86 protein-coding genes and 1 tRNA gene (2 of these 87 only partly in view) are annotated in these 115,343 nt (G+C 70.1%); 50 read left to right on the plus strand and 37 right to left on the minus strand.

What is annotated here, in order from left to right; genetic code table 11:
• A protein-coding gene (locus tag OEB96_RS23170) for a hypothetical protein (RefSeq protein WP_266218875.1) crosses the window boundary here: on the plus strand, positions 1 to 1,404 show its 3' portion. It extends 444 nt beyond the left edge of the window; 1,404 of the gene's 1,848 nt are visible here — the last part of the coding sequence; its start codon lies off the left edge, out of view; its stop codon occupies positions 1,402 to 1,404.
• Positions 1,405 to 1,463: 59 nt separating this feature from the next.
• Here OEB96_RS23170 and OEB96_RS23175 read toward each other — a convergent pair whose 3' ends face one another.
• The 3 genes from OEB96_RS23175 to OEB96_RS23185 all read right to left on the minus strand — a co-directional run bounded on the left by OEB96_RS23175 (position 1,464) and on the right by OEB96_RS23185 (position 4,481).
• Positions 1,464 to 2,381 (minus strand): hypothetical protein, encoded by a 918-nt coding sequence (locus OEB96_RS23175; RefSeq protein WP_266218876.1) that lies wholly within the window; start codon positions 2,379 to 2,381, stop codon positions 1,464 to 1,466.
• A 147-nt stretch (positions 2,382 to 2,528) separates the two neighbouring features.
• A complete protein-coding gene (locus tag OEB96_RS23180; RefSeq protein WP_266218877.1) occupies positions 2,529 to 4,079 on the minus strand; it encodes a mechanosensitive ion channel family protein in 1,551 nt (516 codons plus the stop codon).
• Between the two features lie 27 nt (positions 4,080 to 4,106).
• A complete protein-coding gene (locus tag OEB96_RS23185; RefSeq protein WP_266218878.1) occupies positions 4,107 to 4,481 on the minus strand; it encodes a hypothetical protein in 375 nt (124 codons plus the stop codon).
• Positions 4,482 to 4,638: 157 nt separating this feature from the next.
• On the opposite strand from OEB96_RS23185, the gene OEB96_RS23190 reads away from it, so the two are divergent.
• The 7 genes from OEB96_RS23190 (at position 4,639) to OEB96_RS23220 (ending at position 11,427) form a co-directional block, all read left to right on the plus strand.
• On the plus strand, positions 4,639 to 5,421 hold the full coding sequence (locus OEB96_RS23190) for a hypothetical protein (protein WP_266218879.1): 783 nt from the start codon (positions 4,639 to 4,641) through the stop codon (positions 5,419 to 5,421).
• Entirely contained in the window at positions 5,418 to 6,191 is a 774-nt protein-coding gene (locus OEB96_RS23195) for an ABC transporter ATP-binding protein (protein WP_266218880.1), read from the plus strand. The genes OEB96_RS23190 and OEB96_RS23195 overlap by 4 nt, the downstream gene beginning before the upstream one ends.
• Entirely contained in the window at positions 6,188 to 7,915 is a 1,728-nt protein-coding gene (locus tag OEB96_RS23200; RefSeq protein WP_266218881.1) for a putative ABC transporter permease subunit, read from the plus strand. The genes OEB96_RS23195 and OEB96_RS23200 overlap by 4 nt, the downstream gene beginning before the upstream one ends.
• A 65-nt stretch (positions 7,916 to 7,980) precedes the next feature.
• On the plus strand, positions 7,981 to 8,661 hold the full coding sequence (locus OEB96_RS23205; protein WP_266218882.1) for a hypothetical protein: 681 nt from the start codon (positions 7,981 to 7,983) through the stop codon (positions 8,659 to 8,661).
• A 56-nt stretch (positions 8,662 to 8,717) separates the two neighbouring features.
• A complete protein-coding gene (locus OEB96_RS23210; RefSeq protein ID WP_266218883.1) occupies positions 8,718 to 9,104 on the plus strand; it encodes a TerB family tellurite resistance protein in 387 nt (128 codons plus the stop codon).
• Positions 9,104 to 10,687, plus strand: a complete 1,584-nt coding sequence (locus OEB96_RS23215; RefSeq protein ID WP_266218884.1) for a serine/threonine-protein kinase — start codon at positions 9,104 to 9,106, stop codon at positions 10,685 to 10,687. The genes OEB96_RS23210 and OEB96_RS23215 overlap by 1 nt, the downstream gene beginning before the upstream one ends.
• 110 nt (positions 10,688 to 10,797) lie before the next feature.
• A complete protein-coding gene (locus tag OEB96_RS23220; RefSeq protein ID WP_266218885.1) occupies positions 10,798 to 11,427 on the plus strand; it encodes a hypothetical protein in 630 nt (209 codons plus the stop codon).
• Between the two features lie 72 nt (positions 11,428 to 11,499).
• Here the strand turns inward: OEB96_RS23220 and OEB96_RS23225 are convergent, their stop codons facing one another.
• The 3 genes from OEB96_RS23225 to OEB96_RS23235 form a co-directional block, all read right to left on the minus strand.
• A complete protein-coding gene (locus OEB96_RS23225) occupies positions 11,500 to 12,456 on the minus strand; it encodes a hypothetical protein (protein ID WP_266218886.1) in 957 nt (318 codons plus the stop codon).
• Positions 12,457 to 12,599: 143 nt separating this feature from the next.
• A complete protein-coding gene (locus OEB96_RS23230; RefSeq protein ID WP_266218887.1) occupies positions 12,600 to 13,631 on the minus strand; it encodes a hypothetical protein in 1,032 nt (343 codons plus the stop codon).
• Between the two features lie 293 nt (positions 13,632 to 13,924).
• Positions 13,925 to 17,323: a serine/threonine-protein kinase gene (locus OEB96_RS23235; RefSeq protein WP_266218888.1), complete on the minus strand. Its 3,399-nt coding sequence runs from the start codon at positions 17,321 to 17,323 to the stop codon at positions 13,925 to 13,927.
• Between the two features lie 166 nt (positions 17,324 to 17,489).
• Here OEB96_RS23235 and OEB96_RS23240 point away from each other — a divergent pair, with 166 nt between their 5' ends.
• The gene (locus OEB96_RS23240) at positions 17,490 to 20,354 is read left to right on the plus strand and encodes a hypothetical protein (RefSeq protein ID WP_266218889.1); all 2,865 of its coding nucleotides are present in this window, start codon (positions 17,490 to 17,492) and stop codon (positions 20,352 to 20,354) included.
• A gap of 3 nt (positions 20,355 to 20,357) precedes the next feature.
• Here the strand turns inward: OEB96_RS23240 and OEB96_RS23245 are convergent, their stop codons facing one another.
• Positions 20,358 to 20,657 (minus strand): hypothetical protein, encoded by a 300-nt coding sequence (locus tag OEB96_RS23245; protein WP_266218890.1) that lies wholly within the window; start codon positions 20,655 to 20,657, stop codon positions 20,358 to 20,360.
• Between the two features lie 15 nt (positions 20,658 to 20,672).
• Positions 20,673 to 23,303, minus strand: a complete 2,631-nt coding sequence (locus OEB96_RS23250) for a lytic transglycosylase domain-containing protein (RefSeq protein ID WP_266218891.1) — start codon at positions 23,301 to 23,303, stop codon at positions 20,673 to 20,675.
• A 211-nt stretch (positions 23,304 to 23,514) separates the two neighbouring features.
• Between OEB96_RS23250 and OEB96_RS23255 the strand changes: the two genes are divergently transcribed.
• The 11 genes from OEB96_RS23255 to OEB96_RS23305 all read left to right on the plus strand — a co-directional run bounded on the left by OEB96_RS23255 (position 23,515) and on the right by OEB96_RS23305 (position 36,348).
• Positions 23,515 to 25,956 carry a 3-hydroxyacyl-CoA dehydrogenase/enoyl-CoA hydratase family protein gene (locus OEB96_RS23255; protein WP_266218892.1) on the plus strand — a complete coding sequence of 814 codons (2,442 nt, stop codon included), beginning with the start codon at positions 23,515 to 23,517 and terminating at the stop codon, positions 25,954 to 25,956.
• Positions 25,957 to 25,958: 2 nt separating this feature from the next.
• The gene (locus tag OEB96_RS23260; RefSeq protein ID WP_266218893.1) at positions 25,959 to 27,110 is read left to right on the plus strand and encodes an acetyl-CoA C-acyltransferase; all 1,152 of its coding nucleotides are present in this window, start codon (positions 25,959 to 25,961) and stop codon (positions 27,108 to 27,110) included.
• A 268-nt stretch (positions 27,111 to 27,378) separates the two neighbouring features.
• Positions 27,379 to 28,689 carry a serine/threonine-protein kinase gene (locus OEB96_RS23265; protein ID WP_266218894.1) on the plus strand — a complete coding sequence of 437 codons (1,311 nt, stop codon included), beginning with the start codon at positions 27,379 to 27,381 and terminating at the stop codon, positions 28,687 to 28,689.
• Positions 28,690 to 28,752: 63 nt separating this feature from the next.
• Complete coding sequence (locus tag OEB96_RS23270; RefSeq protein WP_266218895.1) at positions 28,753 to 29,181, plus strand: rhodanese-like domain-containing protein; 429 nt, start codon at positions 28,753 to 28,755, stop codon at positions 29,179 to 29,181.
• Between the two features lie 70 nt (positions 29,182 to 29,251).
• On the plus strand, positions 29,252 to 29,974 hold the full coding sequence (locus tag OEB96_RS23275; protein ID WP_266218896.1) for a DUF4178 domain-containing protein: 723 nt from the start codon (positions 29,252 to 29,254) through the stop codon (positions 29,972 to 29,974).
• Positions 29,971 to 31,413 (plus strand): DUF4178 domain-containing protein, encoded by a 1,443-nt coding sequence (locus OEB96_RS23280; protein ID WP_266218897.1) that lies wholly within the window; start codon positions 29,971 to 29,973, stop codon positions 31,411 to 31,413. The genes OEB96_RS23275 and OEB96_RS23280 overlap by 4 nt, the downstream gene beginning before the upstream one ends.
• Before the next feature lie 48 nt (positions 31,414 to 31,461).
• Positions 31,462 to 31,671: a hypothetical protein gene (locus tag OEB96_RS23285; protein ID WP_266218898.1), complete on the plus strand. Its 210-nt coding sequence runs from the start codon at positions 31,462 to 31,464 to the stop codon at positions 31,669 to 31,671.
• On the plus strand, positions 31,671 to 31,928 hold the full coding sequence (locus OEB96_RS23290) for a DUF350 domain-containing protein (RefSeq protein ID WP_266218899.1): 258 nt from the start codon (positions 31,671 to 31,673) through the stop codon (positions 31,926 to 31,928). The genes OEB96_RS23285 and OEB96_RS23290 overlap by 1 nt, the downstream gene beginning before the upstream one ends.
• Positions 31,929 to 32,082: 154 nt before the next feature.
• A complete protein-coding gene (locus tag OEB96_RS23295) occupies positions 32,083 to 33,723 on the plus strand; it encodes a spermidine synthase (protein WP_266218900.1) in 1,641 nt (546 codons plus the stop codon).
• Between the two features lie 6 nt (positions 33,724 to 33,729).
• Positions 33,730 to 35,871 carry a penicillin acylase family protein gene (locus OEB96_RS23300; protein WP_266218901.1) on the plus strand — a complete coding sequence of 714 codons (2,142 nt, stop codon included), beginning with the start codon at positions 33,730 to 33,732 and terminating at the stop codon, positions 35,869 to 35,871.
• Positions 35,872 to 35,874: 3 nt separating this feature from the next.
• Positions 35,875 to 36,348: an NUDIX hydrolase gene (locus OEB96_RS23305; RefSeq protein ID WP_266218902.1), complete on the plus strand. Its 474-nt coding sequence runs from the start codon at positions 35,875 to 35,877 to the stop codon at positions 36,346 to 36,348.
• Here the strand turns inward: OEB96_RS23305 and OEB96_RS23310 are convergent.
• The 5 genes from OEB96_RS23310 to OEB96_RS23330 form a co-directional block, all read right to left on the minus strand.
• The gene (locus OEB96_RS23310; protein ID WP_266218903.1) at positions 36,297 to 36,746 is read right to left on the minus strand and encodes a PPC domain-containing DNA-binding protein; all 450 of its coding nucleotides are present in this window, start codon (positions 36,744 to 36,746) and stop codon (positions 36,297 to 36,299) included. The two genes, OEB96_RS23305 and OEB96_RS23310, sit on opposite strands and share 52 nt — an antisense overlap.
• A gap of 4 nt (positions 36,747 to 36,750) precedes the next feature.
• Complete coding sequence (locus tag OEB96_RS23315) at positions 36,751 to 38,385, minus strand: formate--tetrahydrofolate ligase (RefSeq protein WP_266218904.1); 1,635 nt, start codon at positions 38,383 to 38,385, stop codon at positions 36,751 to 36,753.
• A 58-nt stretch (positions 38,386 to 38,443) separates the two neighbouring features.
• The gene (locus OEB96_RS23320) at positions 38,444 to 39,628 is read right to left on the minus strand and encodes a hypothetical protein (protein ID WP_266218905.1); all 1,185 of its coding nucleotides are present in this window, start codon (positions 39,626 to 39,628) and stop codon (positions 38,444 to 38,446) included.
• Between the two features lie 88 nt (positions 39,629 to 39,716).
• Positions 39,717 to 40,670, minus strand: a complete 954-nt coding sequence (locus tag OEB96_RS23325) for a M14 family metallopeptidase (RefSeq protein WP_266218906.1) — start codon at positions 40,668 to 40,670, stop codon at positions 39,717 to 39,719.
• Positions 40,671 to 40,703: 33 nt separating this feature from the next.
• Complete coding sequence (locus tag OEB96_RS23330; protein ID WP_266218907.1) at positions 40,704 to 41,510, minus strand: class I SAM-dependent methyltransferase; 807 nt, start codon at positions 41,508 to 41,510, stop codon at positions 40,704 to 40,706.
• Between the two features lie 68 nt (positions 41,511 to 41,578).
• Between OEB96_RS23330 and OEB96_RS23335 the strand changes: the two genes are divergently transcribed.
• Genes OEB96_RS23335 through OEB96_RS23350 form a run of 4 tightly spaced genes read left to right on the plus strand, consistent with a single transcriptional unit; the run spans position 41,579 to position 46,143 of the window.
• Complete coding sequence (locus OEB96_RS23335) at positions 41,579 to 43,246, plus strand: FAD-dependent oxidoreductase (protein WP_266218908.1); 1,668 nt, start codon at positions 41,579 to 41,581, stop codon at positions 43,244 to 43,246.
• Positions 43,243 to 44,325 (plus strand): hypothetical protein, encoded by a 1,083-nt coding sequence (locus OEB96_RS23340; protein ID WP_266218909.1) that lies wholly within the window; start codon positions 43,243 to 43,245, stop codon positions 44,323 to 44,325. The genes OEB96_RS23335 and OEB96_RS23340 overlap by 4 nt, the downstream gene beginning before the upstream one ends.
• On the plus strand, positions 44,322 to 45,281 hold the full coding sequence (gene mmuM, locus OEB96_RS23345) for a homocysteine S-methyltransferase (RefSeq protein WP_266218910.1): 960 nt from the start codon (positions 44,322 to 44,324) through the stop codon (positions 45,279 to 45,281). The genes OEB96_RS23340 and mmuM overlap by 4 nt, the downstream gene beginning before the upstream one ends.
• A 40-nt stretch (positions 45,282 to 45,321) precedes the next feature.
• Positions 45,322 to 46,143, plus strand: coding sequence for a PrsW family intramembrane metalloprotease (locus tag OEB96_RS23350; protein ID WP_266218911.1), 822 nt, complete (start codon positions 45,322 to 45,324; stop codon positions 46,141 to 46,143).
• 18 nt (positions 46,144 to 46,161) lie between these two features.
• Here OEB96_RS23350 and OEB96_RS23355 read toward each other — a convergent pair whose 3' ends face one another.
• From OEB96_RS23355 to OEB96_RS23365, 3 genes are all read right to left on the minus strand, one after another.
• A complete protein-coding gene (locus OEB96_RS23355) occupies positions 46,162 to 46,767 on the minus strand; it encodes an RNA polymerase sigma factor (RefSeq protein ID WP_266218912.1) in 606 nt (201 codons plus the stop codon).
• Positions 46,704 to 48,941, minus strand: a complete 2,238-nt coding sequence (locus OEB96_RS23360) for a hypothetical protein (RefSeq protein ID WP_266218913.1) — start codon at positions 48,939 to 48,941, stop codon at positions 46,704 to 46,706. The genes OEB96_RS23355 and OEB96_RS23360 overlap by 64 nt, the downstream gene beginning before the upstream one ends.
• Positions 48,942 to 49,015: 74 nt before the next feature.
• Positions 49,016 to 49,468 carry a hypothetical protein gene (locus OEB96_RS23365; protein WP_266218914.1) on the minus strand — a complete coding sequence of 151 codons (453 nt, stop codon included), beginning with the start codon at positions 49,466 to 49,468 and terminating at the stop codon, positions 49,016 to 49,018.
• Between the two features lie 157 nt (positions 49,469 to 49,625).
• On the opposite strand from OEB96_RS23365, the gene OEB96_RS23370 reads away from it, so the two are divergent.
• The 3 genes from OEB96_RS23370 (at position 49,626) to OEB96_RS23380 (ending at position 54,682) form a co-directional block, all read left to right on the plus strand.
• Complete coding sequence (locus OEB96_RS23370; protein WP_266218915.1) at positions 49,626 to 50,189, plus strand: RNA polymerase sigma factor; 564 nt, start codon at positions 49,626 to 49,628, stop codon at positions 50,187 to 50,189.
• A gap of 91 nt (positions 50,190 to 50,280) precedes the next feature.
• Entirely contained in the window at positions 50,281 to 53,334 is a 3,054-nt protein-coding gene (locus OEB96_RS23375) for a serine/threonine-protein kinase (protein ID WP_266218916.1), read from the plus strand.
• The gene (locus OEB96_RS23380) at positions 53,321 to 54,682 is read left to right on the plus strand and encodes a hypothetical protein (RefSeq protein WP_266218917.1); all 1,362 of its coding nucleotides are present in this window, start codon (positions 53,321 to 53,323) and stop codon (positions 54,680 to 54,682) included. Before OEB96_RS23375 ends, OEB96_RS23380 begins: the two co-directional genes overlap by 14 nt.
• Before the next feature lie 91 nt (positions 54,683 to 54,773).
• On the opposite strand, the gene OEB96_RS23385 is transcribed toward OEB96_RS23380, so the two are convergent.
• The 4 genes from OEB96_RS23385 to OEB96_RS23400 all read right to left on the minus strand — a co-directional run bounded on the left by OEB96_RS23385 (position 54,774) and on the right by OEB96_RS23400 (position 62,267).
• A complete protein-coding gene (locus OEB96_RS23385; RefSeq protein WP_266218918.1) occupies positions 54,774 to 56,363 on the minus strand; it encodes a hypothetical protein in 1,590 nt (529 codons plus the stop codon).
• A gap of 320 nt (positions 56,364 to 56,683) precedes the next feature.
• Positions 56,684 to 57,277, minus strand: a complete 594-nt coding sequence (locus tag OEB96_RS23390; protein WP_266218919.1) for a hypothetical protein — start codon at positions 57,275 to 57,277, stop codon at positions 56,684 to 56,686.
• A 66-nt stretch (positions 57,278 to 57,343) separates the two neighbouring features.
• A complete protein-coding gene (locus OEB96_RS23395) occupies positions 57,344 to 57,979 on the minus strand; it encodes an RNA polymerase sigma factor (protein WP_266218920.1) in 636 nt (211 codons plus the stop codon).
• Positions 57,980 to 58,043: 64 nt separating this feature from the next.
• Positions 58,044 to 62,267: an FG-GAP-like repeat-containing protein gene (locus OEB96_RS23400; RefSeq protein WP_266218921.1), complete on the minus strand. Its 4,224-nt coding sequence runs from the start codon at positions 62,265 to 62,267 to the stop codon at positions 58,044 to 58,046.
• Here OEB96_RS23400 and OEB96_RS23405 point away from each other — a divergent pair.
• From OEB96_RS23405 to OEB96_RS23420, 4 genes are all read left to right on the plus strand, one after another.
• Positions 62,266 to 63,375, plus strand: a complete 1,110-nt coding sequence (locus OEB96_RS23405) for an NAD(P)/FAD-dependent oxidoreductase (protein ID WP_266218922.1) — start codon at positions 62,266 to 62,268, stop codon at positions 63,373 to 63,375. The genes OEB96_RS23400 and OEB96_RS23405 overlap by 2 nt on opposite strands.
• 126 nt (positions 63,376 to 63,501) lie before the next feature.
• The gene (locus tag OEB96_RS23410; protein WP_266218923.1) at positions 63,502 to 64,236 is read left to right on the plus strand and encodes a hypothetical protein; all 735 of its coding nucleotides are present in this window, start codon (positions 63,502 to 63,504) and stop codon (positions 64,234 to 64,236) included.
• A gap of 2 nt (positions 64,237 to 64,238) precedes the next feature.
• Positions 64,239 to 66,827 carry a protein kinase domain-containing protein gene (locus tag OEB96_RS23415; protein ID WP_266218924.1) on the plus strand — a complete coding sequence of 863 codons (2,589 nt, stop codon included), beginning with the start codon at positions 64,239 to 64,241 and terminating at the stop codon, positions 66,825 to 66,827.
• A gap of 54 nt (positions 66,828 to 66,881) precedes the next feature.
• Positions 66,882 to 67,367, plus strand: coding sequence for a hypothetical protein (locus tag OEB96_RS23420; protein ID WP_266218925.1), 486 nt, complete (start codon positions 66,882 to 66,884; stop codon positions 67,365 to 67,367).
• A gap of 12 nt (positions 67,368 to 67,379) precedes the next feature.
• Here OEB96_RS23420 and OEB96_RS23425 read toward each other — a convergent pair whose 3' ends face one another.
• Complete coding sequence (locus OEB96_RS23425) at positions 67,380 to 69,245, minus strand: TolB family protein (RefSeq protein WP_266218926.1); 1,866 nt, start codon at positions 69,243 to 69,245, stop codon at positions 67,380 to 67,382.
• A gap of 329 nt (positions 69,246 to 69,574) precedes the next feature.
• Here OEB96_RS23425 and OEB96_RS23430 point away from each other — a divergent pair, with 329 nt between their 5' ends.
• Genes OEB96_RS23430 through OEB96_RS23445 form a run of 4 tightly spaced genes read left to right on the plus strand, consistent with a single transcriptional unit; the run spans position 69,575 to position 73,903 of the window.
• Positions 69,575 to 70,801, plus strand: coding sequence for an efflux RND transporter periplasmic adaptor subunit (locus tag OEB96_RS23430; protein WP_266218927.1), 1,227 nt, complete (start codon positions 69,575 to 69,577; stop codon positions 70,799 to 70,801).
• Complete coding sequence (locus OEB96_RS23435; RefSeq protein ID WP_266218928.1) at positions 70,798 to 71,523, plus strand: ABC transporter ATP-binding protein; 726 nt, start codon at positions 70,798 to 70,800, stop codon at positions 71,521 to 71,523. Before OEB96_RS23430 ends, OEB96_RS23435 begins: the two co-directional genes overlap by 4 nt.
• A complete protein-coding gene (locus tag OEB96_RS23440) occupies positions 71,520 to 72,704 on the plus strand; it encodes an ABC transporter permease (protein WP_266218929.1) in 1,185 nt (394 codons plus the stop codon). The genes OEB96_RS23435 and OEB96_RS23440 overlap by 4 nt, the downstream gene beginning before the upstream one ends.
• Positions 72,705 to 72,736: 32 nt before the next feature.
• A complete protein-coding gene (locus OEB96_RS23445; RefSeq protein ID WP_266218930.1) occupies positions 72,737 to 73,903 on the plus strand; it encodes an ABC transporter permease in 1,167 nt (388 codons plus the stop codon).
• A gap of 23 nt (positions 73,904 to 73,926) precedes the next feature.
• On the opposite strand, the gene OEB96_RS23450 is transcribed toward OEB96_RS23445, so the two are convergent.
• Together OEB96_RS23450 and OEB96_RS23455 are read right to left on the minus strand one after the other, a co-directional pair.
• Positions 73,927 to 75,000 (minus strand): hypothetical protein, encoded by a 1,074-nt coding sequence (locus OEB96_RS23450; RefSeq protein WP_266218931.1) that lies wholly within the window; start codon positions 74,998 to 75,000, stop codon positions 73,927 to 73,929.
• Positions 75,001 to 75,046: 46 nt separating this feature from the next.
• Complete coding sequence (locus tag OEB96_RS23455; protein ID WP_266218932.1) at positions 75,047 to 76,390, minus strand: hypothetical protein; 1,344 nt, start codon at positions 76,388 to 76,390, stop codon at positions 75,047 to 75,049.
• A 619-nt stretch (positions 76,391 to 77,009) separates the two neighbouring features.
• Here OEB96_RS23455 and OEB96_RS23460 point away from each other — a divergent pair.
• The 3 genes from OEB96_RS23460 to OEB96_RS23470 all read left to right on the plus strand — a co-directional run bounded on the left by OEB96_RS23460 (position 77,010) and on the right by OEB96_RS23470 (position 80,828).
• Positions 77,010 to 77,933 carry a receptor L domain-containing protein gene (locus OEB96_RS23460; RefSeq protein ID WP_266218933.1) on the plus strand — a complete coding sequence of 308 codons (924 nt, stop codon included), beginning with the start codon at positions 77,010 to 77,012 and terminating at the stop codon, positions 77,931 to 77,933.
• A gap of 267 nt (positions 77,934 to 78,200) precedes the next feature.
• On the plus strand, positions 78,201 to 78,866 hold the full coding sequence (locus OEB96_RS23465; protein ID WP_266218934.1) for a hypothetical protein: 666 nt from the start codon (positions 78,201 to 78,203) through the stop codon (positions 78,864 to 78,866).
• A gap of 1,608 nt (positions 78,867 to 80,474) precedes the next feature.
• Positions 80,475 to 80,828: a hypothetical protein gene (locus OEB96_RS23470; protein ID WP_266218935.1), complete on the plus strand. Its 354-nt coding sequence runs from the start codon at positions 80,475 to 80,477 to the stop codon at positions 80,826 to 80,828.
• Positions 80,829 to 80,897: 69 nt separating this feature from the next.
• Here OEB96_RS23470 and OEB96_RS23475 read toward each other — a convergent pair.
• Positions 80,898 to 80,970: transfer RNA gene (locus OEB96_RS23475), tRNA-Ala, on the minus strand.
• A gap of 461 nt (positions 80,971 to 81,431) precedes the next feature.
• On the opposite strand from OEB96_RS23475, the gene OEB96_RS23480 reads away from it, so the two are divergent.
• The gene (locus tag OEB96_RS23480) at positions 81,432 to 82,949 is read left to right on the plus strand and encodes an FG-GAP repeat protein (protein WP_266218936.1); all 1,518 of its coding nucleotides are present in this window, start codon (positions 81,432 to 81,434) and stop codon (positions 82,947 to 82,949) included.
• A 17-nt stretch (positions 82,950 to 82,966) separates the two neighbouring features.
• Here OEB96_RS23480 and OEB96_RS23485 read toward each other — a convergent pair whose 3' ends face one another.
• The 3 genes from OEB96_RS23485 to OEB96_RS23495 are packed head-to-tail and all read right to left on the minus strand — an operon-like array spanning position 82,967 to position 86,465.
• On the minus strand, positions 82,967 to 84,595 hold the full coding sequence (locus OEB96_RS23485; RefSeq protein WP_266218937.1) for a 3-deoxy-D-manno-octulosonic acid transferase: 1,629 nt from the start codon (positions 84,593 to 84,595) through the stop codon (positions 82,967 to 82,969).
• A complete protein-coding gene (gene neuC / locus OEB96_RS23490; RefSeq protein ID WP_266218938.1) occupies positions 84,592 to 85,779 on the minus strand; it encodes a UDP-N-acetylglucosamine 2-epimerase in 1,188 nt (395 codons plus the stop codon). Before neuC ends, OEB96_RS23485 begins: the two co-directional genes overlap by 4 nt.
• A complete protein-coding gene (locus OEB96_RS23495) occupies positions 85,764 to 86,465 on the minus strand; it encodes a glycosyltransferase family protein (RefSeq protein WP_266218939.1) in 702 nt (233 codons plus the stop codon). The genes neuC and OEB96_RS23495 overlap by 16 nt, the downstream gene beginning before the upstream one ends.
• Positions 86,466 to 86,544: 79 nt before the next feature.
• On the opposite strand from OEB96_RS23495, the gene OEB96_RS23500 reads away from it, so the two are divergent.
• Entirely contained in the window at positions 86,545 to 87,564 is a 1,020-nt protein-coding gene (locus OEB96_RS23500) for an N-acetylneuraminate synthase family protein (RefSeq protein ID WP_266218940.1), read from the plus strand.
• Positions 87,565 to 87,573: 9 nt separating this feature from the next.
• Here OEB96_RS23500 and OEB96_RS23505 read toward each other — a convergent pair whose 3' ends face one another.
• Positions 87,574 to 89,232, minus strand: a complete 1,659-nt coding sequence (locus OEB96_RS23505) for a carbamoyltransferase family protein (protein ID WP_266218941.1) — start codon at positions 89,230 to 89,232, stop codon at positions 87,574 to 87,576.
• Positions 89,229 to 90,185 (minus strand): polysaccharide deacetylase family protein, encoded by a 957-nt coding sequence (locus tag OEB96_RS23510; RefSeq protein WP_266218942.1) that lies wholly within the window; start codon positions 90,183 to 90,185, stop codon positions 89,229 to 89,231. Before OEB96_RS23510 ends, OEB96_RS23505 begins: the two co-directional genes overlap by 4 nt.
• 139 nt (positions 90,186 to 90,324) lie before the next feature.
• Here OEB96_RS23510 and OEB96_RS23515 point away from each other — a divergent pair, with 139 nt between their 5' ends.
• Together OEB96_RS23515 and OEB96_RS23520 are read left to right on the plus strand one after the other, a co-directional pair.
• Entirely contained in the window at positions 90,325 to 92,577 is a 2,253-nt protein-coding gene (locus tag OEB96_RS23515; RefSeq protein ID WP_266218943.1) for a tetratricopeptide repeat protein, read from the plus strand.
• Between the two features lie 9 nt (positions 92,578 to 92,586).
• On the plus strand, positions 92,587 to 93,807 hold the full coding sequence (locus OEB96_RS23520) for a sulfotransferase (RefSeq protein WP_266218944.1): 1,221 nt from the start codon (positions 92,587 to 92,589) through the stop codon (positions 93,805 to 93,807).
• Positions 93,808 to 93,825: 18 nt separating this feature from the next.
• Here the strand turns inward: OEB96_RS23520 and OEB96_RS23525 are convergent, their stop codons facing one another.
• The 7 genes from OEB96_RS23525 to OEB96_RS23555 form a co-directional block, all read right to left on the minus strand.
• Positions 93,826 to 96,243 carry a radical SAM protein gene (locus OEB96_RS23525; RefSeq protein ID WP_266218945.1) on the minus strand — a complete coding sequence of 806 codons (2,418 nt, stop codon included), beginning with the start codon at positions 96,241 to 96,243 and terminating at the stop codon, positions 93,826 to 93,828.
• A 10-nt stretch (positions 96,244 to 96,253) separates the two neighbouring features.
• A complete protein-coding gene (locus OEB96_RS23530; RefSeq protein WP_266218946.1) occupies positions 96,254 to 98,053 on the minus strand; it encodes a radical SAM protein in 1,800 nt (599 codons plus the stop codon).
• 124 nt (positions 98,054 to 98,177) lie between these two features.
• A complete protein-coding gene (locus OEB96_RS23535; RefSeq protein ID WP_266218947.1) occupies positions 98,178 to 99,413 on the minus strand; it encodes a radical SAM protein in 1,236 nt (411 codons plus the stop codon).
• Positions 99,414 to 99,429: 16 nt separating this feature from the next.
• Complete coding sequence (locus tag OEB96_RS23540; RefSeq protein WP_266218948.1) at positions 99,430 to 102,474, minus strand: hypothetical protein; 3,045 nt, start codon at positions 102,472 to 102,474, stop codon at positions 99,430 to 99,432.
• A 156-nt stretch (positions 102,475 to 102,630) separates the two neighbouring features.
• Positions 102,631 to 105,606, minus strand: coding sequence for a hypothetical protein (locus OEB96_RS23545; RefSeq protein WP_266218949.1), 2,976 nt, complete (start codon positions 105,604 to 105,606; stop codon positions 102,631 to 102,633).
• A 237-nt stretch (positions 105,607 to 105,843) separates the two neighbouring features.
• Entirely contained in the window at positions 105,844 to 107,319 is a 1,476-nt protein-coding gene (gene hxsB, locus OEB96_RS23550) for a His-Xaa-Ser system radical SAM maturase HxsB (protein ID WP_266218950.1), read from the minus strand.
• A 16-nt stretch (positions 107,320 to 107,335) separates the two neighbouring features.
• Positions 107,336 to 107,800, minus strand: coding sequence for a hypothetical protein (locus OEB96_RS23555; protein ID WP_266218951.1), 465 nt, complete (start codon positions 107,798 to 107,800; stop codon positions 107,336 to 107,338).
• A gap of 363 nt (positions 107,801 to 108,163) precedes the next feature.
• Here OEB96_RS23555 and OEB96_RS23560 point away from each other — a divergent pair, with 363 nt between their 5' ends.
• From OEB96_RS23560 to hxsA4, 5 genes are all read left to right on the plus strand, one after another.
• Positions 108,164 to 108,670, plus strand: coding sequence for a hypothetical protein (locus OEB96_RS23560; protein WP_266218952.1), 507 nt, complete (start codon positions 108,164 to 108,166; stop codon positions 108,668 to 108,670).
• A gap of 51 nt (positions 108,671 to 108,721) precedes the next feature.
• Positions 108,722 to 110,590 (plus strand): radical SAM protein, encoded by a 1,869-nt coding sequence (locus OEB96_RS23565; protein WP_266218953.1) that lies wholly within the window; start codon positions 108,722 to 108,724, stop codon positions 110,588 to 110,590.
• Positions 110,591 to 110,625: 35 nt separating this feature from the next.
• Positions 110,626 to 111,123 (plus strand): hypothetical protein, encoded by a 498-nt coding sequence (locus OEB96_RS23570; protein ID WP_266218954.1) that lies wholly within the window; start codon positions 110,626 to 110,628, stop codon positions 111,121 to 111,123.
• Positions 111,120 to 111,359 carry an HxsD-like protein gene (locus tag OEB96_RS23575; RefSeq protein ID WP_266218955.1) on the plus strand — a complete coding sequence of 80 codons (240 nt, stop codon included), beginning with the start codon at positions 111,120 to 111,122 and terminating at the stop codon, positions 111,357 to 111,359. Before OEB96_RS23570 ends, OEB96_RS23575 begins: the two co-directional genes overlap by 4 nt.
• Before the next feature lie 102 nt (positions 111,360 to 111,461).
• Positions 111,462 to 111,818: a His-Xaa-Ser repeat protein HxsA4 gene (gene hxsA4, locus OEB96_RS46680; RefSeq protein WP_407674668.1), complete on the plus strand. Its 357-nt coding sequence runs from the start codon at positions 111,462 to 111,464 to the stop codon at positions 111,816 to 111,818.
• Positions 111,819 to 111,868: 50 nt separating this feature from the next.
• On the opposite strand, the gene OEB96_RS23580 is transcribed toward hxsA4, so the two are convergent.
• Positions 111,869 to 112,741: a hypothetical protein gene (locus OEB96_RS23580; RefSeq protein WP_266218956.1), complete on the minus strand. Its 873-nt coding sequence runs from the start codon at positions 112,739 to 112,741 to the stop codon at positions 111,869 to 111,871.
• Positions 112,742 to 112,794: 53 nt separating this feature from the next.
• Between OEB96_RS23580 and OEB96_RS23585 the strand changes: the two genes are divergently transcribed.
• The 3 genes from OEB96_RS23585 to OEB96_RS23595 form a co-directional block, all read left to right on the plus strand.
• On the plus strand, positions 112,795 to 113,679 hold the full coding sequence (locus OEB96_RS23585; protein ID WP_266218957.1) for a hypothetical protein: 885 nt from the start codon (positions 112,795 to 112,797) through the stop codon (positions 113,677 to 113,679).
• Positions 113,680 to 113,686: 7 nt separating this feature from the next.
• On the plus strand, positions 113,687 to 114,958 hold the full coding sequence (locus tag OEB96_RS23590; RefSeq protein WP_266218958.1) for a radical SAM protein: 1,272 nt from the start codon (positions 113,687 to 113,689) through the stop codon (positions 114,956 to 114,958).
• 62 nt (positions 114,959 to 115,020) lie between these two features.
• Positions 115,021 to 115,343, plus strand: partial view of a hypothetical protein gene (locus OEB96_RS23595; RefSeq protein ID WP_266218959.1) — the beginning only. It continues 583 nt past the right edge of the window; the window shows 323 of its 906 coding nt (coding positions 1-323); its start codon is at positions 115,021 to 115,023; the stop codon falls past the right edge of the window.

Consider the following 115,343-nt stretch of genomic DNA (forward strand, 5'->3'; position numbering starts at 1 on the left):
ATCACCGCACTCGACATCGCCGAGATGGCGTTCTCGGGCTTCGCCGCCAATTACTACATGCGCTCGGCCGACGTGACCGACTTCGTGATCACGCACGGGCCCGGCGTGTACGGGGTCTCCGGGGTGCCCGCCACCCAGACAGTGGAGATCAACTCGCTGAGCGCGGCGGGGTGGACCCTCCTGGTGGCCTACCGCGACTCGACCCAGCCGATCCGCAACCTCACGATCTTCGTGGGTGGAAGCTTCGTCGACGAGGACAGCCAGGAGGACTACGACTTCGCCGGGTTCTGCACCCCACCCTCGGGTGCCTTCGACGGCAGCGCCGTCATCACCACCATCGAGGGCGACGCCGACCTCACCGGCGACGGCTTCCACATCGCCGAGTCGCTCGCGGGGCCGTTCGTGCCGCTCGCGGGGCCCAACAACCCACAGACCAACTTCTTCTGCTCGCAGCTGAACGGCTCCGACGGCCAGCTCGACACCAGCGGGACCTTCGGCATGGCCAACCAGAACGCAGCCGGGGGCTCGAACGTGGTGGGCGGCCGCCAGGGCTGGGACGTGACCACGGTGGCCATGAGCTCGGCCGCCGGTCAGCTCGACAACGGACAGACCTCGGCGATCCTGCGAGCGATCACCACGGGCGACTCGTTCGTGCCGATCGGGGTCGGGTTCTCGATCGAGGTCAACGCGCCCGACTTCACCTCGGCCAGCAACGCAGCGCAGGCCTCACCCGATCTGCTGGGGATCGGGCAGACCAGCACCGTCACCGTGGACATGCGCAACGATGGGCTGGTGGACGCCCAGGATCTGGTGTTCCGGGCACCGCTTCCCAGTGGGCTCGAGCTTTCGTCGTTTGCGATCGACGGTGTCGATGGCGACATCGACGGCGCCGCCGTCGGCACGGCCGACCTCGCCACCGGGGTGGAGATCGGCGACGTGGCCCTGGGGCAGAGCAAGCAGCTCACCTTCGACGTGACCTCGGTGGCCGTGCCCGACAACGGCGAGCTCTACGTGATCACTCCGCAGTGGACGTACGACTATGTGAGCTGCGCGGGCCAGCCACCGCTGAGTGAGCCCCTCGGGATTGCACCGGTGTTGATCGACTTCGATCCAACGTCGAGCGGGACCGGCGGGCTGGACGACACGGCGGGGGAGACGGCCGCCGACTCGGACACGGGCGGCAACTCCGGGAGCGGCTCGGCCACCGGCGTCGGCGACACCACCGGTGGGACGAGCGACGGCGCCACCTCGGGGTTGGTGAGCTTCACCGGCACGGCGGGCACGAGCGAGCCCGCCGACGGCTGTGGATGCCGTAGCGATCGCCAGGGATCCCAGCGGCGCTGGCCGTGGCTCTTGGTCGCGCTGGTGTTCTGGCGTCGTCGCCGAGGCCGAGCTGCCGCTTGAAGGCGTCCGGGTCGGGAGCCAGCTTTCGCCCCGGGAGCCCGAAGGCCCCCGGGGATCGATCACGCCGAGCGGGCGAACAGTTGCTGGGCACGTTCGACAGTGGCCGCACGGCGGAGCCATTGCGTGAGACGCACGTCGTCCGAGCAGCGATCGAGACGACGGCGCTGGGCAGGCGTGAGCGTGAGGCCTCGCGAGTCGAGCACCAACGCGATCGCCTGTCGCCGCTCGTCTCGACGGCCTCGCTCGATGCCCTGCTCGATTCCTCGTTCGATGCCTTGCTCGATTCCGCGTTCGAGTCCCTCGGCAAACTTGCGCCGGCCGATCTTGGTGAAGCAAATGCCAGGTTCGATTCCCATCTCTTCCTCGATTCCTTGCAGGGTCTTGGCGTGTACCGACGCCACGATCAGATCCATCAACAGGTTACTTCGTCCTTCGCCTCGGTTCATCCCGTCGAGCACTGCTTGGAGCGTGACCCGGATGAGTCGTTTCGAACCAGCTCGACGTCCATGCACCATCACCGCAAGGGTCGCAAGCGCCGGGTGTCGGCGAGCCTCGTCGGGTTCGAACGAGCGCGGGATCTGGTCCGGCCCGACGACCAACGGATGGAGCTTCATGCGCCCCCGGCCCAGATCGATGGGACGGCTCGCCCAGCGGGCCGTTCGTTGGTAGGGCGTGAGCACCACCAACGTCACCGGGCACCGCAGACGTGCACGGAGCCCCGCAACATGGAGCGGCCAGGTCCACCACTTGTCTTCGTCACGCTCGCGCTGGATCTCGCCAGCGACGGCCTCGTGCAGGGTGCCATCGCGGATACGCTGGAACACCGCCGTACCATCGACGATGTGGTCGGACGCGCGAAGCTGCCGGATCGTCTCGGGCCCTTGCAGAACCTGGAGGTCCTCGTCGACCTCCAGACCCAGGCAACGGCGCAGCAGCTCGGGCCAGAGCTCCGGGTTTTCGGCCACGAGCATGGTCATGCCTTGGTGGAGCACGGAAGGGGGCATGACCCGAACACCAGCAAGATCAGTTCCGGGAGGTGGTCTCAATGATCTCGATGCATTGCGAGCACGGTACTCGCGCAGTGGTCCGCCGGTTGACCGGGGGGTGGCCAACCGGTGGGCCACTCAGAGCGAGAAGAACTCGCGGATCTTGCCCAGCAGCTGCCCCGAGCGCTCGCCGTCCACTCCATCACCCACCTTCCGCGCCGCGGACTTCGAGCTCGCGCTGTCGATCTCCTGCTGCCGCGTCGCCAATGCCTCGCTGATCCGCTCCGCCAGCTCCGGCGATGCATCCAGGATCGGCGCCAGCGCAGCCTTGCCCACCACGAGCAGCTCGGTATCCACCAGCGTTCGCACGTTGGCATTGCGCGGCGCCCCGGTCATCAGCGACATCTCGCCAAAGAACGACCCCGGCCCGAGCCTTGCCACCTCCACGCTGTCCCCTCGCGGCGTGTGGTGCTTCTCGTCCACCGTCACCACCACCTGCCCGCGCAGCACGATGAACAGCTCGTCGCCGTGCTCGCCCTGACGGATCACCAGCTCACCGGGCGCATAGGGCCGCAGCTCCGTCGCCTGTGCCAGCTGTTCCTGCTGCTCCTGCTGCAGCGCACGACAGATGTCCACCCGCCGCAGCGCCCGCAGCCGCTCCGCCAACGCCTCGCGCTCGGTTCGCTTGCGCTGCTGCTCGTCCTCGGGATGCACCGCCACGTCCTGCACCGGGCGCGCCAGGGGAATCCCCGCCCGCCGCAGCGCCACCCAGATGCGCTCGCGCGCGGCCGAGTCGACGCGCTCCCGTGCCTCGTAGTCGTCGATGAAGTAGCGCACCCAGTACTGCATGCCGAAGTCGGTGAACGCCTCGGTCAATACGTCGGGCGAGGGCTCGAGCAGTACGCCATCGGTCTCGTGCAGCCCCGCCTCGATCGCGGCCCGCACCCGGTGCGGCGCCACGTCGCGCGGCACCGTGAGCCGCAGCCCCCGGCGGCTCACCGGCGTGGGCTTGGTGAAGTTGCGGATCGGCGCCTTGGCCAGCGGCCCGTTGGGGATCACGATCTCCACCTGATCGAGCGTGATCACCCGGGTCGCGCGCCAGTTGATCTCGACCACCCGCCCCACCACGCTGGGCTTCTCGTCGAACTGGATCCAGTCGCCGACCTCGAACGGATGCTGCGCCTGGATCGACAGCCCCGCGAACAGGTTGCCCAGGGTGTCCTGCAGCGACAGACCCACCACCGCGGTCAGCAGCGCCGACGTGGTCAACAGCGCCGACAGCTCGGCCCCCGCGGCCCGCAGGGTGGCCAGCACCGCGGTCACGTAGACCAGGCCCTCGAGGATGTCGCGAAAGATCTTGGGGAACGGTCGAGCCCAGCGCCGGGCGAGCAGCGAGTCGAGCACCAGCACGAAGCCGGCTCGACCCAGGCACGTCAGCAGCATCAACAACGCCGAGAGCTGGGCCAGGCGGTTCAGCCCGCTGCCCAGGGGGGTGACCGCAACCACCGCCACGCACGCGAAGTGGGCGACCAGCAGGCGAAACGGCCAGCGGATCAGCTCGCGCTGCGAGTAGGGCAAGAGCAGCCGCAGCGCCACGATCAACGCGAGGGCGATGAGCGACCCCAGCCCTTCGAACGGCAGCGCATCCCCCTCGAGCACCGAGCGCAGCGCGTCACCCAGCCACTGCATGGCGTCCCTCGGTGCCCCGGCGCTCGCCTAGACCGGCGGATGCGTGAAGGCGACCCACGCCGCAGCCGCACCCACCAGGGGCAAGAGCCACAGCCACACCTTGCCCAGGTCGGGGGTGCGCCGCACCACGGCCACCGCGGCCCCCAGCACCAGCCACAGCGCGAGCTTGATGTAGATCCACGTGGGCCAGCCGCTCATGATCCCCAGGCGAGCCATCAGGCCGAAGCCGGCCACGAACACCACGAGCAACGAGACACCGTGGGCGATCGTGAGCAGCTTGCGGACCGGCGCCACCTCCCGGTCGTCGCCGCCCCGCAATCCCAGCACGGCCATGCCGCCCAGGCTCGCGAACAAGAGCATGATGCCCAGCAGGTGGAGGACTTTGTAGACTTCGGTCGGCATGGGACGAGAGGCGAGGGCCGAGGGTAGCACCGAAGGCACCAGGGGGGCACGGCCGCCGCGGCGCGGCTCCCGGCGGCTGCGCCAATGGTTGCCTTGGCGGTTGCCTTGGCGGTTGCCCCAAGGCCTTCCGTGGTTCGACCTGCTCGGTATCCTGTGCGTGACTGCGTTCGCCGCGGTGCTGTTGCTCGACCTGCGGGCGCTCGGCCGCCCGCGAGACGAGGTCTCCCTGCACGTGGACCCGCAGGCGCTCGCCGAGGGCTTTCGCGAGGGCGTGCAGTGGTACGGGCTCTATCGCGGCGACGAGAAGATCGGCTTCTCTCGCACCGAGCGTCGGCGACGTGAGGACGGCTACCAGCTCATCCAGCAGCTGCGGCTGCGCCCCGGCACCAGCGACGCGGGCCCCACCGACCTCGAGGTGGAGACCGAACTCGATGCCGACTTCGCGCTGCGGCGGTTCTCGGTGCGAGCCGAGGGTGGATCGGTCCCGCTGACCGCCTGGGGCGAGCGGCGCGGCGACACGCTGCACGTGGAGGCCCAGGGCCTGCCGGGGCTGCCCGTGCTCGACCTGCCGCTGAGGGAGCCCCCGGTGTTCGACTTCAGCCTCGGCCCGCTGGTGATGAGCCACGACCTGCGACCCGGTGACGTGTTCTCGTTCACCCATGTCGATCCGATGGGCCTGCTCCCCACCGAGGGGCGCATCGAGTACCTGGGACGGGAGTCGATCGACGTGCTGGGCGAGACCACCATGGCGCATCACCTGCGGCAGGAGCTGCCCGGGGTGCCGCCGCTGCAGCTTTGGATCAACGACCTCGGCGAGGTGCTCCAGCAGGAGCTGCCGCTGCAGCTGCTGGCCGTGCGCGAGGTCGAGGCCCAGGCCTCCTACGGGCTGCTCGCCCCCGAGACGGCAGCGCCCGAGACCGCAAGGGAGGCTTCGCGATGATCGTCGTGCAGGACCTGCACAAGCGCTACGGTGACTTCGAGGCCATCCGTGGCCTCTCCTTCCACGTGCGCCACGGCGAGGTGTTCGGCTTCCTGGGACCCAACGGGGCCGGCAAGAGCACCACCATGCGGATCATCGCGGGGCTCATCCAGGCCACGGCGGGGCAGGTACGGGTCGACGGGCACGACCTCCGACGCGAGCCGCTGCGAGCCAAGGCGATCACCAGCTTCATTCCCGATCGTCCGTTCCTCTACGAGAAGCTCACCGCATTCGAGATGCTCGAGCTGCAAGGAGGGCTGCACGGGTTGGCGCGGGCCGAGATCGCCGCTCGCGGCGAGGCGCTCTTGCGCCGCTTCGAGCTGCACGAGTGGTCCGACGGGCTCATCGAGAGCTTCTCGCACGGCATGAAGCAGCGCCTGGTGTTCGCCACCGCCCTCTTGCCCCGCCCCCGCCTGCTCATCGTCGACGAGCCGATGGTGGGCCTCGACCCCCGCGGCGCCCGACTGGTCAAGGCCGTCCTGCGCGAGCAGTGCGAGGCCGGAGCATCGGTGTTCCTGAGCACGCACACCATGGAGGTCGCACAAGAGATCTGCGATCGGATCGCGATCCTCAGCCGCGGCACGATCGCGGCGCTGGGCACCATGGACGAGCTGCGTGCGCAAGCCGAGGAACCGGGCTCGTCGCTCGAGCAGATCTTCCTGCGGCTCACCGAGGAGGCCCAGCAGCAGCCCGATCCGCGCCACGGTGCCGCAGAGGAACCCTCGAAGTGATCGCCCTGCACCTGCTCCGCGCCAAGTGGCGCTCGCTGTGGAACCTGCGCCGCAGCGCCCAGATGGGTCCCAAGCGCCTGCTGGCCCTGGTGGTGATGGGGACGCTGGTCTGGGTGGGGATCCTCGCCGTCTCGCAGTGGTTCCTCGGCCGCGTGGTGGCCATCGAGCCCATCGGGGTGGTCATGCTCCGCAAGCTGCTCGAGCTGGTGGTGCTGTTCATCCTGTCGATCCTCACCGTCTCCAACCTCATCGCCGCCTTCAGCACGTTCTTCCTGGCCGACGACCTGCCCGCGCTGGTGGCCCGGCCCGTGCCCGCCAATGCGCTCTACCTGGCGCGCTCGTGCGAGAACTGCCTCTACGCCTCGTGGATGACGGTGACGTTCTCGGCTCCGTTCTTCCTGGCCGCGGGCCTGGTGATGCACGCACCCGCGTCCTATCACCTGACGTGGCTGGCCGTGCTGCCGCTCTTGGCGGTGATCCCCACCACCCTCGCGGTGATCGTGGCCATGCTGCTGGGGCGCGTGCTCTCGGCCCGCCGCACCCGACAGCTGTTGATGCTGCTGGCCACGGTGGTGTTCACGGTGTTGTTCGTGCTGTTTCGTCAGCTCGAGCCCGAGCGCTTCGTCGATCCCGAAGAGCGGGCGCCGCTGCTCGACGTGCTGAGCCAGGTGCAGAGCAGCCCCACGCCCTGGCTGCCCAGCGCCTGGGCGGCGGACGCCCTGTGGGCCCAGCTCTCGCCCGTGGGCCAGGCGATGGGCCACCCGCTGCTACGTCTGCTCACGGGCGCACTGGCGCTGGTGTTCGTGGCCGGCTGGGTGTTTCGGGCGTTGTTCCCCACCGCGTTCTCCCGCGCCCAGGAGGGCCAGGGGCGCCGGCTCGACGAGCGCCGCTCGAGCGCCGCGGCCCGCCCACGCCGCGAGCTGGCCGCGCTCGCCCGTGCCCTGGCCGCACGAGGTGGCCACGAGCGACCAACCCGAGCCCTCGCCCGCAAGGATCTGCGCGTGTTCCTGCGCGACACCACCCAGTGGACACAGATGCTGCTGCTGGTCGCGCTGGTGGCGATCTACGTGGTCAACTTCAGCTACATCCGCTCGGCCGGCGACAGCGGGATCATCCCGCGGCAGGGCCTGCACTTCATCAACCTCTCGCTGGGTGGCTTCGTGGCGGTGGCCGTGTGCGTGCGGTTCAGTTTTCCGGCCATCTCGCTCGAGGGACGCGCGTTCTGGATCGTGCTCCGCGCTCCGATCCCCATGCACGAGGTGCTGCGCGGCAAGTGGCGCTCGCTGGCCCTGCCGCTTTCCAGCCTCATCGCGCTGCTCGTGTCGGTGACCAGCCTGTGGCTGGGATCGGGGCCGCTGCTGACCGCGCTGGCCGTGCTCACGGTGGTGCCGCTCACGGTGGGCCTGTGCGGCCTCGCGCTCGGCCTCGGGGCTCGATTCCCCCGCTTCCACATCGACAACGCGGCCAAGATCGCCACCGGGCTCGGCGGCGTGCTCTACATGCTCGGGGGGCTGCTGTTGCTGCTCACGGTGGTGCTCTTGGCGGTGGCCCCCACGCTGGGGCTGATGCAGTGGCTCGAGCACGGCTACATCGCCCGCGATGGCCTGTGGCGCGGGCTGGGCGTGCTCGCGGGCGTGATCGCGCTCGCGCTGCCGCTGGTGGTCGGGCACATCGCCGTGGCACGAGGCGCGCGGCACCTGCAAACCCACGGCATCGACGCGTGAGCCCCCTCGCACCGAGGGCGGTGCCCGGCCGGTAACGAACCGGACCAAGGCACGTACTGGCCGCCGTGCGGACCTCACCCTCCTTGGCCTCCCTGCCCTTGCTCGCGCTCTGTCTCTCCCCGGGTTGCGGTGACGACTCGACCCCGGGCGACGGCTCGTCGGGCGACGGGCCGACCACCACGGCGTCGAGCGACGACCCCTCGTCGACCACCGACTCCACCGACTCCACCGACCCGACCGCCTCGACCGATGGCCCCGGCCCCACCTCGGGCTCGACCGGACCCACCAGCGACACCGAGCCGGATTCCTCGGACACGACCGGGAGTTCCACCGCAGAGCCCGTCGATCAGGTTCCCCCCACCAACCGCGCCGAGCTGGTCCCCTGGCTCGAGAGCGGCGAGTATCAGGGCTGGACCAGCGAGTCCGGCATCCACCCCTCGGCCGGGCCCCACGGCGCCGGCGTGCTCACGTTCGTCAACGACGCCTTGCTCGCCTCGCTGGAGGCCGCCAATCCCGCGCACCCCCAGGACGCGGCCACGGTCAAGGAACTCTACGATGCCGGGGGATCGCTCGTCGGCTGGGCCGTCATGGTCAAGATCCAGCCCGACAGCGCGAGTGGAGACGGCTGGTACTGGTACGAGGTGGTCGACACCACCGTCTACGCCGACGGGACCGGCGAAGCGCTCTGCACGGGGTGTCACAACGGCGGCGTGGATTACGTACTCACGCCGTTCCCGCTCCAGTGACGCGAGCGGAAGCGGGTTCCCGTCTCGGGCTGCATTGGCTACCCTCGCTCCCCATCATGAGCGCCCAAGCCGAGCTCGCCCAAGCCCTCGCGTTCCTCTACGTCACCTTCGGCCACGCCACCGATGGGACCCTGACCCAAGAAGAGATGCGCACGCTGGCCGCCAAGCTCGGCACGCGAGCCCCGGAGCTGACGCTCGAGGATCTCGGCCAGGTGCTGCGCTCGGCGGTCAGCGCCTTCATGGCCGTGCCCACCCGCGAGGCGAGGATCTCCACCGCACAGACCCACGCCACGATCCTTCGCGACGCCTGCGACGACGCGATGCGCCGCGCGATCCTCAGCGACCTGGTGGAGATCGCCAAGGCCGACGGTCAGGTCTCGGACGAAGAGCTCGCGTTCATCGACCAGACCGCCGCGACCCTGGGCGTCCAGCGCGAGGGCTGATGTCCCCCGCCCCGCCGTCCGAACGCCACACCGAGCTCGACGACTCGGCGGAGCCCGCCCGCGACCCCTTCACCGGTGCGGGTCACATTGGCCACGATGCGGCTCGGATCGGACGCTACTGCATCCTCGAGCGGATCGGAGCGGGCGGCATGGGCGAGGTCTACGCGGCCTACGACGAGCAGCTCGACCGCAAGGTCGCGGTCAAGGTCCTCCACCGCGAGCGCGGCACGTCCGAGACGGCCCAGGCCCGGCTCCACCGCGAGGCCCAGGCGCTCGCCCGCCTGTCCCACCCCAACGTGGTCGCGGTCTACGAGGCGGGGATGCACGAGGGCGAGGTCTTCCTCGCCATGGAATTCGTCCGCGGTCGCACCTTGCGAACCTGGCTGCGGGAGCGCCCGCATACCTGGGGCGAGATCCTCGAGACCTTCGTCGCCGCGGGCGAGGGGCTCTGGGCGATGCACGAGCTGGGTCTGGTGCATCGCGACTTCAAGCCCGACAACGCCCTCGTCGACGGGCACGAGCGCATCCGCCTCATCGACTTCGGGCTGGCCCAGCACTCGCAGCGCCGCGCCCACGATGACGACCCGATCGAGCTCACCCCGCGGCCGGACGAGTCGCTCGCCCTCCCTCGCCTGGCCTCGCTCACCCGCACCGGCGCCATGGTCGGCACGCCGATGTACATGGCGCCCGAGCAATTCGAGCGCAAACCCGCGAGCACGGCCAGCGATCAATTCGGCTTCTGCGTGGCCCTCTACGAGGCGCTCTACGGCATTTCACCGTTCGAGGGCAACACCGCGGCCACCCGCGGAGCCGCCGTACTGCACGGCGAGCTGGTCCCGCCACCGTCGGGCACCGCCGTTCCGTCGGCGGTGCTCGCCGTCGTCACGCGAGGCCTGCGACGCGACCCCGCCGAGCGCTGGCCCGACATGCGACAGCTGCTGGCCGCGCTGCGGGGCCTGCTGGCCAGCTACGAGCCCGACCTGCAGGACGTCAGCTCCAACCGCTCGCGAGGCCGCATCCTCATCGCCTTTGCGGTGCTCGGGGCGCTGGCGCTCCTGACCTTTGGCGTGCTCACCTTCACCGGGGCCATCGCGTTCACCCCCGCCAGCCTGACCGTGGTGCAGGGGGCGATCCTGGCGCTCACCGGGGGGGCCGCCTTCGTCACTCGCACCCGCTGGCTCGGCCACCGCACATCCCGTCGCGTGGTCGCGTTCCTGCTGCTGATGCTCACCCTGTACTTCGTGCAGAACCTGGTGGGCTGGATCGTGGGCCGCAGCGCCTATCACACCTACGTGGGCATCTCGGTGAGCACGGTGCTCATCAGCCTGTTCGCCACGCCGCTCCTGGTCAACTCGCTGTGGTGGTGTGCGCTGTGGGTCGCGGCTTGTACGGTGCTGATGCTCGTGGACCCGCCGCGCTACTTTGCCTACTTCTTGGTCGCGACGTTCGGTGCCGCGATCATCGGGGCTCGCATGGCTCCGCGGCGCTCGGTCGATCGCTGGATCCGTCATGCCGCCAGCCAGGGCAGCAACACCTCGCAGACGGGACTTCGCTCGTCGCCCCCCGTGCGGCGACACGGATGAGCGTGCGGCTCGATGCCCCCACCCCCACGCACGGCCGCGGGCGCGGAACGACGACCTCGCGCATCGGCATGAATTCCCCGATCGTGGCCGGTTTCTCGTATCCTGCCACCATGATCCATCCGCGACTGACTCAACGACTGGCACCACGACGACTTGCATTGATCCTTGGACTCGGGCTCGGCCTGTCGTCGTCCGCGTGTGGCGACGATGGCAGCACGGCCGAGGGTGGCTCGGGCAGCAGCGATACCGGCGGCACCGAGGGCAGCACCACCATGATGCCCACCACCACCACGACCACGACGGCCATGACCGACTCGATGGGCACGATGGGCGGCACGGGCTCCACCACCAGCGACCCCACCACGGGCAACGTCGACTCGTCGGGCACGAGCACCACCGACCCCGGCACGGACACGGGTGAGAGCAGCAGCTCGGGCGGCATGCCGGCGACGCCCTATCCGCCCTGCATGGGGATGGACGACCCGCCCTGCCCCGATCCCTACGACCACTGCTACATGTACGTGGAGCCCGAGTTCAGCGTGTGCAGCCAGATGTGCAAGGAAGACGGCGACTGCCCCCTGCCCGACAGCGGCGACGCGTTGGCCGTGTGCGGCGGGCCCATGGCGAACGAGTGCGTGCTCGATTGCGGCAACGATGCCACCTGTCCCGACGGGATGGAGTGCGTGCAGGTCGGTGGTGGTGGCGGCGGCGGGATCTTCCGCTGCGCCTGGCCGGCCTGAGCCGCACCATGGGTCGGGGCCAGCTCCAGCGCATGGCCCCGTCCCGGCGGCTCGTCGGGAGCCGTCCGGCCTTCAGCCGCACGAGCCGCACAGGAACAGCTCGACGAAGATCGCACACACCGCGTCCCACTGGGTGGTGCAGCAGAAGTCGTCGATGAAGCACACGCAGTCGGCGATCGCCTGGTCGTCGCAGCCGGGGCCGGCCTGGGCCGAGCAGCAGGTCGAGGTCCCCGGTGGCGGCGGTGGCATGGCGCCACCACAGTCGCCGCAGCCGAACATCGCCACCTCGTCCACGCACAGCGAGTCCCAGGTGCTGCTGCAGCAGTAGGCGTCCTGCATGCACACGCACGACTCGATGGCCGGGTCGTCACAGCCGGGGGTGCCGTTGTCCATGCAGCAATCGCCATCGCCCCCGAGCGGCGGACCGCCCGAGTCGCCCGAATCGCCCGGCGGTGGAGGAGGGCCTCCGCTCTCGCCGACGCCGGCACAGTGACCACACCCGAGCGCCTCCACGGCCGAGGCGCAGACCTCCTCCCACCCGCTGTCGCAGCAAAAGGAGATCTCGGTGCACACGCAGGTCTCCACGGCGTCGTCGTTGCAGCCGGGCTCGCCGTGGCCGATGCAGCAATCCTGTTCCTCGGGAGGCGGAGGCGGTGGAGGTCCCGAGTCGGGATCCTCACCGGCGTCGAGCGGCCCCCCGTTGCAGAAGCCACAGCCGAGGTCGTCGACCAGCGACACGCACACGTCCGACCAGTCGCTGGTGCAGCACGCGGGGGCCTGGTTGCAGATGCACGACTGCACGACCTGGTCGTTGCAGCCCCCCTCGGCATGCGGAACGCAGCAGCCATCGACGGGCACGTTCCCCGAGTCGATGCCGAAGGTGGCGGGCCCATCGTCGACCGTGCCCCCTCCCGGGCCCGGCGGGGGCGGCCACGAGGGCACGCCGGTGGTCTCGGCCCCCTGGCTGCACGCGGCCAACAGCACCATCAGCACCGGGGCGGCCAAGCTCCGCCTGCGAATCATGTTCATGTGGGCCCCAGCTCCATGCGGCCTCGGCATCATCCCACATCTGCTGGCCGTTGCACGAGCGGGAGCCTCGAGCGCGTCTTTGCGCTCCCGCGTCGCTTCCGCACTCGCGATGGCGTGCTCGGGCGCGCGACCCTTCGCTCGCCCTAGCAGCTGCCGCAGCCGAGCGACTCCACCTCGCCCACGCAGGTGAGATCCCAAAACACGTTGCAGCAGTAGTCATCCACCGCGCACACGCAGGCCTCGACGGGGTCGTCGGGGCAGCCGGCGCCCGCCTGCTGCTGGCAGCACGCCGAAGGGCCTCCGCCTCCATCGCCCCCGGTGCTCCCGCCCCCGGTGCTTCCACCGCCTCCGCAGGTGCCGCAGCCGAACGAGTCGACCTCGTTGACGCACACGCCGTCCCACTCGGTGTCGCAGCAGTAGGCATCCTGACCGCAGACGCAGGCCTCGATCGCCGCATCGTCGCAGCCGGGCGAGCCATTGGGCGCGCAACAGTCTCCCGTGCCGCCGGGCGGGGGACCGCCACCGCCCGTGTCGTCTCCCGGCGGAGGCGGGCCTCCGCCCGTGTCTCCGGCGGGCGGGGGTTCGCACGAGCCGCAGCCGTTCAGCTCGAGGATCGCGACACAGCCCGCGCTCCACTGCGAATCGCAGCAGGTGGGATCCGCATCGCACACGCAGGCCTCGATCGCTGCGTCGTCGCAGCCCGGTGTCCCATGCGGAGCGCAGCAGTCTGCGTCGTCACCCGCAGGCGGCGGTGGCTCGTCGTTGCAGTGGCCACAGCCGAGCTGCTCGATGAGGGCCGCGCACGCTTGATCCCACTCGGACTCGCAGCACCACGGATCGCTGGCGCACACGCACAGCTCGACCGGCTTGTTGTCGCAGCCGGGTGAGCCGTTGCCCACGCAGCAATCGCCATGGTTGTCGGCCGGCGGTACGCCACCGTCGTCACCCGGCGGCGGAGGACCGCCACCATCGAGATCGGCGCTGGGGTAGTCGTCGGTGTCGGCCTCGGTCTCGCCCTCGTCGTCCCCGTCGTCTCCCCCTCCGTAGGGCTGGCTGGCGTAGGGGTGGTAGTCGTTCATGCCGCCGCTGCACGCCGTCAGCGAGAGCCCCGCTGCCATCGCCATCCCGATCCCCAGGATCGTCCACCCCCGCTGCTTGGTCCCTGCGCGTCTCATCGGTCGCCTGCTCCGCTCGCGATCGCCGACATCGCCCACGGCCTTCGCCGAGGTACGACGCCCACCCACCAACGCATGGAATGCTCGCACGTTCGCGGAGCAACGCAACCACGAAGTCGAGCCCTCGCGTGGTTTTCTTCGTGCGTTCGCGTTGCGATCGCGTGGCGATGAGCGAGTTGTATTGGCGAGTTGCACAGCGGCTCGCCAGCGCTTGGGCAACTTGCCCAGTGGCTCGGGAGACCAGGGGCCCGATCGAGACGTTCACGCTGCGCGGCATCGAGGACTCGCCCGCCCTACCTGGCCCGAGCCGCCCGCTCCTCGGCACGCTGCCGCGGCCCTCGCGGGCGCCAGCCGCCTGGATCGAGCAGCCACGCCCGCACGTCGGCCACCGCCTCGTCCGCGCTCGCCTCGCCAAACCCCTCCTCCGCCTGCTGCGCCAGCGTCCGCGCCCGCGCTCGCTCGGCCGCACCGCCGCCTTGCCACAGCGCCCGCGCCAGCAGGAACGCGCTGCCCGCCCGCGCATCCGGCAATGCGTCGTCGCGTAGCCTTCGCTGCAGCGCCTGCTCGGCCAGCGCCACCGCCTCGGCGGTCCGTCCTCGTGCGAGCAGCACCTTGGCCAGGGTGTGGCGTCCGATCGCCACGTTGGGATGCTCCGCGCCCAGCGTGCGCTCCCACAGGGCCAAGGCGCTGCGCGCCTCGAGCTCCGCCGCCTCGGGCTGGCCGCGATCGAGCAGGAGCTGCGCGAGGTTGTTGCGCGAGCGCGCCACGTCGGCATGCTCGGGACCCACCGCCGCCGTCGTGATCGCCAGCGCCCGGCGCTGCTCGTGCTCGGCCTCCTCGAGCTTGCCCTGCTCGATGAGCACCTGCGACAGGTTGTTGTACGCGGTGGCCATGTTGGGATGCTCGGCTCCCAGCGAGGCCTCCCAATTGGCGATCACCCGGCGGTACTCCGCTTCCGCCTCGTCGTAGCGATCCTTGGAGTAGAGGACCAACGCCAGGTTGTTGCGCGCGATCCCAACGTTGGGATGCTCGAGCCCCAGCGACCGCTCCCACTGCGCCAGCGCCCCGCGCAGCTCGGCCTCCGCTTCATCGTCCCTGCCCTGCTCGTGCAGCACCAGGCCCAGGTTGCTGCGGCTCTGGGCCACGATGGCATGCTCGGGTCCCAGCGCCGCCTCGAGCATGGGCAGCGCCCGCCGTAGCTCGGCCTCGGCCTCCACGTAGCGCCCCTGTGCATACAGGACGTTGCCGAGGTTGTTGTACGACTGGGCGATGTCGGGGTGACCCGCCCCGAGCCCTCGCTCCTGCCTGCGGATCGCTTCCCGCTGCTGGGCTTCGGCGCCAGCGTGGTCGCCTCGCTGGTTGAGCACCTGGGCGAGGTTGTTGTACGCCATGGCCACGTCGGGATGATCGGGCCCCAGCGCCGCCTCCTGCACCTCCATCGCCCGGCGGATCTCGGCCTCGGCTTCCTCGTAGCGCCCCTGTCCGCTGAGCGTGTTGGCGAGGTTGTTGTGGAACAGCCCCACCGTCGGGTGGTCGGGGCCCAGCGCCTTCTCCATCGCGGTCACGGCTCGCCGCAGCTCGGTCTCGCTCTCCTCGTACCGCCCCTGCGAGTACAGGCAGAGGCCCAGGTTGCTGCGCGAGATCCCGAGCTCCGGATCGTCGGGCGGCAGCGCCTGCTCGCGCAGCTGCAGCGCGCGCCGGTACTCGGCCTCGGCCTCGGCCAGCTCGCCGTCGGCCGCCAGCACATTGGCGTACGCATTGTGAGCGCTGGCCTCCACCACCGGATCGTGGAGCGAGAGCCCCAGGGTCAGCTCCCACAGCTGACGCCCCTCGTCCATGCGGCGCTGCTGATAGCCCACCACGAACATCAGCTCCTCGGCCAGCTCCTGCACCAGATCCAGCCGACGAAAGCGGGCGGCCGAGCGCAGCCCCTCGCGCAGCGCGGCCTCCGATTCCGCGTAGCGCCCCAGCTCCTCGAGCACGACCCCGTGATCGAGCGCCACCTCGGCCACCACCGGCTCGTACGCGATCCCGGCCAGCATCCCCCGTGCCTCCTCGGCCCGTGCGAGGGCCTGGTCGAAGCGACCCGCCCGCAGCTCGGAGATGGCCTCGGCCAGCCGCGCACGGATCTCCTCGACCGCCGCCGCCTCCTCGGGCGGGGGCGGCTCCACGTCGAGCATCAGCGCCTCCACGTCGGCACAGCGCGACAGCCGGGGCAGGCCCCCGACCACGTCGGCCGCGTTGCGGGTGACCTCGACGTCGGCCCCGGCGAGCACCTGCGTCACCGCCGACAGCTCGACCCGCGCGCGATGCAGGCATGCCATGCGCAGGTCCATCACCGTCGCCGACTGCTCGCCGCGTACCGTGGTGGCCTCGCACGCCTCGGTGTGCATCGCGACCCACTCGTCGGCGTAGCGATCGAGCTGCCCCGCGGTGCGCTCCCACACCGGCCCCGCAAACGAGGCCCCCACTCCGAGCATCGCCTCGCGGGCCTGCTCGCGACGCGCTTCGTCCCACACCCCCGCGAGGCGCTCGCGTGCCCCGCTGCACTGCTGGGCCCGCGCGCTCGACCACGACCACCAGCCGGCGACCGCCGCCACCACCAGCGCCCCGCCCCCGAGCCCCCATAGCCACTGCCTGCGCCGCTTGGCGGGGTCGTGGTCGAGCGCCTCGAGCAGCGCCTCCATGCTCGGCCAGCGCGCGACGGGCTCGGGCGACAGCCCGCGGCGCACGGCCTCGATCACCGGACGCGGGACCGGAGGGCTGCCCGAGGGCCACGCGGGCGGCCCAGCCTGCTTTTGCCCGTAGAGCCGCGTCAGCTCCTTGCTCCGAAACGGCGGAGCACCGCAAAGCGCCTCCCATAGCGACAGACAGAACGCAAACTGATCGGCCGAGGGCTCGAGCGGCTCGCCGCGATGCTGCTCGGGTGGCATGTAGCGCGGCGTCCCCATCACCGTGCCGAGCTGGGTGAGCACCACGTCGATACTCCCGCTGCCCGACGCCTCGCTCGGCTGTCCCACGCCGTCGAGGCCCAAGCCGTCGAGACCCAGTACGCTGTCGAGGCTCTCTCCGATCGAGCTGCGGGTCTCGGTGGCGCTCAGCTTGGCCAGGCCGAAGTCGGTGACCTTGACGCCTCCTGCGTCATCGATGAGCACGTTGTCGGGCTTGAAGTCGCGGTGCAAGAGCCCCGCGGCATGGGCCGCCGCGAGGCCTCGGCCCGCCTTGCGATAGTGCGCCACCACTTCGTCCCAGCGCCGCCCCCCCGACCTGGACCACCGCCGCAGGGTCTGCCCCGGGACGTACTCCATCACCAGCACCAGCCCCGCTTGCAGCTCCTCCACGTCGAACACCGCGACCACGTTGGGGTGCGACAGCTGGGCCATCGCCTGGGCCTCTCGCAGCATGCGCTCGCGTGCGTTGGCATCGAGGACCTTGCCCAGCACGAGCTTGAGCGCGACCTCGCGCTGCAGCTTGGGATCGTAGGCCCGCAGCACCCGCCCCATGGCGCCGCGCCCGAGCGTCTCGAGCACCACGTAGCGCCCCTGCATGGTCCCGATGTCGGGCTCGGGCAATGGACGCGGCCGCGACCCGGCATGCGTGGGGGCACCGGTGTCGTCGGGGGTGCCGTCGGGACTCATGAACGCGGTCCGCTCGTCCGGATCGAGCTCCGAGCCGGTGGCCGCGTCGTCCATCACCCGCAGTATCGCAGGTCGACCCAACGTCGTGCGACCGATATCCACACGCACGCTCCCACTTGCGCCCACGCCCGATCGTGCCAACGCCCCCGCGACACCGTCCACCGGGGCACGCGAAGGCCCCTCTGCGCACATCGAGGTGATACCGTGGACGATGATGGGCATGCGGACGATCACCATGGCAGCACGGCGCTCCCGGACCCCCTTCGGCCTCGCGACGCTCCTCGCGGGCATGCTCGCGAGCCTGGCCCCGCCCGCCGCGGCCGAGACCTTCGAGGCCGGCGCGTACATCATCCCAATGGACCTCGACTACCAGGACGACGGCATGCTTCGCGCCTACGGCCTGGTCTACGAGCTGCTGCGCAACCACGTGCCCGTGCGCTGGGTGATCGCGTCGGGCAAGGGCTACGGCGACCCCGACTTCGCCGCAATCGCGGTCGACGTGGGCAGCGGTGCACCCATCGATCACCAGTACCGCGGCGGTCCTTTCGTCGTGAGCGTGGCGGATGCCAACGACGCCGAGCCGATCATCACCGCCTGGCAAGCCGTGTACCCCGAGACCGCGGTGCACGAGGCCACCATGCCGTTCTCGGGCGAGGTGGCTCGCTACCTGGTGGTCGCGCCGACCATCGCCATGGTGGCCGACGGCAACCAGGACATCGCCCGTGGCTACATGCAGGCCGCCGGGATCCCCGACTCCACCCTATCGCTGGCGTGGGCCAACGACAGCCCCGACATGCTCGACGTGGACGAGCTGATGGGACCCACCGACGTCGATCATCGCGATGGCCTGCTGTTCGACGCGGACGGCGATCCCGTCTACTGCCAGCTGATGTCGATGCACTGGGGCGTCAACGACGCCAACGCCAACCCCGAGGTGGTGGCCGAGGTCCGCGAGTACCTGAACAACCCCGTGCACTTCTTCGCCGAGTGCCAGGCCGTCAACGCGTTCGAGAACCTCGATCCGCACGGCTACTTCTTGACCCCCAACGGCTTCCTCATCGGCCAGCGACCCGACGAGGTCGACTACCACCACATGGACAGCCCCTTCGGTCAGCTCGACGGTCCGTGGGAATCGGTGGGCGGCAGCGAGCCGGCCTACACCTTGCCGCCGGGCGACTCGTACAAGGCCGGCGACATCACCATGGTGACCGAGGCCGGCACTCCCGAGGGCGTCAACGACGTGTGGATGACCGGGTTCCTCGACGGCCAGTGTCCGCCCGATCAGCACGAGTGCGGGCAGTACGGCAAGGTCAGCTACCTCGGCGGCCACGAGTACCGCACCGACCTGCCGATGTCGACCAACCCCGATACCTGGGGCACGCGGATGTTCCTCAACTCGCTGTTCGAGGCCCCGTGCGCCACCGTCGAAGGCATTCCGCTGGTCGCGGTCGCGGTCGACGCCCCGCCGCACGTCAACGATCCCAACGTGACGTTGTCGGTCACGTACGTCAACACCAGCTATACCGTGGCCCTCGACGCGGTGCTGCACGACGCCCTGCCCGCGGGGGTCACGTTCGTGAGCGCGTCCGATGGCGGCATGCTCGTCGACGGCGTGGTGACCTGGGACCTGGGCAACCTCGGCCCGTTCGAGGGCGGCGACGTGACCATCGACGTGACGCTCGACGCCTACGGCACCTATGACAACCAGGCCGAGCTCGACTACCGCGTGGGGCTCAACGACTTCGTGCTCACCTCCAACGTCTCGCAGACCGTCTACGACGACCAGGTCGGCACCACCGGCGGTGGCCTCGACACGGGGGTGGATGCCACCGGAGGCGAGGGAAGCGGGAGCGGAAGCGGCGTGGACGACTCCGGCGCTCCAACCACCGGTGTGACGAGCTCCACCGCCTCGGGCGACGACACCGGCGAAGGCAGCGGCTTGGGCGTCTCGGAGGACGCCGATGGCTGTGGCTGCCGAAGCGGATCATCGGGACCGATCGGGGCCTACGGGTGGATGCTGGTTCCGCTCGGCTGGCTCGCGGCTCGACGACGGCGTCGACGGCTCGCGGGCGCGGCCACCCTCGGCGCCACCCTCGTCATGGGCAGCGGCTGCCCCGGCGGTGACGATGCACAGCAGGGCGACACCACCTCCACCACCCTGCCCCCCACCGGCGGTGCAACCCAGGGCACCGTGGAGGACTCGGCCGACGAGACCGGCCCCAAGCTCGACGCGGCGGTGATGGACCTCCCGCTCGAGCCCATGGGCTGCCAGAAGATCGACTTCCTGTTCGTGATCGACAGCTCGGAGTCGATGAAGGACTACCAGGACAACCTCGTGGCCAGCTTCCCGGGCTTTGCCGCGGCCATGCAGGAGGCGGTGTCGGCCGAGGACTGGCACGTGATGGTGGTCGACACCGACGGCCAGTGGAACGGCGCCCCGTGTGCCAACGCGTGCGCCACCCTGGGCCAGTGTCCCGACGAGCCGGCGTTCGCATGCTCGACCCCGGCGCCGTCGCTGTGCGACATCACGATCGGCTCGGGCATGGTGGCCCCGGCCGGCGAGGCCGCGAGCAACATCGACTGCGGACTGGGCAGTCGGCGCTTCATCGACGCCGACGCGCCCGACCTTCCCGGCACCTTCGGCTGCGTCGCGCGGGTGGGGGTGGACGGCAGCCCCGAGGAGCGCACGGCCGACGCCCTGCTCCGGGCGCTGTCCCCCGAGCTCGCGCAGCCCGACGCCTGCAACGAGGGCTTCCTGCGCGACGACGCGATCCTCGTGGTCACGCTCATCACCGACGAGCCCGACGAGGTCTCCGAGGGCGAGCCCATGGACTGGTACGACGCAATCGTCACCGCCAAGAACGGCGACGAGACGGCGGTGGTGATGCTGGGCCTGCTGCCCGACGCCGACACCCCCATGCCGCTGTGCAACGAGCCCGAGGGCGCCCCCCGGCTCGCACAGCTGCTCGAGGCGTTCCCCTCGGGCACCCGCGCCAGCGTGTGCGAGCCCGACTACAGCCCGTTCCTCACCGCGGCGGTCGACGTGATCGCCAGCACCTGCGCCGACTTCGAACCACCCGGGTGAGCGCTACGGCGCCTCGTCGTCGGGTAGATCCACGCGCAGGCACGGCTGCGGTCGCGTCCACTTGCGCCGCGGCGGATCGAGCTCCTTGGGCGGCCGCGGAGGCGGCTGGTCGATCGGATCGACCCCCTCGGCGCCGTCCTGCTCTCCGGCCTCGTCGGCGTCCGCCTGCTCGGGGTGCTCGCTACCGGCATTGCGGCCCGCACACGCGCCCGCGGCTCCCCCCAGCCCCGCCAGCGCCAGCGCGATGAACCGCTGCCGGCGTGCGAGGATCATCCGTCGGTCTTCATCGTCGTGCTCGCTCATGTCGACCCCTCGTGGTCAGAACGCGATGTTGTCCTCGACCACCGGATCCACCGCGTTGCTCCACCGCGGCAGCCGCCCCTCGTAGAGCATGGCATAGGCGGCCGAGACCTCGACCACGCGCCGGGTGTAGCGCTGGCTCTCGTCGAACACGATCTCCTCGATGAACGCGTCGACCTCGAGCGGGCGGCCTTCCTTGCTCTTGGCCTGCAGCCAGCGCGCCACGTTGCTGGGCCCGCCGTTGTAGCTGGCGTAGGCCATCGGCGCCTGGCCGTGGAACTTGTGCAGCAGCTCGCTGACGTAGTAGCCGGCCAGGTGCGCGTTGGTGTCGATGTCGAACAGCACGTCGGGATCGAAGCGGTCGTCGGGGGGGAGCTCGCCCAGACGCTCGGCGAGCTGGTAGCCGGTCCACGGCATCACCTGCAGGGCTCCACGCGCGCCCACGGGGGAGACCACGTGCCGCCGAAAGCGAGACTCGGTGTACATCAGCGACCACATGTGGATCGGATCGATGCCCCGCAGCCGAGCCTCGCGCTCGACCGAGGCCCGAAATGCACGAGGATGCCAGCGCGCCTTGGACGAGCCTCCGTCGCGGCCATTGCCGAGCTTGGCCCACGCGTAGGGCTCGGACAGCTCGTGGCCCAGCGCGCGCAGCCCCACCCGCAGCGCCTCGCGGCTCTCCGCGTCGCGCAGCGACTTGCGGCCGGCCGAGGTGGTGCGCGCCCGCGGGTAGTCCCACTCGGCCTTCCAGCCGAGGCCCGCGATCAGATCCTCGCTGCGGGGCCCACCCTGGCGCCCGTGGACCGAGTCGACGTAGGCCGACGTGGTGACCCGCAGCTCGCGGCGAGCCTCCTCGAGGTAGCCCGCTTCGTAGAGCCGACGAACCCTGCGCAGGGTGGGCCAGGCCTCACCGAAGCGAGCATCGAGCTCGGCAAGGGTGGTCTCGGCCCGCTCCCGCGAGGGCGTACGCGCCTCGTCGACCACCGCGACCAGCGAGGGCTGCGGTGGCGTCTGCACCCCCGCATCGAGCAGCCGCTGCCGCGCCATCAGGCCGTAGTAGCCCCAGGCATCGCCCGCCGCCATCTGCTGCAGCATGGTCGTGCCCTCGGCCTTGGCGGTCGGGTCGGCGCTGGCGAGCAAGAGCTTGCCCAGGAAGTAGCGCGCGCGCCGGGCATCGCCCGAGCGCCCGTCGGCGAGCTTGCGAAAGCCCTCGATCGCATCGGCATCGCGACCCAGGCGATACGCCAGCCACGGATGCAGCCACGCCCGCTGGCCGCGGTGTCCCGAGCTGCCCTTCTCGTACTCCAGCAGCCAGGCCTCGGCCTGCCCATAGCGCCCGGCTCGTACCGCGAGCTCGACCCCCTCCCACAGCCCGGCCAGGCGCGTGCCCTTGCGCTTGCTGTCGATGCGGCTCTGCCACAGCGCCAGCGCATCGTCGTACATCTCGCCGCGCTCGAGGCAGCGCAGCAGCTCGTCGCGCACCGGGCCGGAGCTGGTCGCCTCGTAGATCGGACGCAGATCGTCCACGCAGGTCTGGTAGTCGCGCTGCTTGTAGGCGGTATACGAGCGCGAGCGCTGGACCTGGCGACGGCGGCTCGACGAGAGGTCGGGATCGGCCAGCAGCTCGTCGAGGATCCGACGCGAGGTCTCCAGGCGCCGCAGGCCGCGGGCGTTGCCCGCCTGGTCGACCTTCTCCGCGAACGACGGCGGTGACACCTTCACCTTGGCATCGGCGGCCGCGAGGGCCGACAGCTCCGTCCACGCCTCCTCGGCCTCGGGCTCGCCCGCACGCTCGATCGCGATCGCCCGCAGCTGTGCCGCCGCCTCGGTGGCCTTGCCCGCCTTCGCCAGCGCCCGCGCGTGCTGCAGCTGCAGCACCCCCACCCGCGGATGATTGGGATAGTCGGCCACGATCTGCGACAGGGCCTTGGCGGCCTTGGCGGCCAGCCGCTTGGTGGTCGAGGGCTTGTCGCCGAGGAGCCCCGCCATCGCCTGGGCCTGCAGCACGCGGACCGCCGCGAGGTTGCGCAGCGAGCCCAGCTTGCGGATCCGACCCAGCTCGTCGATCGCGAGCTGGCGCTGCTCGTCGGCGATGGCGACCGCCAGCCCCTCGTCGTCGGCGTGCTCGAGACGCGCGAGCACCAGCTCCACCCCCAGCACGTCCTTGGGAAACCACTCGTCGACGTCCTTGCGCGCGAGCCGGGGCTCGAGCACGGCCACCGCATCATCGGGCCGCCCCAGCATGCGCAGCGCCCTGCCCCGCATCGCGCCATGGACGAACCACTCGGGCGTGCCCTCGGCAGGAACGGGCTCGGCGTCGAGCAACGACAGCGCCGTGGCGGGATCGCGAACGGCCAGCGCCGTTGCCGCCCCTCGACGTCCACGCAGGGGCCCCGCCGAATCCACCGCGTGGTCCGAGCCTTCCCCCAAGCCCGCGCCCGAGCCATCGGTGGTCGCCTTCGCCGACTCCACCGCCAGGGCGCTGGTGCTCGGCTCCGACGGCCTGGAGTCGGCCGACACCGCCGAGGTCGAGGGATCATCGGTCGGAGGCTCGGCCTCCGCGGGACGCGGATGCGATCCCAGGCCCAGGCACAAGAGCCCCAGCCCGAGGCCGAGCACCATGCGACGAGGTTTTCGCGGCGTGGCCACCCTGGATTCGACCGTAGCACGGAGCCCCCACGAAGGCCCAAACAGCGGCACGAACATGGGGGGTGGCGGGGATGAGAACCCCTGCCATCGGCCCGCGAACCGTGCTCCATGGACTGTCACGATCCTGCCCCATTGGAAGGCCCCAGCCGCCCCGGCGCCAGTGCACCCCGCGCCCTTTCACCCCAGGGCCGCCGCCGCTATGGTCCCGCGCGTGAACCTCCAACGACCTGCCCATCAACTCGTCGCGACCGTCGTGGGAGCCGGCACGATGGGGGCCCAGATCGCGGCCCACCTGGCGAATGCGGGCGTCCGCACCCACCTGCTCGACATCGTACCCAAGGGCGTCACCCAGGACGCAAGGCCGTCCGCTCGCAACGCGGTGGCCGCCGGTGCGCTGGCGCAGATGCTCAAGGCCAAGCCCGCTCCCTTCATGGACAGGGCGTTCGCGCAGCGGATCTCCGTGGGCAACCTGGAGGACGATCTCGAGACGGCGGTGTCGAAGAGCGATCTGGTCATCGAGGTGGTGATCGAGCGGCTCGACATCAAGAAGCCGCTGTTCGCCCGCATCGGCGCCGCCGCACCCGCTCACGCGGTGCTGGCCACCAACACCTCGGGGTTGCCCATTGGCGACATCGCAGCCGATCTGGCGCCGGACGTGCGAAGCCGGGTGGTGGGCATGCACTGGTTCAACCCGCCTCGCTACATGCACCTGTGCGAGATCGTGCCGTCGAGCCACACCGATCCGGCCGTGGCCCGCGAGCTGGGCGACTTCGCCGACCGCGTGCTGGGCAAGGGCGTGGTGTACTGCCGCGACACCCCCAACTTCATCGGCAACCGCATCGGCATCGCCGAGATGATGCTGACCTTCAAGGCCGCGTTCGACGACGGCTACACGGTCGAGGAGGTCGACCTGCTGAACGGCAAGCTCATGGGCCGCCCCAACACCGGCAGCTTTCGCCTGGGCGACCTGGTGGGCATCGACGTGGCGGCGCTGGTGATCGGCAACCTCGCCCGGGCCACCACGGGCGACCGGGGCCAGCCCAACTACGACGAGCTCCACCACCTCATGGTCGTGCACCCCTCGCTCGAGACGATGTTCGAGCGCGGCATGAAGGGCGACAAGACCAAGCAGGGCTTCTACAAGAAGACCAAGGAGCGGCTGCCCAACGGCAAGAGCAAGATCCTCTCGCTGGACCTGACCACCCTCGAGTACCGCGAGCGCATCGAGCCCAGCTTCCCCGAGCTCGCCGCGGTGCAAAAGGAGAAGGAGCTGGAGAAGCGGGTCGCCGCGGCGCTGCGCGCCGAGGGCCGCGCGGGCGAGTTCCTGCGCAAGCTCTACCTGCCGCTGTTCGCCTACGCGGCCAGCCGCCTGGGCGAGATCACCGACGGCCCGCGCAGCATCGACGACGCGATGATCTGGGGCTACGGCTGGACGCTGGGGCCCTTTGCCATGTGGGACGCCGCGGGCTTTGGCTGGGTGCTCGAGCAGATGAAGGCGGCGGGGATCGAGCCGCCCGCCGCGGCGGTGGGGCTGCACGCCACCCACGGCGAAGACGCCCGCTGGTACGGCGGCAGCCTCGCCGAGCCCACCGCCTACTCGGCGCAGGCCGGCGATCACGTACCGCAGCCGCCCACCGAGGGCGTGCTGGTGCTCGCCCGGCGGAAGGCCACCGAGGGCGCCGTCGTCAAGAGCAACAAGAGCGCCAGCCTCGTCGACATCGGCGATGGGATCGCCTGCGTGGAGTTCCACGCCAAGATGAACGCGATCGACGAGGGCATCGCCACCATGCTCTCGGACGCGGTCGATCGGGCGGCCAAGGGCGACTTTCGCGGGATCGTGGTGGGGAATCAAGGCGGGCACTTCTCGGCCGGCGCCAACCTGTTCGTGATCCTGGCGCTGGCCGGTCAGGCCAAGTGGACCGAGCTGGACGCCTTCGTCGACTCGTTCCAGCAGACCATGATGAAGCTGCGGCATGCCCCGGTGCCCGTGGTCGCCGCTCCGTTCGGCATGACGCTGGGCGGCGGCGCCGAGGTGACCCTCGCCTCGGCCGCGGTGATGGCCGACGCCGAGCTCTACATGGGCCTGGTGGAGGCGGGCGTGGGCCTGGTGCCCGCCGGGGGTGGTCTCAAGGAGATCGTCCGCCGCGCGTCCGAGTGGGCGTCGCTGGCTCCCGACACCGACCCCTACCCGTGGCTGCGACGCGGGTTCGAGGGGGCGGCGCAGGGCAAGGTGGCGACCTCGGCCTTCGAGGCGCGAGGCATGGGCTACCTGCGGCCGACCGACGGCATCGTGTTCAACCGGCGGCGGGTGATCGCGCAGGCCAAGCGCCGTGCGATCGGCATGGCCGAGGCCGGGTGGACGCCGCCCGATCCCAACGAGCCGATCCACGTGATCGGAGCCAATGGCGGGGCCAACTTCCTGATGGGCGCGTTGCAGTTCGAATGGGGCGGCTATGCCAGCGAGCACGACAAGCTCGTCGCCGAGAAGATCGCCCACGTGCTCAGCGGCGGCATGCGCCCCATCGCGGGGACCATGACCGCCCAGGAGCTGCTCGACCTCGAGCGCGAGGCCTTCGTGAGCCTCGCCGGAACCCAGAAGACCCGCGATCGCATCGCCCACACGCTCAACACCGGAAAGCCCCTGAGGAACTAGCCATGACACAGCTCAAGGAAGCCGTTCTCGTCGCCGCGCGCCGCTCCGCGGTGGGCCGGGCCCTCAAGGGTGCGCTCGCGCGTACGCGCCCCGATGACATCGCAATCGACGTGCTCGCCGGTACCCTCGCCGACCTGCCGGGGCTGCCCAAGGAGCTCGTCGACGACGTGGTGCTCGGGTGCGCCATGCCCGAGGCCGAGCAGGGCCTCAACGTCGCCCGTGTGATCGCCCTGCGGGCGGGCCTGCCCGAGTCGTCCTCGGCGCAGACCATCAACCGGTTCTGCTCGTCGGGCCTGCAGGCGATCGCCACCTGTGCCGAGCGGATCATGGTGGGCGCCATCGACTGCGCCGTGGCCGGTGGCGTGGAGTCGATGAGCATGGTGCCCATGGGCGGCAACAAGGCCGTGCTCAACCCCAGGGTCGTGCGCGAGGCGCCCGACCTCTACATCTCGATGGGCCTGACCGCCGAGAACGTGGCCAGGCGCTTCGAGGTGAGCCGCGAGGATCAGGACGCGTTCGCGCTGCGCAGCCATCAACGAGCCGTGGCCGCGATCGAAGCGGGAAGATTCGCCGACGAGACCGTGGCGGTCGGCACGACCGAGGGCTCGCTGTTCTCGGTCGACGAGGGTCCGCGCGCCGACACCAACGCGTCGGCCCTCGCGGCGCTGCGCCCGGTGTTCCACGTCAGCGGCTCGGTCACCGCGGGCAACTCGTCGCAGATGAGCGACGGCGCCGCGATGGCCGTGGTGATGTCGCACGACAAGGCCAGGGAGCTGGGGCTGTCCCCCATCGCGCGCTACGTGGGCTTCGCCGTCGCCGGCGTGGCACCGGACATCATGGGCATCGGTCCCATCGAGGCGATCCCCAAGGTGCTGAAGCAGACGGGCCTGTCGCTTGGCGACATCGACGTCATCGAGCTCAACGAGGCATTCGCCTCGCAGTCGCTGGCCGTGATGCGCAAGCTCGACCTCGACCCCGACAAGGTCAACGTCAACGGCGGTGCGATCGCGCTGGGCCACCCGCTCGGCTGTACCGGGGCCAAGCTCACCGCCACCGCCCTCGCCGAGCTGCGGCGACGCAATGGTCGCTACGCGATGGTGACCATGTGCATCGGCGGCGGCATGGGGGCGGCCGGCATCTTCGAGCGGATGTAGTCGCCAAAGGGCCGACGATCCCAGCGATCGTCGGCCGACCGAGTCGGCGGTCCTTCGATCGGTCGAACGGACAGTCACGATCTCGGAGACCCTGCCAGACCTGCTTTTCGTAATCCGGAATACATATTGATTGAATTCGAGGACCAGGCGCGGGATCTGGGCCAATTTGGTCCCCCAAAACACAATTGATTAACCCTGTCAATGTGGCTGTGATTACGGATTATTCATCCTGTGATCACCTACCCTGGCTTCAGGTCGATCGTCGCGCATGCAGCCTAGGATTCACCGTCGGACCGAGCCGTATCCCGGCGCCCCCACCCCCGGGGTGCCGACGCGGGTCGACGACGATGTGGAGCCGCAGCGGATCCAGATGCCCAATGCGCTGCGACCGGGCGATCGAATCGGTCGCTACGTGATCCGCAATCGCCTCGGCCGCGGTGGCATGGGCGTGGTGTGGGGTGCCTACGATCCGGTACTGGGTCGACGGGTGGCGATCAAGCTGGTGCGGCACCGCGACACGGTGGAGTCGGCCGAGGCACAGGTGGACGAGCGGCTGCGTCGCGAGGCCCAGGCGCTCGCTCGCCTGTCGCATCCCAACGTGGTGTCGCTGTACGACGTGGGAACGTGCCCCCACGGCGACTATCTCGCGCTCGAGCTGGTGCCTGGCGTGGACCTCGAGCAGTGGCTGCGCACCAAGACCCGCAGCTGGCAGGCGATCGTGGAGGTGTTCGTGCCCGCGGGGCGTGGTCTGGCGGCGGCTCACCACGCGGGGCTCATCCACCGCGACTTCAAGCCGGCCAACGTGATCGTGGGCCCGCAAGGGCACGTGACGGTGGTCGACTTCGGCCTGGCCCGCAGCGCCGAGCTCGACACCACGCTCGGCACCAGTGAGCGCGGCTCCGAGCTCGATGCCGCCGATGCCGATGACGATGACGCCGACGCCGACGACGGGACCAAGCCCGCGCCCACCACCGGAACGCCGCATGGCCGCGTCAGCGGTGACAGCGTCAAGATCCTGCTGTCCGCCAGGCTGACGGGCACCGACATGATCGTGGGCACACGCGGGTACATGGCCCCCGAGCAGCTGATGGGGCTCACGGTCGGCACGCATGCGGACCAGTTCGCGTTCTGCGTGGCGCTGTTCGAGGCGCTCTATGGCGTGCGCCCCTACCCGGGCAAGAATGCGATCGAGACGGCCACCTCGTTTGCCGAGGGACGCATCGTCGACCCCTCTGATCGCCGCGGCGTGCCACGCAAGCTGCACGCCGTGCTGCTGCGCGGCCTGGAGATCGAGGCCGACGATCGCTACCCGACCATGGACGCACTGCTGCACGCGCTGCGCTCGGCGATGCCCGCCAGCGCCCGCCCCCGCCTGCGCTGGCTGGCCGCGCTGGCCACCACCGCCGCGCTCTCGGGCGGCATCGGGGCGATGATGCACGCGACCCTGAGCGAGCCCGAGCCGGCGCCGGTGCCGGAGGTGCTCCGCCACGCCGTCGAGAGCCCGCCGGCCTTCATCGAGGCCGCCGGTACCGGGGCGCTCGACGATGCGCGCGAGGGCAACGCGATCCTCGAGCCGTGAAGCGCTGGCGCGTCAGCCGACCAGCCCCTGCGAGCCACTTCGATCCCTGGCATCCTCCCACCGATGCGATCGTCTGGCCGAGGCCCTGTCTTCGTACTTGCGGCCAGCGTCGGCGTGGCCCTCGGCTGCTCCGCCGCGGAGCCCGCTCCAGCCAGTTCGAGCGCGCCTGCGAGCACTCTCGCGCCCGCCTCCTCCCTGCCCGATCGCGATCCCGCGCTCGCGCATCGCCTCGTGGAGCAGGAGGGCGCGCTGCTGCTCGACGTGCGCAGCCCCGAGGAGTTCGCGCAGGAGCACCTGCCGGGGGCCCACAACGTACCGCACACCGAGATCGATGCGCGTTGGGACGAGCTCGCCACCCTGGTGGGCCCCGACCCCAATCGGCCGATCGTGGTGTACTGCCGCTCGGGCCGTCGATCTGGAATTGCCAAGGAGGCCCTGCTCGCGCAGGGATATCGCCAGATCACCAATCTGGGCGGGATCTCGGACTGGTAGGGCCCTGCACGTCGCGCCGGAGCGTGGCATCATCGTCGCGCTCGCTCCCCGTCCCCGCCCCTCCCTTCCCATGGATCCCTACGGTCAGTCGCAGACCAGCTGCCCGCAGTGCGGCGCTCCGGCTCCATTTCGCGGCACCGCCGTCTCGCTGGTGTGCGAGTTCTGCGACAGCACCATCGTGCGCACCGGGATCGACGTGCGCCTCATCGGCAAGGTCTCGGCCCTGATCGACAACGGCTCGCCGATCATCCTGGGCAGCCGCGGTCGCCATCGCGGCACCCCGTTCGAGGTCGCGGGCCGCCTGCAGGTCTCCTACGGCCGCGGCACCTGGAACGAGTGGTTCGTGGACTTCGCCGACGGCACCACGGGCTGGCTGACCGACGCCCAGGGGCAGTACGCGATCGTCCGTCCCAAGGACCCCTCGATCGTGGCCGGGCGCGTGCCCGCGTTCAACGAGATCCAGGTCAACATGATCCTCAACGTCGATGGGATCGAGGCCGTGGTGGTCGACCGCCGCGGTGCGTCGTACAAGGGCGCCGAGGGCATCCTGCCGTTCGAGGCCCAGCCCGGCATGACGTTCTACGGGGTCGACCTGCGCGGCCACGATGGCGAGTTCCTCTCGCTCGACTATGGCAATGCGCCAGGCCACGCCCAGCCCACGCCCTACCTCGGCGAGGCCATCGAGCTGGCCGCGGTCGGCCTGCATCCGCTGCGGCAGTTCGAGGGCTGGCGCTTCACCGGCTGGAACGGCCCCGGACCGCAAGGGCAGGCCCAACCCGGGAGGTCGCGGTGAGCGGCTACCCTCCGCAAGGCGGCTACCCTCCGCAGGGCGGCTACCCTCCGCAGGGCGGCTACCCGCAGGGCTACGCCCCGCCGCAGGCCCAGGCGCCCGGTGATGGTCAGGGCGCGGGTCCGGGCGCGCGCAAGCTGTTCCGCGAGCCGGCCAAGACCGAGGCGGTGCAGTGCCCCGCCTGCGGCGGCCCGATCACCCTGCGCGGCTTCGGAGCGATCGAGCAGGTCACCTGTCCCTACTGCGGCTCGGAGCTGTCTCCGCAGGACAGCGGCGCGCTGCAGATCATGCGACAGGCCCAGCGCCAGCGGCACGCGTCGGTGCTCCCCCTGCAGGCCCGCGGCACGCTGCAGGGCACCGAGTGGGAGCTCATCGGCATCATCTGGCGCCAGTGCGTCGTCGATGGGATCGCCTACCCCTGGCAGGAATTCCTGCTCTACAACCCCTACCAGGGCTACCGCTGGCTGGTCTACCAGATGACCGACGGCCACTGGAGCCTGGGCCACGCCCTGGCCGGCGCCCCCAAGACCCTCGCGTCGGGGCACCGCTCGGTCCGCTTCAAGAAGAAGGACTACAAGCACTTCCAGACCTCGCTGGCCCAGGTGACGTACGTGGAGGGCGAGTTCCCGTGGACCGTGCACCATGGCGACAAGGCCGTGGCCCACGACTACGTGGCCCCGCCCGAGGGCATCTCGGTCGAGCAGCAGTCCACCGAGGATGGCGGCGCCGACCTGAACTTCACCCGCATGGAGTACATCGCGCCCGGCGAGGTGTGGAAGGCGTTCGGGCTGGAGGGCTCCCCGCCCCCCACCTCGGGCGTGGGCACGTACCAGCCCAACCCCTGGACGCGCAACACGGGCCTCTTGTGGCTGTCGTTCGCGGTGCTCGTGCTGCTGTGGCTCGGCGCCACGGTGCTCTACGTGCAGGGGCGCGAGACCAAGGTCGTGTTCGAGAAGAACGACCTGACCATGGAGCCGTTCTCGCAGGAGATCCAGATCGGGGAGAAGGGCGAGAAGACCACCCTCGACCTGCGGTTCTCGGCCCAGCCCCTGTCCAACGCCTGGGCCTACGTCGACGTGATGCTGATCTCACCGGTCTCCGAGGAGGCCATCGGCATCGGCGCCACCGCCGAGGAGTGGCACGGGGTCGAGGGCGGCGAGTCCTGGCGCGAGGGCGACCAGACCCAGACGGTCACGGTGGGCGGCGTGGAGGGCGGCACGTATCTCCTGCAGATCGTGCCGCAATCGGGCGGCGCCACCGGTCAGCCCGGACCCACCGACCTCAAGCTCTCGGTACGCCTGCGGCAGGACGTGGTGCTCACGCGCTACATCGTGATTCCGTTCTTCGTGATCCTCGCGTTCCCCTTCCTCAACTTCCTGTTCGGCCGCATCTTCGAGGGCCGACGCTGGGCCAACAGCGACTACGCGCCATCGTCCTCGTAGCCGAAACCCCAGCCCGACACCAAGGCAACAACCAAGGCAGCACGGCAGATGATGCTCAAGATCGCATACTGGGTCGTATCGGCAGGCTCGCTGGGCCTGCTGATGTTCGAGGCCCCGTCGGGCTCGATGCTCACCACCTCTCCCGAGCGGGGCAAGGTGACCTCACAACCGTCGGCCCCAGGCTCGGGTGGCAGCACCGTCCGCGGGCACCGGAGCACCTTCATCTGGCTCGGCGGCGGATACCACGGAGGCAAGTGATGAACACACCAACCCATGTCCTGGCCCAGCTCCCCCCGTTGGCCGTTGCGCTCGACACCGGGAGCATCATCGGCGCGCTGATCTACTCGCTCATCGGCATCGTGCTGTTCGCGGTGGCGTTCCTCGTGATCGTCAAGATCGCACCGTTCTCGATCCGCAAGGAGATCGAGGAGGATCAGAACACCTCGCTCGGCATCATCATCGGCGCGGTGATCCTCGGGATCTCGATGATCATCAGCGCCGCCGTCCAGGGCTAGCCGCCGCCTCCCCGTGCCACAGCCCCCGCCGGAGCACGGGCCCCCGCCCCCACCAGTCGCCACCACCCCGGACGACCACGTCGACGCGTCCCCCACCCCGGACGACGCCGCCACGTCCCCCACCGCCCCTGCCCGCACCCGGACCCCTCCGCCCGTGGACGCGGCCTTGGACCCGGCCCCCGCCGCCACCGAGGTCCGCGCAGCCCAGGGACGGCTGCTGCTGCTCTCGGTCATGGTGGTGGCCACCTGCGGGCTGGTCTACGAGCTGATCAGCGCCACCATGGCCTCCTACCTGCTGGGCGACTCGGTCACCCAGTGGAGCCTGGTCATCGGCGTGTACCTGTCGGCGATGGGCCTGGGCTCGTGGCTGAGCAAGTTCGTCACCAGTCGCCTGCACGCGCGCTTCATCCACGTGCAGCTGATCATCGCGCTCGTGGGCGGCTACTCGGCCACCGCGCTGTTCTTCGGGTTCGCGCAGCTGTCCTCGGTGCGACCGCTGCTGTTCGGGATCCTGGGGCTGGTCGGCACCATGGTGGGGCTCGAGATTCCGCTGCTCATGCGCATCATGAAGCAGGGCCAGGACCTCAAGGACCTCGTGGCGCGGGTGCTGGCGTTCGACTACCTGGGCTCGCTGGCCGCCTCGGTGATGTTCCCGCTGCTGCTGCTGCCCTACCTGGGCCTGGTGCGCACGAGCCTGCTATTCGGGCTGATGAACGCCGCGGTGGCGCTGTGGGCCGTGCATGCGTTCGCCAGCGAGCTGTCGGCCCCGCGGTGGCTGCGGGCGCAGGCGCTCCTGGTGCTGGCGCTCTTGTCGGTGGGCATGTGGGGCGGCAAGCGGCTCGAGGATCTGGGCGAGTCGGCGATGTACGAGATGCCGGTGATCTTCTCGCAGAAGACGCCCTACCAGCGGCTGACGATCACGCGCTGGCAGGACGACATCCGGCTCTACATCGACGGCAACCTGCAGTTCGCGAGCCTCGACGAGCACCGCTACCACGAGGCGCTGGTGCACCCGGCGATGGCGGCCTCCGCCGCGTCTCGACCAGTGGTCGGAGTGGCGGCCGGAGTGGCGGTCGGGCCGGGGATCGAGGGCGAAGGTCCGGGCCGGCGGGTGCTGGTGCTGGGTGGAGGCGACGGGCTGGCCGTGCGCGAGCTGCTCGCGCACGACGACGTGGCCTCGGTGGATCTGGTGGACCTCGATCCCGTGATGACCGAGCTGTTCTCCACCCATCCGATGCTGGTCGATCTCAACCGAGCGTCGCTGTCCGACCCCCGCGTGCGCGTGCACAACCGCGACGCCATGGAGTGGCTGGTCGAGCACGAGCGCGCGAGCGAGCCTCCGTTCGACGTGGTCGTGGTCGACCTGCCCGACCCCAACAACTTCTCGCTGGGCAAGCTCTACTCGGAGTCGTTCTACCGCCTGCTGCTGCGACGGCTGCGACCCGACGGCGTGGGCGTGGTCCAGGCGACCTCGCCCTATCTGGCCCCGCGCTCGTTCTGGTGCATCGTGGCCACGCTGCGGGCCGCCGAGCTGCATCCCCTGCCCTACCATGCGCACGTGCCCAGCTTCGGCGACTGGGGCTTCGTGCTGATCTCGCCGCTGCCGCGCGAGGCACCGCAGGCGCTGCGACCGGGGGTGGAGATGCGGTTCCTCGACGACGCCACCCTGCGCACGCTGTTCGTGTTCCCGGCCGATCAGCAGCCCCCGGAGGTGGAGGTGAACCGGCTCAATGACCAGATGCTGGTGCACTACTACGAGGCGGATCTCGTGGATCCGCTGGGACGGCGCGGGTAGCCGGCGATGCCGCGGTGGCGGGCGATCGCGCGCGGCGGGCTGGCCGGCGTGGTGGTGGGCGCCCTGGGATGCGGCCTGACGCCGGGCGAGCTGGTGGCGGGCCCGTCCGAGCCGGTCGAGATCCGCTGGGACCGCTGGCAGGTGCCGCACGTGCGAGCCCGCAGTCGCGAGGGCGTGGCCTACGGCCTGGGCTACGCGCAGCTGCGGGCCTACCCCGAGGAGCTCCTGCAGCTCTATGCGGTGGCCCGGGGCGAGGCGGCCGAGCACTGGGGCACGCGCTACCGCAGCTCGGATCGCATGGTGCGTACGCTGGGGCTGGCCGAGCACGCCGAGCGCGACCTCGCAGGAGCCTCCGCCGGGCTGCGGGCCGAGCTCGAGGCGTTCGCACGCGGCATGAACGACTACGCCGCGGCGCACCCCGAGGCCATCCCCAGGCTGGCGCGCCGCGTGCTCCCGGTACGGCCGAGCGACCCGCTGGCGCACGGGCGACGGGTGCTGCTGTGCTTCTTGCTGCTGACGGGGCAGCGGCCCCTGGTGCTGTCGATCGACGGGGAGGTGATGCCGACGGTGGCCGGATCCAACCTGTGGGCGATCGGTCCCTCGCGGTCCGCGAGCGGACACGCGATGCTGCTGGCCAACCCGCACCTTCCGTGGGGACCACCGGCCCTGCGCATGTTCGAAGCGCACCTGCGGGGACCCGACGCGCCGCTCTACGGGGCAACGCTGCTGGGGTTCCCGGTGCTGATGCTCGGGTTCAACGACGCGATCGCATGGTCGCACACGGTCAACGTGCTCGATGCCGCGGATCTCTACGAGCTACGACCGCAGGAGGGCGGGTATCGCTTCGATGGCGAGGTGCGGCCGTTCGAGGAGCACACCGAGACGATGCGCGTGAAACGGAAGGTCGGCTGGCCCAAGAAGGAGACGGTTCGGATCCGCCGCTCCGTGCATGGACCGGTGATCGAGCTCGCCGACGGACGCCTGATGGCGGTGCGCACCGGGCTCGACGATGTCGGCGCGGGCTGGCTCGAGACCTGGGCTGCCATGGGTCGGGCGCGAACGCTCGAGGAATTCGAAGGAGCGCTGCGGACGGGCAACCTCCCGATGTTCACGGTGGGCTACGCCGATCGCGACGGCCACGTGCTCTATCTCAGCGCCGGTCGGATCTTCGATCGCCGCGGCACCCCCGAGGGCGGTGACTTCGGCACGTGGTGGGGCGCCCCGCTGCCCGGCGACACCTCGACCGCGCTGTGGACCGAGCAGCTCCCCTACGAGGCACTTCCACGGGTGATCGATCCTCCGTCGGGATTCGTGCAGAACGGCAACGGCGTGCCGTGGCTGGCCACCCTGCCCTCGCCGTTTCCCGCCGAGCAGCCGGCGGCCCTGCCCCCGCGGAGGTTCGTGGGCATGCGAGAGCTGCATGGGCTGCGCATGCTGCTCGACGACGAGGCGATCGACTTCGACGAGCTGCGTGCGCTGCGATACGACAGCCGCCTCGAGCTGGCCGATCACGTGCTCGACGATCTGTTGTCGGCCGCCGCCCGGGCGGAGCCTTCGGGGCTCGTACCCCGGGCGGCGGCGGTGCTGACCGCGTGGGATCGCACCGCGGCCGAGCGCACGGGCTCGCACGGTGCCACGCTGTTCGAGGCCTGGGCCCGCCGGGCGATGGCGCGACCCGATCCGTTCGCCGTGCCATGGTCGGAGCAGGACCCGCTGCGTACGCCGATGGGCCTGCGCGAGCCAAGCACGGCCCTGGAGGATCTCGAGGCCGCTGCACTCGAGGTCGAAGCCGCGCACGGACGGCTCGATCCGCCGTGGGCGCAGGTGCATCGCTTCCGCGACGACCTGCCCGGCGCCGGGGCCTCGGGCGAGGCGCTGGGCTCGTTCTTCACCATCGAGCACGAGCCCGGCAAGGGCGGCAGCATGCATCCCATGGGCGGCGACACCTTCGTGGCGATCGTGGAGCTGCGACCCGAGGGGCCGCGGGCGGAGGTGGTGCTCGCCTACGGCAACGCCAGCCCCAACGGGCCCCACGGCGGCGATCAGCTCGAGCTGCTGGCCACGGGTACGATGCGGGCGCCGCGGCTCGACTCGGCCGAGATCGACGCCGAGGCGGTCGAGTCGGTACGCTTGGTCATGACCCGGTGAGCCATGGCGGGTTTCCATCACGGAGTGGTCGCGATCGTGACCAACGCAGCGCGAACCCGCTTCTTCCTCCAGCAGAAGGACGAGCACTACGAGCCGTTTCCGCTCGGCTACAGCCTGTTCGGGGGCGCGATCGAGGAAGGCGAGGATCTCGGCGAGGCGCTCGCCCGCGAGCTGCGAGAGGAGCTCGGCCCCGCAGCCCACGCACTCATCGACGCGACGCCGCAGCCGATCTTCCTGCGCCGCACCATGACCGAGGGGTTCGTGTTGTCGCTCTTCGAGCTCGTACTCGACGATCCAATCCTCGACGCCCTGGCCCGGACCCCCGTGCTCGAAGGCAAGCGCGGCGTGGTGCTCCGCCGAGCGGAGCTGCGGGCAACGCCGCTCATCTGGGGGCTCCAGGAGATCGTGCTCGCGTATCTCGAGCGTCACGCCGAGGACGAGCCGTCGCCGCGGGCCGGTCCCACCCGCAGCTCGTAGTAGCCGTAGGTCGAATCGAGCACCCGGTCGAACGACAGGCCCTCGAGCCGCGCGACCACCAGCTCGAGCGTGGTGTAGATCGAGCCACCGAGTTCCAGGTGCCCGCCGTACACCCTGCCCTCGCCGTCCGCAATGGTCGCATGCAGGTGAGCCCCGGCGTCCGAGAGCGTGCCCACCAGGGAGGTGATCTCGAAGTGCCCCTCGAGCACCGTCGCCTGCTCGCGGTTGGCAAAGCGAAGGCATGCTCGGGTGAGCGAGCCGACCGCGGTCACGATGCAGGCGGCCGGCACCCGCTCGTCCCGCGCCCAGCGCTCGAGCTCGGCCAGGGGATCCTGGCCCGGGCGCAGCCGCATGGCGTGGGCACGCAGCGTGGCCACGGGGCTGGGTTCGCGGCTCATCCGCTCACCGCAGCCCGGTGATCACCCCGTCCTTCAGGTCGATCTCGTGGTACTGCGGTCGCTTGGGCAGCCCGGGCATGCGCAGCATGTCCCCGGTGAGCACCACCAGGAACCCGGCCCCGGCGTTGATCTGGATCCCGCGCACGGTGAGCGTAAAGCCCTCCGGGCGGCCGCGCCGGCTCGGGTCGTCCGACAGCGAGTTCTGGGTCTTGGCCATGCAGATCGGCAGCGACGAGAGCCCCAGCTTGTCGATCCGCCGAAGGTCGCGCTGGGCCTCGGCGGTCAGCGACACGTCGGCCGCACCGTAGACCTGCTTGGCCACCAGCGCGATCTTCTCGGCCACGGGCGCCTCGAGCGGGTACACCGGCCGCAGCGGCTCGGTCCCCTCGGCCGCCACCTCCATCACCGCGCGGGCCAGGTCCTCGGCCCCCTCGCCGCCGCGGGCGAAGTGCTCGCAGGCGGCAAAGCGGATCCCCTGCGCCTGGCACCACGCCCGAAGCACCTCGAGTTCCTCGTCGGTATCGTCGCCAAAGCGGTTCAGCGCCACCACCGGGACCTTGCCGAACGCGCGCACGTTCTCGCAGTGCTTGGCCAGGTTGCAGATCCCGGCCTCGACCGCGCCGGGGTCGGGATGGCGCAGCTCCGACAGCTGCCGACCGCCGTGCATCTTGAGCGCACGGATCGTCGCCACCACCACCGTGGCCACCGTGTCGAGACCGGCGGTGCGGCACTTGATGTCGTAGAACTTCTCGGCGCCCAGGTCACAGCCGAAGCCGGCCTCGGTCACCACCCAGTCGGCCAGGTGCAGCGCCATCTTGGTGGCCATCACGCTGTTGCAGCCGTGGGCGATGTTGGCGAACGGCCCGCCGTGCACGAGCGCGGGCGTGCCCTGCTCGCTCTGCACGAGGTTGGGGTGCACCACGTCGCGCAGCAGCGCCAGCATGGCCCCGGTGACCCCCAGCGCCCCCGCCCGGATCGGCTCGCCCTTGGCGGTCAGCGCGATGATGGTGCGATCGAGCCGCGCCCGCAGATCCTCGGCGTCCTCGGCCAGGCACAGCATGGCCATGACCTCGGAGGCCGCGGTGATGTCGAAGCCGCCCTGGCGGGGCACGCCCATCGATGCGCCGCCCAGGCCGATCATGATCTGCCGCAGCGCGCGATCGTTGACGTCGAGCACTCGCGGCCACAGCACGCGGCGACCGTCGAGGCCCTCGATCGACTCGAACTGCAGCGCGTTGTCGATCGCCGCCGCCAGCAGGTTGTGCGCGGCCGTGATCGCATGGAAGTCGCCGGTGAAGTGGAGATTGATGTCGTCGGTCGGCTGCAGGCGAGACTTGCCGCCGCCCGTGCCTCCGCCCTTGACCCCGAAGCACGGCCCCAGCGAGGGCTCGCGCAGCGCCAGGCACACCCGCTGCCCGAGGCGACCGAGCGCATCGCCCAGGCCGATGGTGGTGGTCGTCTTGCCCTCGCCCGCGGGCGTGGGGGTGAGCGCGGTGACCAGCACCAGCTTGGCCGGAGCATCGCCCTTGCGGGAGACCGAGCGGGCGGCCGTGAGGATCTTGGCCTTGTCGTGACCAAAGGGCAGGACGTGCTCGGGAGCAACGCCCAGGGCAGCGGCAACCTCGGTGATGGGCTTCACGAGCCGCAGCGTACCGCAAGCACCATGGCCGTGGTGGGCTCGATGGCAAGGGCTGGGCTCACGGCACGAGCACGTCGCAGGCGTCCACGATGCAGCCCGTGCAGACCTCCAGATCACCGCGGCGCTCGGTGGGTGGCTCGTCCACCGCGAACTCGTCCGGATCCTCGGCGTAGCCCACGGGACCGCACGTGCCCGAGCGCACCGACACCCGGTAGCCAGCCCCGTTCCACGCGGGCTGCCCCGGGTAGCCCAGGGCCCCGCGAGCCCGCGCCGACGAGTCGAATTCGTCGAGCGACAGCGCCTCCTCGGGCAGGCTCACCGACACCGTGCACTCGCGATCGCGGGCGTCGACCAGGCGATTCTCCAGCGCGAACGTCGTCCACAGCGAGGCAGGCACGTCGACCACCGCGTCCGCGGCATCCACGTCGCGCGTGTCCACGATCACCCGGCCAAACGACTCTCCCGCGGCCAGGCACGGGCACTCGGGCGCCCAGGGCGAGAGCACGGGCGCACCGTCCGGGCCCATCACCGACCAACGCTCGCACGCCGCCACGTCGGCGGGGGCGCAGGTGGGCACGGGCGAGACGTCGTCGCGCAGCCGCACGAATGCGCGGCCGCTGTGGAGCTGGACCTCGGCCGAGCCCGGCAAGCCGTCGATGCACACGTCGCCCCGGTCGAGGTAGCCGCCGACCGCCGCGTCGTCCTCGGTCTGCACCAGCAATGCACCGCGGTAGTCGGCGGGCAGCGTCACCCGGATGTCGGCCCCGGCGACCTCGCGCTGGGTCTGTGCATCCTGGAACACGCGCAGCTGACAGCCGGCACGCCAGTGGTCGGTGCAGTCGTCGTTCGGATCCTTGGCGCCCGGCAGCTCCAGCGCGCCTTCGTAGGCCCAAAGGCCGATGAGCGCCAGCTGCTCTCGAGCGCTGTCCTCGGTGCTCGCGGCCACGAAGCGGCGCAGCTCGACCGTCATGAGATCCGGTGGGCCATCGAAGGTGACGATCACGTCCCCGCGGTTGGCGAAGTTGCCGTTGCCCACCCCGCCGATCCGTAGCTCGGGGATGATGAGGTCACCCTCGGCCCCGGTGTGCACGAATTCGATCTCCGCCTCCACCCGCCACGGGTCGCGAAACGGGCGCTCGCCGGGCAGCGGGCCGGAGGCACAGGCGCACAGGAGCGGCGCTCCCAAGGGGAGCAGGCACCATGCGCCGTGCAGGATCCCACCGATGCTCCGGGCTCGACTCATGACCCAGCCAACGGCGAGGGCCCCCACGCCTTACGCCGGCCGGCGCTCGCACGGGATGGCTCGTCCCTCATCTCGGCCAGTGTCGGCGCTAGCTCGAGGCCAGCACGTGATCGAGGGCCGCGCACACGGCCGCGACCTGGGCGGCGTTGCACAGCTCCGGAGTCGCGCGGGGGCTGTCTGGATAGACCTCGGTGGTGCTGGTGAAGCGGGCACCGGTCACCCCGGCACACAGGCCGAGCTCCACGAAGGGATAGAGGATCACGCCGCGCTGGACCACCTTCGATCCGATGATCTCGCCCTTGTCGTCGGCCTCGGCGATGTGGGTGACGGCCTGCACTCCGTGGATGATCGCGGCCTGGAACGCCTCTTGGGGGTTGTCGGTGTCGCCCACCGTGTAGAAGCCGTCGGGGATGTGACCGGGCACGAACGCCTTGCCGTCGCGGGCCGCCAGGGCCGGGCGAAACTCGCTCTCGTCGCTGTCGGTGGTCTCGTGGAGATCGACGTGCACGAGGAAGCGGCCACGAAGATCTGCGATGAGCGCCATGAGGGCGGCACACTCCTGGGCGGGGCTGCTCCGGACGAACGAGCGGTTGGGATCGATGGCCTCGGGGTTCCAGCGGTTCTTCACCTCGTAGCCCCACGGGCTGACGCACGGAGCGACCAGCAGGTTGATGCGCTCGGCGTAGGCCCTGGCAGGCCCGTGCAGGAACGCCAGCGCGCCCTGGACCCCGCTGGTCTCGTATCCGTGCACGCCACCGGTGACGAGCACCCACGGAGCATCGGCGAGGGGCTCGGCCGGTCTGACGGCGAACAGCGGGTAGCGCTCGGGATCGATGGGAAGGGCACCGTACTGCTCGACCACGAAGCATGGGTCGAGACCTTCGAGCTTGGCCCGGACCTCGTCGGCGTAGCTGCGCCGGATGGACTGCTGCTGCCGCCACGCCGCCTTGTCGGCGTCGGTCCAGGGCTGGCCCGGGGTACCGATGGGATGGAAGCGCTCGGGGATCGCCTGCTCGCTCACGACCCACTGTCGCATGGCCATGCGCGGCGTCAAGGTAGGGCGTACGCACCCGCCCTACCGCCGGACCACGTGATAGAGCAGCTCCGTCCCCACCTCGAACACCTCGCCCGTCCACCCGCGGCTGCCCAGCAGCGCTTCGAATTGGCGCGCATAGGTCCCCCCCATGCCCTTGGCATGCCCGCCCAGCGAGCGGGTCGGGAAGCTCACCACGAGGACCGGCGCCGGGATCGCGGCCAGCATCGCCTCGCTCGCGCCCGGTCGCTGCTGCTCGAGGGTCGGCAGGATCTTGAGCACCAGCGCCACCTCCGTCGACGGCCAGTGCTCGATCGCCAGCAGGTCCACCGCCTTGGCGTGCGGGGCCAGGCCCAGGCGCGGCAAGGACCCTTGCAGCAGCTCCACCATGGCCACGTCGAGGTCCCACGCATGCACCTGCGCCCCCTGGGGCAGCCCCCACCACGCGTAGGCCAGCGGGTTCAGGCCGCACGCGACGTCGAGCACCGAGCGCGGCGTGCCCACGCGCTGCCGCAGCGCGTCGAAGAACGGCTCGAGGTAGTCGAGGCGCTCGCGCGTCGACGCATGATCGTGCATGGCTCGCTCGAGCACCGCACGGACCTGCTCGTCGGACTCGGCCACCCGCAGATCGGCGAGGATCCGATCGGGACGCGTGGGCTGGGGCAAGTAGGCGCCGAAGATCTGGTGGAGCGCTCGCTTGGTCCGCTTGACCACCAAGGCCACCTGGGCCGGACGCTGCCCGTCGACCGCCCCTTGCTCCCCGGCCACGCGACGGACCAGCGGCGGAAACACGGTGCGATAGCGCCGCGACGCGAGCACCGCCTCTACCACCTCGTCCACGGTCGACATGGGGGCGACTGCAATACCACACCCCGCCGTCGTCGTGCTGGTAGCATCACCCGGACGCGATCACGCCGATGCACTGGAGCCGACGACGGGTACTACGCACCGCCCCTGGGCTGGCCGGAATCACCGGCCTCGCCGGAACGGCAGGCCTGGGAAGCTTGCTGGGAGGCTGCCCCGCCCCCACCCCGCCGGTCGAGCGCATGTTCGTGGGGCAGGATCCCGCGCGAGGACACCTGCTGCGCGACGGCGCGATCATGGCCGCTGCCGTGAGCGATCGCGTGCGCTGTGACGTGCTGGTGGTCGGCGGCGGCGCAGCGGGCATGGCCGCCGCCTGGCGACTCGCTCGCGCGGGCGCCCGCGACGTGCACGTGCTCGAGCTCGAGTCGGCGACGGGCGGAACCGCTCGCAGCGGCCAGACTCCGCGCTCGCGCTACCCCATGGGCGCCCACTACCTGCCCACGCCCCATGCCGACTTCACCGCGCTCCAAACCCTGCTGCGAGAGCTCGGGCTGGTGCTCGGGGAGGACCGCGCCGGACGGCTCGAGTTCGACCCGCGCGTCATCTGTCGCGCGCCGCTCGAGCGCCACCGCCATCGCGGCCGGTGGGACGAGGGCCTCTACCCCGGCGCCGATCAGAGCGCCGACGAAGAGGCGCAGTGGGAGCGCTGGCGGGCCCACCTGCGGGAGCTCGACCAGCGCCGCGGGGCGGATGGACGGCGCTCGTTCGCGCTTCCAGTGGACCACAGCAGCACCGAGCTGCGGCACCTCGACCGCGTCTCGATGGCCGCCTACCTCGACGGGCTGGGCCTGACCAGCTGGCGCCTGCGGTGGACGGTCGACTACGCCTGCCGCGACGACTACGGCTGCACCATCGAGCAGTGCTCGGCCTTCGCCGCCCTGCACCACTACCTGTGCCGCGGGCTCGATGACGACGACGAGCGCTTCATCCTCACCTGGCCCGAAGGCAACGATCACCTCGTGCAGGCGATGGCCGCCTCGGCACGGGTGGGCGATCGGCTCCACCGCGACACCCTGGTGCACGCGATCGATCCCGACACCGGCACCGTCTCGGCCTACGACGTGGCGGCCGGCCGAGGTCGCGTGTTCGAGGCCAAGGTCGTGCTGTGGGCCGCGCCGCGGTTCCTGCTGCCGCGGGTGCTGCCGGCCGGACGCGACCCGCTGCCAGCCGACGCCGCGCTCTACTCCCCATGGCTCGTGGCCAACGTCGAGGTCGCCAAGCGCCCCGGTGGCATCGGAGCGCCGCTTGCGTGGGACAACGTGCCGGTCGACGCCGACAACCTCGGCTACGTGGTCGCCACCCACCTCGAGGATCTCCAGGCGGCCCGGCGCGACGCAGGGTCCGTGCTCACCTACTACCAGCCCATGCCCGCCGACGACGCGCAGGGCCTGCGCACGCGACGGACGGAGCTGCTGTCCGGCAGCCTCGACCACTGGTGCGATCACGTGGTGGCCGAGCTCTCCGCCATGCACCCGGGGATCGAAGCCGACGTGCGACGGGTTCACGTGGCGCGCTGGGGCCACGCGATGATCCGGCCCGGGCCGGGGTGGTTGTTCGGGGAGGGCCGGGCCCTGGCGCGCGCCGCCGTGGGGTGCGTGCTGCCCTGCGCCGCCGACGTGGGCGGGCTGCCGCTGTTCGAGGAGGCGTTCGCGGGCGGCGTGCGTGGGGCCGAGGAGGCGCTGTCGCGGCTGGGGCGACCGGTGAGGGAGCGGTTGGGATGAGCCCTCATGCGATCCTGGGCAGCCCCGCCCGCGACTTCGCATGGTTCCTGGGCCCGGGGGTCCTCGCCGCCGTGGTCGCGGTGGGCCTGGGCGTGCTCGATCCCAAGCCCCGGGCCGAGGACGCCGGGCTCGGCCTGTGGATCGCGGGTGTGCTCCTGGTCGACGTGGCGCACGTATGGGCGTCGCTCTACCGCACCTACCTCGATCCGGTGGCGCGTCGGCTGCACCGCACGCACCTCCTCGCCACGCCGCTGCTCGTGCTGTGGATCGGCGCGCTCCTGCACCTCGAGTCGCCGCGGCTGTTCTGGGGCGTGCTCGCCTACGTGGCGATCTTCCACTTCATCAAGCAGCACCTGGGCTTCGCCCTAATTTACGTGCGCGCCGGCGGCGAGGGCCGGCGCGATCGCAGGCTGGTCGAGGCCGCGATCTGGGCCGGCACCGCCGCGCCCGTGGTCTGGTGGCATGCCCACCTGCCCACGCGCTTCGTGTGGTTCATACCGGGCGACCTCTTGACCGGCCTCCCCTCGTGGCTCGGCCCCGTCGCCCTGTGGGCCGAGGTCCCCGTGCTGCTGGCCTTCGCCGTGCGCCGCCTCCAGCTCCGCCGTCGCGGCCGGGGCCATCCGCTGGTGCCGTGGCTGGTGCTCGTGCCCGCGATCAACTGGCACCTGGGCATCGTGCTGTTCGACGACGATCGGATCTTCACCATCACCAACGTGTTCCTGCACGGCGTGCCCTACCTCGCCCTGGTGTGGGTGGCCGGCGGGCGGCAGCGCGTGGAGAGCTCGCTGTCGTCCCGCGGGCGCCCGGTGGCGGTGGTGCTGGCCGCCTACTACGGTCTACTGGTGGCGCTCGCAGCCGGCGAGGAAGCGCTGTGGGATCGCCTGGTGTGGCACGACCACCCCGAGCTGTTCGGCACCTCCGCCATCGAGCTGGGCCCGCTGCCGATGGCCGTGGTGGTCGCGCTGCTCACCGTGCCCCAGGCCACGCACTACGTGCTCGATCGCTTCATCTGGCGCGTGGGCCCCCAAAACCCCGCATTGGCGGATCAGCTCGGTCTGTCGCCGCCCTCGCCGTCATGAGTGCCGTCCATCCGATCCTCGAGCCGTGGCTGGGCGCCGACCGATCCGGCTGCATGGTGCTCGACGGCGGCCTGGCGACCGAGCTGCAGACGCGTGGTCACGATCTGAACGACGCGCTGTGGTCGGCCAAGCTGCTGCTCGACCAGCCCGAGGCCATCCTCGCCGTCCATCGCGACTTCCTCGCCGCCGGCGCCGACGTGGCCACCGCCGCGAGCTACCAGGCCAGCGTGCCGGGCCTGCGCGCGCGTGGGCTGTCGGACGACGAGGCCCGGCAGGTGCTGCGGTCGTCGATGGAGCTCGCCCGTCGCGCCTGCGACCAGGCCCACGCCCGCGATCCCTCGACCCCGCGCCCGCTGGCCGTGGCCTCGCTGGGCGCCTACGGGGCCATCCTCGCCGATGGCTCCGAGTACCGGGGCGACTATGCAGCCGACGACGCGACGATCGATCGCATCCACCGCGAGCGCCTCGAGGTCCTCGCCCCGCTCGCCGATCTCGTCGCCTGCGAGACCATCCCCTGCCTGCGCGAGGCGGAGGTCCTCGCCCGCGTGCTCGCGACCTGCCCCACCCCCGCCTGGGTGAGCTTTGCGTGCCGAGACCACGCCCACGTGGGCCATGGCGAGACCATCGAGCGCTGCGTGGCCGCGGTGGCCAGCGTGCCCTCGGTGATCATGGTCGGCGTCAACTGCTGCGCACCCGCCTGGGTCGAGCCGCTGGTCCGTCGGATCGCGAGCGTCACCGCGCTGCCCATCGTGGCCTACCCCAACGCGGGCGAGCGCTACGAGCACGGCGGGTGGTGTGGAGACCGGATCGCACCGGCCGAGCTCGGTCGGCTCGCCCAACGCTGGCTCGCCGCGGGCGCGCGCGCGATCGGGGGCTGCTGCCGCACCACGCCCGCCCACGTCGCCGCGCTCCACCGCCTGCGCCAGGATCGAGCCGCGTCACCGCACCGGGCATGATCTCGCCCGCGAGGGCTCCCCCCTCGCTCCGTGGCGACGTATGCTCGCTCGCCCCGTGGAGCTGCAGCAGATCGAGCTCGCCCTCCTGGGTGCGGCCCCCGCCCTGGTGGCGATGGCGATCGTCGACTTCATGGACGCCAAGCGTCCCGAGCCGCGGTCGACCCTGCGCCGCGTCGCGCTGGCGGGCGCGATCTCGGCGCTCCCGGTGGTCCTGGTGGGCGAGATCCTCAAGCAGGTCGGCCCCACCGCGGGCTACGCGGGTGCCCTGTGGCTGTCGTTCGTGATCGCGGCCATTCCGGAGGAGGCGGCCAAGCTCGCCTCGGTGTTCCTCATGGCGTGGCGGCGCCCCGAGTTCGACGAGCGCATGGACGGCATCGTCTACGGCGCGCGTGCCGGGCTGGGCTTTGCGCTGGTGGAGAACGTGGCCTATCTGCTGCTGCTGCCGCACAGCTTCTCCGAGTACCTGCAGCTCTACGTGGCGCGGGCCGTGCTCGCCGTGCCCGGGCATGCGATCTGGGGCGGCGTGGCCGGCTACTTCGCCGCGCGCCGCCGCTTCGATGGCCGGGGCCCCGGCCTTTGGGGGGGCTTTGGCCTCGCGGTGCTGATGCACGGGCTCTACGATGCATGGGTGTTCTGCGCGCCGGTGGCCATCGCCGACGGGCACCTGTGGCTGGCCTCGACCGTGGCCGGGATCCCGGTGGTGATCTACGCCGGGCCCGCGATCATCATCCTGCTGGGCGCCATGCTGCTGCGCTCGCTGGCCCAGCGTGCGATCGCCGACGACGACGCCGACGAGGCGGCGATGATCGGGCGGTGGGCGCATCCGCATCGGCACCACGCCAGCGGGCACACGGCACGATAGAGCACCACCGCCGTCCCATCAGTCGTCGTCCTCGTCACGCTGCCCCGCGGCCTGCTCCCCGAGCTCGGTCAGGGTCCGTTCCGCGAGTCCGGGTGAGCTGGCCAGTTCCTCGATGATCCGCTTGAGGCGTACGCGAGCGGCTCGTTTGCGGGTCTTGACGGTCCCGAGCGAGAGCCCGAGCACCACGCTCAACTCCGAGTCCGTCATCCGCTCCCAGTAGTGCAGCTCGAGCAGGGTCTGCTGCTCGACGCTCAGCCGTCGCAGGGCGAGGAGCAGCAGGCGCCTCTCCTCGCGTTCGGCCAGCACCCGGCTGGGCGACTCGCCGAGGTCCTCGACCGAGACCGTACCGAGGTCCACCTTGCCCCTGGGTCCTGCCTTCGCCCGATAGAACTTGCCCAGCACGTTGCTCGCAATGGAGAACAAGAACGTGCGGAAGCTGGCCTCCTCGCGAAAGCGATCGATGTGCTCGCGGCAGGCAAGGAAGGTCTCCTGCACCAGATCGGCGGGCTCGGACACCTTGTCGCGAAAGAACCGCATGACGCGGTCGTAGTGGCGCTCGATCAGCTGCTCACCGGCCTCTCGGTCCCCGGCTCGCCAGGCTCGCAGCAGCTCTCCATCGTCCACGAGGTAGAGGGTACAGTACGCGGCGGCCCGTCGCCTGCGACCGCCCCACCGCTCGCGTGACGCGCAGCGTCGAGATCGATGACGCGAACGATCAGCCCCCACCGCGGTCGCTGGCCGTCGCGCTCGTCCCAGCGACGCAGGTCGAAGCAGAAGCGAGCCGGATCGTACGGAAGCGTATTGACGGTGTGGCCTGCGGCGAGCTGCCGCCGAAGATACTCGGCATCCACCAATTCCACGGTGAAGTTCTCGAGGTGGGGATGGCCATGGTCCACGCCGCGGGCGGCGAGGCCACCGCGAAGCCGGGCCACTCGGTGCAGGACCCCGGACACGAGGCACCGGTCGAGTGCCGAGCGCTCGAGGGCGGCAAGCACCCGCTCACCATCGGTACGAGCGGCCGCCGCCAGCCCCCACATGCGCAGCACGTCGCCCACGCTGGGGCCGCAGTAGCGAGAGAACACCATGCAGCCCCGGTCATGGGCCTGCACCGCCAGGATCGGGGCCACGGCAATGGGCTTGGGCCCCGTGGCCAGCTCCCGCCACACCGCCGCCGCGGTATGGCTCACGACGTTGACCACGGTGGGCGAGGGGCGATGCAGATGGAGGGCCGACCCGGTCTTGGGGAACACCAGGGAGTCGCTGCGACCCACGAGGAAGTCGAGCAGCCGCGGATGAAGGGCGCCGTAGTGCTCGAAGAGGTGGTGGAGCAGCCGCACGGAGGGCAACGACGCCCGGCCGAGCGCGCGTCGCAGGGCCTCGGCGGCCACGGCCACGGTCGGAAGGGAAGCGCGCGCCGGCTCTGCGATCGCATCCACGATCCTCGTGACGAGGCGCTCGCAGATCTCGTCGGCCACGTCCACCGGGCGTAGGCACCGGCAGCTCGTGCCCGCCAAGCCGGCCATGATGTGATTGAGGCGGGCTCGCTGCCAGCGGTCGGAGCCCACCGCTGCCCTGCAGCGCTCACCCAGCTGCGTCGGGTCGAGGGTGCTACGCTCGATCAACGCACGAGCGAGCTCGCGCACGGCCCTCAGATCGTCGGCGCTCGAGCACGTGCGCAGCACGACCGCCGCCACGGCTGGCGCGGCATCGGGGCGTCGGCGCAGCAGCGTCCGAAGCGTACGCGCGAACCGAGGCGCCGTCAGTCGATCGACGAGCTGGAGCAGCAGCTCGCCGTCGCCAAAGCGTGCGATCGCCTCGAGCGCATCGTCGTCGAAGGCATCGACGACGCCAGGGTCGTCGACCAGGCGAAGCAGCACCCAGGTGGCGATTGCGGAATCGTGGGACTCTCGGGCGCATCGTCCGAGCGAGTCGCTCAGCACGGCCAGCGTGGCCCGGCCGTCGCCAACCAACCGGGTGGCCAGCGTGAACGTCCGGCGCGGTGCCATGGTGGCACAACGGGCGAGCACCTCGGTTCGAGCCCCGGGCATGCAATCCCAGTGACGCTCGAGCAGGCGGAGCACCGCCGCCGCCGCGCCGCCGCGCGCACAGGCATCGAGGGCCTCACCGACCCCGTCGAGCTCTCGATCCGTGTGGTGCTCGAGCAGCGCCAGCACCTCGTGAGGGCGGCGCCGGCCCAGCTCGGCGAGCAGCGGGCCCCAGCCGCGCCGCACGACGGGATCGCCGGCGCCCTTGGCCAGCACGCGCAACACCGCGTCGGCCTGGCCGCAACGAGCCATGATCGCCAGCCGGAGGCGGTCGTCCACGCTGGCCGCCGTGGTGGGCGGCAAGGACGGAAGCACGAGCTGGCGGCGCAGCACGGGGTCGAGCGCGAGCAATCGATGGAGCAGCGGCAGGTGCGCGGGAGCGATCGCATCGGACTCGAGGCCGGCCGTGGCCCTGCGCACGATCCGACGAAACACGCGTCGAACGGCGTCGTCGTGGGTCAGCCCGCGCTCGAGCGCGTCGAGCAGCGACGGCTGGCCCTGCGACGAACGCAGCGCTCGGCCAAGCGCGAGGGCGAAGCGCTCGGTGTCGACGTCCTCGGCCGACCACGCGCCCAGCCGCAGGGCGGCCAGCAACTCCCCGCGGGCGACGACCGCGACGGGATCGGCTGCCGCGATCCGATCCCGCAGCATGCGGCCGGCGTGGTCGAGTATGGCGAAGGCCGGGGTCATCTCGGCCGTGGGCAGCCAGCCCTCGCCGGTCCAGCTCGAGGAAGGGCACGGGGACGCATTCATGGGTGGGTTCTCGGGAGAGCGAGGGGAAGCGAGGGGCGACACGGTGGTCGGTGTCGCCCCGGGTCGAGCGAGGTCTAGCGCCCCTTGGGCTCGAGTCGGGTGCGAGCCTGGCCCGAACGCGAGGACAGCCTCACGCTCGCGACGAAGCTGGGGCTGGCGTGAAGGTTGTACGAGGTGCCCGACGAGCCGGGCAGCAGCATCTTGACCTCGTCGTAGTCGAACTTGGAGCTGCCGCCCTCGTCCTGTAGCGACACCACGACCGTGCGGTTGGCGTCCCCGGAGTCGAGGTCCTTGGAGAACTTGCGACCGACCCACTTGGAGCCGTCGGACACGGCGATCGACCAATGGTCGTCGCCGTCACCCGAGAACGTGATGGGCTGGAGCTCGCTCACCGCGCCGGCGTCGAGAGAGATCTGGCTCGTGATACCTTCCTTGCTGCCGTCGCTGCCGCTTTGGTGGTAGGCGACGACGAACACCTTGGTGCCCCAGTTGTTGACGACGACGAAGCTTCCGGAGTGTGTGGACATGGCTTGAATTCCTCGGGTTGGTTGGGGATGTCACCACGCCTCGGGGCGCGGCGTGACGGTGAGTACCCACGGCGTCGCGGCGGTTTAACTCCCGGAGCCCACTCGAGTGGATGCGGACCCAAACCGTTGCCGGCCTCGGGGTACTACCGGCAATGCCATGGACGTGCGTGCTCTGGAGCCCACCCCTCGACCCACCGACACCGCGCTCGTGCACGCGTGGCGTGGCGGCGATCGCCATGCAGGCGAGCGCCTGCTCGTCCGCCACTACGACGCGGTGGCTCGACTGTTCGCCCACAAGGTTCGTGAGCCCAACGATCTGGTCCAGCGCACCATCCTCGCCTGTGTGGAGGCCCTGCCCCGCTACGAGGGAGCGTCAAGCTTTCGCACGTTCCTGCTGGGCATCGCCTACAACGTGCTGCGCAAGCACTACCGCGATCACGGGTTCGAGCGTGAGACCGAGGAACTCCAGCTCACGCGAGTCGAGGATCACACCCCTTCCCCCAGCCGGGTGCTCGCGCGGCAGCAGGAGCGCCGGCGGGTGCAGGCCGCCCTCCGTCGGCTCCCGCCCCAGCTACAGGCCCTGCTCGAGCTGCACTACTGGGAGCGCCTGACGATCGGAGCGCTCGCCGAGAGCACGGGGCTGCCGGTGGGCACGATCAAGTCACGGATGCGTCGGGCCCGCCAGCTGCTCGAGCGGGAGCTCGCCGATGACGCTCGGTAGGCGCGGTCGAGCACTTCGAACGAGTCTCGAGACCATTCGAAGCGCTCCTGCGGGCAACCCAGCGGCTCGCTCGGGGTACCATCCCATGGCCGTGGACGAGCGCTCAGCCGACCGCAGCCGCCAAGGCGGCGATTCCGAGGGCTCGGAGTCGGGCGACTGGCGCCTGCGGGGCCTGCTGGAAGATCTGGGCCGAAGCTCCGCGAGGGGCCCGCAGTACGGCTGGGACATGCAGAAGGTCGTCGCCAGGACCCTCGGTGATCCCGACCCGACGCCCCGGATCGGCCGCTTCGTGGTGACCGGGGAGCTGGGCCGCGGCAACATGGGTGCGGTCGTCGCGGCCCACGACGAGCAGCTCGGTCGCACCGTGGCCATCAAGCTGATGACCGCCAGGGGCGCGCAGGGCAGCGAGCGCTTCGAACGCGAGGCCCGAGCCATGGCCCGGCTCTCGCACCCCAACGTCGTGCAGGTCCACGACGTGGGCTGGTGCGACGGCACCATGTACATCGCCATGGAGCACGTGCAGGGCCAGACCCTGCGCGAGTGGACCGCGAAGGGACGGCCGTGGGCGCAGGTGCTGCGGGCCTTCGTCGAGGCGGGTCAGGGACTGGCCGCCGCCCACGCGCAGCGCATCGTGCACCGCGACTTCAAGCCCGACAACGTGATGGTGGGCGACGACGGTCGCGTACGCGTGCTGGACTTCGGGCTCGCGCGCGCGGTGACCACCACGGACGACGACGGTGGAGACTCGGGCACCATGGATGAAGCGGGGACGGAGCGATCCGGCCGCGCGTGTGGTCTCGAGCGGGTCACCGCGGCCGGAACTCGGCTGGGATCACCCGCCTACATGGCGCCCGAGCAGCTCGAGGGACGAGAGGTCACGCCCGCCTCGGATCAGTGGGCCTTTTGCGTGGCCCTCTACGAGGGGTTGTTCGGCGTGCGCCCGTTCGTGCCGTCGGACGAGCGCGCGCTGGCGGGGGACGCCGCGGATGCGATCCTGCGGGAGATCATCGCCGGGCGAAGGCAGCCCCCCACGCGCGGACACGAAGTACCGCGGCGGGTGCTCGCGGCCGTCGTGCGCGGGCTGGAGCTCGAGGCGGACGCTCGCTGGCCGTCGATGGACGCCCTCCTCGACGAGCTTCGGGCCGTGTTCCGCGGCAAGCGGCTGCGCCTGGTGGGCGCTGGCGCGCTGCTGGGGCTCGTGCCGGCCGTGGTGGCGGCGGCGTGGATGCTCCGCGGGTCCGAGCCGGAGCCCTGCGCGGGGTTGGAGGCACGAGCCCGCGGGGTGCTGCCCGGGATCTGGGACGACGAGCGCAAGGCGATGATCGAGCGCGCATTCGAGGACACCGGCGTGGCATATGCCCGGCAGAGCTGGTCGGCGATCGAGGATGCCCTCGACGGCTGGGTCACGACGCTCGGCCGGGCGCAGCACGAGGCCTGCCTGGCGCATCGCGTGCGTGGCGAGCAGTCGGCGGAGGCCATGGATCTACGAATGGCGTGCCTCGAGCGGCAGCAAGCCCAGCTCGCAGCGCTTTGGGAGGTGCTGGTCTCGGCCGATGCGGCGGTGGTCGAGCGAGCGCCGCGGGCGATGCTGGGGCTGCCCGAGGTCGAGGCCTGCGAGGACGTGGAGCGGCTGCGCGCCGAGGTCCGGCCCCCCGCGGACGAGGTGGCCGAGCAGGTGGAGCTGGCGCGAGCGCAGGTCGAGCAGGCGCGTGCGCTGCTGCGGCTGGGGCGATATCACGAGGGGCTGGTGGCAGCGCGGCGCGCCCTGGAGGCGGCCGAGCGTTCCGGGTACCGCCCGGTGGCCTCGGAGGCGCGAGCGGTGCTGGGCGAGCTCGAGATCGTCGGCGGTGCGCATGCCGAGGGCGTGGCGAGCCTGGAGCGAGCGGCTCGCGATGGGGTGCGAGATCGGCACGATGCACTGGCGGCCGAGAGCTGGTCGAGGTTGGCTCGGTACGCCGGGGGCGACCTGTCCGATCCGGACGCCGGTCGGCGTTGGTGGCTCGACGCGCAGATGCTCTACGAGCGGGTGGGACTCGCCGAGCTCGAAGAGGTCGCGTGGATCCGGCTGCAGACGGGCGCCAAGCTCGACTCGCTCGCCGGTGATCTGGCTCGGGCCGAGGACCAGCTCGAGCGTGCGGTGGAGCTCGCGCGCCGGGCCGAGGGCTCGCGGAGCCAGCTGCGGCTGGCGGAGACGCTCGACGAGCTCGCGATCGTGCTGCGAGACCGCGGACGCCACACCGAAGCCGTGGAGCGCTCCGCGGAGGCGCTCGAGCTCAATCGCGCCCTGCTCGGCCCAGACCACCCCGTGACCGCGCGCACCGAGTACAACATCGCATCGGCCCTGCGAGACGTGGGCCGCTTCGACGAGGCTCGAGCGCACTACGAGCGCGCGCTGCAGGCTCTGGCGGCGGCCGGCCTGGCTCGCTCGCTCGACGCAGGTCGCGCCCACGTGGGCCTGGCCGGGCTCGCGCACGACCAGGGGCGGCTGGCCGACGCCATCGAGCATGCACGCCGAGCCGAGCAGATCCTCCCGCGGGATCATCCCGAGCATGCCGCGGCGCTCGAGGCCCTGGGCGTGCTTCACTTCAGCGTCGGCGAGCTCGAGGCCTCAGTTGCCGCGTACGAGCGGGCCATCGCCCTCTACGAGCGCGCCTACGGACCCGAGCACGGCGTGCTCGCCCTGACCGTGTCCAACCTCGGTGAGAGCCTGGTGGCACTGGGTCGATTCGAGCACGCGCTGCCGCTGTTCGAGCGCGCCGATCGCATGATCGTGCGGGACCAGGGCGAGGACGAGCCCGACCGGCTCTATCCGCTCAAGGGCCGGGGACTGGCGCTGCTGGGATTGGGCCAGCGAGGGCCGGCTGCCGTGGCGCTGCGGCGAGCCTGGCAGCTCAGCTCGCCGAGCGTGCCCACCGAGCGCGGCGAGATCGCCGTGGGGCTCGCGCTCGCGCTCGAAGGTGACGACGAGACCGAGGCTCGGGCGCTGGCCAGGGAAGCGCGACGGCTGCTGTCCGACGAAGCGGGTGTGCAGAGGATGAAGGGGCTGCGACGAGCGCTGGGTGCGATCGCCGAGCCCTTCGACGAGATCCAGGGAACGAACGGTCCCGCGAGGGACGACGAGGAGCGAGACGATGGAGGATCGTAGCATCGAGAGCGCGGGAACGAAGCGACATGCCGCGTGGACCCTGGGATTGATGTGGGTGCTGGTGCTCGGAGCGTCGTGTGACGACGAATCCAAGGGCGATGCGGAGGCCGCCCCCTGTGACGCGCTCGAGTCCTGCAAGGGGATCGAGGGGCACTGCTTCGTGCTCGAGCCCGGCGGGGGGACGGAGCTCGATGCGGCGCAGCGCGGGTTCAGGGGTGCGACGGGCAAGGTCGTGGGCGATCTGAGGATTCGGCAGCCCGACGGCACCAACCCGTTCCCCTACTTCGAGGGCCCGGAAGGCGTCGGGTTCGATCTCGATGCCAGCAAGACGACCGGGGTGTTCGAGTACGACGAGACCACGACGGGCGAGCTCCAGATCAAGGCATGCGTTGGTCTCGCCTCGACGACGAAGTGGGGCTGGTGCTCGCTCGACGACGAGGGCAACCTCGTCGAGAAGTCCCATGACTCCGACGACTGTCGCGACAGCGAGAAGGTCACCAGCACCCTGAGCTTCCCTGCGCTCGACGACGACGGGACGACCTATCGCCTGCGCATCTGGGGGGTCGGCAACGCAAACGGGAACGGCATCGCGATCGCGGGCGATCCGAAGATCAGGGCCAAGGGGGCCAGTCCCAACCCCACGCCCTCGTTTCCCCCGCCGATCCCCGTGTGCCCGGAGGAGTACGACTACTACGAGGGCTGCCTGGCGGGGCAGTATGAAGAGTCCAGGTGTCCGGTCGACGTGCAGGACTCGAAGATCGACTACCAGGTGGAGCGAGTGCCTCCCAAGCCCAACGTGAGTTCGCCGTTCTGGGTGTACTACGACGCAGGACACGAGGCAGAGGACGATGGCAGCGAGAGCGTCACGGCCGCCGAGGACCTCCGCTCCCGAACGGCCCAGTCTCCCTCCGTCTTCGGCGATCCGCTCCAGCTCAATCCCCTCACCGCCAAGTTCGTCCTGTCCGACTCGGATGCCGGTGGGCGGGACACGGCATTCATCTACGTGAGCACCCTTGCCAACTACGACAATCGCATCACCGCGGTCCATCTCCTGCCCTCGGGGACCACCTGGAAGAGCGTCACGTACCGGAACACCAGCGATCCCGACGACTACACGAACCTCTACGATTCCATGGCGAGATTCCTCAATTGCCTCAGCGGCGTGTCGCCCCTGGCCGCCCCACACGTGCAGGTCGCAGCCACCGACCGAGACGGCCAGCCCGCGACGGTCTCCGCATGGTTTCCCTACCCTCCCAGCCTCGACGACTCGAACTATCACACGTGCGCAACCCAGTCGAAGACGAGCGATGGCTTCGATGTGTTCTGCAGTGGCGGAAGCTGCTCATGAGCATGGTCGGCGTCCCTCGGTGCCACGCGACGTCGCAGGCGCGACGGAACGTGGCGTGGGGCCACCTCGTGGCACGCGCGTCGTCATGCGCTCAGTCGTCGAGCGCCCCCGCCTCGATCCATACCCGCAGCTGCGCCACCAGCTCGTCGTCGAGCAGCTTGGGCGCGTTCTTGGGCATGTGCGAGACCACCACGCCGCTCGCCACGGTGGGCTCGCAGTCGGCCAGGAGATGGTAGAGCCAGCTGTTGTCCGGGTTGCCGGGATCCACCAGCGGCATGCCGGCCGGGGTCACCAGCGCGTGACCCAGCAGCTCCGCGTGTAGATCGGCCGCCGTCAGATCGAGCCCCGCCGCGCCGAGCGGACCGGGGCACGACGAGAAGCTGCAGCCCGGCGCGAAGATCGTCTCCCTCAGGCTGCCGAGCGTGGCCGGGGCATCCGGCTCCGCGCTCGGATCGGCATCGTGGCACGGCGGGATCGGAGGCAGGCCCTGATCGGCGGGATCGATCGGCGGAAGGTAGAGCGGCGCGAGGATCTCCGGCTCCGTGGGCATCCCCTGCTCCGGGGCCTTGGGCAGCGCCAGGCCGATGCAAACCCCCTCGTACATGTGGATGCCGTCCACCACGTCGACGAGGTGGTTGCCCAGGTCGACCGAGGCTCCGATCACGTAGTCGGTCTCCACCAGCGCCAGCATCACGCACATCTCGCCGTCGCCGTTGCCCCACTCCACCGCGTTGGAGGTCCAGTTGTCGTAGCCGCAGGTCATCCGCAGACCCGTGGCGCCCGGCAGATCGAGCGGCGGATCGAACGTCATGCCGCTGGCGTCGGCGTCGAAGCCCTCGATCGAGAAGATCGACTGCCCGTCGAGCTCGCCGCCCACCACGGTCACGTCGAAGTGGTTCCCCAGGTAGTGATAGTGCGGCAGGATGTAGTGCACCCGCAGCCACAGCGGATCACCCGCCGACGTGATCGCATACGGAGTCGCCAGATTGCAGTCGGCGGTCACGCGCGACTCGGTCATCGGCGGCAGGTGCAGATCGTGGTACTGCATCGACACCGGGCTCACCACCGCGGTCACGTCGGCCGGGTGCAGCGGCTCGAGGCTGATCCACAGCCCAGACTCCTGCGCCCGCGGCGAGGCATTGAGCGTGTGCAGGCCCGCGACGATCTTGGCGCGCTCGGGGAGCTTGAGCACCGCCCCCGGCGCCAGTCGCTGCTCCTCCACGTAGCTCTGGGTGGACTGGGCGAACAGCACGGTGCCCTTGGTGGCCGCGTCGAGCTCGTTGAAGCCGCGCTCGTCGCAGGGCCAGTAGCCATCGGGGCCCGGGTACACGTCCTCGGGTACGACGAACCAGTTGCTGTGATGAAAGCCGCCCTCGTTGCTCGCCAGCACCGCCTGCGCGTACACGGGCCGCGCGTTGCCGACCGTCCACGACACGCAGCGGGAGGCATCGTCGTCCCAGGCCGGCATCGCGAGCGGGCCGAAGGCGTGGGTGATCCAGAAGCGCTCGTCGTCGGGCTCGTCGGGAGGAAGGTCGCCCGTGGAGGGCCCGGCGGTGTCGTCGACCACCTGCCCCGTGGAGGTGGTGCCGTCCGCCTCGCCCGTGCTGGTGCCGTCGGCGGACGACGCGGGGGCGGGCGCTCGCTGGCAGCTCAGCAGCACGGCGGCCGCACCGATCATCATTCCAGCCCTCGATCCATGCACGATCACGGCATCCACCTCCAATGCCCCCGGCGTCGATCCGTGCGACGACCGCGGTGGTCCTTCGATGATAGCGTTCTCGAGATCACGCTCCATCGCTCGGGCGCGAACCGGCGCGAGAACGACGTCTTGGTCGCCACGATGGAGATGCGTGGCCCGACCCGCGGCAGCGTCGGGGCCGCCACCCACGGGGTGCCACGACCAAGCTCGGCCCACCTTCCACCCGTACACGGAAAGTCGAGCACGAGGTGGGACATCATGTAGACTTCTTCGGTGCGCTCTAACGCTTGGCGTGCGGCCGCTCATTCGTCGGTGGCAGGACCGGTGTTGGGCGGGACGGGAGTGTCGGACCTGCACTCGCCGGCCACTGTCACGAGGCGCCTGAACCAGGCATCGAGTTCTACCCGCCACGGATCGGGGTCCGCGTACCGCACGGTGCCGGCATTGGTCGCGTAGCCGACGGTGTAGTCGTAGCCCGACAGGTCGCCGTCCGGGCGGGTAATCGGCGGCGGCGGCGATTCCAGCGTGGCATCCTGCGCCAGCCGTCGCAGCCAGGGGTCGACGTCCTCGGGCGCGAGCACGGCGGTACAGGTCTGCACGGTGTCTTGCGCACCGTCCGACCAAGTGTGCTCCCTGGTCAACGTGCGATCGGCGTGAATCTCGACGCTCCAGAATTCCCCCTCGTCGGCGGCGGGGTTGCTGACGTCGAGCAGGATCTGCGGATACGGTTGCGATGGGCCTGGCTCGGGTGGCTGCGAGTCGGAGCTGGGCGCTTGCCCGCCCGCCGCCGGGGCCCGAGCCGGCGACTTGGGGGTGGCACAGGACGTGATGACCACGGCCGAGACGAGCAATCGCGCCGAGACCCGGGAGTCACGCAGGTAGAGAGCACCGAACATTGCCACATGCTATCGCAGCCCGACGCGGAGAGCTGCGAATGCCCGAGCGTGAGGCCGCGCTCGCGGCTACCCGTCCTCGCTCGCCGAGCGCTCGCCCAGCTTCTCGCGCAGCGCCATCGCCCACCGATCCAGATCTCCCGCCGTCGACTCGCGCAGCGCCTGCGGCACCGCCTCGGCGTGCTCGATCTGCTCCCGCACCAGCCGACGCGCGCGGTGCAGCCGGCTCTTGACCGTACCCGGGGGGATCCCCACCACCACCGCGATGTCCTCCACCCGCATCTCTTCCCAATAGTGCAGCTCCACCGCGATCTGCAGATCCACCGGAATGTGCCGCAGTGCGTGCAGCACCAGCCGCTGCTCGTCCTTGCCCGCCACCTCCAGCGAGGGCGAGCCCAGCACGTCGGCCACCGAGGTCTCGAGCTCCACCACCGGCTTGTCCTTGCGCGCGTGCTTGCGCAGGTGCATCAGCAGCTGCGTCCGCGCGATCGCCAGCAGGTAGGTCTTGAAGCTCGCCTCCCCACGAAAGCGGTGCACCCCGTCGGCGCACGCGAGCATCGTCTGCTGCACGAGATCCTCCACCCCGTGACCGACCTTGGAGCGGAAGAACCGAAACAGCGTGCGAAAGTGCCGACGCAGCAGCCGCGATCCCGCGTCGTTGTCCCCCGCCCGCCAGGCCTGCAGCAGCTGCACGTCGTCTTGCACGCGATCGCCACGGTACCAACGCCCGGGCCCATCGGCCATCACCACCGCCCATCACCACCGCCCATCACCACCGCCCATCACGGCGCTTGGGCCCGTCCTCCAGGCAGAACAGGTGGCGATCGTGCCCGGCCACGAACACCTCCGCGCGCCCGTCCCCGTCCACGTCGGCCACCACCGGCGAGGCCTCGACCTCCTCGCGACCGGTCTGGAACCGCCACCGCAGCGCGCCATCTCGCGCGTCCACCACGTGCAGCGATCCGTCCTCGAAGCCCGCCACCACCTCGGCCGCCCCGTCGCCGTCGAGATCCGCCACCACCGGCGAGCCGGCCGCCGCAGGCTGCAGCCCGTCGACGTCGCGAAAGCCATACTCCCAGCGCACCCCACCGTCGCCGGACAGGCCCACGATCCCCCGCGAGGCGCTCGACAGCAGCACCTCGGGCCGGCCATCGCCGTCCACGTCGAGCACCTCCGGTCGCGCACGCCGGGTCGCCACCCCGGGCCAGCGCGCGTGCTCCCGACCGTCGCGTCCCCGCAGCACCACCAGCGGGTCGTCGTCCATGTGCGGCGTGACGAGGAGCTCCGGCGCCCCGTCGCCATCGAGATCGGCCACCGTCGGCTGGAAGTTGAGCCGCCCACCGGTCTGCGTGGCCCAGCGCTCCTGACCCGTCGACGACAGGCAGATCACGCGACCATCGAGCGAGGCCACCACCACCTCGGCCTCCCCGTCGCCGTCCACGTCGCCCACCCAGGGCGCTCCAAAGGCCCCCAGCGGGCCGAGTGCGGCCGACCAGCGCAGCGCGAGCGACTCGCCGTCGAGCACGTGCACCTGCCCTGGATCCTCCCAGGTCGCCACCACCACCTCGGGTCGTCCGTCGCCGTCCACGTCGCCCACGGTGGGGCTGGCGTAGGCCTCGCCGGACTCGAACCGCCCCACGAGCGCGGCATCGGAGCCGCGAAAGCGACGGACGCCGCCCGAGCCCATCGCCAGCAGATCGAAGCCGCGGCCCCGGGGCAGCAGCGCCGGCGGGCGGATCACGATCGGCGTGTCCCCCGGCGCGCTCGAGGCCCGAAGCTCCCCCGTGCGCGCATCGACCAGCTCGAGCCGATTGGCATCATCGAGCGGGCCGAACAGCGCCAGCTCGAGGGCTCCATCGCCGTCGAGGTCGGCCACCACCGGCGTGGCCCGGATCGCATCGAGCGGGCGTCGGTCCCAGCGCACCTTGGGCCCCACCACCACGGCGGGACCGCGCGCTTCCATCAACAGATCCACGAACCCATCGCGGTTGGCGTCACGACTGGCTTCGATCGCGCTGACCGGAATCCGCAGCGGCACCGCCCCCAGCGGGCGGGCGTCCAGGTCGAACGCGCGCAGCACTCCATCGCGGGTGCCGAGCACGAGATCGTCGCGCCCGTCGCCGTCCCAGTCGGCCACCACCACCGGTGAGCTGCCGCCAGCCTCGAGCTCGCCACGCGCATGCACGGCACCAGAGGCCGCATCGAGCAGCTCGAGCGCGTGCACGCCGTCCATCGCCGAGACCGTGGCCACCAGCGGCCGCGGTCGCGCGCGCAGCAACCATGCCGCCGCGCCACCGGGGCCTCCGGTGCCGTACGGTCGGGTCCAGCGGACCTCGCCACCGCGACCGGACAACAGCCCCATCGTCCCGGACCCATCCCCGCCGCGCCTCCCCGTCAGCAGCACATCGTCGGCACCATCGCCATCCACGTCGACCAGCGCCTCGGACGACACCACGGCCAGCCCATCGAGCGGATGCCGCCAGCGCTCGCGACCGTCGACCCCGCCCAGCGCCACCAACGACCACCGGCCGGCATCCTCCGCACCGGCCTCGCCCTCGCTCACCGGCACCAGCAGATCCTGGCCGGGAACCTCGTCGATGCGAGCCGTGCCCACCCAGCCGTGGGCCTGCTCCTGGGCCCGCGAGAGCGCCTTCACCCGCTCGGGGTCGGGCTGCAGCGGCCCCTCGTCGCCAGCGACCACCGGCAGCGGCGTCGACCAGCGCAGCGTTCCTTCGGCCGACAGCCCATGCACTCCGTGCAAGCCCACCACACCGAGCGCCGGCGCGGACCCGTCGGCGGACCCTTCCAGCGTCACCACCGTGAGCGGCTGATCATCGGCCATCGCCCACGACCAGCGCTGCGAGCCCTCGCGACCATGCAGCGCCACCACCTCGCCAGGTCGCAGCCCCGCCACCACCACCGTTGCCTCGCCGCCCTCCGCCGCCGGCAGACACACCACCTCGCCCAGCCCCAGCCCCAACCCCGGCTCCGTCCGGCCCGCCCACGACTCATCGATCGCCACCCGCGGCTCGGGACGGCGCGAGCGCGAGGCACCATCGAAGATCCGAAGTCCCGCCGACGCCTCGTCCTGGTGCAGCGCAATCACGTCGCGCACCCCGTCGCCATCCACGTCGCACAGCCGATAGCGAGCGCTCGGCGACAGCGCCACCCGCCACAGCTCGCGATCGTTCCAGGGGTCGTAGGCGGTCAGCAGCAAGAAGCGCCGCTGCACCAGATCGTCGAGGCCGTCACCGTTGGCATCGCCCAGCCACCGCGCCTCGAGCCCCGCCCCCGACGCCGGCCGCGACCACCAAAGCGCCTTGCGCAGCGACACGAACCCGCGGCGGGTCTCCCCCGCCCGCACCGTCCACTGCAGGCGCTCGTCCACGTAGCCCTCGTGCCGCAGCAGCAGCTCGTGCACGCCCGTGTCGACGGCCAGCCCCTGCAGGCGCGAGCCATAGTCGACCCCGTCCACCAGCACGTGCCCCCCCGAGGGCTCGAGCTCGAGCTCGAACGTGCCCTGCTCGTGGCGCAGCTCCACCGCGAACTCGTGCACGCCTCCCCGCTGCACGTCGACCACCGCCTCGGTCGGCTCGTGGTCGGGCGCCGTCACCCGCACGCGGTGCAGACCCACCGCCACCTCGCCCCGTCCGTTCGTCAGCACCTGGTCGTCCACGGTCACCGAGGCACCGGGCACCGGCTGGCCGCCCGACACCGCGCTCACCATCACCTGGCCGGGACGCGTGGCCACGTAGGCCGCATAGGCCAGCGCCGCCACGCCCACCGGCACCGCGGCCCGCGTCACGAAGCGACGCACGCGACGCGCCGGATCGGCTCGCAGCGCCCGCAGCAGCTCGTGCATGCTCCCGTGACGCTGCGCGGGATCGGTCTGCAGCCCCCGCAGCACCACCCGCTGCACCCAGGCCGGCACGCGCGTATCATCGGGAACCGGCCGCGGTCGACCGGCGCTCTTGGAGACGAGCAGCTCGTCCACATCGCGCCCCTCGAACGCATGCCGCCCGTAGAGCGCCCGGTAGAGCGACGCACAGAACGCGAACTGATCCGCCTTTCGATCGGCCGCCTCACCACGGTGCTGCTCGGGCGCCATGTAGGCGGGCGTGCCGAGCAGCATGCCGGTTCGCGTGAGGCGATCGAGCGCCTCGGAGACCTCGAACGAGCCGTTCCCCGTGGACGTCGGCGAGCCCGGCTCCCACGAGCCCGGCTCGAACGAGCCCTCGCTCGCCCCGTAGGTCAGCGCCAGCCCGAAGTCCACCACCTTCACCGAGCCGTCGTCGCCCACGAGCACGTTGCTCGGCTTGAAGTCGCGGTGCACCACGCCCGCCGCGTGCGCGGCCGCGAGCCCCTCGCCGGCCGCGAGGAACCGCTCCACGATCTCGCGCCAGCCGGGGCGCTCGCGCTCGAGCCAGGCGCCGAGGTCGTGGCCCTCGACCAGCTCCATCACGATGAACACGCCCGCGCCCGTCCCCTGGGCGCCGCCTGGCTCGAGCCCCTCGCACGCCCCCGGCTCGAGCGATCCAGCCGAGTACGTACCCACGTCGTACACCGCGATCACGTTGGGGTGCGACAGGCGGGCGATCGACTGCGCCTCGCGAACGAAGCGCGCCCTGGCCCGGGCCACCGCGTCGGCCTCGCGCCACCCCGACCGGAGCACCTTGATCGCCACGCGGCGGGCGAGCTCGGGATCATAGCCGTCGTAGACCACCCCCGCCCCGCCCGACCCCAGCGGCCGCAGCAGCAGGTAGCGCGACAGTCGAACCGGGTCCCGCACCCGCGAGAACAGCCGCGCCTCGATCTGGGCCAGCGCCTGCCGCTCCTCGAGAACGTCCCACTCGTCCGCCCCGTCGAGGGCCCCATCGATGGCATGTCCGAGGCTGTCGACCGTCTGCACGGTCGCCTCGGGATCCGGCGTGGGTCGATCCACCGGCACGGCGTCGCGCCCACCGTTGTACCACGCGGCTATGCTCCACCGCATGACCACCAAGATCGACGCGCTCGTGGTGGGCGCCGGGGTCATCGGCCTGGCCATCGCGCGGGCGCTCGCCCTCGCCGGCCGCGAGGTCGTGGTGATCGAGCGCGAGGGCGCCCCGGGCCAGCACACCTCCTCGCGCAACAGCGAGGTGCTCCACGCCGGGCTCTACTACCCCCCCGGCAGCCTCAAGGCGCGCCTGTGCGTGGAGGGCCGCCGCGCGCTGGTGCGCTACTGCGAGGCGCGGGGCGTGGCGCATCGCGTGCTCGGCAAGCTGGTCGTGGCCACCACCGAGGCCGAGCGACCCGCCCTGCGTCGGCTCCATGCCCAGGCCCAGCACAACGGCGTGGTCGACCTTCGCCCGCTGTCCGGCCCCGACGTCCGCGCGCTCGAGCCCGCGGTGCGGGCGGTCGAGGGCCTGTGGTCTCCGTCCACCGGCATCGTCGACGCGCACGCGCTCATGCGCGCGCTGTGGGCCGATGCCGAGCAGGCCGGAGCCATGCTCGCGCTGCACACCACGCTCGTGCGGGCTCGCGTGGAAGACGACGGCCTGCGCGTGTGGGCCGGTGACACAGAGCTGAAGTGCCAGCGCTTGATCAACGCCGCCGGCCTGCTCGCGCCGAAGGTCGCCCGCACCATCGAGGGCTCGCCCCTCGAGCGCGTGCCCCGGTCGTACCTGCTCAAGGGCAGCTACTTCGCGCTGACCGGCCCCGCCCCGTTCTCCCACCTGGTCTATCCCATGCCCGACGCCACCACGCTCGGGATCCACGTCACCCTCGATCTTGCGGGTCGCGTGCGCCTGGGTCCCGATCGACAGTGGGTCGATCGCATCGACTACACCGTCGATCCCGAGCGCGCGCCGGCCTTTGCCCGTGCCGTGTCGCGCTACTACCCCGCGCTCGACCCCGCCGCCCTGCAGCCCGACACGGCCGGGATCCGCCCCAAGCTCCACGGCCCGCCGGGTCCACCCCCCGGCACCACGCCCGACTTCGTCATCGAAGGCCCCGCCGAGCATGGCGTGCCCGGCCTGTGCCATCTCTACGGCATCGAGAGCCCGGGTCTCACCGCCTGCCTCGCGATCGCCGACGAGGTCCTGCGACGCCTCGGCGCCTGAGCGCGAGCACCCGATCGGCTCGCTCACGCGCCCGTCTCCACGCTCGCCATCCAGCGCACGAGCCCGGCCGAAACCGCGCAGTCGAGCCTCGAACCGCGAGAATGCGCTAGGATCCCCTCGCCTCGGATGTCGGACCAACCGCGAAACCACTGGGGAGTGCTGCTTGCCGTCGTTGCGGCAGCCGACGGCGTGCTGGGCTACCTCGCGGCGACCACCCAGGACACCAACCTCCAGGCCATCCTGGCGATCGGGGCCATCGCCATGCTGCTGGTGTGCCTGTGGGTCGTGGTCAAGCTCGGCCAGCCCCGGCGCACCAGTGACGACCCCTCCCCGATGCCCGGGCCCGTCGACCCCGGCCCGTCGCTCGAGATCAAGTACGACCTCTACATCAGCACCCCCATGGATGGGCTCGCCCAGCCGGCCTACGATCAGCACCGCGAGCAGATCCGCAGCCTCATCGAGATGCTGGAGGCCGGCCGGATCACGCGCATCGCCTGTCGCATCAAGGAAGTCGCTCACGGGGCGACCCAACCCACCGACGTCGCGCTCGAACGCAACCTCCGCAGCATCCGCCAGAGCCGGGTCCTGGTGCTGGTCATGCCCAACCGCCGCAGCAGCAGCGCCCTGGTCGAGGTGGGTGCCGCGCTCGCGATGGGCAAGGTGGTGTTCGCGTTCGTCGCCAGCCGGCTCGACAACCTGCCGTTCCTCATCCGCAGCAGCCACCACCAGCCCAACGGCGCAGCCGGGCCCATCAACCTCAAGACCTATACCTACGGGTCGATGGACGACATCTCGCGCCACATCCTCGACAACCGGCACCTGATCTTCGGTCAGCCCACGCTCCCACCGTCGGCCGGGTAGGCATGGGGCTCGAGCACGGCCGCACGTATCGGGCGCGGGTCACCATGCTCAGCATCGAGGCCCGCGACCGCGAGCTTCCGTTCGTGCTTCGCCGCGGCGACTCCCTGGGCGAGGGGGCGCAGGCATGGGTCTACAAGATCTACCAGGTCGACGACGATCCCAGCCGCGACTCCGAGGACGATCCGACCTCCGACGAGCAGCCACCCGGACAGTCGGGCTCCAACGACCGACGGTCGAGCTTCGGCCCGCCCGCCCAGGCCGGTCCCGACTCGTCCGCCGCCCCCACCCTGCGCTGGTTCGCGCTCAAGCTGTTCAAGACCGACGACGAAGGGGCCAAGCGCGAGAGCCACATCATCCGCTCGCTCGGGGACGACGACGGCGTGATCCGCTTTCACGCCGAGATCGAGCTGTGGCTGCCCGCCATCGGCACGCGGGTGGGCCTGGTCACCAACTACGTCGCGGGCGAGAAGCTCTCGGACGTGCTCGACCAGCGGCGGCTGCGGCCGAGCGAGGCCGAGGCGCTGGGCCTGCGCTTGCTCGAGACCCTCGAGGCGATCCATGGACGCGGGGTCCTCCACACCGACATCAAGCCGGCCAACATCATCATCCCGCAGGAGGGCAACGCGCTGCTGTTCGATCGCGCCGTGCTGCTCGACTTCGGCCACGCCCACCGCGACGACCAGCCCTACGAGCACGCGCGCGGGACCCCCTTCTACAAGCCACGCGCCCCGCAGACCAGCACCACCCACGACTGGCGCAAGCGCGACGTGTTCGCGGTGGGCGTCATCCTCTATCGGTGCCTGGTCGGCGGCTACCCCTGGGGCACCATGGAGATCCAGGCCGAGGGGGCCGACCTCGCGCGCGTGATCGAGGCCGAGATGGCCAGCCGCCCCATGCGGAGCGTTCGGCCCCAGGACTGGCCGTGGTGGTGGTCGAGCCGGCGCCTGGCCCACAGCACGCTCGCACGGCTGCTCGGAGGCGGTCACTGGGCGCGGATTCCCTCGGTCGACACCGCCAAGCGGCTCGTGCGGCTCGGCCTGGGCCCCATTGCCACCGTGGTCAAGCTGCTCGGCGTCGTCCTGATCGCAGCCGTGCTCGTCTCGCTGCTGCTGTGGGGGTGGAACGCGGTGGGGCCGTGCCCCGAGGGTCGAGCGCGCTGCGACGGCACGTGCATGCCCATCGGCGAGCCATGTCGCGAGGACCAGGATCTGGTCTGCACCGCGCAGGGCTGCCAGTGCCCCCCGGGCCTCGCGGGCGTGGCACCGGGCGTGTGCGCCGACACCCAGAGCAGCGCCGAGCACTGCGGAGGCCCGTACCTGCCGTGCGCCGAGCCCCGCACGTGCCACCAGGGCCAGTGCCGCTGCGACGACGATCAGATCTACTGCGAGGACGAGTGCAAGAGCAACAACGATCGCTTCTTCCTGCGGCCCGAGCACTGCGGTGCATGCGACGAGCGCTGCACCGCGGACGAGATCTGCCACCACGGCCAGTGCCGTGATGCCTGCGAGGCTCGGGGGCTCGCGCGGTGCGACGGGGACTGCAAGGCGCTGGCCTCCGACGGCGACCACTGTGGCGAGTGCGGCAACGACTGCAAGAATGGCCGCGCCTGCGTGGCCGGCACGTGCACCTGCGCGGCTGGCCTCGTGGAAGCCAGCGACGGCTGCGTCGACCCCCGCTCGAACCCGCTCGCATGCGGCGACCCACCCGTGCCCTGCAAGGACGGGCAGCTCTGCGACGACGGAACGTGTCGAACCACGTGTGGGGGCAGCGAGCTCGAGTGCGCGGGAACCTGCATCGACCCCAAGACCGACGATCGCTTCTGTGGTGCGAAGGATTGCCGCGACCCCAAGCGATCGGGGGTCGCATGTGGCCCGGGACAGTCGTGCCGCAAGGGCAAGTGCGTGCTCTCGTGCCCCGCCTCGCAGATCGACTGCAACGGCCGCTGCATCGATCCCGGCACCGACCACCAATTCTGCGGCGCGGCCCCGGGCTGCACCCACGGGCGCGCCTGCGGCTCCACCGAGCAGTGCGTCGGTGGTACGTGCACCACCACGTGCGCCCCCGACGAGCTCGTCTGCGGGGGCCACTGCGTGGACCCCCGTCACCACCCCACCTGGTGCGGCGTCACGGGCCGCTGCGAGGAAGCCACTGCATGCGGGGCCGACGAGCTGTGCGACCAGGGTCGCTGCCGGCCCCGCTGCCCCGCCGGGACGCTCCGCTGCGACGCCACGTGCGTCGACCCTCGCTCCGACGAGCACTGCGGTCGCCAGGCGTGCCCCTCCGGCTCCGCCCCACCGGTGTGCCGCGGCGGATCGCACTGCGTCGAGGGCGAGTGCGTCTACGCGTGTCCCCCGGGGCGGCTGCTGTGCAACGACCGCTGCATCGATCCCGACTCCGACCCCGAGCACTGCGGAGCCGAGGAGCGCTGCACGACCGAGGGCGAGCGCGGCCGGGCCTGCACCGCAGACCAGCGCTGCGAGCACGGCGAGTGCAAGGACGTCCCGGGCCTGACTCCGCCGCCAACGACCACCGGAGGCACCACCGGGGGCACCACCAGCGACGCCACCACCAGCGGCGAGCCCCAGCCCTGACGACCGCCCCGGCGTTTCCCAATCGCCGGCCCCTGTGACAATAGTGGCGGCGCCATGCCGCTCTACCCCCTGGCCATCGGGCTGACCATCCTCGCCAACGTCGGCTACCACCTGTGCCAGAAGGCGATCCGCCCCGACGTCAGCCCGGCCGCCTCGCTCGTGGTCACCTACGCGGTGGCGCTGGTGCTGTCGCTGTTGCTGTGGCCGTGGCTCGGCGGCGGCGAGGGCATGACCGTCGCGCTCCGCCGCCTCGGCCCCGCCACCTATGCCCTCGGCGCCGCGGTGGTGCTCATCGAGCTGGGCTTCTTGCTCGCCTACCGTGCCGGCTGGACCCTCGGCGTGGCCGCGCTCTACTGCAGCGCCGCGGTGGCGCTGGTGCTGGTGCCGGTCGGCATGCTCGCGTTCGGCGAGACCCTCGATCTGCGCAAGGGCGCGGGCCTGCTGCTCGCGCTCGCCGGCCTGCTGCTGCTCACCGAGCCCCGCGCCTCCGCGGGCGAGCCCACGGAGGCGCGAGCCGGGGAGCGCAACCCCGGCCCGTGATCGGCTCGGGGCTCACCCCGCGATGTCGCCCGGATCGAGCGTCCACGCCCCGCGCATGTTCTGGTTGTTGGTCTCCTGCCCCGGCAGCCAGAACGCCGGGTGGCTCGGGTCCGTGCCCGGCTGCGGTGGATCGTCGATCGCCGTGACCCACAGCTGCTTGTTGCGCGTCACCGGATCGGTGTTGGTGAGGATGTTGCCGTAGGTGCGCTCCGACACGAACACCAGCCAGAAGTAGCCGCCGCGCGACTCGGGCATGAACGTGGGCTCGTAGCACGCCGAGCTCTGATCGCCCGACAGATAGCCCACGCCGCAGCCGCGATCGAGCATGACCTGCTGCGACCCGTCGAGGTTGGAGAGCCCCAGCTCGCCGAGAGCCCCCCGCGTGCGCGCCTGCGTCGCCAGCCCATACGCGAGCCACTCCGAGTCCGGGCTCCACGTCGGGAACGTCACCGCCGTGCGCGATGCGGTGGGCGCCACCAGCAGGTGATCGTTGGCGAACCCCGGCGTCACCAGGTCCACGTCGCTCACCCACACGCTCGAGTGGTTGAAGTCGAGCCAGTTGCCATCGGTGCGCACCGTGTACGCCAGCTTGGTGCCGTCGGGCGACCACGCCGGGAACGCCGGGAACCCGCCGCCCGCCGGCGGGGGCAGGCTCGCCAGCACCGTCAGGCTGTCGAACGTGCTCAGGTTCGCCACCCCGCTGGTCTGCCCCCACACCACGTAGTCCCCCTCGGGCGAGATCGCCTGGAAGCCCGAGGTCGTGTCCGTCGCGAACAACGACGCCCCATCGGAGGTCTCGAACGTGCCCCAGGGGCTGTAGCCGCCGTGGAACGAGGCCACCAGCGTCGTCCCGTCCGCCGACACGCTGTGGCACGCCACGCACGTCACCCCCGGGGGCTTCTGCAGGAACGGCTCGGGGGCAGGATCGCCCAGCTTGAGCCGCACCACGTTGCCGTTGTTGACCTCCCAGTAGTAGATGATGCCGATGAGATCGGCGTCGGCGATGTGCCAGCTCGACGTGACGGGCTGGTACACGGTCGCGCCGTCGTAGCGCTGCAGCGCCACCGAGATGTCATCGGCCACCACGGAGTGCGTGAGCTTCGACCAGATGTCGGTGGGCACGGTGGGGAACGCGTAGCGCCCCGGATCCACCCCGGTCATCCATGCCTCGTACTCGAACGTCGGCGATTCCAGGTGCAGGTAGAACGTGTCGGTCGCCGTGCCGCCGTTCCACATCACCACCGGCCCGGTCAGGTCGCGCGGGAACACGGTGTCGGTGTACGGATAGAGCAGCGTCAGCGACGGATCGGCCGGCCCCGCGCCGGGGAACAGGTTCTGCGTGCCATCGTCGACGCCGCCGTCGTCGTGGTAGTGGAGCTTGACCGTGGCCAGCGTCTGGGCATCACCCGACGCCGACGTGAAGTCCACCGTCACGATCCCACCCGCGAGCCCCGACGCCGCCAGCTCGCCGGTCGACGTGTCCACGCTGGCCACGTCGAGGCGATCGACCTCCCACGTGCCCTCCACCGGCACCTGCGCGCCCGCGGCCGTGATGCCCACCGCCTGCAGCTGGATCGGAGCCGGCAGCACCCCATCGACGACCTCGAGGAACGGCGACGCGGGGAGGATCTGCACCTCCACGATCTCGACGTCGGTCTCGGTGTCGGCGCTGGTCTCGTCCGCCACCTCGGTCGCGCTCGACGTGCTGCCCGTCGCGGGCGCATCCGTGGTGGCGGAGTCGAGCCCCGTCAGCCCCGGGCCGTCGTCCTCGCGCGTCTCTCCATCACCCCCTCCGGTGCACGCCACCGCCATCGCGACGACGAGCGACAACGACACCTGCCTGCACGCATCGATCATCTGCAACACCCTCACGCTCATCACCGGCCTTCGACACCGCACCCATGGTGCCCTTCCGATGTCGATCGATGACACACGAACCAAACACCCAGATTTGGCAGCGCGTCGCGGGTCCTCCCCCATCGACTGGTTCATCGTCGAGGGTTCTCGGCACCGGCGTTCCCCTGGCTGACCGTTGCCCGTCGAGGGATTCCCCTCGGATGGATCCCCGTCGACGGCGAAACCCCGCGTGCGCAGAACGGGCCCTCGGCCCCGAGCGATCGTAACGCCGTTCGCGACCTCGTCCCCCGCGCACCCACGGGTCCCCTTGTCCCGCGCGCGGATGCGTGCGCTACCCTCCGCCCCCGCCCATGGCCGACCAGCTCTCGAACGACCTCGCGTCGCTTCGCATCGCCCGCGACGACGGCCCGCCGAGCTCCGGCTGGCTGCGGCGGCTGGTGTTGCTGGCTGTGCTCGGGATCGCGGGTGCGGCCGCCTGGATCTACGGCAAGCCGCTGGTCGAGGCCAAGGTGCTGCGGCCGGAGGTCGACGTCACGCAGATCGTCGTCGTCACCCCCGCCGAGGCCCAGGCCAAGCTCACCTCCACCGGCTACGTCGTGCCCCAGCGGCTCTCCCGGGTGGGCGCTCGCGTGCCCGGGCGCATCAAGGAGATGCACGTGCGCGAGGGTCAGGTGGTCGCCGCCGGCGACGTGCTCGCGCAGCTCGAGGCCGCCGACCAGCGAGCGCTGCTCAACACCGCCCGGGCCCGCCTGCTCGCCGCCAAGGCGCAGGTGCAGACCGCCAAGGCCGAGCTCGCCGACGCCCAGCAACAGGCCAAGCGCGAGCGCGCCCTGGTGCAGCGCGGCGTGGGTCAGCTCGCCGCCGCCGAGGATCTCGAGTTCCGTGCGCTCGCCGTGCAAAAGCAGGTGGCCGCCGCCGAGGCCAACGTCAAGGCCGTCAAGGCCGAGGTCGACGCCATCGAGGTCAACCTCGCCGACTACACCATCACCGCGCCCATGGATGGCACCGTGGTCGCCAAGCCCGCCCAGGTCGGCGAGCTGGTCGGCGTGCAAGCGTCCGCGCTGGTCGAGCTCGCCGACTTCGGCTCGTTGATGGTCGAGACCGACGTGCCCGAGGGGCGGCTGCACCTGGTGCAGCTCGAGGATCCCTGCCAGATCGTGCTCGACGCCTACCCCACCCGCACCTATCGGGGTCGCGTGGAGCAGATCACCCCCAAGGTCAATCGCGCCAAGGCCACCGTCACCGTCAAGGTTCGCTTCGACGGCGATGCACAGGGCGTGCTGCCCGACATGGCCGCGCGCGTGAGCTTCTTGACCGGCGAGCCCGACCCCGCGCTCGCCGACGCCGCCCCCAAGGTCATCGTGCCCGCCGCCGCGATCGACGAGCGCAACGGCAGCACCGTGGTGTTCGTGCTCGACGACGACACCGTCCGCATGCAGACCGTCGAGCTCGGGGAGACCGTGGGCTCGGGATTCGAGCTGCTCGCGGGACCGCAGCCGGGGGCCACCGTGGTGCGCGAGCCGCCCAGCTCGCTCGAAGACGGCCAGAAGGTCGAACGAAAGGACCAAGCTTCATGAGCGCCGAAGCGACCAAGGCCGACGACGGCCACACCAAGCCCAGGGCCGACAAGCCCACCATCATCCGCTGCCAGGATCTCGGCCGCACGTTCTGGCGCGGCAAGGAGCGCCTCGACGTGCTCGAAGAGCTCGACCTCGAGATCCCCGAGGGCTCGTTCGAGGCGCTGATGGGCCCGTCCGGCTCCGGCAAGACCACGCTGCTGAACATCATCGCCGGCCTCGATCGACCGACTCGAGGCCGCATCGAGGTGGCCGGCAAGAGCCTCGGCGACCTGAGCGAGGCGGCGCTGGCCAAGTGGCGCTCGCAGACCATCGGGTTCGTGTTCCAGCACTTCAACCTGATCCCCGTGCTCACCGCCGTCGAGAACGTGGAGCTGCCGCTCTTGCTCACCAAGGTGCCCGCCTCCGAGCGCAAGAAGCGGGCGCAGACCGCCCTGCGCGTGGTGGGCCTCGAGGACCGCATGGACCACCGCCCGCAGCAGCTCTCGGGCGGTCAGGAGCAGCGCGTGGGCATTGCCCGCGCGATCGTCCACGATCCCAAGATCATCGTGGCCGACGAGCCCACCGGCGAGCTCGATCGCCAGAGCGCCGACGACGTGCTCACCCTGCTCGAGCGGCTCAACCGCGAATTCGACAAGACCATCCTCATGGTCACCCACGATCCCGCCGCCGCCGAGCGTGCCTCCGTGCTGCGCAAGCTCGACAAGGGGAGGCTGTCGTGACGCTCGTCGGCCTGTCGGTCAAGAACATCCGCCGCAACCGCCTGCGAGCCGTGCTCACCGTGCTCGGCGTCGCGATCGCCCTGCTCGCGTTCGTGTTCATCCGCACCACCCTCGACGCATGGTCCACCGGGGCCGAGCACGCCGCCCAGGACCGCCTGGGCACGATGCACAAGGTCTCGTTCACCATGGACCTGCCGCGCACCTACTTCGAGGAGCTCGACGGCACGCGCGGCACCGTGCCCGGGGTCAAGGCCGCCACCTACCAGAACTGGTTCGGGGGCAAGCACCCCGTGCGCGAGCAGGAGTTCTTCGCCACCATCGCCGTCCACTCCGACACGTTCTTCGACGTGTACTCCGACATGGCGGTCCCCCCCGATCAGCTCGCCGCCTGGAAGGAGGATCGCCAGGGCGCGATCGTCGGCGAGGCGCTCGCCAAGCAGTTCGGCTGGAGCGTCGGCGACGATGTCACGCTGCTGGGCACGATCTACCCCGGCGACTGGAAGTTCACGATCCGCGGGATCTACAGCGCCACCCGGCGCGCCGTGGACCGCACCCAGTTCGTGTTCCACTGGACCTACCTCAACGAGTCCATCAAGGACACCATGCCCGAGCAGACCGAGCGGGTCGGCTGGATCAGCACCGTGATCGAGCCCGGCGCTCGCGGGGCCGACGTGGCCCAGGCCATCGACGCCAAGTTCGAGGAGCACGACGTCCAGACCCGCACCATGAGCGAGCGCGCGCTCAGCATGGAGTTCATGGGCTCGTTCGGCGCCATCCTCACCGCGCTCGACGTGGTCTCCGGCGTGATCCTCGTGATCATGATGCTGATCCTGGGCAACACCATCGCCATGAGCGTGCGCGAGCGGACCAACGAGCACGGCGTGCTGCTGGCGCTGGGCTTCCGCCCCAAGCACATCGCGCTGTTCGTGATGGGCGAGGGCCTGGCGATCGGCCTGCTCGGCGGGCTCGCGGGCCTGTGCCTCTCCTACCCCTTCATCAACGGCATGGGCCGGTGGATCGAGGACAACATGGGCGCGTGGTTTCCGTACTTCCAGATCCCCATCGACGTGGCGATCACCGCCCTGCTGCTCGCGATGCTGCTCGCGGGGCTCGCCGCGGTGATTCCCGCCTACCGGGCCTCGCGGCTCGACGTGATCGACGCCCTGCGTCGCATCGGCTGACGCCCGTCGGCGCCGCCCCGGAAACGCTCGCCATGATCCCGATCCGCTACAACCTCCGCAACCTCGCCGTTCGTCGCGCCACCACCCTGGCCACCGCGCTCGGCGTGGGCCTGGTCGTGTTCGTGCTCGCCGCCGCGCTCATGCTCACCGAGGGACTTCGGCGCACGCTGTCGCGCTCGGGGCAGCCCGACAACGCCGTCGTCATGCGCAAGGGCTCCGACAACGAGCTGTCGAGCTCGATCGCCAACACCCAGGTCGGCCAGATCGCCTCCGCCCCCGGCGTGAAGAAGGACGCCGACGGCCGCCCGCTCGCCGTCGGCGACGTGGTGGCCGTGATCTTCGCCGATCTCGCCAACGGCAAGGGCAAGTCCAACATCGTGATCCGCGGCGTCACCCCCGAGGGCATCGCCTTTCGGCCCGAGGTGAAGGTCGTCGAGGGCACCCTGCCCCGCCCGGGCACCGAGGAGGTCATGGTGGGCCGCAAGATCGCGCGGCGCTTCGAGGGGTTGGATCTCGGCGGCGAGCTCGAGCTCCGCAAGAACCGCTCGGCCAAGGTCGTCGGTGTGTTCGAAGCCGGCGGCTCGTCCTACGAGTCCGAGGTCTGGGGCGATCTCGACTACGTGGCCGGGGCCTTCGGCCGCGAGGGCATGGTCTCGATGGTCCGCGTGCGGCTCGAGTCGCCCGCGCTCTTCGATGGGTTCGCGGCCGCGGTCGAGCAGGACAAGCGCCTCGGGTTCGACGCCATGCCCGAGCTCGAGTTCTACGAGAAGGCCTCGGAGCAGACCGCCGTGTTCATCACCGCGATGGGGGTGATCATCGCCGTGTTCTTCTCCATCGGCGCCATGATCGGCGCCATGATCACGATGTACGGCGCGGTGGCCAACCGCAGGAGCGAGATCGGCGTGCTGCGGGCGCTGGGGTTCTCGCGCACCACCATCCTCGTGTCGTTCCTGTTCGAGTCCGTGCTCCTGTCGCTGCTCGGTGGCCTGCTCGGCATCGCCGCCGCCAGCACGCTCGGCATGGTCAAGTTCTCCATGATGAACTTCCAGACCTTCTCCGAGATCGTGTTCGCGTTCGAGCCCACCTCGGAGATCCTGATCTCCGCGCTGGTGTTCGGCGGCGTGATGGGGGTGATCGGCGGGTTCCTGCCCGCGATCCGGGCCGCGCGCACGGCCCCGATCGAGGCGATGCGCGGGTAGAGCCTGCGGAATCCCACTCGGCGTCACTCGCACCCCGCCCCCGCGATCTTCACCGAAACCTCCGCCGGCTCCCCCTCCGGCCGCGTCAACCGCAGCGCATACCTCCCCTTCCTCAAGAACACCACCGGTGTCGGGATCTCGAGCCCCATCGCCACCTCGGCCACGATCTTGTCGCACCCCATCGTGCACTCCTCGATCGTCATCTCCGACCCCACCGCCCCATCACTGAGCAGCGAGAAGAACCGATACTCACCATCCTCGGGCACTTCCACCGCGATCGTCTTCCACATCTCCCCATCCCGCGGCCCAACCGTGCCTGGCTCGTCGCACGCGATCCTCTCCGTGATCCATACCTTCTCGCCCCCGTCGCACCGAGATCGCAACGCCGTCGGCTCCTCGCACCCATGGAGCGGATACCGATACCGCCACTGCGCGCACTCCCGCACCGTCTCATACTCCTCCACGATCTCCTCCCACCCCACGCCGGTCTCGTCCTCGATCACCTCGATGATCCGCTCCACCCTCGAGTCCCAGTCGGTCTCCCGCAGCAATGCATGCGTGACCTCCGGCCCATAGCGTTCCTGCAGATGCGCCACGAAGTGCCCCGCCCGGGGGTACCACCGTGTAGACAGCCTGGTCGCATCGCTGGCCGACTCGATGCCCTCCATCAGGTCTCCGTTCGACATCACCCGCATGGGGAGGCGGGCATCGTCACCAAACACTTCCGCCGTCCCTTCCTCGAAGAACAGCTGCGAGAACCCAGCAAATCCGCGCACCCCATGGATCATCTCGTGCTCCTGCGGAGCCACCTCCGCGTACACGGCATCGCGGAAGGAACAGCCCAGGGCCCCCCGCGGGCATGGCGAGCCGTCCTCCTCCAACCCATGCACGTAGACCAGCGGCCGATCGACCTCTACCCCCATCGCGTCGGCGGCGAGCGCAACGTACCGATCCATGTACGGCAGCGTCCCCTCGCACAGCTCGTACGCACCTGGTTGCGGCGCGTAGTCGAGCTGCGCGCCGCTCCAGGTGATGGGTGGGATCTCGCGGCCTGGATCGTCGGCCTCACAGCCCAAGGCTGCCAGCAGGACGATCACGCCCCACGTGATGCTCGATGACCGCATCGACCCGCCCGTTCACCGCTCATCCTTCGCCACCACCCGACCATTGCCACTGCGCCGGCGCCACCACGAGCGTCCAGTGCCCCAAGCCGTCCTCGTGGCCGATGGTGAGCGCCGAGCTGGCCCAACCTTCTGGGGTCTTCGTCACCACCAGCGCCGTCTCGTTGGTGGCGTTCACGACGCCCGGGATCCCGCCGCTCTCGGCGCTCACCGCAAACCACGCCGCCCCCGGCGGAATCTCGAGCGTCATGCCCTCCTCGTCGAGCACGGCCGGCGTGCTGTCCCACAGGCGTACCGCGAAGCCATCGACGGTGATCGTGAAGTCCTTGGTACCGACCTCGGCCGCTCCCGCCGCGTGGAGTTCGAGGTTCTCGAGTGACGCTCCCAACACCGGATCCACCAGGACGGTCAGGGTCGAGCATGCGCCGGGTTGGCATCCGCTGGCCTCCGAGCCGAGCTCACCGAACCCTTGCACGATGGAGCCATCGAGCGACGGCCCCACCAGCTCCCCACTCCCCGCCACCAGCCTCGAGGTCACCGAGCCGGGGTCGGGGTCGATCTCCAGGAAGAGCACACCATCGTTGTCGTCCGCCGAGGAACACTCATCGAGCACCCCCTCCAGCGGATGGACCCCGGCCCAGTTGGCGTCCACGACGGCGATCTGCACGTCGGTCACGAGACCCGGTGGATCGAAGGACCACGACCCGGACTCGAGTAGCGACGCATAGTCGATGCCATTGTCATCTGGATCGCAGCTCGGTGGGATCGACCCCACGCCCGTGAGGTCGACGAACGCCTCGATGCAATCTCGCTGATGGTCACGGACGTAGTCCGCGATCTTGTTCACCGCAGCCCTCTTGGCCGCATCGGCGATCGATGGTCCTCCGAATGCATCGTCGGCGAAGTCGCGCAGGTTGGGCGCCATCGACTTGCAGCCCTGCTCGGCCAGGTCGACGATGCAGAAGCGTTCGTGGGGTTGCTCGCAGTTGGGAGCCGACTCGTCGTACTCCGGACAGCACGCCATCACATGCGGGCTCTCGTAGCTGTCTCCCGTCACCCCCGGACCGAATTCGAGCACGAGGGCATCGGAGACGGGAGATCCGTCGAAGGGACCATCGACCATGACCTCGATCGCGATGTCACCCTCGCACTGGTACTTGTACGCGAAGCGATCGGGCCTCGAGTCCGTGAGACAGCTTCTCGAGAGCACCGGCCCATCCCCTCCGCCGGCGTCGTCGCCATCGGTCTCGCCCGGGTCGACCGGCATATCCGGATCCTCTCCACCTCCGCATCCGACCGTGCTCATGCCGGCCAGCAGGGCCGCAATGCTCATCATGTTCTGGGTTCGCAACTTCCACGCGTGCATGAAGACGAACGTGCCGTTCGCATGCAACCCGGCAACTCACCATCCTCCGCCTGGCTGCGTAACGATGTCCTCGAGACTCCAACTTCGAACCCGATCGAGCACTGGCCCAAGGGCTGCTCTTCGCGCCGCCATCGCCCACGTTTCGAGCGTGCGGCTCCAATTCCTGCGCCCCGCAACGAACGAGCCGTCCAGAATTCGACCCACGGGAGCCCCCGACCCCGCTACCATCCTCCCGCAATCACCACGACCGTCCCGAGCATCCACGATGGGCAAGGCCACCACCTTCTCCTCCACCCGCACCACCATGCGTCACCACGACGTCGTCGTCGTTGGAATCCCACAGCGCGCACTGGCAAGTCCTCGATGACCTGCTTGCAGTAGTGACGCGCCATGAGCTGGTCGTCGGGATCATCCACCATCGGATGGAAAGCCCACGAGGTAGATGTCGAGCTTGGCAGACGGGCCTGCTTACTGCAGGACCCTCGCACCGGTCTCGAGCACCTTGGTCCTCGTGGTCTCCGGCGCCCATGATGTCGAGGCTCCGGCACGAGCCAACGCCGCCCTGCCTTGGCGCGGTCGACAACGACACGTCGATCGTCGATGATGGACCGTGAGACCGATGGTGAGCCCGCAACGATTTCCGTTCCTCCTCGCCGGGAGCGTGGCACTGGCCTTCGTCCTCACGCTGCTCAGCGGCTGCGACGGTCGACCACTGGTCGACACCGACCCCAGCGATGGAGGCACGGCGGAGGCCACCGCGAGCGAGACCATGGCGAGCGAGGGCACGACGGTAGCGACCTCGACGATGGCGACCTCGGCCTCCGATGAGACCGCCGGCGACGAAACCGCAACGACCACCGAGACCGGCGAGGCCACGGATTGTCACACCCCGCGGCCGATCCCTCCGTCCCCGTTCGACTGCCGCGGCGTCGACGGGGTGCTCACCCACCACGTTGGCATCGAGGAGGGGGGCCACGATCCCTCGATCCTCTCCGGCATCCGGCGGGTAGAGGGCTCGGTGTTCCTCCACACGGCCGACATCACCAATCTGGACTTCATGGGGTGCCTGCAAGAGGTCACGGGCGGAATCACCATTTTCGACAACGACCAGCTCACCAATGTCGACGGGCTGTGGAACATCCGCGAGATCGGCACCGACTTCGTGTTCGCGAACAACGACGCATTGGTGATCTTCGACGGGCTGCCCAACCTCGAGACCTTCGCCCGTGGCTTGTTCATCCATGACAACGGATCCCTGGAGGAGCTCAATGGGTTCCAGAGCTTGATGGGTCTCGAGGGGATCATGTTCATTATCAAGGATGGGCAAGGCTGGGAGGAAGGGTTCGTCTCAATTCACAGCAACCCCGTGCTCCGACACATCGATGGCCTGGGTGGGCTCACCGTGGTCAACGGGACCTTCACCGTCACGGACAACCCGATGCTGTGCTGCAGCAGCGTCGCGTGCGTGGGCGAGAACCTGCTGCTGCCCATCGCGCCCGAGCCGACATGGATGCAATGCTCGGGCAACGACCATGGCTGCTGAGTCGTGAGCATCCGACGCAGTGGCAGTCCGTCCCCGTCGCGCTGACCTCGAAGGATGGACCTGCGTGCCCATCTGGCATGTGCTCGGGGCCCAGCCTCGCTCGCCGTGCGGCTGGCACCGCGCCGCGCGCCGCCATGACAACTCCGAGCCACGAGCTCGATGGCTCCGCGACGGCCGAGAGTCACCGCGCGCATGCGACAACTCCCCGTTGCATCCGTCTCTCCACCGTACCCTTCGCCCACGGGCGAAATGGAAAGAGACTAGACCATGAAGATCCTGAATGCGCTCGTCGCCTTGGCCTTGCCCCTCACCCTCCTGCTCGCCGCCTGCGACGGCCCCGGCGACGACGAGACCAGCGCCGGAAGTGCCGAGGGCACGGCGACCGACGGTGAGGTCACGGGCGGGTCCACCGAAGGAGGAACGGCCGACGGCTCCGGTGACGGCCCCACCAGCTGTGAGGGTCCCAACCCCAGCGGTTGCATCGAGACCGGCTGCGGCGAGGGCGAGGTCTGCTCCACCGAGACCGAGGAGTGCATCTCCAGCGCCTGCTCCTGCGACGAGGCCTCCGGCCAGTGGCAGTGCACCCCCGATTGCAGCGGGGGCGTGTGCGTTCCCCAGTTGGAGTGCGAGGGGCCCAACCCCGCCGGCTGCATCGAGACCGGCTGCGACGAGGGTGAGGTCTGCTCCACCGAGACCGAGGAGTGCATCTCGTCGTCCTGCACGTGCGACGAGGCCACCGGTCAGTGGGTGTGCACCGACGATTGCGGAGGCGGGTCGTGCATCCCCGAGGGGATGGGGGCTTGCCCCGGGGTCAACCCGGCCGACGAGTGCCCCGAGGATCCCGAGGCCTGCGTCCCCTCGGGCTGCGTCTGCGACCCGGTGGCCGAGGCGTGGAGCTGCACTCCCGATTGCAACGGTGGCACGCGCTGCTGAGCGCGACGGGAACGAGGGAGCCGAGCGACGACCCGCTCAGCCCGTCGAGCCAGAAGCACGAGCGAGTCGAGCCCACCACCGCTCGACTCGTTCGAGAACATCGACGTCCTCGAGAACGTGGTCGACCCGGATCTCGACCCGCGACGAGGCGAGCGCGTGGGCACCGTCGTGCGCCTGCATACGCATCGCATCACGCTGGCGTGGAGCACCGGGCACACGACGACGGTGCGACGGCGATGGTTGAGAGCATCTCGGAGGCCACCCACCACGACCAGGAACCCACCCAAACGTCGCGCCCGCCGAGTCGGTCGCGCCATTCCCATCGCATCCCACCCCATCGTGCCACCGATCCTCACATCTTGGAGCCGACAGCATGCCAACGAAGAAGCCTCCCAAGCGGAGACCATGGATGGCACCCCTCGCGAGGGTCGGTCGGCTGTAGCCCGATCGATCCGACGCACGATCACGCATGCCCAAAGTACCTCCTCACCGTCCAACGTCGGGATGGCCGCCACTCACCGTGCTGGGCCCACTGGCGCCTACGAGAGCGGGTGGGATAAGCAGCACGGCACCGGGGCTGGCCAGCGCCCGCCTCGGCACCACGGTGCAGTACCGGCCGCTGAGCTTGGAATGCCGAGGTGCACCTCGAATTCAGCGCCAATGCTCCCTACCTACTGCTCAAATTATCGGTCTGGGTTCCTAGCCCTAGCCTCGGAGAACCATAAATGGGCGATTCATTGCCATCTTGGGTCGCCCGGCTTTCCATCGCCGTTTGCGTCTTTTGCGCACCCGCCATGGTTACAACTGAGGCTGCACTCCCATGAGTCGCAGAGACCGTTTCCGCTACAGTGATTACAGCATGGGCTGTAATTTCCGGGACATCCGATTATCGCATGGGCTTCCGCCAATCCAAACTCCAAATCCACACAACTCAACCCTTCGACTTGCTCAACCGGCGCCATCGAGTGTTGAACCGCCGTCGTATCGATCTGAACAAAGCTGACCAAACCGTATGCACCGATGGACAACACACTCGCCAAAAGAATCCTCTTCATCACCCATTCTCCTCTGTTGACCCAACCCCGGCCCGAACCGGGCTTTTACAGTCTTGTAACGACTGAATCCACTCCGGCGAGTTCCTTTCGCCTTTCGCCGTGCGCCTTTCGTGCACCGCTCGTAGCACGAGTCTCCTGCTTCCGAACCGGAAACACCCGCCGCGAACATTCCTGCTACCAGGAAACATGCCGCATGGATCCACAACGAGCCCTGACTATACCGCACCCGTATGTGGCGGTGTCAATTATTGTCATAGAAATGTAAAATGATACTGGTTTGTTCGGCGGGATGTGGAGGTGACCCACACGCCACCCCTGGGCTCGCCCTCGACGCTGCCGACGCTGCTCGGGTGAACACCTCTCGCCGCCACGACGTTCGGGTGCCTCAGCCGTGCCATTTGCCCTCGCCTCGCGAACGAGCCGGGCCGGGCCATCGTCGTGGAGGCGGTTCGAACCGACTTGAGCGCGACCTCGCGCTGCAACTCTCGTACGGCGAGTACGGCGAGTACGACGAGCAGCACTACTCGGCGCCGCTTGCTGCTTGCCAGGGCCCATGCAACCCTGCTGCGGGCGATCGACGGGGATCTCGGTGATGGCCTACCAGGATCTCGGCAACTACTACATCAAGACGTGGGCGATGCACGTGGCGTGGGACTGCTGGGTGGTGGCACGCATACTAGCGCCCGGACACACCTACGTGCAGACCTACGAGGCCAACGAGCAGCGCCCGCGGGACATGCGTCCACAGTTCGGCGGCTCTCGGTGTGCAATCGGCCTCGGAGTCGACGCGAAAGCCGTCGTGGCACTCTACAACGGAAGACTTGCGCACCATGCGCCGAGCGCCGAGCGCCGAGCGCCGAGCGCCGAGCGGATTGTGCGCACCAGGATGCCCCGCCACCCGCGCTAGCGCCCTCCCCTGCGGAACCTGTACGAAGGGGCCTGCTCTCGAACCCCTCGAAAACAGGCCCCTATCGGGTGGAGGATAGCGGGATCGAACCGCTGACATTCGGCTTGCAAAGCCGACGCTCTCCCAGCTGAGCTAATCCCCCGAAGGACTGGCACCACTCCAAGTCCGCAGGACGGACCATGAGGAGGAAGCCGGGCGGGAGGAGTAGCAGGGCCAACGAGGCTAATCAAGGGCCACGAGACCGGCGCGGGTTGGAGGGGCTGGAAGCGCGGTTTGAGGGCAGTCTGGGCGCTTGGTCTGGGCGCTCGGCTCGCTTCGAGCGACGACCACCGGCGCCGCAACTGCGATGACTTCGCCGTTACCTCCCGGACGCGGCCCATTTGCCCGACCGGCGGCATCGGTGGAGCCTCATGCTGCCAAGGAGTAGGTATCGGCATGGACGAACGAGCACCCCCGCTCCTCACTCGTGCGGCTAAGGCGACGACCTGGATCGTCGCCCTGAGCGCGTGTGCGCTCGAGGATGCCGCCTCGGTCGGGGAGCCGCTCGGGCTGGAGTCGTCGCAATCGGATCCGACCCAACCCCAAGCCCATGCTGACTCCGCAGTGCATCCCGACGTCAGCGATGGCGACGTCGTCCAGGCGAGTTCTCATGCAGCGTCGAGTGCCAGCTTGCAGGCCGACTTCGACGGCGATGGCTACGCCGACCTCGCGATCAGTGCGGACGATGAGCTCCTCGGCGGTGTCGTCCATGTGCTCTACGGCTCGAGTGGCGGCGCGACGGCGACCGGCGACCAGCTCTGGCACCAGGACAGCCCGGGCGTGTTGGGGGCGGCCGAACCGGGTGATGCCTTTGGATCGGTGCTGGCCGCCGGTGACTTCGACGACGACGGCTACGCCGACCTCGCGATCGGTGCACCGCTCGAAGACGTCGGTGCACAGAGCAACGCCGGTAGTGTCAACGTCCTGTATGGCTCGGCGAGTGGCTTGAGTGCGTCCGGCAACCAGCTCTGGAACCAGGACAGCACCGGCATCCAAGGGGTTGCCGAGGCCAACGATCGCTTCGGAGTGAGGCTGGCCAGCGGCGACTTCGATGGTGACGGTCATGACGATCTTGCGATCGGCGTGGCCTACGAACATCTGAGCGCAGGTGGCGACGAGGGGATCGTGCAGGTCATCTACGGCTCGGCGAGTGGCCTGAGCGCAGCCGGCAACCAGGTCTGGGATCAGGACACGGCCGGCATCCTCGGAGTCGCGGAGGCCGGCGACCAGTTCGGCAGCGCGCTCGCGGCCGGTGACTTCGATGGAGACGGGCGCGACGACCTGGCGATCGGCGTGTACGGTGAGGATCTGGCCGCCGACCTCGTCGATGCGGGGCAGGTCCACGTGCTCTACGGCTCGGGGGGCGGGCTGTCTGCGAGCGGCAACCAGACCTGGCATCAAGACAGCCCTGGTGTCCCCGGCGTTGCCGAGCCCAACGACGACTTCGGTCGTTCGCTGGCGGTCGGCGACTTCGACGGCGACGGATTCGATGATCTCGCGATAGGTGCTCCCCATGAGGATCTGGGCCTTGCGACCGGTGCAGGTGCCCTCAACGTCATCCATGGCTCGTCCAGCGGGCTCGGCTCGGCGGGCGCCCAGGCCTGGCACCAGAACAGCCCGGGGATCCAGGGCGTGGCCGAGTCGTCGGACCGCTTCGCGTGGGCGCTGGCCGCCGGTGACTTCGACGCCGACGGGTACGACGACCTGGCCGTGGGCGTGCCCGGCGAAGGGCTTCCCGGTGCTCCGATCGGGGCCGGTATGCTGCACGTGCTCCCGGGCTCCGCCGGTGGCATCTCGGCGAGCGGCGACCAGCTCTGGCATCAAGACAGCGCCGGCGTCGATGGTGCGGCGGAGAACAATGACGGCTTCGGCTGGGCGCTCTCGGTCGGCGACTTCGACGGTGACGGTCGCGACGACTTGGCGATCGGCGTGCCGTTCGAGGACGTGGGCTCGCTGGTCGATGCCGGCGCAGTCAACATCCTCTACGCGACCGGGACCGCCAATCAACTGTGGCACCAAGACAGCCCCGGGGTTCTCGGGGTGGCCGACGACGACGAGTTGTTTGGTAGGGAACTGCGCTGAGCAAGAGACCCCGCGGATCACATACGCTCGTCCATCCGCTCCAGGACGAATCGGGCGAACCGAGGGATGAACCAGCGCACCCGGTCTTCGTCCGCCATCCGGTAGCGTTGCAGGTCTGCCCAGTGCACGCATGCCGTGGGGGTGCCGTCGCAGTCGGGGCACCCGCTGGAGGTCACGCGAGCGGCACAGCGCCAGATCGCGGGAGGGATGCTCCCGACCTTGGCCAGCGACTGCTCGGCAAGGCCGCCCAGGTAGGCACCCAGGGCCGCTCGCACCGTCGGTCGGTTGCGCTCCACCGCGCCCGTGTCCACCAGGTGAAACCACTCGCGGAACATCGCGGTCAGGCCGGACGCCTCCACGCTGCGCAGGTGTGGATCCATCGCCGCCTGAACCTCCTCCCACTCGAGGATGTTGGCGTGGTGGTTGGGGCCCGTCCACGTGGGAATTCCCCACACCAGCGGCTCGCAGACGTTGTGCCCCATGGCCGCGCACAGTGTCCCTCCCACGAATGCGCCCTGCCCCACTCCGTAGATCGCTCGGAGCATGCCGGTGCACGGCACGATGACCGCGCTCGGGTTCTCGCCCTGGCGCAGCGCGGAGAGCAGCCTCACCTCACCGAGCCCCCCGGCCGCGCGGAGGACCTCATCCCTGAGCACCGTCCCCTGCCCACCTCGTCGCTCCCAGTGCCGCGGAGCCAGCACCAGCGTGGCATCGTCTCGATCGCCGCGCGCCTCCCCAAACGCATCCGCCAGCAGCTGGTCTTCGCCCGGGTGCGTGGAGCCAGCCGTGAACAGGAGCCGACGCCGTCCCAGCTCTTGCAGCCACCGCAAGCGCTGGCCCCACGTCTCGATCTCCTCCAACCGCCCGAGCCCCGGCTGACGGCGTGGCCTCGGCTGCACATCGGCCTCCCGAAACCACCTGAACGGATCGGCATGGCCGCGGTCCTCGATCATCAGGTGCAGCACGACCAGATCGGCCGACTTGTCCAGCCACTCGGTGGCCACCTCTTGCGGGCTCGGCTGCTTGCGATGCACCCTGGCACCGGACTGCGCGACGCCGGTCCACATCTCGCGCTCGTCGAGGAGCTCCCGAGGAACGATCCCCGAGGGGTATGCGGCCGGAGTCGCGATGATGTCCAGTCGCCGCAGATGAAGCCGTGCGGCGCGACGTCGTTGATCGGCCAGTCGCTTGGCCATGCCCGCCGTGCGCGGCCCCAGTTCCTGGGCCAGCACGAACACCTCGAACGTGGCCTCGGCGACCTGCAGATCGTACTCGACCTGGCAAAGGAGCGCCGAGTCGATCCGCGACTCCTCCGACTCGGACTCGGAGGGCACCGCACGCAGCCGCGCGTGGGCCGTGGACAGACGCTCGCACCGCTGCTCCAGCCCCCGGGTCATCGCCAGCAGCGTCTCGAGCTGGTTCGCACTCTGGCTGGCGGCCAACGAGCCCCATTGCCGCGCGCGCAGCCCGTTCAGCCGCGGAAGCAGGATCTTCAGCGGGCCCGTCAGCTCGGGCAGGGCGTCATCTCCCGGGCTCGCGGGCAGCGGGACCCCGGCCCGGGACGCCTGCTGCCGATCGGCCAGGCGCCGCAACCAGCGCTCGAGCTGCTGCACGTCTCGATCGAGCGTGGCAGATCCCGTGCTCATGGGCCGCCGCCCGCATCCAGCGGGTCCTCGTACTGCTTGGCGATCAACGCCTCGGTGAGCTCGAGCCGCTCCAGGATGTCGACGATGGTCCGCGACGAGTCCGCACGAAAGTACGGATTCGCGTCGTCCCGAACCTGCACCGCTGCCAGCGCTGCGAGCCCCTTGCGCATGGCCTCGAGCGATGTCTCCACATGGATCGTGTGCGCCGCGTGCTGGCGGTTCTTTTGTCGCAGCCCCACGTTGAGCGCGGGAATCCTCAGCGACGGTGCCTCGATGATTCCGCATGAAGAATTGCCCACGAGCCCCGCCGAGGCCCGCAGCAGCGCGAGGAACTCGAACCGCGGGAGGGAGGGCACCACGGCGTATCGATCCGAGAGGCCCTCGAGGAGCTCGCGGATCGCCCGGCTCTCCGGGTCGTTGTTGCTGGAGATCCACAGCACCCGGCGATCGGGGGACTGGGCCAGCCACTCGTCGAGGGCAGCGCGCAGGTTCGCCGCGACCTCGGCGGGCGCCGCGGCATCCTGCGCGCAGGGGTGGAGCAGGGCCACGAGGTAGCGACCGGCGAGCAGCCCCAACCGCGGCAAGACCTCCTCGGGCTCGGCCATGTGCCCGCGATCGATCTCGTCCAGCTGTGGCGCGCCCACCACGTGGATGCGCCACGCGTGCTCTCCCAGGGCGCGCACCCGACGGGCGCACAGCTCGTTGGCCACCAGGTGGACGTGGGCGATGCGAGAGATGGCGTGACGGAAGACCCCATCGAAGTGCCCCGAGACCTCGCCTCCCTGGATGTGGGCGGTGGCGATCCCCAGGCTGGCCGCGGCGATCGCCACGATGAGCTGCTCGCGGCGGTCCCCGGACAGCAGGACCACATCGGGGGCCATCTGCGTCAGCACGCCCGCGATGCGCTGCATCAACACCCCCAGATCCTCGATGGACGAGGTCGCCGATCGCTCGGGTCGAGTGTTCTGGATGATCGCGTCGACCCCGAACCCGTCGCGCTCGAACTCGCGATAGGTCTTGCCGAAGTCGGGGTCCGCATGCATCTCGCAGACGATCACGCGGAGCTCCATCGACTCGCGGCGCTGGAGCTCCCGCATGACCGGGCGGATGTACCCGTACTCGCCGCGGGATCCGCTGAAGACCGCGATGGTCCGCGATGGACGCCGTTCTAGGCCCGAAACCATGGGTGCTCGTCGGGGTCGACGGCTCGCTCGGCGTACGCGTGCGCCATGCGGAACTCGAACTCGGTGTCGATGTCCACCGCCTCCTCTTCGGGGATGCCGAACAGGAAGGGGTCTCCTGGGATGTCACGAAAGATGGGATCGCCGGACACGAACCTCTCACGCGGAAAGATGTGGAATGCGTGAGCCACTCGGTGCACCTGCGGGCTCCGCTTGGTGTCACCAATGCTCAGGTCCACCCGCAGCAGGGGCGCTCCGTCCTCGCCGTACAGCCAGTCACGCCGCGTCACCGTCGAGGTCATCGCGTCGATGTGGGGGTCGGACTCGAGCTGGTCGATCGCGCGGCTGAGCGTACCCGGCAGCATGAAGGGGTGACACGCATTCATGAAGGCGATGTGGGTCGTCGTGGCCCGGCCATAGTGAGCATTGATGACCGACTGGGGGGCATCCCCCGCTACGGCCTCCGGTGCCCGCAGCAGCAGCTCCACGCCCTCGGGCCGGACGCGCTCGAACAGCTCGAGCAACGGCGCCTCGGCCACACAGAAGAAGCGCTCGTCCGCATCCACGTAGGCCAGCTTGCGCAGCGCAATTTCGACCAGCGAGCTGCCCGCGAAGGGACGGAGCATCTTGTCCTTGCAGCGACTGGATTGCAGCCGCGCATTGAGCATGACCGCGACGGAGCGGCTCATCTGCAGTGCCCTGGCGCGGGCCCTTGCGCAACGCGCGCATCGCTTCTGTCGGGCACGGCGCGAGCATAATATCGCCCTCATGTCCGTTGCCAAGCTGCTGGAGGCGTTTCGACCGCTGGTGGTCGCAGAGGCGTGCGACAACCATTTCGGTTCCGTGGATCGTGCATTCGCCATGATCGACGCCGCCCACGCGGCGGGTGCAGATGTCGTCAAGTTCCAGCACCACATCCCCCACGCGGAGATGCTCCGCGACCTGCCCCTGTCGGACAACTTCGACGAGAGCCTGTGGGAGTTCCTGGAGCGCTGCGCACTCTCCATCGACGACCATGCACGGCTCATCGCACACGCTCGGCAGCGGGGCATCGAGTACCTGTGCACTCCGTTCTCGATCGACGCCGCCCGCGAGCTTCACGCCCTGGGCCTGCGCGAGTTCAAGGTCGGCTCGGGCGAGCTGCGAGACCTGTGGTTCCTCGAGCGACTGGCAGAGCTGGCCGACCACCTGATCCTGTCCACGGGGATGTGCACCCTGCCCGAGATCGATGCCACGGTGGCGGCCATCGGCGGCAAGGTCCGCGTGAGTCTGATGAACTGCACGAGCGCCTATCCAACCCGTCACGCCGATGTGACGCTGGGGCTGATCCCCCAGCTCCAACGCCGGTACCCGGAGCTCTCCATCGGCCACAGCGATCACACGCCGGACAACTTCACGTGCTTTGGTGCGGTGGCCCTGGGCGCCACCATGGTGGAGAAGCACTTCACCCTGGACCGTGGTCTCGGGGGCCCGGATGCGTCGGTCTCGATCGAGCCCCACGAGCTGGCCAATTTGGTCACCGGCGTGCGGGCGGTGTGGGAGGCCTCCCGCGGGCAAAAGCACGTGCGCGAGGCCGAAGCGCCCGTGCGGGCCTGGGCCTACCGCAGCGTGGTCACCACCCGGGCGATCCCGCAGGGCACCGCGCTGGGACCCGAGCACATCTGCACCAAGCGACCCGGGACGGGAATCGCCTCCGCCGACTACCGCGACGTGCTCGGCTGCGTGGCCAAGTCCGACCTCGACGCAAACCATCTGTTGACCTGGGACGATCTGTACCGCCCTGGCTAGACGCTCGACCTAGTGCTTGTCGAACACGTAGTCTCCGAGCACCAACACGTCGATCTCCGTCGACCGAAAGCAGTCGATGGCTTGCCGGGGGGTGTCGACGATGGGCTGCCCCTTGACGTTGAACGATGTGTTGAGCAGCACGGGACACCGGGTCCGCTGGTGAAACGCCTGCAGCAGGCGGTAGAACCGGGGGTTGTCGGTCGCCCCGACCGTCTGCACCCGGGCCGTCCCGTCGTGGTGGATGGTGGCCGGGATCGTCTCGCGCGCGCCGGGTCGCGCTCGGGCTGCGATGAGCATGTGCGGGCTCTGCTGCCCGAGCTCGAACAACTCCGCCGCATGCTCCGCGAGCACAGCCGGCGCGAACGGTCGGAACGGCTCGCGAAACTTCACCCGTCGGTTCAAGGTGTCCTTCATCTGCGCCGGATGGGGCGCGGCGAGGATGCTTCGGTTGCCCAGTGCACGAGGACCGTGCTCCGACCGCCCCTGGAACCAGCCCACGATGGCCCCCCGTGCCAGGCGCCCGGCGGTCTCCGCGAAGACGTCCGTGGAGCGCTGGGCCGTCAGGCCCGCATCGGTGGCCGCCTGCCGCAGCTCCGCCTCGTCGAACCCCGCCCCGAGCTGGCAATCGCCGAACCGGACCGGCCGCAGTCCCGGGTCGTGGGCGCGCTGCGCCAGGTAGCATGCACCCACGCATCCACCGCTGTCCCCGCTGGCCCAGAACACGAAGAGCTCGTCGAAGATCTTCGCGCGCTCGATGGCTCCATTCATGGAGCAGTTCAGCGCCACTCCGCCCGCCAGGCACAGCCGGCGGTGGTCTGGCCGGAGCGCGCGGGCGCGCCTCAGCTGGCCGATCACGAGCGACTCCAGACGGCCCTGCAGCGCGGCGGCAATGTCCATGTGACGCTGCTGCACCGGCTCTCCGGGCGCTCGGCGGGGGCCCAGGGTCGACAGGAAGCGCTCGCTGATCCACGTGTCGCGCCGATGGGGATAGGCAAACCAGTCGGGATCGATGCGAACCCCGAAGTCGCCGTCCTCGGCGATCATCTCGCGAAAGACGTCCTCGTAGGTCCGTGAGGTCCCGGGCACGATGTGGGTGGGATCTCCGTAGGCCGCAAGCCCCATCACGATCCCCTCGTCGCAGCTGATGGTCCAGCCCAGATGGAAGGTGACCGCGCTGTACACGAGGCCAAGGGAGTGGGGAAACACGCTCCCTCCGTGCAGGACCTCCAGGCTTCCGTGGTCGGCCGCACACAGCAGCGACGACGTGTTCTCGCCGAGCGCGTCGTAGCTGGCCACGATGGCGCGCTCGAACCCGCTGGGATAGTACGCGCTCGCCACGTGGCACTCGTGGTGAGGGTGGAACGTGACGCGAGCGGCAAGGCCGAGCTCGCGTCGTATGAGTTCCTCGTACTGCCGCCGCGATCGCGTGGCGCGGCGCGGCGTGCCCACGGGAATCAGCTCCGGATCGAAGTTCAGGGCGACCTCGTCCACGCTCGCGAGCTCGATCCCCCCCATGCGGAGGCAATCCATCGCGGCTTCGCGAGGGAACGCCCGGGTGTGCTTCTCTCCGTTGTAGCGCTCCTGCTCGCACGCCGCGACGATGCGCCCGTCGATCATCAGCGCGGCCGAAGCATCCCAGCCGCCGTGCGACAGGCCCAGGATCTTCACGGTGCGCTCCCCACCTCGGCCCCGTGGGGGAAGTGCCGGCAGTCGAAGCGGGGCAAGAACTGCCGGGAGCGCGGAGCCGACAGCTGCTCCGCCGTCACCTCCGTGGGGTCCAGACTGAAGCACCAGTCCACCCCCGCCTCGAGCAACAGCTCGACGGCCCGCCCATCGAACGACTCGAACCCGCCATAGGGGAAGGCGAACGTGCGCACGGAGGGGCCGCCGAGCCCTTCCATCGCGGCGAGCGATCCGAGGATCTCCTCGCGCTGCTCCTCGCGGTCGAGCTCGCACAGCGAGTCGTGCCACATGGAGTGCGCCCCCATGATCATGCCGTGGGCGCTCATCTCCTGGATGTTCTCCCGGCTCATGTAGATCGTGGCCGGGTCCAGATCCGGGAGGTGGCGAGCCAGCAGCGCGGTGGTCAAGGCCCGCCGGGCTTCGGCGCGCAGGAACCGTCGGCCGTTGATCAGGCGCTTGAGCGCGGCGGCGGGCTGGGGCACCGCCCCCCGATGGCGATACAGATACTCGTCGCGGTGGTCGGCCAGCAAGGCGTCACGGTGCGCATCGATCCAGCGCATCGCGTCCTGCAGGACCGTGTCGGCCTCGACCGCCCCGAGCAGGTGATGGATCGCGTGCACGGGCAGGATGCTCCCGTGCACCATGGGAGCGGTGGGCACGTAGAAGATCGCAGGCAGCATGCGCGACCGAAGCTCGGGATACACCACCTGGTGGTGATCTCGCAGCCCATCGTCGAAGGTCAGGACGGCCGAGGGCTCGGGAGGGCTCCGGCGACCGGACAGGATCTCGATCAGCTCCGACGCATCGGGAAAGCGCAGGCGCTGCTGGAGGTGGTCGAGCTGGCGGCGAAAGCTCTCGGGCTCCAGGCGCCGGATGCCGCCAGGACGCGAGAACCGTGCGTCGTGGCCTCGCACATAATGGTACACGATCGCCTTCACGCAGGAGCCTCGGGAAATATCGCAGGCAGGGCTTTGGCACACAATGGTGGCTCCACCTCACGGCCCTGCGCGCGGGCTGTGCAATACTTCGCGAGCCTCGTGGGGCCTCGTAGCCTCCCTCGAGCCGCGGGAACCCACCGTGAAGCGGTCCACCCGAAGGATGCAGCTGCACCGTCCGCCCCCCTGGGCCAAGGGCCTGGTGGAGTCCCCCGTTCGGCGGGCGAGGTTCGGCGCCACTACACGCAGCTTGATCTACGAGTTGTCGGTCGAGGGCGGCGCGGTGCGGATCCAGCTTCCGTCCGACGGACGCACGGGCTTTGCCTGGCACCAGCTGCGAGTCGACGCCACGGCGGGGGTGAGCCCGACCGCGGGTGCGGCCGCTGGCCTGCGCGACGACTCCACCTTCCGCGCCGACGCCAACCGACATGCCTGGGTGCTCGCCCGACTCTCGAGCACCACGCTTCCCAACGACCACCAACCCTCCACCCTCGACGAGACGCTGGCCGGGCTCATGAAGAGCCTGGTGGTCGCGGATGATGCGCTGCAGCTTCCCCCGGGTGCGGAGCTCTCGGAGCCCTACGTGGCCGGCCTGGCGAGCTACTTCCAGGCGGTGAACGGCGAGTGGCAGCAGGTGTTCGCGCCTTCGGAGCCCGATCGCTCCGACTGGGCCGAGCCCGTGCGCGCCCTGTTCCATGGGGACGTCCACGCACTGCAGGTCCACGCACGACGCACGTCGGTCGAGGGCTCCCCTCTCGCGAACATCATCGGCACCCTGTTCAAGGATCTCGGGTTCGTGGAGGTGGGGGTCGAGCTGATCGAGAGCAGCGTGGGCGGACTGGCCCCCGCGGAGCGGGCCGACGTCCTGCTGGGGCTCGGCCGGGTCCAGGGGCGCGCCGGCAAGCTCGACCAGGCCCAGGCCACGCTGCGTCGGGCGGCCCTCCTGGCCGGACACGACCCGCGGTTCCTTCGGCGCGTCGCGGCCGAGTTCGTGCGCATCGGCGCCGTCGACGACGCCTATCGGGTCCTGGAGGATTGCTGCGAGCGCGAGCCGAATTGCGCCGACGCGCTCGTCGAGTTCGTCAAGGTCCTCCTGTTCGCTGGCGAATGGGACCGAGCGCTGGCGCTGCTACGCCGGGTCGAGGCGCTCGCGCCGGAGCGACCCGAGATCCTCCGGTACCGGGGCGCGGTGGCGGTGGAGCGTCGAGAGCTGGACCCGGCCGTGCAGCTGCTCGAGCGGCTGATCGCCCGCCATCCCGACGATCGCGAGGCGAGGACATGGCTGTGCGAGGCCTTGATCCGGCAAGGGCGGCTGGAGCAGGCCCGCGTGCATCACACCGAAGCGCGAGCCGAGCACGATGGCGCGGTGCACATCCTTCTCCACGGCGCACTGGCCACGGAAGGACGGGTGGGACGCGACGCCGAGCTCTCGGCCCTGCTGGGCGAGCTCGGCGATCCCGTGGAGCCCGACCAAACCATCGGGGAGGAGAGTCGGGCTCGGATCCTCGGCCACCTGGGCACGCTGCGGGGCAGCCGGGGGGAGATCCTCGTTCGCGTGGACCCAACCAGATCTGGGCCCACGGGCACCCGCATGTTCAGGATGACGAAGGTCGAGACCCGATTGCAGAGTCGATCCGAGTCGGCCGCCGCGATCAAGAGCCTCATGCAACGACCCGTGGCGGAGGTCCTGGCCACGTTCGATGAGCTCATCGAGCGCTTTCCCCGTTCACCGCACCCCTTCTTCTACCGCGGGGAGCTCCGACTGTGGTGGGGAGACTACGCGGAGGCGATGAAGGACTTCGAGGACGGCAGGGAGCGCGACGTCGCCCGCTGGGGATACGTGGGGCCGGCCGCGGTGCACATCTTGAGGGGAGACTACGACGCGGTCCCCGAGCTCATCGCCGAGTGCAACCGCCGGTTTCCGCCGATCCCCAGCGCGTCCACCTCGATCTACCTGGGCGAGATGTACCGCCGCCAGGGCAAGCTCGAGCTGGCCGCCCGGCAGCTGGAAGAGTCGCTGAGGGTCAAGCCGGGGCGCATCTCGGCGTGGATCAATCTCGGGCTGGTCCACGAGCGTGCGGGCCGGTCCCGGGAGGCCAGCGACGTCTTCGATCGGATCCATCGCTGGGCGCCACGGCTGTTGTGGGACAGCCGCGCCGCGGTCGAGGCCTCCGACGGTCGGGTGTGCCAGTGGCCGCCCTCCGTCTCCGACATGCGCGTGCTGTTCGAGGCGGCCCTGGCCCTGATGCGAGGCAACCGCTCCTCTCACTTCGTCACGTACTTCGACCGGCACGGGAGGCTCCGGCGGGTCTTCGACGCCGGCCACTGGCAGCAGCAGCTCGGCCGGATGCGGATCCTCCTGCTTGCCGAGACCCGCCGACGCCTGGTGGGATAGGTGCTCTCCATGCCATCCGCCGGCCCGCTCTCGGACATTCGACTGGCCACGATGCCCGAGCAACCGGAGCGCCCGACGCGGGTGGACGTGCGGCTCGACGGCCTCCCCGCGATCGTCGAGGTCGGGGCCCCGAAGGAGCCGGGCACGCTCACCGTGGCCGGATTCTCGGTGCGCGGCGAAGCGGTCCGCAGCCGAGCCCCGCACCTGCGAGCGTTTGGGATCGCGCTCGGACGCCTGTTCACGGCCTGGGGCGTCCGGCTCGCGCCGCAGGGCCACGCCGCGGCCTTGCGGCACGCGCTGGACGATCCGGCGGCCCACCTGCGAGTCCTACGCTGGGCGGCCGGGGCGGAGCTGCGGGGCGCGGCATGGACGACGTCGGACTTTCGATTCCTGGCCGCGTTCTTGCCCGCGGTCGACCCGGCCCACTACCAGGAACGAAGACTGGCGCTCAAGCGCGCCACCCTGGGCGAGCTCCAGCCCGAGTTCCTCGCGGCCCCGCACGTGTTCGTCCTCGGGCACGCGCGCAGCGGCACGCGCTGGCTGGTGCGAGTCCTCGAGGAGGCGTGCCGCGTCGGTGGAGCCACCGTGCGTTCCGGGCCCATGGTGGAGCCAGACCGCGCCAAGCTCGTGGCCGAGCTCGAGCGGACGGGGGGGCTCTTTGCTGCGCCGGGAGAGCTGCCGGTGGCCGCCACGGACGCCGCGGCGCTGCTCATGCAGCGGCTGTGTCCGGTGCCTGGTCACCTGGCGTGCAAGCTCTCGTTCGAGTGCCTCTCGCTGCTGGAGCGGTTCGTGCACGCCCGACCGTTCGTGATCGTCCGCGACCCGAGGAACGTGTTCCTGTCCAAGAAGGCGTTCATCCCCGACCGACCTCGGCACGTCCGGGAGCACCTGGCGGGGTTCGTGCGGGGCATGGCCCAGGCGCGCGCGGTGGCCGGGCGCATCGGCGCCCCGTGCATTCGCTACGAGGACATGCTCGACAATCCACTCGCGACGTTCGAGGGCCTCACCAGGGCACTGGGCATGTCCCTCGACGAGCCGGCCCTGCGCGCCCTGGTGGACCAGACCAGCTTCAAGCGCATGAGCGGCGGCCGCGAGTACGGCGATCGCCGCGACGGCGAGTACCTTCGCGGCGGGTCTCAGTGGAAGACCGAGCTCGGGGCCGACGACCGGGCATGGATCGCCGCCGCGCTGGGGGACGAGCTCGAGGCCCTGGGGTACGAGCGCGAGTAGGGCACGACCGGGGCGACGCTACTCGGGCTTGGGGCCGGCCAGCTCGGCGGCCACGCGATCGTGGAAGCCCGCGGGGACCGACTCGTGCCGCCGAGGATCGTCGATCGGCCGCACCAGGTCTTCGGCGGCGATGATCCACGGTGGCTCCGGCACGCGGTCGAGCTCGTAGAAGCCCCCGCAGAAGCAGGCATGGGGGCACGAGGCACACTGCGGCTTTCGGGTGCGCCGCGCCGCGAGGTACTCGCCCAGGTTCACGGTCTCGTTGTTGACGAACACCATCTGGCGGGACAGCTTGGCCAGGTCGCCCTGCAGCAGCTCGGTGTGGTTGGGCATGAAGCAGAACGGCAAATTGATGACCTGGAACTTGACCCGATCCCGGTACTCGTCGATCACCTCGATGGCCACGCGGGCGGCGTCCTCGGTGTCCGGCGCCACCATGCGAGTCGCGCGCCCGAACGGGGTGAGGAACTGGATGTTGAGCCACGGCAGGCCGAGCTGCAGACCGAGCTCCACCAGCGCGCCCAGCTTGCGGTAGTTGCCCTTGGTGAGCGTGACGTTCATGCCGAGCTCGACCGCCTCGGGCGCATGCCGCACGCAGTGCTCGATGCCCCTGACGGTCTGCTCGAATGCCTCGGCCACCCCGACCTGCTGCGCGTGGGTCCTGGCGTCCGGCCCGTGCACGGAGAACAGCAGCGTCGTCAAGCCGCTGCGCACCAGCTCCTTGGCGTACTCCTCGTAGTAGCAGCGGCGGCCGTTGGTCGTGACGTTGACGCGGTCGTACCCCAGGGAGCGTGCGACGCGGATGAGCGGCACCAGCTCGGGGTTCAAGGTCGGCTCGCCACCGTCGAAATCGACCATCCGAACGCCGCGCCGGCGCCACTTGACCAGATGCTCGCGCTGGCGAGTCGGGTGTCCCTGGATCTGCGTACGCGTCCCCACCGCACAGAAGGTGCAGTGGTTGTTGCAGACGTAGGTCACGTTCATGATGAGCTTGTGGGGCGCGAGCGTGGCCTGCACGCGCTCGCGGAAGGTCCACATGAAGCGCTCCAGCGTCTCGCGGTCGAGCCCGCTACCCCGCTGGTCATCGGACTGGATGCCCATGGGGGACGGCGCCATCTGGAAGCGAGGCCCCCAGTCCTCGACGACCGGCAGCGAGCGCCCTCGTGCCAGGGGCGTGCCCGGCAGCGGGGTGGCGAATTGCACCGCCGGATGGGCCCCGTACTCGTCCAGGAGCTCCAGGGCGAACGCGAGGGTCTCGTTGACCTCGACCGCCGTCTCCGACGGCAGGCCGATCATGTAGTGGATCATCAACGGCACGCCCACCTCGTGCGCGTTGCGAGCGGCGTCTCGAATCGTCTCGAGGTCGAGGCGCTTGCCCACGACCTCGTCGATCACGCGCCGGGAACCACTCTCGGCCGACACGCTGACCGTGGCGACGCGCCCCCGCATCCGCTCGAGGTGGCCGCGCTCGAGGTAGTCGGCGCGCATGCCGTTGGGCACGTCGAAGCGAAGGTCATGGGCCTCGATCGCCTCGAGGAACGCCTCGAAGTGACGCTTGCGAACGTTGACGAGCTCGTCCAGCGCCGCCAGGCGCGTGGCACCGCACTCCCTGGCCAGGAACTCGACGTAGCGAGCCAGGTAGGGGCCCGAGTAGCGACGCTGGGTCTTCGGTGCCCCGTGCAGGCGATCCGGATTGGAGCTGCAGTGGAGGCAGGTGAATGGACACCCGCGCGAAGTCACCAGCGGCAAGGTCCGCCCGTCGATGGGGAACGCCCACGGTCCCCGCCCGAGCCGAGCCACGAAGCGCTCGTGGAAGCGCTGGTAGTGACCGAGGTCGACCGCGTCCCACGCCGGGAAGGGAAGCGCGTCGAGTTCTTCGGGTCGCTGGCCGAGGATCACCGCCGGTCGATCCGCACCGCGCAGGACGAGGTCGGGCACCGAGACCTCGCCCTCGTACTTCACCCAGTGGTCGACCTCGGGATGGCTGCGGAGCACCTCGCGCCCCTCGCACTCCACGTAGTGCTGCCCCGACTGGTAGCAGTCGGCCAGGATGATCGTGGCCTCGGGGAAGCGGCTGCGAAGCTGGTGCAGCACGGCCCCGAGCACATCGTCCCGGTGCGGAGGACGGTGAAAGGGGGTGTACGCGACCACGATGTGCGACCACCGGGGCGCTGGCGCGCCTTCGTCGGGCCTCGAGCACGCGTCGACCACGGTGGCCACGGGGGCGCCGACGTGCGCCCGGCCGTCGGGTCTCCACGACAGGCCCGAGTCGGGCAGACAAAAGGCGTCCACGATCCGAACCGAGCCGCCGGCCTGCTGCATCGCTCGCCGCAGCGACGCCCCGACCTGCAGCGCCCCCAGGTTCGTCAGGTAGGGGTAGTCGATGAAATCCCTCGCCACCGTGAGCGGAGGATGAACGACGAGCACCTGGTTCATCGCCGCGTCGCTACTCGGTCGCGTCGGCGACGCTCACGGGCTGCATGCATGCGTAGCCGTGCGCCCGCACGTAGTTGACGTGAACCCCCCGACAGCTCGAGTCGTGAACGCACGTCTTGCAGCGGAGGGACTTGGTGAAGTAGTGGTCTTGAATGTACTTCTTGACGTAGCGAAAGATCTCGAGGTGCCCGGCGGCGTCGAGCATCGAGCCGTCGAAGGTCTCGGGCACCGCTCGCGGCGGGCGTCCCGCGATGCACGCGGGAATCGATTCGAAGGGGATCTCGCACTTCAGCGCGCGGAAGAATGCGACCAGATCGACGTCGGCGTCGGCGGATTCCGTGAGCCGGGCGTGCGTGGGCTGGCGGATCACCAGGCCGGCCGGCGCCTCGCGGAGCGACAGCAGCCATGGCGCATTGGAGCGGTCGAGCCGCAGCACGACCTCGAACTCGTGCGCGTGCTCGCCCGCGAGCGCCAGCAATCGCTTCGCATCCTCGTGATCGTCGACCACCACCTGGCAGAGCCTCGAGTCCGTGAAGGGCCGCCCGGACTCGAGCGCCTCGAACAGCGCGCCATGATCGCGCAGCTCGAGGGCGAGCTCCGTGGGACCGTGGTACTTCGCCGCCTCCTGCAGCGCCGCCTCGAGGTTCGGCGCGGCCACCCACAGCCGTCGCACGCCGGCCCGGGCGACCAGCTCGGTCGGCCGAAGATAGCTCGGCGGCGTCCCCATGCCGTACATCGGCAGACGTCGTCGCTGCGCCGACTCGGACCCCGCCGCCGCCGCTTCCGCGGTCACCTGCTCGTCGACGCCACGTGCCTCCCGCGACTCGCTGCGCGCGCGGCTGGCCGGGTCTCCGCCATACACGGGCGGGAGCTTGGCCTCCCACTCTGTATCGACGCGGAAGACCTCGAAGTCCCGCTCCGCCAGCACCTGACGCCGCTCGTCCAGACGATCGCACACCGGTTCCAGGTAGCAGTGACTGCATCGATGAGGCGCCCGGCAATCGAGGGGCACCCCCTTCTCGAGCAGGTATCCGTACTCTTCCTTGCGCCCGCGGATCTCGTCGTTGAGCTTGTAGGGGTCTTGGATCAGGTGCTCGTAGCCCTCGAGGTGCTGGGGCGGGAAGCGGTTGAGCCAGATGTGGACGCCCGGTCGCTTGGAGTACGCAAACGCCTCCAACAAGTACGGGCGCATCTGCTCGAGGTCGTAGAAGAGCGTCTCCTTGCCCTCGGTATAGGCGCGGCCGAAGGGGATCACGTGCAGGAGGTCGTACTCGAGCACCCCCATCTCGGTGAACTTCTTCAGCATCGCGGGCAGGTGCTTGACGTTGCCGCGGTTGACACAGATGTCGATGTTGATGATCGGGCGGCCGTCCTGGAGGGCCAGCTCGAGGCCCTTGATCTCCTGGTCGAACGCCCCCTTGGTGCCGACCAGCGCATCGTGAACCTGGGCGTTGGGGCCGTGGATCGAGAACGTGATCTCGCCCAGGCCCGCGTCGAGCGACCTGCGCAAGAAGTCCGGGTAGGCGAACAGGCGCCCGTTGGTCACCGTCTGCACGCGCTCGTAGCCCGCGAGCGAGCCCAGGCGCACGAAGTCCACGAAGTTCGGGTGGATCGTGGGCTCACCGCCCGACAGGATCAGTCGCTCGGCCCCCTTGCGACGACCGTCGAGGATCTGGGCCTTGATCTCGTCTCGATCCCGGTAGGTGCCGTCGTGCGTGTGGGCGTCGAGGCAGAAGATGCAGTGATCGTTGCAATCGAAGGTCAAGCGCACCCAATTGCGCTTTTGGTGAGCCGCAGCCTCGTGCGCCACGATCTTGGCTGTTCGCTCCTGGGCTGGCTCAGCCCCTACCCCGGCCCCGTTCACGGGCGGATCATAGCCGACTTGGATGCACGCCGTCGCGCCGCCCGGTGCCGGCGCCGACCCGCCGATGGGCTCAACCCCCACCCGAAGACCCTCGACCACGCTCGAGGTTGAGCCCGCGGCTCTCGATCCGCTGCCGCTCGTGCCGGCGCTTCGACTCGTAGAGGCGCTGACCACGGGCCGTCACCCGCCCGACCGCGACCATGCCGGGCGTGGGCGTGGGCGTGGGCCCGGGCTCGGACTCGGGTCCAGCCTCGGCGAGCGCCGGGCGATCGACCGAGGGGAACGACTCGGCGCGCGGGAGCTCGCCGGCGTTGTGTTGTGCAAACTCACGGCGCCACTGCTCCATGCTCGCGAAGCGGCTGCTCGGGTCGCTGCCGTCGAAGAGCACCGTTCGCACGATCGCATCGCGGTCGACGAACACCGGGTGCAGCTCGGCCGGATCATAGCCGTCGCCCCGGTCGAACAGGCCGCCGCAGATCGACCGCAGCGAGCACATCGTGCAGCCCGGCGCATAGCGATGGCCCCACATCGTCTGCCGCACGGTCTGCTTGTCGTCGAGGAAGTGCACGATGCGCTCCTCGCACTTGACGATCTTGCGGGTCTCGGTGCTGGCCCAGGCGAAGTCCGTCATGTAGCACAGCGGCACCTTCTCGACCCGGAACGAGCGCCCGCTCCGGTGCAGCATCCGCATGGCGCGGTGCAGCGACAGCTCGAAGTCGGCCAGCCGCGGCGTGAACAGGGCTTGGTTGACCTCCGCGCGCCCCATCGAGGGATCGAGGTTGTTCCAGATGAAGTGTCTGACCCCGGGGTGATGCCTCAACCAATGGGCGATGTTCTCGTGCAGGTGATCGGCGTTCAGCTTGTTGATCACGCAATTGATGTTGACGTCGACGCCCCGCTCGAGCGCGTTGTCGACCGCCGCGTACGCCGAGTCCAGCGTGCCCTCGGTGCCTCGCAGGGCGGCCTCGACCTCGGGTCGGGTCGAGTACACCGAGACGTGCACGAGCTCGAGGCCCGCGTTGGCCATGTCGCGGGCGAACCGGGGGTCGGCCAGGCGCGAGCCGTTGGTGATCATCCGAACGTGCAGCCCGCGCTGCGACGCGTACTCGGTGATCCGGGGCAGCTCCGGGTGGAGCGTGGGCTCGCCCCCCGTCAGGATCACCCCGAAGTAGCCGCGGTCGACGAAGTCGTCGACGAGCACTCGCATGGACTCGAAGTCGTGCGTGTAGGGCGACGTCGGGTTCGAGCAGAAGCCGCACAGGTGGTTGCAGTGGCGAACCACCTGGATGTATCCGATGTTGGCCATTGATCGATGGTCGCCGCTACTGCCACGTCGCCACCAGGGTGTAGGGGATGCACGCCTGGGGCATGCCGGGGACCGGCAGGACTTCGACCCAGAAGCTCGACGGCAGCGGGTGGGGCGCGGTGTACGTTGCGTTCCCGCAGTTGCTCGCCCCCCCGCTGGCGTTGAGCGGATCGCAGCTGTCCCGCCACTCCCACAGCGTGGCGTACCCGGGCCCGGGCAGGGTGGTGTCGTTGGTCGCGTTGGTCTGGAGGGGACCCGAGGCCCCGCCGTTGAACGGGACCGTGTAGTTCAGCGGGCTCTGGCACCCCGAGGGGACGATGTCCTCGAACACGCGGAAGCGAACGTTGGTGTTGGCAACGTCGGCGGGAGACCCCGGAGCCAGGGGATCGTCGATGTAGATCCTCAATGTTCCGGGCAACTTGGAGCCGGTTCGGTGCATGGGATCGTTGGCCCCGAACACGACCTGGAAGTAGTCGCGCGCTCCGGCGTGGCCCACGAGCCCGTTGGCGAAGAAGATCTCGGTCTGGTCGATCATGCCGAGCGCCGGGACGCGCAGCGCCGTGGCGCAGCTGTTGTTGCCCCCGACGTCGTTGCAGTCCGGCTGGCAGGTGGAGGAGCAGCCGTCGTGGCTCACCACGTTGCCGTCGTCGCAGCCCTCGCCCGCGGTGGCGTTGATCATGCCGTCGCCGCACACCGCGGGCGTGCAATCGATGTCGCAGGTCGCCGTCTGCCCGCCGCCGTCACAGCTCTCACCGGCCGCCGCGTTGACCACGCCGTCGCCGCAGGACGACGGCGTGCAGTCGGCATCGCAGGTCGGCGACTCGCCGGCGTGATCGCACTGCTCGCCGGCCGCCATGTTGAGCGTGCCGTCTCCGCACACCGCCGTGGTGCAGTCGAAGTCGCAGATCGGCGACTGGCCCCCGTCATCGCACTGCTCGCCGGCCGTCACGTTGGCCACGCCGTCGCCGCACAGCACCGCCGTGCAGTCGACGTCGCAGGTCGCCGACTCGCCACCATCGTCGCACTGCTCGTCCACTGCCGTGTTGATCACGCCATCGCCACAGCTCGGGAACGTGCAATCGATGTCACACGCCGTCGACTCCCCCGCATCATCGCATTGCTCGCCGGCGGCCATGTTGATCACGCCGTCTCCGCAGACCGCAGGCGTGCAGTTGGCGTTGCAAGCCGGCGACTCACCGCCGGTATCGCACAGCTCGCCGGCCGTCATGTTGACCACGCCGTCGCCGCACAGCACCGCGGTGCAGTCGGCGTCGCACACCGCCGACTCGCCCGCGGCATCGCACTGCTCGCCGGCGGTCGTGTTGACCACGCCGTCTCCGCAGACCGCGAAGGTGCAGTTGGCGTCGCAGGTCGCCGACTCCCCGCCATCATCGCACTGCTCGCCCGCGGCCACGTTGACCACGCCGTCGCCACAGCTCGGGAGGGTGCAATCGCTGTCGCACGCGGCCGAGGCACCCGCGGTGTCGCACTGCTCGCCCGCGGCCATGTTGACCGTGCCGTCGCCGCAGACCGCAGGCGTACAGTTGGCATCGCAGGTCGCCGACTCCCCGCCATCGTCGCACTGCTCGCCCGCGGCCATGTTGACCACGCCGTCACCGCACTGCACCGCGGTGCAATCGGCGTCGCACGCCGCCGACTCGCCCGCGGCATCGCACTGCTCGCCGGCGGTCATGTTGACCGTGCCGTCGCCACAGACCGCAGGCGTGCAGTTGGCGTCGCAGGTCGCCGACTCCCCGCCATCGTCGCACTGCTCACCCGCCAGCATGTTGACCACGCCGTCGCCACAGCTCGGGAACGTGCAGTCGCTGTCGCACCCCACCGTCTCGCCCCCGGCATCGCACTGCTCGCCGGCGCTCACGTTGACCATGCCGTCGCCGCAGACCGCGGGCGTGCAGTTGGCGTCGCAGGTCGCCGACTCCCCGGCGTCGTCGCACTGCTCGCCGGCGGCCATGTTGACCACGCCGTCGCCGCAGCTCGGGAACGTGCAATCGCCGTCGCAGGCCGCCGACTCGCCGCCGTCGTCGCACTGCTCGCCGGCCGTCATGTTGACGAGGCCGTCGCCGCACTCGGCGAGCGTGCAGTCGTCATCGCACAGCAGCGACTCGCCGGCGTCGTCGCACTGCTCGCCGGCCGTCATGTTGGTCACACCATCGCCACAGCTCGGGAACGTGCAGTCGTCATCGCACGCCATCGACTCGCCGCCGTCGTCGCATTGCTCGCCGGCCACCATGTTGATGAGGCCGTCTCCGCACTCGGCGAACGTGCAATCGCCGTCGCACGCCATCGACTCGCCCATGTCATCGCAGTCTTCGCCGGCCTCCATGTTGGTGACGCCATCGCCACAGCCAGGGAGGGTGCAGTCACCGTTGCACGTGGGCGACTCGCCCATGTCGTCGCACTGCTCGCCGGCCTCCATGTTGACGTACCCGTCGCCGCACTCCACGTTGGTGCAGTCGTCGTCGCACGCCGGGGTTCGCATGCCGGCGTCACACTCCTCGCCGGCCGTCTCGTTCAGCACCTTGTCGCCACACATGGACACGGAGCAGTCCGAGTTGCAGGTCACGGACTCGCCGCCGTCGTCGCAATCCTCGCCGGCCGTCGCGTTGTGCTCGCCGTCTCCGCAGAACGCGAGGCTGCAGTCGGCGTCGCAATCCTCGGACTCGCCTTCGCCGTCGCATTCCTCCCCGGCGGTGGCGTTGACGATTCCATCCCCGCAGAACACGAAGGTGCAGTCGGCGTTGCACATGCCGGACTCGCCCCCGTCGTCGCACTGCTCGTCGCCCTCGACCACCCCGTTGCCGCACACGGAGTCGTCGGTCGTGGTTCCGTCCAGCCCGGTGGTGGTTCCGCTGTCGCCGCCCTGGGAGGCCGATGCCGTGCCGTCGAGGGTGTCCGACCCGGACGCGCTCGCGGTCCCGCTCGAGTCGCCGGCCGTGCTCATCCCGTTGCTCCCGGTGCCGACGATGGGAACATCATCGCTGCACGCGACCCCGAGCAAGCCACACACGAGAACGGGCAGGACCCGGGGCAGACGCGGCATGGCGCCAGTGTACCGCCAATCCACCACCCGGCTAAGCCTTCCACCTCGCGGCAGCGCCGTGGCGGAAGAGGGCCGCCGCGGCCCTACGAACGAATCCAAGGTCGGGGTCGGGGTCGGGGTCCGGGGGTCGAGACCGGGAGGCGGGGGCCGGAGCCCTCACTGCCAGGTCGCGACCAGGGTGTAGGGCACGCACGCGTTGGGCGAGCCGGGGAGGGGCAGGACCTCGACCCAGAAGCTGGGCGGCAACGGGTGGGGCGCGGTGTACGTTGCGTTCCCGCAGTTGCTCGCGCCGATGCTCGCGTTCAGCTGGTTGCAGGTGTCCGACCACTCCCACAGCGTGGCGAACCCGGGTCCGGGGATGGAGGTGTCGTTGGTCGCGTTGGTCTGGAGGGTGCCCGAGGTCCCGCCATTGAACGGCACCGTGTAGTTCAGCGGGCTCTGACACCCCGTCGGGATCACGTCCTCGAACACGCGGAAGCGCACGTTGGTGTTCGCGATGTCGGCGGGCGTCCCCGGAGAGAGGGGGTCGTCGATGTAGATCCGCAACGTCCCGGGCAGCTTGGATCCGGTTCGATGCATGGCGTCGTTGGCCCCGAACACGACCTCGACGTAGTCGCGCGCTCCGGCGTGGCCCACGAGCCCATTGACGCTGAAGATCTCGGTCGGGTCGATCGTGCCGGCCGGAGGAAGGCGCAGCGCACTGGCGCAATCGTTGTTGCCGGGGAAGTCGTCACAGTCCGGCTGGCACGTGGAGGAGCATCCGTCGTTGCTCATCAGGTTGCCATCGTCGCAACCCTCGCCCGCGATCGGATTGTGCACTCCGTCGCCGCATGCCGCGGGCGTGCAATCGGCGTCGCAGGTCGCCGACGGCCCGGCGTGATCGCAGAGCTCACCGGCCGTCGTGTTGAGCACCCCGTCGCCGCATGCCGGGGCGGTGCAATCGCCATCGCAGGTCGCCGACTCGCCGGCGTCATCGCATTGCTCGCCGGCCGTCATGTTGATGAGGCCGTCTCCGCACACCACCGAGGTGCAGTCGATGTCGCAGGCCGCCGACTCGCCGGCGTCATCGCATTGCTCGCCCGCGCTCATGTTGGTGAGGCCATCGCCGCAGGACACCGCGGTGCAGTCCACGTCGCAGACCACCGACTCTCCGCCGCCATCGCATTGCTCGCCCGCGGTCGCGTTGGTCACGCCGTCTCCACACACCGCGGCGGTGCAGTCGGCATCGCACAGCGCCGACTCGCCGGCGTCATCGCACTGCTCGCCCGCGGCCATGTTGACGATGCCGTCCCCGCACACCGCGGAGGTGCAGTCCACGTCGCAGGTCGCCGACTGGCCGGCATCGTCGCATTGCTCGCCCGCGGTCACGTTGGTCACGCCGTCTCCGCACGCCGCCGCGGTGCAGTCCACGTCGCACACCGCCGACTCTCCGCCGTCGTCGCACTGCTCGCCGGCAGCCATGTTGGTGATGCCGTCTCCGCACACCACGACGGTGCAGTCCGCGTCGCACACCGCCGACTCTCCGCCGTCGTCGCACTGCTCGCCGGCGGCCATGTTGGTGACGCCGTCTCCGCACGCCACCGTGGTGCAGTCGACGTCGCAGCTCGCCGACTGGCCGGCGTGATCGCACTGCTCGCCGGCCGTCGTGTTGGTGACGCCGTCTCCGCACAGTGCCGCGGTGCAGTCCGCATCACAGGCGGCCGACTCTCCGCCGTCGTCACAGACCTCGCCCGCGGTCGCGTTGGTGACGCCGTCTCCGCACAGCACCAAGGTACAGTCGACATCGCACATGGCCGACTCGCCAGCGTCGTCGCAGTCCTCGCCGGCGGTCGTGTTGGTGACGTTGTCGCCGCACATCACGGGCGTGCAGTCGGCATCGCACAGGGCCGACTCGCCGCCGTCGTCACAGGCCTCGCCGGCGGTCATGTTGGTGACACCGTCTCCGCACGTCACCGAGGTACAGTCGACGTCGCACAGCGCCGACTCGCCCGAGTGATCGCATTGCTCGCCCGCGGCCATGTTGGCGATGCCGTCTCCGCACACCACGGGCGTGCAATCGGCATCGCACAGGGCCGTCTCGACGCCGTCGTCGCAGGCCTCGGCCACCATGTTGACGTAGCCGTCACCGCACACCACGGGCGTGCAGTCGGCATCACAGAGGAGCGAGTCGCCGCCGTCGTCACAAGCCTCGCCCGCGGCCATGTTGGTGGTGCCATCCCCGCACACCACGGGGGTGCAGTCGGCATCACACACGGCCGACGCGCCGCCGTCATCGCAGTCCTCGCCCGCCATCATGTTGATCACGCTGTCGCCGCACATCGCCGCGGTGCAGTCGACGTCGCACGCCAGCGACTCGCCCATGTCGTCACAGTCTTCGCCGGCGGCCATGTTGGTGACACCGTCACCACACATGGCGAACGAGCAGTCGGCATTGCAGGCCGCCGACTCCCCACCATCATCGCACTCCTCGCCGGCCTCCGCGTTGACGACCCCGTCGCCGCACGTCACGTTGGTGCAGTCATCGTCGCACGAGGGGGTCGGCATGCCCTCGTCGCACTCCTCGCCGGCCGTCTCGTTCAGCACCGAGTCGCCGCACACGACGAAGGTGCAGTCCGAGTCGCACGTGGCGGACTCGCCACCGTCATCGCACTCTTCGTTGGCGGCCTCGTTGAGGACCCCGTCTCCGCACTGCGTCATCGTGCAGTCGGCATTGCACTTGGGCGACTCACCCGCGGTGTCACACTCCTCACCGGCCGCCATGTTGGTGGTGCCGTCGCCGCACTCGGCCGCCGTGCAGTCCGAGTTGCAGGTGGCCGACTCACCGGCGTCGTCGCAGTCCTCGCCTTGCTCGACCTGGCCGTTGCCACACTCGGGGGTGGGGCCACCGGTCGTGGTCCCGTCGGCGGTCTCCATTCCGGTTCCCACCCCGGTTCCGTCGGCGGTTCCCACTCCGGTGACGTCGGCCGTGCCCACTCCGGTGACGTCGGCCGTGCTCTCGCCCACCCCGAGGGTGGTGCCGCTGTCGCTTCCTCGAGAGGCCGAACCATCGGCCGGGGTGAGAACGTCGTCGCCGCACGCAAGCCCGAGGGAGCCACAAATGATGAGGGGCAAGGCTCGGGCAAGACGCGGCATGGCGCCAGTGTACCGCCCAACCGCCGCGCGGCTCAGCCCAATCTGAGGACGTCGGTCGGCGAACGTTCGCACCCGTTTCGCGCGGCCGGGTCGCGGTCGGGCTTCGGATCTGCGTGCGCGGTTCTTGCGCATGCGTGCTGCGCCGGTGCTGCCCCGAGCCGAGCCTCCGATGGTGGTCGGTGGCCCCACGCCGCCGACTCGGGTCTGGGCCGAGCCCCGGTCGCGGGTCCGTGCCGCCTATTGCACGAAGTGGTCGCGCGGGCGGAAGCTCGTCCAGCGGTCGAAGATCTCCAGGATCTCCGGATCGTTGCTCGCCAGCTTCTCGAACAGGTAGTCCTGGATGCCCTTGTGGACGTAGCACACCGCGTTGTCCGGCATGCGACCGAACACCGTTCCCTGCGTGTTGTAGTTGTATGCGCTGTTGGTCCCGCAGTAGGGCTTGTAGGCACACGTTGCGCAGTCTGGCTGCCCCTCGAGGTTGGTCGCGAGCGTCATCGCGCGGACGGTCTCGCTACCCACCAGATCTCGATACTTGGTCTCGCCGACCTGGCCGATCTGGAACAGCCCCTTGCCCATCTCGTAGAGCATGCGCCCCTCGTCGCAGGTGAACACACGACCGTCATAGTTGTACGCCAGGGCGCCGATCCCGGCCCCCGCGGGGCTGCGCGCGTCGAGGTAGTTGGGATCGGTGCCGCGCAGGATCTTGGTCAAGAAGATCGCCGCGTACCGCTCGAGGATCTCCACCCCTCGTCGATTGAGCTCGATCATGTAGTCCACCGCTTCGCGGTAGAACTCGATGTAGGCGCTGCGAGGATACTCCACGAGCAGCCGCGTGCGCTCCGCGAAGCCGAAGGGATCGACCGGGCGCAAGAAGATCGTCTTGAACCCCAGGTCGACGTACGTGTCGACCACCTCCTTGGCCAGGCCCAGGGTCGACTTGGTCGTCGTCAGCAGCGCCTCCACGTGGTAGAGGCTCGCGTCGAGGCCACGGTCGACGTAGGCCTGATTGATCCGGCGGATCCATCGTACGGCCCGCTGGTGGGCATCCTGGGTGGGGAGCTTGCGCTGCGCGTTGTGCAGCGCCTCCGGTCCGTCGATGCTGGTGCAGATCTGCACCCGGTTGTCCATCAGGTAGGCGAACTTCTCCTCGTCCATCAGCGCGAGGTTGGAGACCATCGTGAACTCGAGCTGCTTGCCCACGGTCTCGTTGCACTTGCGCGCGTACTCGATGATGTGCTTGACCGTCGCGAAGTTCACGAGCGGCTCGCCCCCCTGGAACTCGATGGTGACCGAGGGACTGGTGCTCTCGAACACCAGATCCACGGCCCGTTCGGCCGTCTCCGGGGTCATGTCGACGTTGGGGGTGTCGAGGCCCGCCCTCGATGCGTGGCAGTAGACGCAGGTCTCGTTGCACCGCAGCGTCACGATCATCAGGTGCAGATTGGGGCCCGAGTGCAGGAAGTAGTGGCGCTCGCGCATGCGCTCGATCGCCGCGGTCACGTCGTAGGTGGCGCTGAGGAAGTTCTTCTCGTCGAGCTTGGTCTCGAGCGCAGACCCCTCGGGGACGGTGCCCTCCACGTAGTGCTCGAACTCCTCCGCCGAGAGGATCAGCCAGTTCCCCTCGAAGTTGGTGATGAGGTAGTCGTCGCCGACCCTACGAAAGCGAAAGAAGGCCTGAGTGCCGGCCCGGGGCTCGATTCGAGAAATCCTCATGCTGGTCGCTCCGCACCTATGGCTGCTCGTCCGCCGAGTCGTCCGCCGACCCGCCCGCAGAGTCGCCCACCGGATCATCGGGGACCTCGGTTGCGCTCACCGGGGCGGGTCTCTCGTGCCGTTGCTCCCACGACAGCGCGATGCCGTGGGGATCGTCGAGCGCGTCCGCGCTCGGCTCCCCCGCACTGCCGAACTCCCCCCCCGTCGGTGCGAGCGCCTGGGCCATCACGAACTCCATCGTGGCGATGTTGTTCGCTTCGACCTCCTGCACGAGCGCCTCGCCCACGACCTGGTCCTCGAAGTCGTTCCCCAGGCCGACCCAGGCGTCTTCCCCGTCGACCTCGTCGCGTGCCACGAGGGTGACGCGCACGGTGGACTCCCCGGCGGCCTCGACCGCGACGTAGCAGCGATCGATGAAGCGGTACGCCGCGTGCAGCAGCGCGGGGACCGGCACTCGCTGCTCGTCGACTTCCCACGACATCGCCCCTTCGTGACGGGTCGAGTTCATGGCCGGGGGTGAAACCGAGGGCGAAACCGAGGGCGAAACTGGAGGGGTGGTCATGGCCTCGTGGACCGTGTTTCTACCGCAAGGTGGGTCGTGCGTCGCCCGAGTGCGGGCGATCCTCGTTCGTGCCCGCGGCCCGTGGCCCACGCCCCGCCACCGCGCGCTCGACGCAGCCGCCACCGGATGCGCGTTGGGCCGGCCGCATCTCGCCCGCCGCAATCGTTTGACGTTCGGCCGAGGATCCACCTACGATCGACGCAGCTCGCCATGGTCATTACGCGGCAGGAAACACTGGGTCGACGTAGCTTCATCGCTTCCGGGGTGGCCGTCGTCGGGACCGTGGCCGCAACGTCTGGCTTGTCCGGCGTGGCCCATGCCTTGCCGCCGGTCGCCCAGGACCTGCCGGTCGACGACGTGCCCGACGACGCGACCGACCACGCGCTCGGCGACGCGCGCCACGGACCCGAGGACCCGGACCAGCCCGTCGAGTCGCTGCTCGGCCTGTCCGCGGGCATGCAGGTGGGCCCCTTCCTGATCGAGCGCGTGGCCATGAGGGACGGCGCCGCCCGCATCGAGGCCTCGGGGCGAGGCGCCCGCTTCCGCGTCGACGTCCTTCGCCGCAGCCGCTCGCCGCGTGCACTGGCCGACACCGACGATTTCAGCCTCTACCTGTGCAACCACGGCTCGGGGAGCAACCGGACCGACGAGGCGAGCGGCGTCGGGGTGCTCACCCTCGCCCGATATCTCGAGACGGCAAGCCCCGAGGTTCCCGACCAGCTCCTGTCGTACGACGAGCGACGCCGCGCCCATCCCAACCGCGACCGCGGGAGCACCCGCCGTCGCTAGCCTCGGTCGCGCGCACGCGAGCGGGGACGGCACGCGAGCGGGGACAGACGGATGCGCCCCACCAAGGCACTCGTCAAGGTCGGGTATGGCTGTAATGACCACTGCAGCTTCTGCCACACGCTCGACGTTCGGCACATCCAGGGCGAGGCGGTCGAGGTCCACCGCAAGATCCGTCGGGCCAAGGCCCTCGGGCACTCGATGGTCGTGCTCTCCGGGGGCGAGCCCACGATCCGACCGGAGCTGCTGGCGTGGGCCAAGCACGCGGCCGCGCTCGGGCTCGACTTCGGGCTGGTCACCAACGGCCGGATGCTGAGCTACCCCAAGCTGGTGGCCGCGCTCGTGCGCTACCGGCTTCGCTACGTCTATCTCTCGCTGCACGGGGGCACGGCGAAGATCCACAACCTGATGGTTCGCAGCCACGCGTTCGAGCAGACCTTCGGTGCCATCGCGCAGCTGTCGGGCCGGGGCCTGGACTTCTCGGTGAACTGCGTGGTCACCAAGCACAACGTCGAGCACCTCGAGGGGGTGGTCGACGCGCTGCTCCCCTACCCCGACGTCCCCCTCAAGTTCTCGATGGTCGAGCCCAAGGGGGGCGGCAAGAGCCTGTTCGATCACCTCATTCCCCCGGTCGAGCACGTGGCGCGCCGCGTGGCCGAGGCGATCGAGTACGGCGAGTCGCGCACCGAGGGCGATGCTCCGCCCCGCGGCCGGTGGCTGTCCCACGGCGGGATCCCCCTGTGCCTGATGCCCGGCCTCGAAGACCGCTTCGACGACCTTCGCACGCACGGGTTCGACACGATGACCGAGATCGGAGAGCCCGATTTCTTCCCCGTGGACGACGACAACAAGATCCAGCCGCCCAAGTGTGCGCGCTGCTCGTTGTCCGGGGCCTGTCCCGGCCTCTATACCGCGTACTACGAGCGCTTCGGCGACCAGGAGCTGCGACCGGTCATGGATCGACCGCGCTCCAACTCCTTCAACTACACGCTCGAGGCCTCGCTCGTCGACAACGGCCCGCGCTGCGCGGTCCTCACGGCTGGGCTTGCGCCGTGGGAGTACGGGCGGCACCTCTTCGTCAAGCGCGGCGACGTCATCGAGCGCTACCGCAGCCGCACCCGCGACTTCTCCGACCGAGAGATCTCCTCGGTCAAGCACGAGCGCGGGCAGATCTACCTGGACGTCAGCTCGAAGGCCGCGCCCGACGACTTCGCCCGCGACCTCCTGGCGCTGCGCCGCTCGTCCACGTGCACGGGATGTCCCGAGTTCACCGGGTGCACGGGCCTGTTCGAGCCCGTCGACGCCCCGGTGTTCGAACGCGACGACGTGCGCGTGCGCGAGCTGGTGGGCTCGCTGCGGGGGCGGGTGCTCGACGTCGGCTGCGGCGAGGGTCCGTACAGCGAGGTGCTGGCGTCGCTGGTGGCCGACGGCACCGTGGACTACGTCGGCATCGACCCGCACCCCGAGCGGATCGCCGCGCTGCGCGAGCGATGGCCCTGGGCCCGGCTCATCACCACGACCGCGGAGCAGCTGGCGGCCCGCACGTCCACCGGGCACGAGCGCCGCGACGATGACGACGCCGATCCTCCGATCGGACGCTTCGATCACGTGCTCGTGCTGCGGAGCTGGAACCACCTGCGCGAGCCACAGACGCTGCTCCAGGCGCTCGATGCCCTGCTCGTACCGGGCGGCACGCTCACGCTGGTCGACAACGAAGCGTTCGGCCTGGCGCGATCGAAGGAGCAGAGCCACCGCGCAGAGTCGGGTCCGGCCGGGTTCGAACACTACCGCAACGACGGCGCCGAGCAGGCCGAGGCGCTCGTCGGTCGGCTGAGCCTGCCGCTCGAGCTGCTCGAGGCCGAGGCCGTGCGCCCCGGACGGAGCAACCAGTGGCTGCTGCGCTACCGGTGGGCACCGTCGTGAGCCCCTCGGGTGGTATACACTCGGCGGCACCATCCATGACCGCTCTCCGAGGTTTCCCGAACTCCTACTCGCTGCGCGACGATGGCGGCGTCGACGTCTTGTGTCACGCACGGATCTACCCCGCAGAAGCGGTCTTCTCCGCCACCTACGCCTTGCTCGATCGGAGCTACGTTCGACTCGACCGCGACGAGGACGGCAACCACATCGTCGAGCTCCACCCGCGAGAGGGGGAAACGCTGCGCGAGGTCGTCGGGAGCCTCACCAATGAATTGCTGTCGGCGGTGTGCCGTACGCACCTGCACCAGCGCAAGGAGGTGCTGCTGGAGTCGGTCACGCTCGCCGCGATGTCGGGTGCAGTCGGCCGTCCGAGCCTCGACGACCTCGAGGACTTCGATTTCTCGGACGGCGGCCTGGATGACCCGCTGCTCATCGCCACGTCGTGGGAAGAGAAGTACGAGCGCTCGAAGGCACTCGCCACGGAGCCGGAGCCGGAATCGGATGCGGGGTCGGAGCCCGACGAGGAGTCCCCATGAGCAGCAGCATCAGTGAGACCAGCCTGCGGCTGCATGGTGACATCTACTCCGAGGCGTCGGTGAAGGCGGCGGTGGCGGTCTTCACCGAGCACTCGACCGTGAGGATGTCGCAAGACGCCGGCTACTGGGTGGTGACGGTCGAGGACGAGGATCCGGAGCGCGCCCGGCTGGTCGCCCACGAGCTGGGGAACATGGCGCTCGGACTGTCGATCGACGCCGGCGTGGCAGCGCGCTAGCCGCTGTCCCGGGCGCCAGACCGGCCAAGACCATCGAATCTGGCCTCCATCCGGGACCTCCTGCCGCCGGCCCCGCCTTGGGTGGTAAGCTCGACCGGTCGTATGGCCGACCCCAAGAGCAAGAGACCCGCTGGCCTCCCCACGTTCAGCAAGCAGGTCGTCGGCCAGCTGACGGCGTCGGACCGATCGCTGACCGATCGCGCGATGGCGCTCGCGGAATCCGGGCAGGGTCCCATCTTCCTGGCCGACGCGTCCATGATCGTGGCACCGCAGCACGCCAGCCACGGCTCGCATGGTTCGCACGGCAGCCACGGCTCGCATGGTTCGCACGGTTCACACGGCAGCCATGGCTCGCACGGGTCGCACGGCAGCCACGGCTCGCACGGCAGCCACGGCTCGCACGGCAGCCACGGCTCGCACGGCAGCCACGGCTCGCACGGCAGCCACGGGTCCTGGTAGTTCGGGGGTAGTTCGGGGGTAGTTCGGGCTGGTTCGGGCTGGTTCGGTCGTCACCCTCGACCGAGGTGGAAGTAGATGTTCGCGGGCGTCGCTTCGAGCGCGCCCTGCCGATAGACGAACGACGCGATCCACGGTCGCAGGACGCCCGCGTCGCGGCCCTCGAGTCGCCGGTTCATTCTCGCCAGCGTGTCGGCCAGGCTCCCGCGAGCTCCCTCGGCGCGAGGGTCGAGCGCGAGGTGGTCCTCGAGGACGGCGGGGGAATTGGCGTGGAAGTACACCTGGCGTCGCCGGGAGACCACACAGTGCTGGAAGACCAGGTACCGGCACCCGACGGCGAGCGCACGGAAGTCGGCGAAGTTCTCGATCACGTGGGGCAGCCTTCGCGAGTCGAGGCGCACGTAGACCTTGAAGTCGTGGAGGCCGCAGGGGTGGAAGTCGAGCCCGAGGATGCACACCGAGCCCATGTGCAGCGTGGCGGGCAGCTCGGGAGCGCCCAGCGCAACGCGAAGGGCCTCGACCGTCGAGGCCGCGGGTCCGCGGAACACCAGGTAGTACTTGAGCCGGAGGGGCACGGTGGCCTCCATGCCCAGCACCACCTCGCGCACTTCGGACCCGTGAGCGCCCCGCTTGGCCAAGAAGCGCCAGAAGCTCGCGGGAATCGAGACTCCGAGGTCGGCGGCGATCTTCTCGAAGCGCGCGTTGGCAACCGACGTCAGTCGTCGCCGCGCCCTCGCGTCGAAGTAGCAGGTCTGCCGCCACGGACAAAGGGCCGCTCCCATCCGCGCCGAGTACTCCTCGAAGCTCGGCGGAGGCCCGTCGCTGCGCACCAACGCATCGAAGCGTGCGAGGCTCGGTGGGACGTCGCCTCGAGCCTCCATCAGGGCCCGGAGTAGTGGGCCGTGCAGCGGGCCGTGGTCGCTCACCGCCACGAGCGTACCGCCGACCGGCGCGGAGGTTCGTGGTAATGTTCCGGGCCGTGTCGAGCGCCGACGCCGTGCCTCGCCCGCGGTCGTCCCTGGTCCCGAGCACCGGGCAAGACCGGTTCTTCGACTATTGCCTGGAGACCTATGCGCCGCGTTGCGATCCCACCGGCAAGCTGCGCGGGGAGAGCCTGCTGTGGAACAGCCTGGAGGCGGCCGGGGTGTCCGAGGCGGGATACGAGCCCTTCGACGCGATCCGGGCCGCCGCCGGGCGGGACATGACCGTGTTCGGCGTGAAGTGGTTTCGGGCTCGACTCTCGTGGGAGCTGTACTTCTACGATCCGCAGCGCGAGGATCGCCAGATCACCGCGTCGGCGCTTCGCCGAGCCCTGGCCGGCGTGCTCGACATCCGGCCGCGGGTGCGCGACACGACTCGCTACTTCATGTACAGCTTCGATCTCGACGCCGCCGCGCTCGGCGACGGGCAAGTGCCGGAGCTCAACGTGTACCTCCAGTTCCACGAGGGACAGGGCGGGCACTCCTACGCGCTGCGCGAGGATGCCTGCGAGCTGCGGAACACCTACCGCTTCCACGAGCCCAAGCGCGAGATCGAGGCGATCCTCCACCAGGTCCAGCGCAGCATGTGGGTCGACTTCACCGCGGTCCGCGTGGCCGACATCGTGCTGCCCGAGCTCTACGAGTGCGCGAAGATCTGCGTCGCCAAGAAGCGCAGCGCGGACGCGATCTACTACTCGGGGATCAGCATCGACCAGCTCCGCTGGTTCCTCCACCGCTTCGAGTACCCCCACGCGGTGACGTCCTTCGTCGACCGGCACCGCGCGGACTTCGAGCACCTCATGTTCGACGTCGGCATCGACTATCGCAGTCGGCCCGACGGAAGCCTCGAGTACCCCAAGACGGGCTACTACTCGACCCTCTAGAGACCTCATGGCGGCCGATCTCGTGGTGATGATCGATGGCGAGGGTCCGATGCCGGGCTCCCTGCGCAGCCCGAGTGCGAGCCCGAGCCCGCCTTCTCTGGGCGAGAACTTCGATCCCAGGCCCTTCCTCGAGTTCTGCACGGCCCACCGAGGCGCCCCTCGCTACGAGCGGGTGATCCTCGTGGGGGATGGCCAGCCGCTCGAGCAGCATGGGTTCGCCCTGGCCGAGGCGGCACGCCGCGGGGGATTTCGCCGCGTTCGCCTCGACACCCGGCCGTGGCGGCTGACCAACCCGCGCCAGGTCCAGGCGGTGGTCCAGGCCGGTGTGGCCGAGATCAGCGTTGGGCTGCACGCCACCGATCCTGCGCTCCACGATCGTCTCCGTGACCGACCGGGAGACTTTCGCGACGCAAAGAAGTGTCTCGCGAACCTCGCGAGGCTCGACGCCGAGGCGCTCGTGTACATCGTCATGACCAGCGCCAACGTCGGCCAGCTGCGCCCCGTCGCGCAGCTCGCGATCGAGGCCGGCGCGCGGCGCATCGACTTCTGGGCGTACGCTCCGCTCGACCCGACCGAGTCGGAGCAGCAGCTCCTCGTGCCCCTCGACGAGCTCGCGCCACGCTTGCTCGAGGCCATCGCCACCTGTCGCGCCGCCGAGGTCGAGGCCGTGATTCACCACGTTCCGGTGTGCGTGCTCGGCGAGGAAGGAGCGCGGGTGGACGCCACCGAGCCCGACCACTTCCACGACCATTCCCAATTCTGGGCGGCCGCCGACCCGAGCGCCCGCCCACGGTTCAACTGCCTGCGCGAGGCCCAGTGCGACGCCGCGGAGGTCTGCCTCGGGCTGAGCCACGCCCACGTCAACCGCTTCGGCTGGGAGCTGGATCGCCTGCGAGCCCTGCCGCGCACCCGCCCCTGGCGTCCCCGCGATCGAAGCGTGCGACGAGTCGACGCACGAGGGCGGGCCCAAGCGCCGCACGGTCACGCCCGGTGGCTCGACCTGCTCGGCGCGCACGCCATGGGGGTCGAAGGCGTTGCATTGACGCGCAGCGAGGCCCGCTACCCGCTGCAGATGCCGGATGGAACCCGGTTCGTGCTGGTGATCTCCGCCCGTGACGACGCGGCGCGCACCTTCAAGCAGAGCCGCTCGTTCAACCTCGCGTACACCGACGTGGTGGGGCCCGCGACCGAGCGCGCGATCGCGGCGTTCGTCGGACCGGTGCTCGACACCATCATCGCCAATGACGACGGCTCGCTGTCGCTGGACGCCCGGCGATAGGGGCCTCTCATGATGGGCGCTCGATTGCGGGCCCCGGACGCGGGGCATATCCTCTCGAGACCTTGCCGCCCCTGGAACGACGTGCGGCACCCACGCCGACCACCGCTGACGGGCTGTACTTGGCCACGGAGCGCGATGTTCATCGAGGGGTCGGCTTCGACGCCTACCCGTTGCTCCGGCCGATACGAGGGAAGATCCGCGCCGAGAACCTGCTGTGGAACTCGCTCGAGCACGCCCGCGCCCGCGCGACCTGGGAGGCGCCGCTGCGGGCCATTCAAGCCCTGGTCGGACGTGATCGGTCGGTGTGGAGCGTGTGGCTGGACCACGAGTCGGAAGCGCTGTCGTGGGAGGTACGGGTGCTCAACCCCAACGGGCACCCGCCGCT

This window comes from Paraliomyxa miuraensis, from assembly GCF_026337845.1.
Lineage (GTDB): Bacteria > Myxococcota_A > Polyangia > Nannocystales > Nannocystaceae > Paraliomyxa > Paraliomyxa miuraensis.

What these genes read in the sequence shown, in the direction of transcription:
- OEB96_RS23175 (WP_266218876.1), bottom strand. Translation starts at nt 2,381, where the DNA reads ATGACCATGCTCGTGGCCGAAAACCCGGAGCTCTGGCCCGAGCTGCTG.
- OEB96_RS23180 (WP_266218877.1), bottom strand. Translation starts at nt 4,079, where the DNA reads ATGCAGTGGCTGGGTGACGCGCTGCGCTCGGTGCTCGAGGGGGATGCG.
- OEB96_RS23185 (WP_266218878.1), bottom strand. Translation starts at nt 4,481, where the DNA reads ATGCCGACCGAAGTCTACAAAGTCCTCCACCTGCTGGGCATCATGCTC.
- OEB96_RS23195 (WP_266218880.1), top strand. Translation starts at nt 5,418, where the DNA reads ATGATCGTCGTGCAGGACCTGCACAAGCGCTACGGTGACTTCGAGGCC.
- OEB96_RS23210 (WP_266218883.1), top strand. Translation starts at nt 8,718, where the DNA reads ATGAGCGCCCAAGCCGAGCTCGCCCAAGCCCTCGCGTTCCTCTACGTC.
- OEB96_RS23215 (WP_266218884.1), top strand. Translation starts at nt 9,104, where the DNA reads ATGTCCCCCGCCCCGCCGTCCGAACGCCACACCGAGCTCGACGACTCG.
- OEB96_RS23220 (WP_266218885.1), top strand. Translation starts at nt 10,798, where the DNA reads ATGATCCATCCGCGACTGACTCAACGACTGGCACCACGACGACTTGCA.
- OEB96_RS23225 (WP_266218886.1), bottom strand. Translation starts at nt 12,456, where the DNA reads ATGAACATGATTCGCAGGCGGAGCTTGGCCGCCCCGGTGCTGATGGTG.
- OEB96_RS23230 (WP_266218887.1), bottom strand. Translation starts at nt 13,631, where the DNA reads ATGAGACGCGCAGGGACCAAGCAGCGGGGGTGGACGATCCTGGGGATC.
- OEB96_RS23235 (WP_266218888.1), bottom strand. Translation starts at nt 17,323, where the DNA reads ATGGACGACGCGGCCACCGGCTCGGAGCTCGATCCGGACGAGCGGACC.
- OEB96_RS23240 (WP_266218889.1), top strand. Translation starts at nt 17,490, where the DNA reads ATGCGGACGATCACCATGGCAGCACGGCGCTCCCGGACCCCCTTCGGC.
- OEB96_RS23245 (WP_266218890.1), bottom strand. Translation starts at nt 20,657, where the DNA reads ATGAGCGAGCACGACGATGAAGACCGACGGATGATCCTCGCACGCCGG.
- OEB96_RS23260 (WP_266218893.1), top strand. Translation starts at nt 25,959, where the DNA reads ATGACACAGCTCAAGGAAGCCGTTCTCGTCGCCGCGCGCCGCTCCGCG.
- OEB96_RS23265 (WP_266218894.1), top strand. Translation starts at nt 27,379, where the DNA reads ATGCAGCCTAGGATTCACCGTCGGACCGAGCCGTATCCCGGCGCCCCC.
- OEB96_RS23270 (WP_266218895.1), top strand. Translation starts at nt 28,753, where the DNA reads ATGCGATCGTCTGGCCGAGGCCCTGTCTTCGTACTTGCGGCCAGCGTC.
- OEB96_RS23275 (WP_266218896.1), top strand. Translation starts at nt 29,252, where the DNA reads ATGGATCCCTACGGTCAGTCGCAGACCAGCTGCCCGCAGTGCGGCGCT.
- OEB96_RS23285 (WP_266218898.1), top strand. Translation starts at nt 31,462, where the DNA reads ATGATGCTCAAGATCGCATACTGGGTCGTATCGGCAGGCTCGCTGGGC.
- OEB96_RS23290 (WP_266218899.1), top strand. Translation starts at nt 31,671, where the DNA reads ATGAACACACCAACCCATGTCCTGGCCCAGCTCCCCCCGTTGGCCGTT.
- OEB96_RS23300 (WP_266218901.1), top strand. Translation starts at nt 33,730, where the DNA reads ATGCCGCGGTGGCGGGCGATCGCGCGCGGCGGGCTGGCCGGCGTGGTG.
- OEB96_RS23305 (WP_266218902.1), top strand. Translation starts at nt 35,875, where the DNA reads ATGGCGGGTTTCCATCACGGAGTGGTCGCGATCGTGACCAACGCAGCG.
- OEB96_RS23310 (WP_266218903.1), bottom strand. Translation starts at nt 36,746, where the DNA reads ATGAGCCGCGAACCCAGCCCCGTGGCCACGCTGCGTGCCCACGCCATG.
- OEB96_RS23320 (WP_266218905.1), bottom strand. Translation starts at nt 39,628, where the DNA reads ATGAGTCGAGCCCGGAGCATCGGTGGGATCCTGCACGGCGCATGGTGC.
- OEB96_RS23325 (WP_266218906.1), bottom strand. Translation starts at nt 40,670, where the DNA reads ATGGCCATGCGACAGTGGGTCGTGAGCGAGCAGGCGATCCCCGAGCGC.
- OEB96_RS23330 (WP_266218907.1), bottom strand. Translation starts at nt 41,510, where the DNA reads ATGTCGACCGTGGACGAGGTGGTAGAGGCGGTGCTCGCGTCGCGGCGC.
- OEB96_RS23335 (WP_266218908.1), top strand. Translation starts at nt 41,579, where the DNA reads ATGCACTGGAGCCGACGACGGGTACTACGCACCGCCCCTGGGCTGGCC.
- OEB96_RS23340 (WP_266218909.1), top strand. Translation starts at nt 43,243, where the DNA reads ATGAGCCCTCATGCGATCCTGGGCAGCCCCGCCCGCGACTTCGCATGG.
- mmuM (WP_266218910.1), top strand. Translation starts at nt 44,322, where the DNA reads ATGAGTGCCGTCCATCCGATCCTCGAGCCGTGGCTGGGCGCCGACCGA.
- OEB96_RS23350 (WP_266218911.1), top strand. Translation starts at nt 45,322, where the DNA reads ATGCTCGCTCGCCCCGTGGAGCTGCAGCAGATCGAGCTCGCCCTCCTG.
- OEB96_RS23360 (WP_266218913.1), bottom strand. Translation starts at nt 48,941, where the DNA reads ATGAATGCGTCCCCGTGCCCTTCCTCGAGCTGGACCGGCGAGGGCTGG.
- OEB96_RS23365 (WP_266218914.1), bottom strand. Translation starts at nt 49,468, where the DNA reads ATGTCCACACACTCCGGAAGCTTCGTCGTCGTCAACAACTGGGGCACC.
- OEB96_RS23370 (WP_266218915.1), top strand. Translation starts at nt 49,626, where the DNA reads ATGGACGTGCGTGCTCTGGAGCCCACCCCTCGACCCACCGACACCGCG.
- OEB96_RS23380 (WP_266218917.1), top strand. Translation starts at nt 53,321, where the DNA reads ATGGAGGATCGTAGCATCGAGAGCGCGGGAACGAAGCGACATGCCGCG.
- OEB96_RS23385 (WP_266218918.1), bottom strand. Translation starts at nt 56,363, where the DNA reads ATGATGATCGGTGCGGCCGCCGTGCTGCTGAGCTGCCAGCGAGCGCCC.
- OEB96_RS23390 (WP_266218919.1), bottom strand. Translation starts at nt 57,277, where the DNA reads ATGTTCGGTGCTCTCTACCTGCGTGACTCCCGGGTCTCGGCGCGATTG.
- OEB96_RS23405 (WP_266218922.1), top strand. Translation starts at nt 62,266, where the DNA reads ATGACCACCAAGATCGACGCGCTCGTGGTGGGCGCCGGGGTCATCGGC.
- OEB96_RS23400 (WP_266218921.1), bottom strand. Translation starts at nt 62,267, where the DNA reads ATGCGGTGGAGCATAGCCGCGTGGTACAACGGTGGGCGCGACGCCGTG.
- OEB96_RS23410 (WP_266218923.1), top strand. Translation starts at nt 63,502, where the DNA reads ATGTCGGACCAACCGCGAAACCACTGGGGAGTGCTGCTTGCCGTCGTT.
- OEB96_RS23415 (WP_266218924.1), top strand. Translation starts at nt 64,239, where the DNA reads ATGGGGCTCGAGCACGGCCGCACGTATCGGGCGCGGGTCACCATGCTC.
- OEB96_RS23420 (WP_266218925.1), top strand. Translation starts at nt 66,882, where the DNA reads ATGCCGCTCTACCCCCTGGCCATCGGGCTGACCATCCTCGCCAACGTC.
- OEB96_RS23425 (WP_266218926.1), bottom strand. Translation starts at nt 69,245, where the DNA reads ATGAGCGTGAGGGTGTTGCAGATGATCGATGCGTGCAGGCAGGTGTCG.
- OEB96_RS23430 (WP_266218927.1), top strand. Translation starts at nt 69,575, where the DNA reads ATGGCCGACCAGCTCTCGAACGACCTCGCGTCGCTTCGCATCGCCCGC.
- OEB96_RS23435 (WP_266218928.1), top strand. Translation starts at nt 70,798, where the DNA reads ATGAGCGCCGAAGCGACCAAGGCCGACGACGGCCACACCAAGCCCAGG.
- OEB96_RS23445 (WP_266218930.1), top strand. Translation starts at nt 72,737, where the DNA reads ATGATCCCGATCCGCTACAACCTCCGCAACCTCGCCGTTCGTCGCGCC.
- OEB96_RS23455 (WP_266218932.1), bottom strand. Translation starts at nt 76,390, where the DNA reads ATGCACGCGTGGAAGTTGCGAACCCAGAACATGATGAGCATTGCGGCC.
- OEB96_RS23460 (WP_266218933.1), top strand. Translation starts at nt 77,010, where the DNA reads ATGGTGAGCCCGCAACGATTTCCGTTCCTCCTCGCCGGGAGCGTGGCA.
- OEB96_RS23465 (WP_266218934.1), top strand. Translation starts at nt 78,201, where the DNA reads ATGAAGATCCTGAATGCGCTCGTCGCCTTGGCCTTGCCCCTCACCCTC.
- OEB96_RS23470 (WP_266218935.1), top strand. Translation starts at nt 80,475, where the DNA reads ATGCAACCCTGCTGCGGGCGATCGACGGGGATCTCGGTGATGGCCTAC.
- OEB96_RS23485 (WP_266218937.1), bottom strand. Translation starts at nt 84,595, where the DNA reads ATGAGCACGGGATCTGCCACGCTCGATCGAGACGTGCAGCAGCTCGAG.
- neuC (WP_266218938.1), bottom strand. Translation starts at nt 85,779, where the DNA reads ATGGTTTCGGGCCTAGAACGGCGTCCATCGCGGACCATCGCGGTCTTC.
- OEB96_RS23495 (WP_266218939.1), bottom strand. Translation starts at nt 86,465, where the DNA reads ATGAGCCGCTCCGTCGCGGTCATGCTCAATGCGCGGCTGCAATCCAGT.
- OEB96_RS23500 (WP_266218940.1), top strand. Translation starts at nt 86,545, where the DNA reads ATGTCCGTTGCCAAGCTGCTGGAGGCGTTTCGACCGCTGGTGGTCGCA.
- OEB96_RS23520 (WP_266218944.1), top strand. Translation starts at nt 92,587, where the DNA reads ATGCCATCCGCCGGCCCGCTCTCGGACATTCGACTGGCCACGATGCCC.
- OEB96_RS23525 (WP_266218945.1), bottom strand. Translation starts at nt 96,243, where the DNA reads ATGAACCAGGTGCTCGTCGTTCATCCTCCGCTCACGGTGGCGAGGGAT.
- OEB96_RS23535 (WP_266218947.1), bottom strand. Translation starts at nt 99,413, where the DNA reads ATGGCCAACATCGGATACATCCAGGTGGTTCGCCACTGCAACCACCTG.
- OEB96_RS23540 (WP_266218948.1), bottom strand. Translation starts at nt 102,474, where the DNA reads ATGCCGCGTCTGCCCCGGGTCCTGCCCGTTCTCGTGTGTGGCTTGCTC.
- OEB96_RS23545 (WP_266218949.1), bottom strand. Translation starts at nt 105,606, where the DNA reads ATGCCGCGTCTTGCCCGAGCCTTGCCCCTCATCATTTGTGGCTCCCTC.
- hxsB (WP_266218950.1), bottom strand. Translation starts at nt 107,319, where the DNA reads ATGAGGATTTCTCGAATCGAGCCCCGGGCCGGCACTCAGGCCTTCTTT.
- OEB96_RS23555 (WP_266218951.1), bottom strand. Translation starts at nt 107,800, where the DNA reads ATGTCGTGGGAAGTCGACGAGCAGCGAGTGCCGGTCCCCGCGCTGCTG.
- OEB96_RS23565 (WP_266218953.1), top strand. Translation starts at nt 108,722, where the DNA reads ATGCGCCCCACCAAGGCACTCGTCAAGGTCGGGTATGGCTGTAATGAC.
- OEB96_RS23570 (WP_266218954.1), top strand. Translation starts at nt 110,626, where the DNA reads ATGACCGCTCTCCGAGGTTTCCCGAACTCCTACTCGCTGCGCGACGAT.
- OEB96_RS23575 (WP_266218955.1), top strand. Translation starts at nt 111,120, where the DNA reads ATGAGCAGCAGCATCAGTGAGACCAGCCTGCGGCTGCATGGTGACATC.
- hxsA4 (WP_407674668.1), top strand. Translation starts at nt 111,462, where the DNA reads ATGGCCGACCCCAAGAGCAAGAGACCCGCTGGCCTCCCCACGTTCAGC.
- OEB96_RS23590 (WP_266218958.1), top strand. Translation starts at nt 113,687, where the DNA reads ATGGCGGCCGATCTCGTGGTGATGATCGATGGCGAGGGTCCGATGCCG.